We start from the raw sequence: 84,756 nt of genomic DNA on the forward strand, positions 1-84,756 counted from the left end.
GCGCTCGCCCGACCAGCTCCGCCGGCCAAGCTACCCGTGGCGGAGCGGCCAACCGTGCACTAACTTTATCCTCGGACCACCTCGTGGGGGCCGATCAGATGAACTTGTCGCGCTGCTACTAGCGACCGTGCTCGACGGCGCCGCTGGCACACCGAACCCGTCCCGAAAGTTCGAACTCCCGACCGGTCGGGCAGTGCCGATGGAGTTTGACGGGGCCACCCTCAAGATTGGCCGCCATGGGCGAGGTGTTGTGTTCTCCCTGGAGTCGAAGACCACCCACTCAACTGAAAAGTTCGCAACGCCGTCGAGCTACGCAAGCGACCTCGCCGACATGATCCGAACTGCCATCGCTACGCATTGAGCCCGAGGCAAAAAAGAAAGGTCGCTGCGGACCTTCTCGCGACGGCCTTTGGATTTGGAAGATATGACCAATGCCCACGGAACATAGTGAAGGCTATGACCTATCGGAAGCGGAATGTGCCGCTCGAGAAGTCATGTCTGGAGAGATCGCACCGGCCCTACCTCAAACGCTCAGCTATGCCGTAAGCTCCGCCGGCATCGCAGCTTGGCAGGAGAGCAGGAGGCGTCACAAGATCGCCACGAAAGCGCTCGACGCGGCAGCGGATGCCCTACGCGCCGAACAGAAGCGCGTCGCCGCACAGGCGAAGACTCGGCGCCGGAACACGACGAATCAAGCGACGCTCCGTGCTGGTAGGCGCGCGGTAGACAAGGCCGTAGCCTTGGACGCCCTGGCCGGGCTGGTGATGCCAAGCCCGCCAAGGATTGGGCGGCAGGTAGTGAGGGGCGAAATTCTGGCGTTCCGGGCGTGGCTCGCGACCGATGGCGCCCGGCAGCGGCAATACCGACCGCATCGGCGAAGCTACATTCGGAGCCGGGTGCTCCTGCTGCAGATGCGGCTGGAACAGGGTGTAGATCCTACTCCAGCCGAGTTCGCACACCGCCTTGGTCCCGAATTTGACCGCCGCCGGAGCCTTCATCGCCTCACCCAGCTTGCGGGATTAGAGACAATGGACGGCCCATGGCCGCCGATGACAGAAAGCGGGCAACCCTATCCGTGCTGAGATGGCCGGATTGAGGGCTAACATTCTTTGATTGAAGGAAAAATCCCATTCCGGAGGGGTTCTTATCCGGAGAGGGTTGCCCGTCCGGTGTCACCGCTTCTCCTATAGTATGATTATGTGTCTTTGTTAGAACAGTATTTAAGATATGGCGGAGGCGGTGACACCGAGCGGGCAACCCTCTCACAGATCATCCCGGCTCCGGAAGCCCGGCACCCACCTAAACACTTGGTTCGGCCCTGATCGCAAAAGTTAGCTCTGGAGGCCCGCCACAGCCCGGCGGCTTTCGAAATAATCACGGCCGCACCCGAGCCCATGGCGGCCGCTGGTGAATCGCTACGGCGATCCAACGGGCACCCGGTTGCTGGATCAGCCTACGACCGCATTAACCTCAGCTTACCGATGGTCACAGCAAGAGATAGAGGTCTCGCGCCCCCCGGCGGCAACTACAACGAATGTTAGCCATGACGAGCGTGCATCATTGTATGAAGCCTCTGCCCATCACCGCCGACCAGATCCACCGCATCATTTGGGATTGCGATAGCGAGCGAACTTGGCCCGGTCGCGATCCGGCTGTCTCCTGCACGAGTGCCTGCACCGGCGATCTGGGCACTCACGACGACCTTCACGTGACCCTTGGCCACTTTGCCATCATCGAGGGCGGTATCTCATCCAAAGCGTGGATCGTCTGCGAGGCCGCGCCGGACAGCATCGGAGCGTTTTTCACGCTGCTCGACGCATTGCCCGAGGACAACGAGATCGCCGAATAGCCCACCAGCGCCAAAGTCCAATCCGGCCCGAACACCGACCTCACCAGGGCGTTACGACCCGGCGATATGGTGCGGTTAATCACCCCCGACATGATCGTTCGAGACGTGGACGGGGAAGAAATCACCTGCGCGCCGGCCAATGCTCCCGATGTTCTCGCTGGGAGCTACCCAGCCTCAGCCCTTAAGCGGATCGCGGTCACTGGTGCGGCTAGACTACCTCGACCGACGAAAGCGCCAGTGCCGGCGACTTCCCTCTCATAAGGCTACCTCAACCGTGATCCGATACGTCCTTCCTGCCCTTCTGGCGCTAGCGGTCCCGGCCGCCGCGCTAAATCTCGATCGCGAGACCGAGAAGCACCTGTTCGCCACTCTTTCGAACAAGCTCGACATGAACGAGGTCGTCAGCTTCGAGGTGGTGGTCTCTCTGTGCGCCGAAGTGAAGCGCACGTCCAAGGCCGACACGGGCTTTCGCATGATTCTGATCGGGTATCGCGTCACCCCGCCCGATGTCCTAGGATTGCGGGCCTACCTTCGCGACGAGGTTGCCCGCGTCAACGCGGATCCCCGCGAGGACGCGCGCTACAAGCCGATCGCCAGCTGGTGCGACGGCGCCCGCAAGGCGTAGGCTCCAACGCCCTCCAGCGCATCGTCAATCGCGACGGCAGCCCGGCCTTCCCGATCTGCTACCTCAACGGCTCCTGCCTCGTCTCCAACGGCACTAGGCACGGGTTAGCGAGATCGCCACGGGCCAGCAAAACCACATAGCTACAAAATTGCGCCCACAAAAAATCTACAAACCGGCATACAAGTGCCGCGCTATATGATTGAAATTCTTGAGAAAAACGATCTGGCGGAGACGGAGGGAAAATCTCCCCGCAACGCGGATAAGCCATTGAATCCAGGCAGGTTTCTAACTGAACCTGTCGATGTTCTGTGCCAGGCCCCGGTGACACGAGCTCACGTATTTCAGCCCGGGAAGCTGGCGTCAACGCCCAGGGAATGCAGGTCACGAAATCAAAAAATCAGACATATGGCCGGACTGGGGGCATGGGTTATACGCAGGATGCCAGTCGAATTGGGCCAGTCTGGGGGATCAATCCGCAGGGACCGATCCCCCCTAAGTTCACGCGACTTGCATCTGCCTGAGGTAGAGTATCTCCCCCCGCGGCTTCAGCAAGCTCTCTCGAATGCCTGCAGGGAGTATTAGCGGCCAACGTCGTCGGCTCCCAGAAAAGCCGAAGACTTGAGGATCAGGCCGGACACCGCATTTGGTCCTTGCGGAACATAGGCGTGCGTCGATCTCGACGGCCGACTGTCGTGTCAAAGCCTGCCGGTTGCGGGTCGGCGAGAGTAGGAAGGAGCGGTCCCTCCGCCGACCCACGCGCTGGCTAGGGCTTCTGGACCCAGTCGTTGACCGACCGATGCGTCGCTTGCAGGAGCGCTTCCGGCTTCTGGCCGGTTACTTTCCGGATAACGTATCGGCCGATCATGACGCACATGGCGATGGGGAGGACGATGAACAGGAAAAACGAAAGAACAGAAATCATCATCAATGTGGTTTCCATGACGAGCTCACTTATTTCCAGTTTGGGGGAGAGAACTAGGTCGAATCGTTGCCGAATGCCGAGATTGCCGGAGAGATCCGTTGTTCAATCGTCGAGGAGGTATTTGAACAGGAGGGTGGCGTGCGGGCTGCGGTCGGAGTAGCCCACGACCTCGCAGCCGCGCCGAATTGGGCCAGCACCGCGGAGCTTCAGGGTGTAGGCGTGATCCGAATAGGTGCCCGTCACCGGGTACGGGGCAGGCGGGCAGCCGGCCTTGAAGGCGTACGCCGTACCGACGACGGGCCGATTGACGTCCAGGCGTCCACGGAACAGCACGGTGCCGTGGGGGACGACGTCCCTGATGGATGCCTTGGGCTCGTGGTAGACGATCAGGCCTTTTTCGGGATCGGCGAACACCATGCTGCCGTTGTGCATCCACGGCCTCCCGGGGGGCGGGTCGCCTGATGACGCCGTCCCTGCGGTGGCCGAAGGGGCCTTCGAGGGGGTCTTCGGCCTGTCGCTTGGCTCGGCCTTAGGCGGCGGTGCCGCCGCCCTATGGAGCCCCTGCCTGACGGTGGGAATGCCGGAGGCGCAGTTCGGGTTGCCGACCTCCAGCTCGCCCTTACCTCCCTGGTAGTCGTTCTCGGCTTCCATGACGTAGACGTCGCCGAGGGGCGGGGCAGTCCCGGCCCAACCGCCCTGGGCGAGCATGGCGGTGCCCGACCCGGTGACGGACGAGACGTCACCCGTTCCCGGGCCACGCGCCTCGCACCGGACGTCAACCAGCCAGAGGGCCCGTCCATTCGAGACTTTGCCGTCGTAGGCGAAGGTTACCACGGTGCGGTAGGCGCGCCCATCGCGCGACTGGGTAGCTTCAGCCGACCATTGGTTGGTGATCGGACCCGCTCGCGCCGCCGAAGGAAGGGCGACGCTCGCCACGAGGATCAGGAAACAGATTCGGTTCGATTTCATTCCGGGACGCTTCGGCGGGCGGCACGCTGGGTGCCGGTGTGTTGCGGGCGCAGGCTGCGGACGGCTTCATCTCCACGCGACCCGGCCGTCCGCCGGATCGCACGAGAAGTCGGCGGCGATTACCGGAGCAACTGGAGGATGCCCTGCTGCGCGGTGTTGGCGAGGGAGAGCGCCGAGACCGCCAGCGAGTTGCGGGTGGACAGGGACTGGGAGTTCGCCGCCTCCTCGTTCATGTCCGCGCTGGTCAGGTTGGCCGAGCCGGTATCGAGGATGTTGCCGAGCTGCTTGGTGAAATCCTGGCGGGTCTGCACGCTCGACAGGTTCGAGCCGAAGCCGGATTGCAGGCTCTTCAGGCTGGCCAGCGCCGTCTTCAGGGTGTCCTGCATCGAGGCCAGCCCCTTGTCGGTCTGGATGTTGAACTGATCCGCGCCGGCGGTACCATTCACCGCCGTAGCGATGCCGAGGCTGTCGGCACTCAGGGTGCGGCCGGCAACCGAGAGCTTGGACTGATCCTTGCCGGTCTTCTCGTTGAAGATCACGTTCAGGGTATCGCCGCCGAGCAGGTTGGTGCCGTTGAACCCGGAATCCTTGGCGATCTGGTCGATCTGGGTGCGCAGGTCGTTGAACTGCGAGGCGAGCGCCGTGCGTGCCGCCGAGGTCTTGTCGTTCGAGAGACCGGTCGTATAGGCGGGGCCCGTCAAGCCGACGGCTACGTTGCCGCCTCCCGTCTGAGCCTTAGCGTCCACCAGAGCTGCGGCGGCATCCGCACCGCCGCCGACGCCGACCTGCAGCTTGTCCGAATTGCCGGTGACGGTGAGCTTGCCAGCGTCGTCGACCGAGGCCGAGGCCAGGCCCGAGGCGTTGATCGCGTCGACGAGGTCTCCCACTGTCGCGGTCGGGTCGAGGCTCTTGGTGTAGGTGTTCTCGCCATCCGTGAGCGTGACGGCGAGCTTGGCGCCGGTGATGCCGAGCGACCCCGCGCTGGCGTCGGTCGGTCGGCCCGCCGTGCCGCCGAGCTTCATCGCCATCGCGGTGGTGCGCAGGCTGGAGCCCGTCGCCTTTGCTTCGGCGGCGGTGGCGAGCGCCCCTCCCGTGACGGTCGGGCGATTGGCGGCGGCGGCGCTCTGGGCCTGGGTGACGGTCGATTGCAGCGACTTCACAAGGTCCGCGATCTTGGCCGCGCCGGTGTTGGCGGCCTGGATGGTCTGGACGCCGTTCGAGATGCCGTCGAGCAGGCCGGACAGGGCGGAGGACCGGTCCGAAAGGCTCTGCGCGGTGAAGAAGTTCACCGGGTTGTCGAGGGCGGAGTTGACCCTCTTGCCGGTGGACAGGCGGTTCTGGTTCGTCGCCGCGAGCGCGGCGGTGTCCTGCAGCGATAGCAGGTTCTGGCGCGTGGCGGCAGAGAGCGTGATGGCAGAAGACATGAAGAATTCCCAACCGATACCGTCGGTCGCTGATCTTGGCGACAGGATAAGGGTGGTTTTCCGTGGTTTACGACCTGATAAATATCCCGCTTTACCCAATGATTACTTGGTACTTTTTGTACAGATCAAGGTACTTTTTGTCCAAGACAGCATTTCAACAGTTTTTGAGGTCGTTTCTGACGTTTTCTGCAACCCAGAGCATTGACACCGGATTCCGATTGCATCACGAGAAAGAAAGCCAGAGCCAATTGGTCGAGGCGCGTCGAATAAAGTTCGCGTAAAAGATCACACTTGCGATGATCATCGATCAGCAACCTGGCGATATTGGTGATGATCGAAAGCGCAAGCAGGCATGGCGTGATGCCATCTCGCCGGTCTTTCATGCTTATATCGACGAGGACGTGATTGTTCCTCGCGACGTAATGATGGAAAATTACAATCTGCAGCGTTGCCTGTTCGGTCGCCTGAGGGCGCCCCGTCAAAGGATAGAACGGTTACCGCAGCAGATCTCGCAACAGGGAGTCGATCACCTACTTCTGCGCATCTACTTGTCGGGCAATGCTTGCGTCCGCTACGGAGATCGGGAGGACAACGTCGGGGCCGGTCATTTCTCGGTCTTCGACCTATCCCAGAAGATGGTCTCGGACACCGGCGAGGTCACGAGCTTCAACCTCCTGATGCCCCGCCGCTCGTTCGAGAGCAGACTGGGGGACCTGTCGTCCCGTCACTGCACTTCGTTTCGGTTCGATGCGAACCCGATCACCAAGCTGATGTCGGATCACCTGCGCAGCCTCGGACAATGCATCGAGGCGGCGAGTGCGGATCAGCGCGACAGCCTCTCGGTCGCGACCGTCGCCCTCGCCAACGCGGTGTTCACGGACCCGACCCGGGACGGACCGTATGCGCCGCAGACCATCCTCGCCATCGAGATCCGGCAGTTCATCGACACCGACATCCGCTCGTTCGATCTCGGGATCGAGAAGATCACCGGCAGATTCGGGATTTCCCGCACGGGGCTCTACGTCCTGTTCGAGCCCGACGGCGGCATCGCCACCTACATTCGGAACCGGCGCCTATCACTGGCGATGCGTATCCTCGCCGGGCTGGAGGGCGGCCCGCGCCGCCGCATCTCGAATGTCGGCTTCGAATGCGGCTTCGAGACCGAGAAGATGTTCAGCCGGGCCTTCCGCCGGAAGTACGGCGTGAATCCCCGCGACGTCGACGGCAGCTATCGTTCCCAGGCCCAATTCGAACACGGCGCCACCCTGATGTCCTGGATGAAGAGCCTGTGACGATAATCTCCGACACTGCGCCGGTGGTCCTCGGTGGCAGGCTCCTCGTGCATGGGAAGGGCGAGTATCCCTGTTCCGTTCGCTCTTCGTCGGTGGATGCCCTGGAAGTCCGAGGGCAAGGCGAACCCGCCGGGGGTGACCGGGTCACCTGCCAGGTGGAGGGATTGGGCTATTTCGACGGTGTCGTGACGCGGACGCGGGCGGACGGGTTCGTCATGGCGGTCGCCGGCACCGAGGCCCTCCGGTCTCGCCTTGCCGCACGGCTGGAATGGCATCGCTGTCGGGCCGCCGGTGCGGACGACCTGCGCGCGCATCCGCGCATCATCCCGAGCAGGACCGACGTCACCGTTCGGACGGCCACCGGGCCGCGGGCCGGGTTCCTCCGCGACGTGTCCCGGACGGGCGCCTCCATCGGGATGTCAGAGCCCCGCCCTGCAATCGATCAGATCGTGACCGTGGGCAAGCGGCACGCCACCGTCGTTCGGCATTCCGACGACGGCATCGCGGTCCGGTTCAACCTCCCGATCCGCCCTGAGGATCTCACCGTCGACCTCGTCCTGTGAGGGACGCCGTCGAGATCCATGCCGCACCCATGCGGACAGAGGCGGACGGCGGCACCCCGAGGATCGAGGTCCTGTCGAAAGGCCCTCGCACGTCGAGACCTCCGCTACTGTTCGTTCACGGCACGTGGCACGCGGCTTGGTGCTGGGACGAGGGGTTCCTCGACCGCCTCGCCGCTCAAGGCTGGGAAGTCCATGCCATGAGCCTTCGGGGCCATGGTGGCAGTGAAGGCCATGACCGACTGCGCTGGACACGGGTGCGCGACTTCGTGGACGATATCGCGAGCGTCGTCCGAACCCTGGCGCGCCCACCCATCCTGGTGGGCCACTCCATGGGCGGGTTCCTCGTCCAGAAGTTCCTTGAGAATGGGAAGGCGGCCGGAGCGGTGCTGCTCGCGCCGATGCCGCATTACGGCGTGGCCTCGACCACCCTTCGTCTTCTCCGGCAAGACCCGGTCGGCGTCCTCCGAGCGAACGCGACCTTCAGCCTGACGGCGATGATCTCGACGCCCGCCAAGGCCCGGCGCCTGTTCTTCTCCGCGTCGATGCCGGACGCCGACGTCGAACGTCACTTCGGTCGCCTCCAGGACGACGCCTTCCTGGCCTACGTCGACCTGATGGCCCTCGACCTCTGCAAGCCGTCGCGCGTGACGGTGCCGATCCTCGTCCTCGGTGCTGGGGATGACGCTATCTTCACACGCCGACAGGTCGAGGCCGTCGCCGCGGCCTACCGTACCACCGCGGAGTTCTTCCCGGGCATGGCCCACGACATGATGCTGGAGAGGGGGTGGGAGGCCGTCGCCGACCGGATCGCCGAATGGGTCGGACCGCTGCCGTCTAAAAAATCGAGCGACCATGTCCAAGCTCTTTGAGAACCATGGATGTAAACGTGGTGGTCATTTGGCCATTCGGTATCACCCGTCAGGGCGGGAAAGGGAAAAGCGGAAGTGTCGTTCCCCTTTCCCCTTTCCTGTAGGGGGGGATTGTTAAGCGGCACGCCCGCAATATCGCGTCCCGGAGGGACGCGCATGCCGACCCAGGAACAAGTTTGGAAGGCCGCCGACGACGTCCTGGCGCGCGGCAAGGAACCCGTCTGGATGGGCACCGTCCTCGCCGAACTGCGAAGCTATGGCCAACCGGGCGACGCTTCGTACGTCGGCGGCACCGAGCGTACCGTCGGTCCTCACCTCAAGTTGTGGAAGGTCGTCCGCGACTACACCCCCAGGCCCCGGATCGAGAGCCTTCCGAAGCGCCTCCAGGACGACCACGCGAAATTCATGAAAGCGGTCTGGTCCGCCGCGACGGGGGAAGCCGACGCGCGCAGGGAGGACGAACGCCTTAAGTGGGCCGCTGAAATCCGGGCGAACGACGCCCTGAGGGTGGAGGCGATGGTCGAGACGGAGGCCGCCCGGGCGGAGGCGGCCGGCCTGAGGACCGAGACCGAAGCTTTGCGGGCCGAGAATGCGACCTTACGCGATCAGGTTAGGCGGCTACGCGAGCGGCTCGATCACGCCCGGTCGGAGGATTACTGGGAAAAGGTGATGGGGGAGGCATACGAGATCCTGCCCCCGGAGGAAGCGACGTCGGCCGGATGGATCTTGGAGCGCCTTTCGCGGGGGACCATGCGCATGGGGCGGTTCGTGAAAGAGCCCATGGACGAGGCGACGCTCCGCAAGAAGATCGAGGTTCGCGCCAAAGCCGCGCGATACTTCGAGCAGCGGGGTAAGGACGCCTATGCCCGCCTGCCCGGTTGGGATGGTCCGCTCGGCCGCAAGGTCTTCGCCGATGGCAAGACGCTATCGAAGCGGAAGGCCCCAGATGTCGGTGAGCCCCCATAGGGTCCAGGCTCGCCTCTGATCACTCGTGGCCTCGGCGTCGATCCGATCTGCCGCGTGACGGGCTCGGGCGGCTGTGGCGGCATACCGGGCCAGCATCGGATCGATGCCGTTCAGCCTTCGACGGAGGACGTGCCGGCGGGACGGGGTGAGCGAGCGGAGCCTTCCCATCGCAGTGCCCGGACCGCCTCCGTGACGTCCGATACCGCCACCGTCAGGTCGGACAGGGTCTCCACCAGGTCGTCGAAATTCGACCCGTCCTGGTCCGGGGGCCCCAGGGCCGCCAGGATCGCGTGAAGCAGGCGCTCCTGCGTCTCCAGGCGCCGCACGATGTCCGCGTCGTCCATCCGTCGTTCCTTCCAGTTGCAAATCGAACAGGCGCGCCTTCACCGTCGCCGCGGGAATGCGCGCACCCTCGAAGTGTCGCGCCGCCGCGCCGAGTATCCGCGTCGCGAGATGCGTCGCGCCGCTCGCGTCAACGACGACCGGGCCGACGCGACCCTGGCGCAGGTCGAGCCCGCGGACCCGCAATGCGGCCAGGAAGGCCGGACCGTTCCCTGTCTCGCGCCAGGCCGCCAGGGTCGCGCGCCGCAGGTCGTCGAGCCCGATGCCGGTGCGCTCTTCGGTCATCCGCTCCCGTGGCGTGAGCTTCGCGACGGGGCGTGCAGATTCGGTAGCGCCGGATGCGACGAGCCAATCCGCGACGTCGGATCGGCGGTCCTGCCGAAGGCGTTTGGCAATCGAGCGGGCGTGCTTCGAGGGAACGGCCTCCATGCCGAACTCGAACTCGACGATGCGCCCGCACTTCTCGCGACGGGCGTAATCCCAGGACAGGTTCACCACCGTTCCGGAAGGGCGGACGATGCCGTAGACGCGATGCTCGTGAAGGCGTCCGCCCTTGCGGTGCTCGACCCCGCAGTACGGTTGGCCGGCCATTCCGAACTCGGTCTCGAACAGGGCCCAGAAACGCCCCCGGGCCGCGGCGTTGTCGGCAATCGCCGGATCGGGGCTGCAGAACACGTGGTAGATCGGTCTGTCCGTGCGGCCACCGGCGGCTTGGGCGACCAGCTCGCGGACCTGATCGTGGAGCGTGAGACTTCCGAGGCCCCGTGCCGGGATGATCGCGACCTCGTTCTCGGCCTTCATCAAGTGATGGGGAAGGGCGTCCCCATGCCCCGACCCGCGTGTCGCTCCCGAAATCACGGGGTGGGGCGGCGCACGACGAGCGGGATCAGGAGCGACCTGGCCTCTTGCAGGCTCTGCTTCGCCGAGGCCTCGTCACGGACGGAAAGGGCGGTGCTGACCCGGGCGAGTTCCCGGATGGCGGCGGCGATGGCCGCGTGGTCTTCCTCGGGCCTGCGGATCGGCCGGCCGCTTCGCGCGTCGTCAGGAGATTGCATCGCGACGCGATCGAGCAGGAGGCGTCGCACCCAGGCCCCGGCGGTGATCCCGTCGCGATGGGCAAGAGCCGTCACCGCCTCGCTGAGCTCCCCGCTCATGCGGGTGACGAAGCGGACGTACAGTCCACGTCGCCTCGTTCTCGAAGGGGGAGACGGCTGGATGGGGTTTGAGGTGCCGGAACGGGCCGGGATCGAGTTCGACGAGGTGTCGCTCATTTTCTTGGTCTTTCGCGTTCTTGGTCGTGTTCGGTGCGGCCGGGTCCTTAGATCGGCTTGCGAGGGGGCGGGGGATGATGGACGGCGTCGTCCGGGACGAGCGTCGGCCCGCCACCGCCGCCATCGGTGCGGGTCTGTCGGCGGGCTGCCCGCTCCAGGGCCGCGGCTCGCTTCGCCTCGATCAACCGCATGACCGCAGACGGGACTTCCAGATCGGGAGGTACGGGACGGTCGTAGATCCGGGCACGGGCGGTCTCGGCGTCGAGGGCCGCGAGCGCATGTTCCCAGGTTGCGAGGTCGTCCATCATCTGCTGCATGGCGCTGATGCGCTCGCAACGCTCCTCCCGGGCCGGGCTCGCACGCCACGGGGTCTGGGACGTCAGGCGTCGGGCGCGCTGCCACGCCCAGATCTCCGCCCCCATCGCCAGCGACAGCCGCCTGTGTTCGGCCGCCCCCAATCTGTCGAAGGTGTCCGCGTCGATGGCGCGGGCGTAGTCCCGCGTCGCAGTGGCGAGCGACGGTACCTTTATAGCAGCGGCGGGCCAGCGGGCCGCAGGGGACTCGGTGGCAGTAGCATCGCCGCCGGCCGCAGCGGGCGTCGGTGCGAGAATTTGCGAGCGAACAAGGCGCTGTCGAAGCCATATGAACGGCATGTCCGCCCCCTTTCAGGCGAATCGAACCAATCTGGTTCGGGACCGCCATGAAAGCACCGGGAGCGTTTAATCCTAGAGGGATGCCAATTCTAAATGAATGGGGATGACAATTTAGGCAACAATTCAGACACCGATAAAATCTTATCGATCAGATTTACGTATCGTACTTGTCATCAGATCGAATGCCGCCGACGTTTCAAGACGAAATCAACACACGTCATATCGCAAGCACCATCGGTGCCCGCAGCGCTCTCAGAACGGAACGAATCGCCGGAGACGACCAGTCACCCTTCAATATTTGTCATCCCATGGGATGACATCCATGGCTTGTGATAGGACCAATAGCCATGCTGATGCCGTGAGATTTGGAAAAACAGGATCGCACGGGAACAATCGAACCTCCACCACGGCGAGGTTCACCCATGTACACGGCCATCACCCGCATCCTGCGCGCGATCCACATCATCCCGCCCGCCAAAGTCGACCTGGTGCGAACGCGGCCCTCGGCGAAGAAGGGAGAGGCGACAGCCACTCGCCCGGCCGAAGCGACCGTGACAGCGGCGCCGGTGAACCGGGATGCCACGAGAAAGGACGTTAGGAAGGTAGAGCCAGCCATGGACGGCATCCCAGGGGATGCCGTCCAGAGGATGCCACGCGTGGCATCCCCAGGGCTCCCGCCCGTGGACCCGGTAGTGGCGGCTCATGCCGCGCGGACGTCGCGCCCGGCCGAGGGGGCGAACACGAAGTCATCGGCTGCGGCCGTGCATGACGATCCCGTGCCCGAATCACGCAAGCCGGCATCGGTGCCGATGGGGGCGGCCTTGGATTTGGGGTCTGAAGTCCAGGCGCCGACCGGCCTTATTTCGTGCCGAGATGTCGCAGGGTACAGCGCCGCCAATCCTTGCGACGACCCCTCGGGACCGGAAGCCGCGAGTGGCCTGTCACAAGGATTGCCAAAGGATCATCGCGGTCCGGTCGAGGAACCGGATAAAACCGAGACGGCGTCGGTTTCCGCTGTTTCGTCAAATGCTTGCGAAGGCGCCGTTGCCGTGGCCGGTAAGGATAAGGCTCCCGATCCGGGGAACGGAGAGGATGGGGGAAACCGAGGCACCGGCCCGGTGAGGCCTTCCCCAGGCGATGCGCCGGCCGTCCCGATTGACTCCCGCGACGGAGATCGTTTGCATCGCGAGGAGACGCCGGCCAAGCGATCCACCCGGATCCCCCCGAGGATCGCCGACCGGCCGCGTATGGAGGAGTGGGCCGACGACGAATTGCTGACCCTGCCCGAGGCCGCCGCCCTGTTCTGGCCGGCGGGCCCGATCACCACCAATACCCTGCGGACGGCCGAGCGCGATGGAACGCTGACGGTCACCAAGGTGGCGGGCAAATTCTTCACCACGCCGATGGCGATCCGTCGGATGGGCGTCGACGAGGTCGGCAGCAGAGAAAAGGAGCCGGACCGGACCGAGGCGTCGCCTCAGGCCCTGTTCCAGATGAAGCTCGCCGAAGCCAAGAGGCTCGGCCGGGATCGCTCACGCCCGAGGCGTGGGGCGAAGAGATCTGCCGTGCTCACCACGTAGGTGGGTGGGGCAGCAAGTCGGCGGACACGAGGCGCGTTCAACTTGGCGGAAGATCCGCCCCGCGTCCGCCTCCCGAAACGCCCGCACAGGTGCGGGCACAGGATGACGGACCCTAGAATCATGGCTGAGACGATGCAAGTGGGCGCGCTCGCGCGTGCCGCGGAGGATATCCGCGAGGTGTTGATGACTGCGGCGGCGGCGGTCCCGGAGTTCGAAAGGAGGCGTGGGCCCGCGCCCATCGGCCCGCACCTTGTGGAGCGGAAGGCCAAGTCCGAAGGCGGGGAGGCCACGCTCTACATCCGCGACGGCAAGAAGGAGATCTCGACCCGCCTGCCGCCGTGGCTTCGGGCGGACGCCGAAACCCTCCTTGACCTGTACAAGCTGCAGAAGGGCGCCAAGGAGCGCGGCATCGTCGCGCCGCGCATGGTGCCGGTCGTCGCGGCCCTCGCGCACCTCCTCGACGCCGACAGGCCCCTTTCGACCGCAGGTAAGAAGGCAGCCCACAGCTACCTCATGCGTTCCACCCGGCTCGCGACCCTTTCGAAATTCTTCGGCGACGCGGTGTTCAAGGACGTGACGACCGTCAAGTGCAAGGCGTTCATCGAGTGGCGCATCACCCTGCCGGATGCCCGTTACTCTCCCAACAACCCGGATGCGCCCCTCGCGAAGGAGGCGAGCGCACGTGAGGACCTTTACGATCTGAGCAGGGCCATCAAGCTCTACGCCGACGAGCATGCCCTGACCTGGCATCCGGAGGTCTACCTGCCGAAGGCGGGACCCGGACGGACCCGCTGGCTCAGGCCGGTCGAGCTCGACCGGATCTACTGGGCGATCCGCGGCCGGATCTGGGACCATGAAACCAACGGCTGGAAGACGGAGACCGTGGCGGACGCGGACGGGAACGTCGTCACCCGGCGGGTGCTGCGTTGTGCCGACACGATCCGAGCGCGCAAGCCCGTACGCCGGTTCGTGTTCATCGGCGTGACCACCGGCACCCGAAACACCGCGATGCGCGAGACGAGGTGGCAGATCTCGGCGGAGGGGGGCTGCTTCGACCTGGAAGCCGGACTGATTCACCGGCGCGGCTTCGGTCTCGACCCGAACTCGGGCAAGCCGCGTGCGAGTTCCAAGATCTCCGAGAGGACGGTCACGACGCTGCGACGGTGGCGCGACGCGGATCTCGCAGCCGGTATCGAGCACGTCATCCACAAGCTCGACGGCACCCCGTACGCCCGAAGCCCCGACTACATCTGGAATACGATCATCCAGGACGCCGGGCTGGGCAAGGACGTCGTCCGTCATACGCTTCGCCACACGGCGGCGACCTACCTGCGCATCGCCGGCGTCGATGTGCGCCAGGCTGCCGATCTCCTCGGCATGGCCGTCCAGACGATGGTTCGCGTCTACGGACAATGGACGCTGGAGGGCCAGGAGGAGGCCGCCGAGGCCATCGCCGATATCCGCGGGCTCAGGAAGGCCATGCCGCTGCTTTCGCTCGTGCCGACGCCGGCGCTGCCAGTGGTGATGACGACGCCCGCGAACGACGACGTCTCCGATCAGGCCGCCTCGCATGACCGACGTCGCGTGGATGTCGCCGCCTCGCGGGTCTCCCGGCCCGAAGGGTTGGCAGCGCGTCGCGCCCCCGGGCATCTCGCCATCGTCGCTTGAAGGTCGGGATGCGTGTCTGGGCGCGGTCCCCTCCATGTAGAATGCCGGCCGGAAAGCCCCGGTGGCATTCTTGCGGATGCGACCTGATGGAGGAAATCTGACGGATGGAACCCATGGCCTAGGTCCGCTTTCCGACCCAACCTCACCGTAGCAGTCGAACTGTATCGGTCTTGGAAGCGGACGTTCGCCGGAAGTTGGAATTTGATTCGGCAATCATGTTCTGGTTCATAAAAAAAAGGCGGGCCCGAAAGCCCGCCGATCCATGTCCGCGCGACAACTGCTTGGAGGACGTACGTCACGCGGGGGTCGGATCAGTCACTGTCGCAAACAGCCCTCTTCATCGCTGGCGCGAGGGCGTCACGCCGTTCCTCCGGGCAGCGGTCGTTGCACCGGAGAACACCGGGGGCACCCGCTCGGAATGAGCGGGTGCAATTCGGGGATTTGGTCAGTTGGGCAGGGCGAAGACCGTGAGCTGACCGCCGAGGTTGGTATAGCTCGACAGCGCGGCGTAGCCGCCCACGGCGCCGAGACCGGCGTTCGGATCGGTCAGGCCGGCAGCCAGGCCGATGCCGGCCCAGCCACCGACACCCGACAGGATGGCGAGGTGCTGCTTGCCCTTGTGGGTGTAGGTCATCACGTTGCCGATGATCCCCGAAGCCGTTTTGAACTTGTAGAGTTCCTTGCCCGTCTTGGCGTCGACAGCCTTAAGGTAGCCTTCGAGGGTCCCGTAGAACACGACGTCACCAGCGGTAGCCAGCGCACCCGACCAGACCGAGAACTGCTCTTGGTTCGACCACTTGATTTGGCCCTTCAGGTTGTCCCAGGCGATGAAGTTGCCCATGCCGCCGTGGCTGTTCGGGGCCGGGTACATCGAGACGGTCGCGCCGACATAGGGCTGGCCGGGGGTATAGCTCACACGGAACGGCTCGTAGTCCATGCAGACGTGGTTGGTGGGCACGTAGAACAGCTGGGTCTTCGGCGAGAAGGCGGCAGGCTGCTGATCCTTAGTCCCGAGGGCGGCGGGGCACACACCCTTCGTATTGGTGTCCTCACCGTTCTGGTCGGTGGAATACTTGGCCTGGACCAGCGGACGGCCATAGGTCGGCGACGCCTTGTCCAAATCGATCTTCGAGGCCCAGTTCACCACGGGGTCGAACTTTTCCGCCACGAGCACCTCGCCCGTCGCGCGGTCCAGGGTGTAGGCGAAACCGTTGCGGTCGAAGTGGGTGAGGAGCGGTCGTTCCTTGCCATCGACCTTCTGGTCCGTGAGGATCATCTCGTTGATGCCATCGTAGTCCCATTCGTCGTGCGGGGTCATCTGATAGACCCACTTGGTCATGCCGGTATCGGGGTTGCGGGCGAAGATCGCCATGGTCCACTTGTTGTCGCCCGGACGCTGCTTGGGGTTCCAGGTCGACGGATTGGCGGTCCCGTAGTAGACAAGGTCGAGCTTTGGGTCGTACGAGTACCAGCCCCAGGTCGCGCCGCCGCCGGTCTTCCACTGGTCACCCTCCCAGCTCTTGAGGGAGGAATCCTTGCCGATCGGTTTGCCGAGCGACGTCGTCTTCGCCGGATCGACGATCATGTCGTCATCCGATCCGACGCTGTAGCCGCGCCAGACGCGGTTGCCGGTCTTCGCGTCGTAGGCGGTAAGGTGACCGCGGATGCCGTACTCGGCGCCGGAGATCCCGACGATGATCTTGTCCTTCACCGGCAACACCGTGGCCGTATTGGTCTCGCCGATCTTCGAATCGCCGTTCTTGACCGACCAGTTCACCTTGCCGGATTTGGCGTCGAGCGAGACCAGGGTGGTGTCGGCCTGGTGTAGGATGATGGCGCCGTCGGCATAGGCCAGCCCGCGATAGACCGTGTCGCAGCACATCACCGGGATGACGGACGAGTCCTGCTTCGGCTCGTATTTCCAGAGGATCTTGCCCTCGTTGTTGAGATCGAGGGCATAGACGATATTGGGGAAGGGCGTGTGAACGAACATCATGTCACCGATGACCAGCGGCGAGCCTTCGTGGCCGCGCAGCACGCCGGTGGAGAAGTTCCATGCGACCTGCAGGTTCTTCACATTGCCGGCGTTGATCTGGTCGAGCTTCGAGTAGCGCGTGTTGGCGTAGTCGAGCGTCTGCAACACCTGCTGGTTGGGGTCCTGGCTGCGCTTCAGCACGTCGTCGTTGGCCAGTGCGGCGGTAGCGCCCGCAGCCACGAGGCCCAAGCCGAGAAGGCAAGCGTGTTTCATGGATTTCCTCCCGTCGCCGGCTGCCTTCTTCGATGGTCTCGCGGAGCAGCCCGACGGACCGGACGCTACGGACCCGCCCGGCCTCTCGGTAGGGCAAGATCCCCGTCGTCGATTGGGCATTTTGCCTGATCGTCGGCAGGGCACCTTGCAAGCATCGAGCGATTGCGTGCCTCTTCCTCGCGGTATGCGAGGAGCGTCGAGGGCATGGGTCTCTTCATCGGGCTGATTCTCCGGGTGGCCGCCGTAGTGCTACTCTGCCTGAGCCTTGCCACGGCCTGGGTCGTCGCCGAGGTCCATGAAGGCCTTCGCGAGGAGACGGCGGCGTCGGCCGACCGGGTGGTTCGCGAAGCACAAGAACTCGCCTGGCGGGAATTGACATGGCGCGGCAGCACCGGGCGTTTCGCCAAGTATGCTTTTCCGGATTGGCGCAGCTCGCACACCCTGCGCTTCATCAGCCCCGGGAACTGCGTCGCCCTGACCTGGGCCGGTGAAGCGACCCTCCAGCAATGCAGCGGCCTGGAAACGGCCGGCCGGCCGGCCCCGGCTTGGTTCGAGGGGCTCTATCGCGGGGCCTTTGGCGATATCGCGCCGATCCGCCGGGTGGTCACCCTGAACCGCAGGGAAGCCGGCACCGTCGTGACGACGCCCGACCGGGGCGCGGCCGTCCGCCAGGTCTGGCGGCAGGTGCGAGTGCTGATCGCCGCCGCCGCCGCCATGGCCGGCGGCATCGCCCTTCTGGCCGCGCTGGTGATCGGTGTCGCCTTGCGGCCGGCGCGGGTCATCACCCGAGGTCTCGGACGGATGGAGCGGGGCGATCACGCCACGAAGCTGCCCCGTTTTCGGGCGCAGGAGTTCGACGGCATCGCGCAAGCCGTCAATGCCTTGAGCGAGCGACTTCAGCACACCGACGCCGAGCGGACCGCCCTGACCCGGCGTCTCTTCGCTGTTCAGGAAGAGGAGCGCCGCGCCCTCGCCCGGGATCTCCACGACGAGTTCGGACAATGCCTGACCGCCACGGGCGCCTTGGCGAGCGCCATCGAGGCCGAGGCAAGCGATCGCCCGGCGTTGCGGGACGACGCCCGCGCGATCGGCCGGATTACCCGTGATATGATGGGGACGCTCAGGAATGCGCTTGCGCGTCTGCGCCCGCCGGACCTCGATGAGTTCGGCGTGGAGCATGGATTGCGCCGCCTTGTCTCCACGTGGCCAGGACGCAGCGCGAAACCCGCCCCCTTCAACCTGAGCTTCTCCGGGGACCTTTCCACATTGAGCGGACCGATGGCCCTCAGCATCTACCGCATCGTGCAGGAATGCCTGACCAATGCCGTTCGCCACGGACGGCCGACCCGGGTGGATGTCGGGATCGTTCGGACGCCGGATCGGATAGAACTCGCGGTTGTGGACGATGGCGGGGGCGACGCGGTGCTCGTGGAGACCGGTCGCGGTCAGGGCGTCCTCGGCATTCGGGAGCGGATCGGTGCCCTCGGTGGAACCCTGTACATCAATTCTGCCCCCGGCGGCGTAAGCATCGAAGCTACGATTCCGTGCGAGTCCAACGCCGACCAATCGCCAAGTCCAACCAACCAGACGGCTGATCGAGACTTGGCGTCGATGGAACTTGCCGCATGAACGAGACCGCGATCCTGCTCGTGGACGACCATCCGGTCGTGCGGGAGGGCTACCGCCGCTTGCTGGAGCGTCAGCCGGGATACCGTGTCGTGGCCGAGGCCGAGACGGCGGCCGAGGCCTACCGAGCTTACAAGGCGAGTAGCCCGACGGTGGTGATTATGGATCTGACCCTACCGGGACCGAGCGGCCTAGAGGCGGTCCGGCATATCCGACAATGGGATCCTCGCGCTCGCATCCTGGTGTTCACTATGCATCAAGGGGCGGCCTTCGCCCTAAAGGCCTTCGAGGCAGGGGCCGCAGGCTACGTCACCAAGAGCAGTGCACCCGAGGAACTGATCCGATCAGTTGCCCTAGTGGTCCGTGGCGGACAGGCCGTCAGCGCCGATATCGCTCAAGAGCTTGCCGCGGAACGACTCGGAGGTAAGCGCTCGCCACTGGACGAACTCGCTCCCCGAGAGGTGGAAGTGCTTCAACTCGTGGCATCTGGCATCACAACAGAGGCCATTGCCAAGGCACTCAATCTCAGCCCAAAAACCATTCAGAACTACCACTATGGCATCAAAGCTAAGCTTGGTGCTCGAAACGATGCCCATCTGGTCTGGTTGGCCATCGAAGCGGGCGTCATCAGGCCAGGCGTTCTCCATACCGACACCTGATGGAGAAGCAGATCGTCGCAATACCTTGCTCTCTCACCCGAAAGCCGACAGGCCGAAATCTACCCATCTCGGAGGCTTCGAGTGGGTACTATCCGACAGGTTTCTGCCACTCGCTCGCATTCGCCACCGGTCGGTAGGGCGATGCAACTTCCCCTGCGTATGCGTGAAGCCAGCCTCGGCGGTCGACCCAACCAACACCCTGGTCTTGCCAAATTTCGGGGGCATCGCTCGGTCATGCCGAACATGCTTCCGGTGTTCGAAGCGGGACGTTCTCTCGCAGCCGCGGAATTGCTGCGGCGAGAGAATGTCCCGGCGATCAAGGAACCATCCCATGGCGCTCAAGATGCCAAAGGCCCGGCTCGTACGCCCGCCACCTGCCGCAACGATCATCGTCGATGCCGGAACGTATCATAAACTCGATCAACCGGGCGCACTGACCTGCGTGGACGTCCGCTGCAACGCGGAACTTCGTCACGTCCCTCGCCAATCGGAAAACAAGCGCAACGTCCAGGCTTACTTCGGCCGGAAATCGAAAGCGGTGCACGCCCGCAACTGCCGGTTCGACGTGACGGCGACCGTCACGCGGATCGTCGCGGGATCGGCGCATTTCGAGGAGGGGCGGAGGCCTATTGTCATAGGGCCGGACGGCAGGGCGGTATTCCGGCTGAACATCGTCTTCGATGACATACGGTCCCTCGCCGCGCTCGCAGATAGGGCGGAAGCCGCTCCCGAAGCCCGTGAGGGGGCCGATTACGTGGCGGGTGTCAGGGCGCTGTCGAGGTACTTGCGTCGGGCCAAGGCGCTGCTGGCGCTGATCGCGAGACTCGGGGACACGGACGAGATCAGGGATGTCGTACGGATCTCCTACGGAGGTGCCATTATCCCGTGGCGGGACTTTTTCTACGAACCGGACGAACTCGGACGGCTGTACGGGCGGCTACAGGCACTGAAAGAGGCGCGCCGGCCTTTGCACCCTGTCGCAGTGGTGCTCCGTCCTACGAGGGAGCGTAGAACGACGGTGCGCGACGCGGTGATCAGATGTCGATCCGAGGAATTGGCCGTCCCATCCGGGGGAACGGTGCGCATCGCACCCTGTCTGTCATGCCGACCGCATGCCCTGGCGGGGGGGCTCATCACGGATCGGCCGTATCTCGTCTGCGGACTGCCAAGGCCGCGCCGCGGCGATCTGGATTTGCGTCCGGGGCAGGATGTAGTGGCGGGCGTAGACCTCTACATGGACGTCGTATCGCGCAACCAGTTCGCGCTGTGGCCGCACTGAAGCGGCACCAAGTCGGTTGCGCCTGCCCGCATCTCCTCCGCCGTGGGCCGTAGGTCGGATGCCACCCACAGTGCGACGCGGGCGATACATCCGAAGGGCTGGCCGGATGCGACGGCGGCCAGCGTTTCTTGCCATGGCAGCGCCGCGTCGGGCCAGGAATGGTCTACCGCAAGGATATCGGCGTCGTATGCAAGGCAGTCTTCATCGCCGAGCTTGAAGTCCGTGCCGTCGTCCATTCGGAGGAGCAGGTCCCTCCCGGCGGCTCGCACGGAGCAACAGCGTGCGGCGTAGTCCAGGGCGGTCCCCTCGGAGGAGAATACCCCAATCGAGATGTCAATTCGAAGCGGTCCTCGCCCCCAGTACGTGCCGGCCCCGAAGCGATGGGGGCCGCATGCTCGATTACGGTCTTGGATGGTCATGGCGGCCCCTGTCGGACAACCACGATCGGTTGCGAATCGCCCTGCCACAAGGTTTGTCGCCATGGCGGGCGGAACAGACCCGCGCGGACAGGGACCGGGAGGGAGCCATGGCCCTGGGAATCGTCGGGAAACCGTCGGGAACGGGGGGCTGCGGCCCTACCGCGTGTTTACGGATAGGAAACTACCTGTCCCCAAGTCATTGATTTTGATGCGTTCGCACCGTGACGGATTGGGTTTCGTGCGATCCGGTTCCCTCGGAGCCGGCAAAACCTTCGGGAAACTTTCGGGACGATTTTTCGGCTGTAGCCACCCGAAAACTCAGCATTCCGCCAGGTCCGCGGTCCCCTGGGCCCAGCCGGCTATGAGGGGATGGACCACCGATTGCCCAGGCATCGGATCAGGCCCCCGGCACGAAGTACCTCCTTGGCCACGCCATAATGGTCCAGGTCCAGGTCCACCGCCCGGGCGGCCTGGTTGAGCTCCCCGGGGGTCAGGCCCGCAGGCCCCGCTTTCGTCAAGGCGGCCAGGATGATCGACATGGCCCGAGCACGCGCCGCCGTTTCCACGGTCTCGTTTCGCGCCCGTGGCTGACGAGATGGCAGGTCCAGCCGCTCCACGATCCCGATGAGAAGGACCTCCTGACGAGCGAGTAGGTCGACGAGGGGCCTCAGGATGTCCTGCCCTTCGAGGAGAGGGGCTGTCGACGGGGCCGGAGCCGGTAGAATGTCGCGGTCACGCGCGAGGAGATAGGCGCGGACTGCGTCCACGAAGACATCGCTGACCGTCCGACCTTCGTCGACGGCGAGGAGCTTGACGGCCCGACGTATCTCCGACGGCACGTAGACCATCACCTTCTCGTTGACAGCGCTTGCCTCAAGTCTCGGTACCACTGGCACTCACCATGCGGATCGAACAGCATGCTGTTATGACAGCATGCTGTTAACGCATCGTGCCATTCCATCAGAGTGGAGTGGGCACGGTGCGTCGCCAAGGTGGGGCGTTCAGAAAATCAAGGCGAATGCCTTCCTCCCGATGTCATTGGGCGATCCTCATTTATTTGACCGGCTTACCCGTATCACCACACCAGTTGACCCGCCCCCGAGCGAGCCAGAAATGCGAGTAGCATCGTGCGTGACGCCAAACCGAAGGTTTCAAGCTCGGCCTGCCAAGCCGGTCCGATTGGCACGACCAACTGCTCTTGCCTTGAGCGATCGATATATCGATCACATCCCCACACCCGCAGGGGCATTTGAAGACGGCCCATTTCGGCCATGGGCCGCTCTTCACGACGTAGAGGGTGCGGGGGTCCATTTCGTCAGGGTCCGGGTGCTCCTCGACGACCGTCTCCACGAAGTCGGGTCGTGCTAGCAGCCTGAGGCGGACGAGAATGCGGACAAGGCGCGGCGGGGCTTTCCAGCCCGACGCCCATGCCCTCCAATCAGGAAACCTGGTCAAGGAACGGCTCCATATCTCCACGGCCCCAGAGGCGCTGCGCATGACAGATTCGGCATCCCTCGACCGGCGCCTTGCCGGCCCGGATGTCGAAATCCTTCGGGACATGGAACTGCCTGACGCGTTCCGCCCAGGCGCCGCCCTCACCACGGAAGCCCTGAAGGCGATGGATCATCTCGTTCACCGCCATGCTGGCCACCTCCGTGGTGAAGCTGACCACGGCCGGGGCGGGCTCGCCCTCGTCCGGCAGGTACCCCGCGGCCCGCTCGCGCTCGTACCCCTCCGGGTCGTTGCGCTTCAGGGCCTCGGCGCGCATGCGCGCAGGATCGATGAGCCCCCGGCACAGGAGGCAAGTGTTCCCCGGCGTCAGGACCGTGACACGACCATCCAGGACATCGAACGCGGTTCCGGCGGCATCCAGCTTCATCAGGATGCCCATGTCGATCACCGGGATGCCGTAGGCGTAGGCGAGGCTGTTCATCAGGCCACGCCCCTGATGGTCGTCGGTGCATCCGAAGACGATGTCGCAGGCCTTCAGGGCGTCACGGCAGCGCGGGTCCCCTACCCAGTAGGGAAACGCACGGACCTGGACCCCGAGACCGGCGCCCGCGACCTCTCGGGCAACGACATCGACCTTGAGGGTGCCGAGGTCGGCATCGGATTGCCGGGCGAAGTGCAGGCGATTGAGGTTGGTCCGGTCGACGACGTCATTGTCGAAGAGGGCGAGATGACCGGCACCGAGGCGCATCAGCAGCGCCACCGTCGCCGATCCGGTCGCCCCGCATCCCACCACCCCGATGCGCAGGGCCCGCATATCGTTGCAGAAGGCCCGCCCGAAGGCCCGGCGCTGGCGATCCAACATCGGCGCGCCCTCGGCATCGCGGCCGGGATAGCGCAATCGGAACCGCTCCCCGATCACCCGCAGCATGGAGAGCGGGTGCGAACGAAGGTGACTGTCATAGGCACGACCGATCATCTCGCCGTCGCCATCCATCAGCAGCGAGAGATGGGGACGGTCGCCACCGTTCCGATTGAAGATGACCTCGATGGCGCCTGGTTCCTCGGCATCGTCGAGCTCGGAATAGCAGAGCGAGCCGCCAGGGTGGCTATGGATAAGAGCCACGGCCAATCCCTTCTGCTCGGCCGCCTTGGCCGCATTCTGGATCGCGCTCGTCGGCCACCGCACGCGGACCCCCGATTGGGTGAGGAGCACCTCGTCCGGAACGGGCAGGATCTCGCGCGTGACGAATCGTTCCTCGCGGTCTCCCCGCCACGGATCATGCCCGATCCGGCTCCGACCGAGAATCGCGACGGCGACGCGCTCCAGCCCGTCGGGCCTGATCAGGTGACCGAAGAGCTGATCGTGGTGGTGCTGCAGGATGGTTGCGGTGTAGCGCATCAGGCCCTCCGGATTTCGTAAAGGATGAGGTTCCAGTAAGTCTGGAGGCCATCGACGCCCGCCCGCCAGACGTGGGGTCCCGTCAGGTGCCGCGACCAGAATTGCCAGTCGCGGCCGAAGAGAGGTTGTGGCCCGCCCGTGTTCGGCGGTAGCTGGAGGCTCGCCGCCAGGCACAGGTGCGGGGCGATATAGAAGCTGTCGAGCGTCGTGTTCGGGTAGCCGTCGGGGACCATGACGAGAACGTCACAGGCCGCGACGGCGACATTCACCCCGTTCGGCTCCCGGGCAAGGAACTTGCCCGGCGGCAGGGGAACGCCCTTGACGATGATGGCTCGCTGGCCGGGTAGGGCGGAGACCTCCTCGTACGAGAAGGCCTTGTCCGCCAGGAAGTCCCGGTCGTCCTCGGGAAGGAAGGACATCAGCCGAACTGCGTCGAGGGCGCGCGGGTGGTGAAGTGCTCGACCCCGTCCGGGGTCAGGTCGACCTTCTGGCCGTCCGCGATCTCCGGGTCCTCGCCGGGGCCGTTCACCTTCAGGTTCACCACGAAGTCGGGCGGGCTGCCGGCCTGCTGCTTCACCTCGGCGCCGGTGATGTAGGGGCGAGGCCAGTCGATGGGGTCCTTGCGGTTGACCTTGATGCGATAGGTCTTCGGCTTGCGCGCGACGGTGACGAGGTGCTCCACCCCGGGCTTGTCGAGATCGAGTACGGTCTCGTCGCCGATCAGGATGTCCTGCCCGCCCGGGACGTCCTGGAAGACGTCGAAGCCGTCCGGATCGACCCCCGCGAGGAGCTTCAGGATGCGTCCCGACACATAGCGCTCACCCCAGACCAGGAGGCGGCGGTTCAGTTCGAAACGGAAGAGGCGGTCCGTCTCGAAGACGAGCACCTTCTCGACACCGCGTCCCCGCAGGTCGAAGGTCTCGGTCGGGCGAAGATCCTCCATGGCGCGGTCGGGCAGGAGGCCGATAACCACGTAGGCGTCGGACGGCTCCAGGCCGGCCGCCTCCAGGATCTGGCTCCCCGTCGGCACGGGATCGGAGATCCGGATGGTCCGGAACTCCAGCTTCCCGTTGCCGACCGCGAGGTCGTACATCTCGTTGTGCCCTTCGCCGGGCGTGTTGGTGGTGTTGGCGCTCATAAGGTATTCCTTCGTTTCTCGATCCGGGGCCCCAGCGTTCCAGGGCCTTCCTCAAGACAATCGAAGGCTCACGGCCAAGCCGGTAACGGGTCTCGCGAAAAAAAATGGGCGCCAAGGCCGAAAACGCCTGGTTGCATGCAGGCGGGATACACCCCAACCCGGATACAGGTGCTATCCTCTCGCAAAGATCATCGAAGGGGGACGCGCGGAAATGCTGAATCCGCTGACAAAACTTGCGTCGGACGGCACGACCTACAGTCGGCGGCCCGAAATAACGACACTTCTGGAGGAGTTGTCGACGGCGAGCCGGGATGCCATCCTCGAACGGCTCCAGGTCCGGACACGCGGGGCTACCGCCTACGTCCCTTCCGAATGCCTCGTCTACCTGCTGCGCGAGGCAAGGCGGGGCAACAATACGGCTTGGTTCAACCGCCTGTATTCCGTTCTCGACCTACGGGTACGGAACAGCCTCAGCCACACGGTTCGAGCAGGCTCGGTATCCGACGTCGAAGGCGTTCGTGAGGAGGTGCGGAGCCGATTCAACCGGACCCTGGCTCTCGGTCTCGGTCCGGAGCCTGAGCGTCTCGACCCTTTCGAGTCGATGTTCGACGGCGCGTTGGCCGCCCTGCGCATGGACATGTACGGCGCGCAGCGGCGACGCGACAACAAAAAGGCGGATCTCACCGTCCGCGCGATGGGTTCGGACGACGACGGAGATGGTGACGAACGGGAACTCGCCCAGCCCGAACCCGAATTGCGGTTCGGCATGACCGAAACGGAATTCGAACCTTACCGGCTAAAGGCCCTGGCTTCGATTGACTCCCTACCGGACGATCTCCGCCTGCCGATGAAATTTTTCCTGGAAGGCATGAAGATCGAATCGACCGACCCCGGTGAGATGACCATCGCCAAGAAATGCGGCGTGGTCGAGAAAACCGTTCGGAACCGGATCGCTCGCGGCACGAAACTCATTCGTGAGATGCTGGAAAGGAAAGCGTCATGAGGCACGAGAACGAAAGGCCGACACGCGAAAACGTCCTGATGGATTTCGCAGTGTCCGAGAAGGGAACGCCTGCGGAGCGCTTGATCGCATTCGCTCACCTATACCCCGAGTACGAACCCGAGCTCTCCGAGCTCTCCCTGGAACTGACGGCCGCGGCCTGGACGACCGAACCCGATTGCTCGCCCGTTGATGCGACGGCAGGCTTGGCCGCCCTTGAGGAATTTGCACGTCTGGAAGCCAGTCTGGGCAAGTCCATAACTCCGCCCGTGCCCGTCGATCCTTTCGCTGCGCATGACGCACGAAGCCTGCGGATCGCTGCCAAGGCGTTCGGCTGCAACGTGCTCTTCATGGGTCGTATCAAGGACCGCATGATCCGCTTCGAGGACCTTACGCGCGGATTCATCGAAACGTTGGCCGGCTCGTTGGGGACCACTGCGGAGACCCTCGCCGCATTTCTCTCCGGTCCATCATTGGTTCCGGCGACGGCACGCTTCAAGTCAGAGGGGAAACCATCCGTCGCCGAGAAGCAAAGCCTGACCGAGGCCATGGAGACCTCGCATCTTACGCCGGAACAGACACGTCATCTATCCTCGCTCTGACGACTTAGGGACAGCATGGACACGTTCGAGGCCGTTCGCATCGAGGCCGCTCGCATCCACGCCGAGGCAGTCGCGGCCGGTGCCGATCCGCTCGACGCGCTGCAGGTCGTGCTGGCCGCCATCGAGACCCGCGAGATCGACGTCTCCTGGCTGAAGCCCGGTGACCCCTATCTGCGCGGGGGACGTGGGCTGTACGACCCGCACCTCGGCGCCATCGTCTGCGAGGATATCGGTTCCGAGGCGGATCGGGCACTACTCGCCGGGCATGAACTTGGGCATGCGGTGCTGCATGATCCCGGCGAGGCAATCATCGATAGGCATATCGATCCGAGCCGTCCGGCTGAAGGAGCGGCCAGCGGGGTCGAGAAGGTCGCCGACTACGGCAGGCGCGAGCGCCGTGAGGTCCAAGCCGATCTGTTCGCGCGCGAATTGGCACTGCCCCGGGCGCTCGCGCGCCGGCTTTTCATCGAGGATGGTCTGAACGCTCGCGCCATCGCCGCCCGCACGAGGTTGCCTTATCCCGTCGTCGCCGAGCAGCTTCTCGATGCGTTGCTGCTACCTCCCTATCTTGTTCATAGGCAGGCCCCTGAGAGACCCGCGGCCGCACTTGATGCCAGCCAGGATGCAGCGGCACGCCATGAGGGGAGCCCGTTCCTCCTCCAGGCCGGTCCTGGTACGGGAAAGACGAAGACGCTGATCAGCCGTATCGAGAGGCTCGTCAATGCCGGGGAGGATCCCGGTAAGATCCTTGTCCTGACTTTTTCGAACAAGGCCGCCGGGGAACTTTCGGAGCGCCTTACCACCGTCTCGCCGGAGAGCGCCTCGGCGGTCTGGGTCGGCACCTTCCACGGCTTCGGCCTGGATGTCCTGCGCCGGTTCCATGACAAGGAGGGATTACCGGACAATCCGCGGCTCGTGGATCGCGCCGACGCGGTGGGCCTGCTTGAGGACATGGTCCCGCGCCTGCCACTCAGGTTCTATCGAAACCTGCACGATCCAACCCTCGACCTCGGAGAGATCCTGCGGGCAATCTCCCGGGCTAAGGACGAACTCGTCGATCCCGAACGCTACATGACGCTCGCGCGCCGGATGGTGGAAGCCGCCGACGCGAGCGGTGATGAGAAAGAGCGTACCAGGGCGGCGAAGGCCGTCGAGGTGGCCGAGGTCTACAAGGTCTACGACGCGGAAATGCGCCGTGCCGGCCTGCTCGATTTCGGTGACCTCGTCATGCGTCCGTCCCTGCTGCTGGAGCGCGATCCCGAAGTCGTTTCCCTGCTGCGGGCGAAGCACCAGCACATCCTGGTGGACGAGTACCAGGACGTGAACAGGGCGAGCGTCAGGATCATCCAAGCCTTGGCCGGCTCCGGCGAGCGCCTGTGGGTCGTGGGCGACTCCCGGCAGTCCATCTATCGTTTTCGAGGGGCATCCTCGGTCAACATGTCCACCTTCCGCACGGATTTCCCGGGCGGCACGTTAGATCAATTGAGAGTGAACTATCGATCCTCACCCGAGGTGGTCCATACGTTCGTCCGGTATGCCGGGGGCATGCTGGCCTCGCGAGGCGTCCTTCCCCTCGACCTGCACGCGCATGCCCATCCCACGGGACAAGGCCCCGAATTGCGCCGTGTCGAGCATCCCGACGACGAACCCGCCGCCGTGGCCGCCCGGATCATGGAGTTGGGAGGACAAGGCGTCGCGTTCCGGGACCAGGCCATCCTCTGCCGCGGCAACGGGCGCCTCGCCGACATCGCGGACGAGTTGGAGAAGCGGGACATCCCGGTGCTCTTCCTTGGAAACCTGTTTGAAAGACCGGAGGTCAGAGACCTTCTGGCGCTCATCATGCTCCTGGTAGACCCGAAAGCATCAAGTTTTCCCCGTATCGCGACCTTGCCGGCCTATGCCCTGGATCTGGCCGACCTGGGCCGCATGAGGGAGGCGATGGTCGGCAGCAAAACGCCGATGGCGTGGTTGCCAGTTGCCCGCGCGGGCCTGGGAGCGGACGCTCAGCGGGCACTGGATCGTCTTGCGGCGGATCTCGATGGGCTGGATCAAACCAGCCATCCCTGGAATGCCCTCTGCCACCTCTTGCTCGACCGCACCGACCTGGTCCGCACGCTGCTCGCGTCCACGCGAATCAGCGACCGGCTCCGCATGATCGCGATCCGGCAGCTCATGACGTTCTGCCGCGCGCTTCCCGAAGGGGCCGGCCTTCCAATCCAGCGCCTTGTCGACCGGGCTCGTCGCCTCGTTCTCCTCTCCGAGGAACGTGATCTGCGACAGATGCCGGCCGCCGCGGGGACCATGGATGCCGTGAACATCATGACGGTCCATGCAAGCAAAGGACTGGAATTCGAAGCCGTTCATATTCCCGGCATGGTGGTCAGCGGGTTTCCGGGGGCGAACCAGACGCCGCGCTGCCCGCCTCCCGACGGCATGATCGCCGGGACGGAAGGCATGACGGGCATCGAGGCCGTGAAGGCAGGCCATGACGAGGAGGAGCAATGCCTCTTCTTCGTGGCCATGTCGCGAGCACGGTCGCACCTCTCCTTCTACGCCGCCAGCCGAATGGCGAACGGGAACAGGCGTAGCCCTTCCCCGTTCCTTGCCGCGGTGGCTGCGAGCACGACGGTCCGAGACGATCCGGCGCTCCTGATGCCATCGAGAACCGACCCTTCGGCCCACCGCATTCCCATGCGATGGTCTGAGCCGCCGCGGTTCACCGCCGAGCAGGTCTCGCTCTACGAGAAATGCCCCAAGCGGTTCTTTTACACCCATGTCCTCGGCATGTCCGGCGGGCGGCGTTCCACGGCCTTCGTGCAGATGCATGACGTCGTCTACGCCGTCATGCGCTGGCTCCGAACCGACCCAGAGAGATGGCATCTCGCGGCCGGAGACGTGGAGGCCCACTTCAACGGGGTCTGGCAGGAGAAGGGGCCGATCAGGCACGGCTATGCCGAGGATTACAGGCTCGCTGGCTTGGATCTGGTGCAGGCGTCCATGCGGTCGCGGATCGGTCACCCATTCGGTGACCGAACGGCTGTCGAACTGACTTTCGAAGGGTTGTCGGTTATCGTCGAGCCGGACGAGGTACGTGGGTCAGATGGTGCTTTGACGTTCCGTCGCGTCCGTTCGGGGCGCAAGGGAGCAACCGAGGAAGACGACCTGATCTACGGTCTCTACCTCCTCGCGGCGCGGCGCCGGCACGGGACCGACGCCCAGGTCGAAGCCATCCATTTGAGCGAGGATCGCGTGACCGCCATCGATCTCAACAGCAAAAAGCTCGCGAACCGGGAGACCAAGATGCGAGAAATGGCGGCGGCGATCCTGGCCGGAGATTTCGCGCCGTACCCGGACGACCGTTCGTGCCCGCGATGCCCACACTACGTCACGTGTGGCCCCCTCCCCGGGGGGACCCTGCTTCGTCCTTGAATGCGGACTACGCCCCTTTTACTGGAGAGCGGCGCAGTCAGGCCCAGCCATTGCCCGATACCCGCGCCTGCTGAGGCTAAGCCGTCATTCCGTATGGTATCCCCTGTCTACCATGTCGGAATCAACCGTGGAATAGGAACGAAACTACCGGGTCATACGGAAAGCGTTTTGGATGTTCGGGAACCTGGGACTGGGATCTTGGGCGCCATCCGCAGGTATGGCTCCAGTTCGATGCCCTCGTACGCGACTTTCTCGATCCAGGCGCTTTCCCAGGCCTCCGGCAGGGGATTGCCGTAGACCCCTCCCATGCCTTCCATCTGGTGGCCCACGATCTTCATGCGCGCCACGTCCGGCATCCCGGCGGCGTGACAGGCATCGATGAAATTGTGGCGGAGGCTGTAGAGGACGAAACGCTTGTTTTCGATGCCCAGGGACCGCAGGCGCCGATTGATGCGCCGGGTCACCGCTGCGCTGTAGTGCCCGTAAGCGTTTGCCGTCACGTCCTGGAAGAGTTGCTTGTCGAGGCCTGATGCCCTGCGTCGGCGCTCGAAGAGGTCGAGGAGCCCCATCCGCACGAGCATGGGGTGCACTGGCACGAGCCGGTGCCCGGCGAGAGTCTTCACAGTTCTCGTTTCTTCCGGTCCCTTCCGAACGGTCTCGATGTCCGGCTCCTCGTTTTCCGTGTCTTCCAGGCAGAGCACGTTCAAGTGGGGGCGCCCGTTGTAGTCCTCCCGGAGGTCGCCGACCTTCAACTGCGCCAGTTCACCCGGCCTGGCGCCGCTGAACAGCATAATGATCGGCAGCCAGTAGGTCGCCGAGAGGACGGGCTCCTTCGCGGTCAGGGCGAAGAGGCCGTTGATGTGGGCGGTCTTGAGCGGCAGGCGCTTCGACTTGGCGCTGGACTTTTCCTGTTGCCGGGACCGGATGTCGGTGAACGGGTTCGAGCCGATCAACCCATCCCGGAGAAGGTACTCGAAGAGCCGGCGCACGGGACCGAGGTACTTGAGATCGACGGTGACGTTGCCAATCGCCGGGTTAGGCGCTTTGCACTTCGCGTTCGCCGCGATGGCCTCCCGCAGATCGTAGGTCTTGAACCGCTGCACGAACCGGTCGGGAACCCGGTCGAGCAGGTCCCGGTAGGTTTTCGCGTCGTCCCGGATCACGTCGCGAATCGGCTTGTTCCCGACGCAACTGAGGAACGAAGCGAGGCGCCGGGGGACATCCTGCTGATGCTTGGCCCCGCCGCGCTTGCTGCTCTCCTCAGCCACGAACTTCGCGATGGCATCCGCGAGCGGCATTCCGGACCACCGTTCCGCCTCGCTGCGCGCTAACTCGTCCCGAAGCGTCGAGGCAACCATCTCCTTTACGGAACGGTCATCGAGCCGGGGTGCTGGGGGCGCCATCAGACCCGAGATGATCGCCCTAAGGGCCTCGAACGGTGCCGCGCCTCCGAATGCAGACTCCACGGTTCGCATATTCGCGAGTGACGCGAGGGCTTCGTCGAGGTCCTTCAGGCCTCCCGCCGTCTCCGGAAGACGCCCGTGGCTCATCCTTGCGACCGCTTCCAGGATCGAAACCGCGAGCCTGTTCTCTTCGCCTCTCGGTCCTTCGCGTCGAAGGAGGTGGAGCGCCTCGGCTGCGGTCACGACGTCGTCGGTGCGGATCTCCCCCAGGCCGGCGGGGGCGCCGGATCGACCGACCGAGACATCAAGGTCTCCGGTCCGGCGCATGGCACCGCGCGCATCCCGCAGCAACTGGTCCCGAGTCTCGAAAGAACCCGGCATGCCATCGTTCGTGGCGAGCGCCTGTTCCAGTAGGGCCATTGCGACGTCCCTGGCGGGGCGCAGGGGCCTTTCGGACCGGAGAACCTCGTAGACGTCCTCGACCCTGACCAGCACGTCCAGCGCCCTCCGTCGTGCCTCGCGGGCACTGGCGGTACGCAGCGACCGGCGGATCTCGGCAATGCCGAGCACCTCCACGAGGTCTACCGGGACGATCTTACGAAACCAGAAACGGCCACCGCGTTTGACGACGTACACAGGCGCCCCGGATCCGAGCCGGGACCGAAGTCCAGGCTGTGACAGGGCCCTGTGCCATGATGCGCAAGCATCATGACGGAAACATCAATGATTTCAATGACTTAGAGTGGCGGAGACGGAGGGATTCGAACCCTCGATACCCCTTTCGGGGTATGCTCATTTAGCAAACGAGTGCCTTCAGCCGCTCGGCCACGTCTCCGCAGGCCGTCGATCTAGAATTTCGCGTCGGGGCGGTCAAGCCGCGAATCCGTGCTGGTGTGAGAATCTGCCCGGCGGCGCTCGTAATGTTTGGCGACGCGCAGGTGGCGGGAGATGGCGTAATTCATCGCCGTGAGGAAGCCGTAGGTGCCGCGCACGAAATGGCGGCGGCCGAAATAGGCCTTGAGGAAGTTGCCCGGCAACTCCACGAACAGGCGCCAGGTCGGGATCGCGACGCCGCGGGCCGCGAGATCGTCGGCTTGCTGGTCGGAGTACCGGTTGAGCTTGTCGAGCTGGTCGCCGAGCGAGCGCACCGAGAAATGGTGGATCACGCCGCGCAGGGTGCCGACGCTGGCGCCCGGGGCGAGGTCGACGCGGTCGTGGACCGGGGACGGTGAGTAGCGGCCGCGATCCTTGCGGTAGAGGCGCACGGGCGTGAGGCGGTAGGCCCAGGGATGCGGGCGGCCCTCGCCGGGAAAGATCTCCGCGATGGCGATGCGATAGGCCGGGTGGCGCGGCTCGCCCTTGCCGAAGGCGGCCCGGATCGCGGCCGCCAGATCCTCCGGCACCACCTCGTCGGCATCGACGTTGAGCATCCAGACGTGGCGGCACTGGTCCTCGGCGAAGCGTTTCTGCGGGCCGTAGCCAGACCAGCCGTTGTGGATCACCCGGGCACCGAGGGACGCCGCCAGGGCCTGCGTGCCGTCGGTGGACCCGGAATCGACCACCACGAGATCGTCCGTCAGGCCCCGCACCGCCCGGATCGTAGCCCCGATGCGGTCGGCCTCGTTCTGGGCGATGATGAAGACCGAGAGAGGGAGGGGAGGCATCGCGGGGCGGCCATCTTTGGCGAGAAACGTTGCAAGCGCCCCCGCTCTATCGAGCCCCCCCCGACGCCACAACCTCGGCTGCGATCGTCCGAGGTGCGTTCGCCTCAGTCCTGTCCGAGGCGGCGGCGCTGGATCTTTCCGTTTGGCGTGCGCAGCAGGGCTTCGAGGAAGCGGATCGCGCGCGGGCACTTGTAGGCGGCGAGATGCGCCTGGCAGAAGGCGATGAGGGCGGCAGCATCGGGGGACGCCCCGGCTCTCGGCACCACGAAGGCGGCGATGACCCGGAGGTCGGCGCGGACGCCGAGTTCAGCGACCCCGACTTCGGCGACGTCCGGGTGACGGGCGAGCACCGCCTCGACCTCGCTCGGCGAGACCCGGTAGCCCAGCGCGTTCATGAGGTCGTCGTTGCGGCCGTGGAACCAGAGGTAGCCGTCGGAATCGAGGCTGGCGAGGTCGCCGCCGGTGAACCAGTCGCCCCGGGTGACCGCCGCGTCCTCGTCCGGCCGGTTCCAGTAGCCGAGCATCAGGCCGGGCTCGGAGCGGTGCACGGCGAGCAGGCCGATCTCACCCGGCGGCAGCGGCTCGGGTGCACCGTCCGTGGGCAGTATGGCGACGCGGCGCCCGGGCTGGGGACGGCCCGGCGAGCCGGGGCGCACGGGGATGGTGGGACCGCTCGACACGTAGGTGGAGATCTCGCTCATGCCCAGTGCCTCGTAGAGCGGCTTGCCCGTGGCGTCCGTCCAGGCGGCGAGGAGTTCGGCCGGCAGGGCCTCGCCGGCCGTCACGCCGTGGCGCAGGCGCGTGAGGTCGTGTGCGGGGAGGTCTGCGTATTTGAGGATCTGGCGGTAGAGGCTCGGCACGGCGGCGAACACGGTGGCGCCATGGCGAGCGATGAGGGACGGCCACACGGCCGGATCGCGCGGGCCGTCGTACAGCACGGCGGTGGCGCCGCAGGCCCACGGATCGGTGACGCCGACCCCCAGGGTGTAGGTCCAGTTCAACGTGCCGGCGTGCAGCATCACGTCGGTGTCGGTCAGGCCGAGCCAGTGGGCATGCATCGGTCGGCGTCCGCGCACCGAGCGGTGAGCGTGGCGCACGCCCTTGGGCCGGCTCGTGGTGCCGGAAGTGTAGACCAGGATCGCCGAATCGTCGGCGGCGGTGTCGGCGTAGGCCGGCAGCGGCGGCCCGGCCTTGAAGGCAGCGATGTCGGCGGGCCGCAGGACGAGGCGGCCGTCCGTGCTCGCGGGATCGAGGGCGATGTCCGCGCCGGCGGCGATCACGGCGGCCCCGGAATCGCGCGCGAGGAAAGCGGCCTCGGCGGGCGTCAGCTGGGGCGAGGCCGGCAGGGCGACGAGGCCCGCGGCCAACGCCCCGAAATAGGTCAGGACGTAGTCGGCCTCGTGGCCGAGGCGGATCATCACCCGCGCACCGGGTGTCAGGCCGAGGCCGAGAAGACCCGCCGCGATTGCCCGGACGGCCCGATCGGCCTCGGTGAAGGTCAGGGTGGCGGCGGCTCCGTCGGCGCCCGCCATGACGAGGGCGGCTTTGTCGGGCCGCAGGCGGGCGTTCTCGGAGAGGCAATGGGCGGCGGCGTTGAAGCGGTCGGACACGGGTACGGGACTCTCCGTCACGGAATTTTGGGCGATGAGAGGCGCAAACGCGCGCCCGCCGCAAGGGCCCCTCAGGAGAAGCCGAGCTGCGCGCGGATGGACTCGGGTTCGACGCCCTGCGCCCGCAGGTCGGCGAGGCTCTGGGAGCCGCGCGATTTGGCGAGCTTGGCGCCGGTGGCGTCGAGCAGGAGGGCGTGGTGGTGGTAGCGTGGGCCCGGCAGACCGAGGAGCGCCTGCAGCAGCGCGTGGAGATCGGTGGCGGCCAGGAGGTCTGCGCCGCGTACCACATTGGTGATGCCCTGCGCTGCGTCGTCGGTCACAACGGCGAGGTGATAGCTCGTCGGCACGTCGCGGCGGCCGATGACGCTGTCGCCCCAGCGAGCCGGGTCGGCACGCACGGACCCCGTAGTTCCGTCCGGTGCGAAGGTGGAAAAACCGGACGGGCCGGGCGCAGCCGCGCATGCGCGGTCCATGGCGAGGCGCCAGGTGTGCGGTTCGCCCCGGGCGATCCGGGCGGAGACGCTGATCTCCGGTAGAATCCGGCACGTGCCGGGATAGAGCGGCGCCCCATCGGGATCGCGCGGGAGTGGGCCATCCCCGGCGGCGGCCCGCGCCGCCGCGCCGACCTCCGAACGTGAGCAGAAGCACGGATAGGCGAGATTTCGGGCCGCGAGGCCCCCGAGGACCGACCGGTAGGCCGGCACGCGCTCGGATTGGCGCAGAACCGTTCCGTCGAAGGCGATCCCGAGCCAGGCGAGGTCGTCCTGGATCGCCGATACCAAGTCGGGCCGTGAGCGGCCGGGATCGATATCCTCGATGCGCAGGAGGAGGCGCCCGCCCCAGCGCCGGGCGAGATCGGCGTTGAGCAGGACCGACCAGGCATGGCCGAGGTGCAGGCGGCCGTTGGGGCTCGGCGCGAACCGGAAGGTCGGCGCGGTCACGGGGGCCGCCGGCTCAGAGTGCTTCACAATACTCCCGGTCACCATCGGTTCTCGCTCTGAGCACGGCGGCGCAACGGGAGTTCTGTGAGAGACACTCAGTCGCCGACGCGGCGCAGGCAGCGCATCTCGGACGGCACGCAGGCGATGCCCGGCAGGGAGCAGGCGGCCCCTTCCTCCCGGCGCTGGCAGACACGGCAGCCGTCGCCCCACTCGGCGCAGGTATGATCCGCGCTCGGCGCCACGGCGGCCGCCCTGTGCGAGGCCGGAGCCAGGGTTCCGATCAGAACCGTGGCGAAGACGATCGCCGCGATACCGGCGAGGATGCTGCGGTCGTGGCGGGCGGACGAGGAGTCCATCGTCGGGGCGTCGAAAGTCTGGAAAGCGGCCATGCGCCCGTGTTCGCGCGCCGGCCCGGACCTGTCAACGCGGCCCGTCAACTGCCAGGTCAAGCCGCGGCCGACCGCCGTTCGAGCAGGGCCGGCAGCGCCCTCAGGTTGAGGGGTTTGGCAAGGAAACCGTCGAAGCCGGCGGCTCGGGCCGCCAGCTCGTCGTCGCGCCCCGCATTGGCCGTGAGCGCCACGAGGTGAAGCGGCCCGCCTTCGCGCGAAGCCTCGAGGGCGCGGATGCGCCGGGCGGTCTCGAGGCCGTCGAGACCGGGCATGCGGATGTCGATGAGGGCGAGATCGAACGCTCCGCCCTCGGAGAAGAGTGCCACGGCTTCGAGCCCGTCGCGCGCCGGAACCACCGTGGCGCCGAGGCGCTCCAGAGCTTTCGTCGCCAGGAGGGCGTTGATGGGGTTGTCCTCCGCCAGGAGCACGCGCGGGCCCGACGCGGCGACCCGTGGAGGCGCGGCGGCCGACGGTCCTTCGGGCCCCCCGATGGGGCGTGCCGGCGCCATCAGCCGGTCGAACAAGGAGCGGGTGCGCACGGGCTTGACGAGATAGCTGTCGAAGCCCGCCGCGCCCGGAGACCCGAATTCGCGTCGGTCGAAGGGCGAGAGCAGGACGAGACTGCAGCGCACGCCCCCGGCCTTTGCGGCCTGAGCGAGGGTCCGTACGGCGGCGTCGCCGAGGGAGCGGTCGGCGATGATCGCGTCGAAGCCTGCGCCGGAAAGAGCTGCGAGCCCGGCCGCTTCGGTGTCCACGACAGTGGCATGGGCGCCCACCCTGGACAGCCGACGGGCGAGGAACGGCGCCTGGAACGGTGAGGCTGCCACGATCAGCACCGTGCGCCCGTGGAGGCATACAGGCGCCGCGACGGGATCCTCGGTCCCGGCGGCCTGCAGGGGCAGGAGGGCGGTGAAGCGGCTGCCGTGGCCCAGCGCCGACTCCGCCTCGATCCGGCCGCCCATGCGGGCGACGAGGCGGCGGGTGATGGCGAGCCCGAGGCCGGTACCTTCGTGGCGTCGGCTGGCGCTGCCGTCGCCCTGCTCGAACTCTTCGAAAAGGAGGGGAATCCGCTCCGATGGGATGCCCGGCCCGGTGTCGCGAACCGTGAGTGCGACATGGTCGTCCTCCCGCCCGATCTCGATGCCGACGCCGCCCGTCTGGGTGAACTTCACGGCGTTGCCCGCGAGGTTGACGAGGATCTGACGCACGCGGTCCGCGTCGCCGATGACCATCGGGGCGACATCCTCGGCGATGTCGAGGGCGATCTCGATGCCTTTGTCCTGCGCCCGCGGCGCGAGGAGCTCGACCACGCCCTCGGCGAGAGTTGCGAGGTCGAAGGGTGCGGCGGCGAGGTCGAGGCGGCCCGATTCGATCCGCGAGAAGTCGAGGATGCCGTCGATGAGCGACAGCAGCGCCTTGCCGGACGTCCGCACCGCCTCGACGTAGGTACGCTGTTCGGCGTCGAGCCCGGTGTCGAGAACTAGGTCGGCCATTCCGAGGATGCCGTTGAGCGGCGTGCGGAACTCGTGGCTGACGGTGGCGAGGAAGCGGGATTTGGCGACGTTGGCGGCTTCCGCCCGGGTCAGGGCCTCGTCGAGGGAGCGGGCGGATTCGATCCGCTCGGTGATGTCGGAGCCCGCATGCAGCCACTGGGTCTCGCCCGTGGGACCGGCCACCGGCATCTCGATGATGGAGAACCAGCGCGGCGGGCCGGTCACGGGGGCGAGCCGCCGCTCGACCCGGCGCACGCCGTCCGGACGTTCCTCAACGGGGCCGTGCTCCAGGCAGGACGCCTCCAAGGTCGAGCCCACGAGGGCGAACGCCTCCGCGCCGACGAGGCGCCCGAACCCGGCATTGGCGAAGGTGATCCGCCCGAGGGCGTCGCGCTGGACGACGATCTCGGTGGTCGCCTCCACGAGGGCCCGGTAGCGCTCCTCGCTCTCCGTGATGCGCTGGATGCGGGCCTGGAGGTGCTCGACCTCCGCCCCCTCCACCGCCGGCATCCCGTGCCGGCGCAGCAGGACGACCAGCACGAAGGCCCCGGCCAGGACGGCGAGGATCAGCGCGAGGGTCTGGCTGGTCATGCGTTTCTCCCCGGTGCGGACGGACCGACCCGTTCGCAGCGCAGAGGGACGATGCCAGCCGGGGTTGAACGCCGGCTTTCGAAAGGCGCTTAAGCGTTCCTTGCTAGGCGACCTGAGAATGCGGCTGCGTGGCGGTCGGTCCGCCGCCGTCCGTTTCCCAGGCGGACGAACAGGGCGGCGCCCGCGGCCTTTGGCGCCATCGGATCGCTCGCGCTTCACGGGCCCGCCCCGATGGTGTAGGCGCGACGGCTCATCCGTGAGCCCGATCCGGGCCGGCCGCGAGAGCGCAAGCGCCCATGACCGTACCAAGTCCCGTCACCGGTTCCGCCCCGACCCGCATCGAGGCGACCTTCGCCCGCTGCCGTTCGGAGGGGCGCGCGGCCCTCGTCACTTACGTGATGGCGGGTGACCCGGACCCGGAGACATCCTTGAAAGTGCTTCAGGCCCTGCCGGAAGCGGGGGCCGACATCGTCGAATTCGGCCTGCCGTTCACCGATCCCATGGCCGACGGCCCCGCGATCCAGGCTGCGGGCCTGCGGGCGCTGAAGGGCGGCCAGGGTGTGGCCCGCACCCTCGACCTCGTGCGCCGCTTCCGGGAGAGCAACGCCGGCACGCCCGTGATCCTGATGGGGTACTTCAACCCGATCCACACCTACGGCGTCGACCGCTTCCTCGACGATGCGGTGACGGCCGGCATCGACGGCCTCATCGTCGTCGACCTGCCGCCCGAGGAGGATGACGAACTCTGCCTGCCGGCACTCGCCAAGGGCCTCGCCTTCATCCGGCTCGCCACGCCGACCACGGACGAGAAGCGCCTGCCCGCCGTCCTCGCGAACACGGCCGGTTTCGTCTATTACGTATCGATCACCGGCATCACCGGGACGGCGACCCCGGATTTCGGCAAGGTGGCCGATGCCGTCGGGCGCATCCGGCGCCACACCGAACTGCCCGTCGTGGTCGGTTTCGGCGTCCGCACGGGGGCTGACGCCGCCGCCATCGCGCGGGGTGCCGACGGGGTCGTGGTCGGCTCCGCCCTGATCGACGCCCTCCGGGGCAGCCTCGACGGCGAGGGCCGCGCGGGGGCCGGAACGGTCGAGGCGGTGAGCGCCCTGGTGCGCGATCTCGCCGAGGGCGTGCGCCGGGCGGCCCGGGCTTGATCACCGGACAGGGTCTGATCACCGAATTCGCGAAACCAAGGACGGCATCACGATGATGGTTGAGCCGATGAACTGGATCTCGGAGGTCGTGCGCCCCAAGATCAAGACCCTGTTCAAGCGCGAGACGCCGGAGAATCTCTGGGTCAAGTGCCCCGATACCGGGCAGATGGTCTTCCACAAGGAGGTGGAGAGCAACCACTGGGTCATTCCCGGCTCCGAGCACCATCTCAAGATGAGCGCCCAGGCGCGCCTCAAGATGATGTTCGACGAGGGCACCTGGATCGACGTGCCCCTGCCGGAGGTCGCCGCAGATCCGCTCAAGTTCCGCGATGAGAAGCGCTACGTCGATCGCCTCAAGGACGCGCGCGCCAAGACCGGAATGCCGGACGCCTTCAAGATCGGCTTCGGTCGGGTCGGCGGGCTGCCCATGACCCTGGCGGCGCAGGATTTCGCGTTCATGGCCGGGTCCCTGGGTATGGCGGCGGGCGAGGCCTTCGTCCGAGGAGCCGAGACGGCCCTCGACAAGCGCACCCCCTACATCCTGTTCTCGGCGTCCGGCGGCGCGCGCATGCAGGAGGGCATTCTCTCCCTCATGCAGATGCCGCGCACCACCGTGGCGATCCGCCGGCTCCGGGCGGCGAAGCTCCCCTACATCGTGGTGCTGACCAACCCGACCACGGGCGGCGTCACCGCTTCCTACGCCATGCTGGGCGACGTCCACCTTGCCGAGCCCGGCGCCTTGATCTGTTTTGCCGGCCCGCGCGTCATCGAGCAGACGATCCGGGAAAAGCTGCCCGATGGGTTCCAGCGCTCCGAATACCTCTTCGCGCACGGGATGATCGATCAGGTCGTGCACCGGCACGCCCTGAAAGAGACGATCGCACGCCTGTGCGGCCTCCTCATGAAGCAGGACGCTCCCACTTCGCCCCGGACGGCCCCCGCGGCTGATCCGGCCTGAGCCTCAGCGACGCGACGCACGCCCATGGATTCCTCCGACGCGCTCATGGCGCGCTTCCTCGCCCTGCACCCGCGCACGATCGACCTCTCCCTCGGTCGTATCCAGCGCCTGCTCGAATGCCTCGGCCATCCGGAGCGCAAGCTGCCGCCGGTGATTCATGTCGCCGGCACCAACGGCAAGGGTTCGACCATCGCGTTCATGCGGGCGATCCTGGAAGCCGGAGGCCTTGCCGCCCACGTCTACACCTCGCCCCACCTCGTGCGATTCCACGAGCGCATCCGCATCGGCGCGGTGGGGGGCGGCCAGTACGTGCCCGAGGATCAGCTCGCCGACGCCCTCGCCCGATGCGAGGCCGCCAATGCCGGCGAGCCGATCACGGTGTTCGAGATCACCACCGCCGCCGCGTTCCTGCTGTTCTCGGAGACGCCCGCCGACGTGCTTCTGCTGGAGGTCGGACTGGGTGGGCGCGTGGACGCCACCAACGTCATCGACCGGGTGGCCTGCGCCGTGGTCACCCCGATCGGGCGCGACCACGCCGAGTATCTCGGCGACACCGTCGAGGCGGTGGCCACGGAGAAGGCCGGCATCTTCAAGTCCGGCTGCCCGGCGGTGATCGCCGCGCAGGACTACGTGGAGGCCGATTCGGTCCTGTGCCGGCTGGCCGACGCCGTCGGGGCCGATCCGATTCGGGTCGGCAACCAGGATTTCTCCGTGCATGCCGAGCGCGGGCGACTCGTGTTCCAAGACGAGGTCGACCTGTTCGACCTGCCGCGCCCGCGCCTCAACGGCCGGCACCAGCTCACCAATGCGGGCACCGCCATCGCGGCCCTGCGGGCGGCGGGCTTCGGCGATATCGGGATCGCCGCCATCGAACGCGGCCTCGACACCGTCGATTGGCCGGGGCGGCTGCAGCGGCTCAACCGTGGTCGCCTGTCCGAACTCGTGCCGGAGGGAGCGGAGCTTTGGCTCGACGGCGGCCACAACGTCGACGGCGGCCGCATCCTCGCCGCCGCCATGGCGGATCTCGGCGAGCGCAGCGACGTACCCCTCGTTCTCGTCGTCGGACTGCTCGGGACGAAGGACGCAGAGGGCTTCCTGCGCAACTTCGTGGGCCTCGCCCGCACCCTGATCGCCGTTCCCATCGCCGGGCAGATGGCGGCGCGGCCGGCCGACGAGGTGGCGCAGATCGCCGTCGAGGTCGGCCTCGATGCTCATGTGGCGTCCGGCATCGAGGCGGCCCTGGAGAGCCTGTGCGCCACGGCGTTCGAGCGGCCGCCGCGCATCCTCATCTGTGGCTCCCTCTACCTTGCCGGGGCGGTCCTGACCGCCAACGGGACGCCGCCGGTCTGAAGAGGTTCACGGGAGTTCCGACGCGCCTTCCGGCGGGCAAACCCGGTCGGGATCGGGATCTCGCGGCGCTCGCCAGGATGCTCTGTCTCTCACCGGCCTGGCCGCTATCGGCCCCGCCAGTGTGGCTCCAACGCTACATCTTGGCTGTGGAAAGTCGGTTAGCTTGCCCTTCGATCGGGCAACTCGCTGGGGATCATAAAAAATGAAAAAGCTTCTGACGTCTTTCGCAGCCTTCACGGCTCTCACGGCTGCCGCCACGGCCGCCGACCTTCCGCGCCGCGCCGCTCCGCCGGTGTTCGTGCCGGTGCCGGTGTTCACCTGGACCGGCTTCTACGCCGGTTTCAACGCCGGTTACGGCTTCGACGCCGGTAACGACGTCGCCACCCCGGCCGTCGTCGCCACGGGCGCTTCGGGCATCTTCCGCGCTCCCGGCCTGGTCGGCGGCAACGGCGCTGTGATCTACAACAACAGCCGCTCGCAGGAAGGCTTCACGGGCGGTGGCCAGATCGGCTACAACTACCAGTTCACGCCGGGCTCCGGCTTCGTGATCGGTGTCGAGGCCGACGCCCAGTACGTCGACTTCGGTCGTGACCGCAACCGCGTCGCCGGTTTCGTCGGCACCCCGAACCCGGATCTGACGTTCGTCAACCCGAACGGCATCTCCAGCCTCGACTACTTCGGCACCGTGCGCGGCCGTATCGGTTACGCCTTCGACCGCGTTCTGTTCTACGGCACCGGCGGCTTCGCCTACGGCGCCGGTAGCGCCGAGCGTTCGTTCGGCGGCTTCCGTGGCAACGACGATTTCCGCACCGGCTACGCTGCCGGCGGTGGTATCGAGTACGCTCTCCCGACCGACTCCTTCCTGAACTTCTTCCGCTCGTCCGCCGTGACGCTGAAGGTCGAAGGTCTGTACGTGAACCTCGATCGCACCGCCGCCAGCAACGTGTTCGCCGTGTCCAACAGCACCGGCCTGCAGTTCCGCACCGGCACCCCCTACGCTACCGCTACCGGCGGAACGCGTGGCCGCGACACCGAGTTCGCCGTCGTCCGCGCCGGCCTGAACTACAAGTTCGGCTCGTACTAGGCCGTAGATCTTCCGGTATCCGGAACTTGGGAGGCCCGGCCGCAAGGCTGGGCCTTCTCTGTTCGGGGCCGAGACGACGGACAAAAAAGCCCGGCGCGCGAGCGCCGGGCTTTCGGTTTCCAGTGGTCAACGGCGCGCTTAAGCGCTCGCCTGAATCCAGCGCGAGAGATCGCCCTTCGGCGCCGCGCCGACTTTCTGGCTGGCGAGTTCGCCATTCTTGAAGATCAGCAGCGTCGGGATCGAACGGATGCCGTACTGCGCCGCGATGCCGGGGTTCTCGTCGACATTCACCTTAGCGATCTTCACCCGCCCCTGGAGATCGGTGGCGATCTCCTCGAGGGCCGGGCCGATCTGCCGGCAGGGACCGCACCACTCGGCCCAGAAATCCACCACGACGGGCTCGACGGACTTGAGAACGTCCTGCTCGAAACTCGCGTCGGTTACTTTCACCGTCGCCATCTTCGTCCCTTTCGCATGCCTTCGCGCCGGGGCGCGTCCCGTCCGGGCCGGGCGGGTGCGCCGCATCATCGGCGGCGCTTCGTCACGAGACTTGGCAATGCTGGGTCGGGCGGTCAAGGCGGTGCGCGCCGTCCGCAGGGCAGCACACCGGCCGCCTCATGCGTTGTCCACCGACCCGAGCGCTCGCCTTCACCGAACCTTGCCTCCTCGAACCCCCGCCTCCCCGAATCCCTGCCCCCCGAACAATGTCGGAGGCGTGGGCTCGTTTGCCACTCACGGCAGGCTCCGGCCGACGCACCCTCGCGAAAGGCCGCGCTCCGTCACCCGGCGGGACTCGCCAAACTGCCCCTCTGGCCCCATGTGCTCTCTACTCGTGCGCGCTTCGGCAGCCGGACGGGAGCGTTCGGCTGCCCCGTTCGTGGGGCGGCTGGACATGGTAGGATCCAGTCTCGGCAAAGTCAGGCCACGACAAGACCCGATTGCGATAGGACCGGACACGGCATCTCGCCGCCATGGAGGACAATCCGACGTGAAGCGCATCTCCCAGACCCTGCTCGCGACTCTCGCCCTCGCCGGTCCCCCCTTGGGCGCCATCGCACAGGAGGCGGGCGGTACCGCACCTCGGCAGCCACGGGTCGAAGGCGAGGCCTTCACTGCGCCGACATCCGACGCCGCCGGCACGACGCCCGCCGAGACCGGGGCACCCAACACGACCTATAAGCCGCTTCTGCCGAACCAGACCCGGGCGCCGAAGCCTGCCGAGGCCACCAAGGTCAAGACGGAAACGGTGGCCAAGGGCCTCGACAGTCCGTGGGCCCTCGAGTTCCTGCCCGACGGCCGCATGCTGGTCACCGAGAAGGGCGGCACCCTGCGGATCCTCTCGAAGGACGGCACGCCCGGTGCACCGATCCCCGGCGTGCCGAAGGTCGATGCGAAGGGCCAGGGCGGTCTTCTCGATGTCGCGCTGAGCCCGAGCTTCGTCGCCGATCGGTTGATCTATTTCAGCTATGCCGAACCGCGGGAGAAGGGGAACGGCACGACGGTGGCTCGCGCCAAGCTCATCGAGGACAAGGGCGTCGCTCGCCTCGACGAGGTGAAGGTGATCTTCCGTCAGATGCCCACCTACGACGGCGACAAGCACTTCGGCTCGCGTCTCGTCTTCGCACCGGACGGCAAGCTGTTCGTCACCGTGGGCGAGCGCTCCGACAAGGGCCCGCGGGTCCAGGCCCAGGATCTCACAAGCGGCCTCGGCAAGGTCTTCCGTATCGACACCGACGGCAATGCCGCCAAGGACAACCCGTTCACGGGCGGCGAGAAGGCCAAACCCGAGATCTGGTCCTACGGGCATCGCAATGTCCAGTCCGCCGCCCTCGACCCGCAGGGGCGGCTCTGGACCGTCGAGCACGGTCCGCGCGGCGGCGATGAACTCAACCGGCCGCGACCCGGCGTGAATTACGGCTGGCCCGAGGTGACTTACGGCATCGAGTACTCCGGCGAGAAGATTGGTGAGGGCAAGACCCAGGCGGGCGGCACCGCCCAACCGGTCTATTACTGGGACCCGGTGATCGGCCCCTCCGGCATGGCGCTCTACACCGGCGACAAGTTCCCGGCCTGGAAGGATGCCTTCCTCATCGGTGGCCTCTCCAGCGGTGGCCTCGTGGCGATCAAGCTCGACGGCGACAAGGTGGTCACCGAGGAGCGCATTCCCCTGGGTGAACGCATCCGCGACGTGAAGGTCGGGCCCGACGGTGCGGTGTATGCCGTCACCGATGGTGCCGGTGGCAAGATCCTGAAGCTGACGCCGGGCACCTGAGGCCGCGCGAAGCCCGCCGGGTCAACCGGCGGGCGCCAAGGCGGCGCGGATGGCCGCGAGACTGAGGCTCGACGGCTCGTCCAGCCCCGCCACGCGGACGTGATCGGCACCCGTTTCCAGCATGAGCGAAAGAGCATCGCGCACGGGAGCATCGTACGCGATGACCGGCCCGTCCTCGCTGGATCCAAGCCGGGCGAGATCACCAACGTCGAGGCCGGCGAGACGCCGGAGGGCCCGGTCAGGCCCGACGAAGTCCGCCACGAACCCGTCGGCTGGTCGTGCGAGCAGACGATCGGGCGTATCGGCCTGGACGATGCGGCCATCCCGCATGAGGACGATCCGGTCTCCCATTCGAACGGCCTCGTCGAGGTCGTGCGTCACCAGGATCACGGTCTTGTTCAGGCGCTTCAGTATCGCGCCGATCTCGGTCTGGAGGCGACCGCGCGCCACGGGATCGACGGCGCCGAAGGGTTCGTCCATGAGCAGGACCGGCGGATCGGCGGCCAGGGCCCGGGCGACGCCGACGCGTTGACGCTGCCCGCCCGAGAGTGCGTCCGGCCGGCGGCCCCGGAATTCGTCGGGATCGAGGCCGACGAGGTCAAGCATCGCGTCGATACGCGCGGCGGTGCGAGTTTTCGACCAGCCGAGAAGCTCGGGCACAGTCGCAATGTTGCGGGCCACGGTCCAATGCGGGAACAATCCGACGCCCTGGAGCACGTAGCCGATGCGGCGGCGCAGGCGGATCGGCTCGATGCCGGAGAGAGCCTCACCCGCGAGGTGGATGGTGCCCGCATCCGGCTCGACCAGCCGGTTCACCATCCGCAGGGTCGTCGACTTACCGCAGCCCGACGGGCCGATGAGCGCGCAGGTCTCGCCCTCCGGAATCGTCAGGTGGATGGCGTCGACGGCGGGGCGGGCGGCATCCGCAAAACGCTTCGAGACGCCTGTGAATCGGATCATCCCGTGTCGCCTGCGCCGTCAGCAGCCCTTGCAGATGGACCCCATGGTGGTGCGCATCTTCGAATCCCATGCCTTGTCGCGGGTCGCGGCTGCGCGCTGCGCCTTGGCCATATCGGCCTCGGTGTTGGCACGGGTGAACGGTGCGTTGCCGGCCCGGCCCGGCGGCTTGGTGACGCCGGTGGCTGTCACCGTGCGGCCACCCGGCGCGGCTGGCGCCTGGGCGACGGCGGCGGCCGCCAGCAGCGGCAGGGCGAGGGCGGCAACGAGGAGGCGGAACATCGAGATGACCCTAGATCCGTAGGATGTGACGCACGGCGATCCCGCGCGCGGCGATCCACCCGCGAGCGAACACACGATCATAAGGCCCGCCCCATCGCGCGCAAACGTTGGGCCGTCTGCAGCGTGCGCGACGGCACGTGGCTTGGGGGATTAAGGGGCTCGTCCGAGCGCGAATGCCGAAGATCGATCTTCGCCTCAAGACCGGCTGAGGAAACCAATGGGTTCGCGGCCGGGCTGGCCAAGCCAGAGCAGGACCGCTCCGAACCCCAGACCGAGGAGAGCGGCCGGGGCCAGGGTGAGGGGAAGTACCAGGATCTGCCAAAGCCAGGGGGCTACCCCCTCGACTGCCCCCTGGAGCGCGCTCGCCCGATCCTTGAACAATGTGAACAGCAGATCACTCAGGCTCGTCATCCGCACGCCGTTGTTGGCGATGGACCGGGCACCGTCATAGACGAGGCCGACGAACCCCCCTGCGAGGAGAACGAGGCCGAGGAAGCGGCTGAGGAAACGAAGCATCGCACCCGGTCACACCCGCCGGCGTCGCGCCGGCCGCTGCCTGAGTACGAGCGCCCGACTTCCCGTGCAAGGTCCCGGCGATCCGGGCGGCGAGAGCCGCATTGCCGTGCCTGTCTCGCACGTGCGAAACCAGCGCCGCCGCCCGGGGGACCCGCCTTGATTCAACAGACTTCGACCGAACTCGCTCGGACCGATCCGCATGCCACCCTCGCGCTCGTGATCTTCGATTGCGACGGTGTGCTGGTGGACAGCGAGCCGATCAGCCTCGCTCGCCTCACCTTCGGACTCAACCGCATCGGTGTGCCCATCGACGTCGACACCGTCCGCGTGCGCTTCGCCGGTACGTCGATGGTCTCGATCATGGCGCATATCGTGCGCGATTACCCCGTCACCGTGCCGGACGACTTCGTGGATGTGGTCAAGGCCGACACCCTGCGGGCCTTCGACGAAGGCCTCACGGCGATGCCCGGCGTAGCGCTGGCCATTTCGGGCCTTTCCCTGCCGCACTGCGTCGCGTCCAGCAGCGATCCGGTCCGCCTGTCTCATACCCTTGGACTGACGGGCCTGCTGCCCCTGTTCGGGAACCGGGTCTACTCCTCCACGATGGTGGCGCGCGGCAAGCCGGCGCCGGACCTGTTCCTCCATGCCGCCGCCGCCATGGGCATCCGGCCGGGCGCCTGCCTCGTCGTCGAGGACAGCGTGCCGGGCGTCCAGGCGGCCCGGGCGGCGGGCATGCGTGTCGCAGGCTTCGTCGGCGGCGGCCACTGGGCCCACGACCGCACGGGCGCCGATCTCATCGCCGCCGGTGCCGCGCGGGTGTTCACCGATTTTTCGGCGTTTGCGGAGGTGGTTGCCACCGCCTGACGCCCAACCGAAGGAAGCCATCGTGCGGGACATCGTTGGAGGCGCATCCTGCCACGTTGGACCATGCATTCGAAAGATCGATCCGTTGACGAATAGGCCGCCGCACAGCATCTTTGGGGTGTTCGGCGGCGGATTTCACCGCCTCTGCACCGCGGTGATTTGAAGTGTGTAGCTTGCGCCGCGTCACCAAACGCTAAAGCACTGCGATGCGCCCGCGCCTCGTGGTCCTTGCTCGATGAGGATGACTTGCCGTGCTGACTGTATTCCTGCCTCGGTCTTACCTGAACACCCGCGATTGCTGTCGACGCTGACCACACGATGGACCGTCCCGCAATGCGAAGTCCGGCCGCGCGCCGGCATCAGGAATTTCCGATCCCATGTCGTATCATCACGCTGAAACCACCGCCCTCGCCCTGTATCGCCGTCCCGCCGTTCCGCCGCTCACCGAGCTGCAGGCCATCCGGGCTCGCAACGAACTGCACGTCGATCGGTCGCTCCGCGCCGCGCAAGTGCCCGCGCCGACGCGAGTCATCGAGATCGGAGAGGTGACGGCCGGAATCGCGGTACCGGAGCATGGCGGCGTGCGATTCTTCTCCTCGCAGCGCGATTTCGACCCCCTCGACGGGACGGTGTTCGGAAGCGTCGAGCAGGCGGCACGCGCCGCGCGCGAGCGGTTCCGGGCCCGGTCGGGTGCGCGGGGCCGCCCGGTGCAGGACAGACGCCTACGCGCCGTCTGAGACGCCCGCACGCGATCGAAACGGAACGCCGTGCCCGTTCGGAGGCGCGGCTTTCCCGCGTCGAAGTTCGCGTGCTCAGTAGCGCCTGTTCACAAGTGCCCGTTCACTTGCACTCGTCGCGGGTGCGCTTCATGGCTTCGTTGAAGCCTGCCAGAGCGTATTCGTCGCTCGTAGGATTTCCCTTGAGGGACGTGGTCCTGACCTGAAGCTTGGCCGTGCGGGCCATCTCGGTGACGACGCGCGCTTCCTCGGCCTGGTTCTGCAGCCAGGCGTTGTTGTCCTTGGTCACGAGGCCGTAGCGCGTTGCGCCGAGGTGGATCGCCGGGTCCGTCGCGGCCGCGCCGGGCTTGGCGGCGGCACCTGCCTGACTTCCGGCGGGCTTGGCCGGGAAGCCCAGCATCACCGCGACCTCGTTCTGGATGTTCTCGGCCTTGCGAACGGTGACGAACAGGTAGGCCGTGTCGCGCTTGAGGGTTTTGGGCGAGCGTGTCGTCGGCTGGGCGATGGCGTAGCAGACCCGCGTCCTGCCCTGCCCGCTGGCGAAGACGTTCCAATCTCCGAAGATCGCCACGGGGGTCGCCTGCTGCATCCCCGGCGCCGACACGGGCTTGGCCGTGCCCTTCGCGTCGCGCGTACGGCGGCGCTTGCGTGGGGATTCGGCTTCCTCGGGAGCCGCCTCCTGCGCCTGGGCGACGCCGGCGCCTAGGGGCGATCCGGCGCCGGTCAGGGCGGTCGGCCCGCACAGGAGGGCCGTCGAGAGCCCGAGGATGAGGCAGCGGCGGACGTCGAGGTGCATGGGGAAACCTTGTGGGACGCGCGGGCATCGGACCGGACTGCTCGACCGGTGCGATGCTCCAGCGCTCTGCCTTCGCATCGATGTTGTTTGGGTCCAGGGCCGGCCCTCAGGACGCGTGGGCCTCGATGGCAAAGCTGGGGACCGGCATCGCGGCCATCGGAACGTCGCGGCCTGGCATCGGCCGTTCGAGGGGGATGGTCTGTGCCTGAGCGATGGACTGGACCGGAGGCGGCGACGGCACCGGAGCGGTGATCTGCACCGTCGGTAGGGGGCGCGGCTTCGGATCGTTATACGGCGTGTTGTAGCATTTGCGAACGGAGGCCCAGAACGCGGCACGCTCGGCCTCGCCGAGGCGAGCCAGGGCGACGTCGATGCGGTCCGTGGCCTGCGCCGCGAAAACGGGGGTGTCGTCCGGCGTAATCCAACTCTCGACGGGCATGCGCGCGATCTCCGAAGGGCTCGGGCCTGATCTAGGCAGGATCACATAGCTGGGCCGTGAACGCCACGCGTCACCGCCCAGCTTTTTTCGTGCGGGCCGGGTTCTCAGGCGTCTTTCCCGAGTTGTTCGAGCCAGCGCGTGGCCTGGGCCCGCACATTGTCCGGGGCCGTCCCACCGTAGCTCGTGCGGCTCGACACCGAGTTCTCCACGCCCAGGACCGCATAGACCGCGTCGGTGATCCGCGGCTCGGCCGCCTGCATCTCGTCGAGGGTCAGCTCCTCGAGGCCGACGCTCCGAGCGGAGGCAGTCCCGACGAGGCGACCGGTGACGTGGTGGGCCTCACGGAACGGCAAGCCGAGTTCCCGCACGAGCCAATCGGCGAGGTCCGTGGCCGTGGCGTAGCCGGAGCCGGCGGCGCGCGCGAGAACGGGGGCGTTGGGCTCCAAGTCGCGCACCATGCCGGTCATGGCGGCAAGACACAGGGACAGGGCCTGGAGGGCGTCGAACGTACCCTCCTTGTCTTCCTGCATGTCCTTGGAATAGGCGAGCGGCAGGCCCTTCATCACGACGAGAAGGCCCGTAAGGGCGCCAATGACGCGTCCGGATTTGGCCCGGACCAGTTCGGCCGCGTCCGGGTTGCGCTTCTGCGGCATGATCGACGAGCCGGTGGTATAACCGTCCGACAGGCGCACGAAATCGAACTGTGCCGAGGTCCACACCACGAGTTCCTCGGCAAAGCGCGAGAGATGCACAGCGCAGATCGAAGCAGCGGCGAGGGATTCGAGGGCGAAGTCGCGGTCGGCTACGGAATCGAGGGAGTTCGCCGTCGGCCGGTCGAAACCCAGGGCCGCGGCGGTGGCGTGCCGGTCGATGGGGAAGGACGTACCGGCGAGCGCGGCGGCACCCAGAGGACACTCGTTGAGACGGGCACGGGCATCACGGAACCGGCCGCGGTCGCGCGCCAGCATCTCGACATAGGCGAGGCAATGGTGACCGAAAGTGACCGGTTGGGCCGATTGCAGGTGGGTGAAGCCCGGCATCACCGTACCGGCATGGGCCAGCGCCTTTTCGGCCAGCGCCCGCTGGAGGCCGGCGGCCTGGATGTCGAGGCCGTCGAGGGTGTCGCGCACCCACAGCTTCATGTCGGTGGCGACCTGATCGTTACGTGAGCGCGCCGTGTGCAGCCGCCCGGCCGCCGGGCCGACGATCTCGGTCAGCCGGCTCTCGACGGACATGTGGATGTCCTCGAGTTCGCGCTTGAACACGAAGCCGCCGGCTTCGATTTCATCGCGCACGGCCTTGAGACCGTCTTGAATCGCCGCCACATCGGCGGCAGGCAGGATGCCGGCCTGCCCCAGCATCGCTACGTGCGCCAGGGAGCCGCGGATGTCCTGGGGCGCGAGGCGCTTGTCGAATCCGATGGAGGCGTTGATCTCTTCCATGATCTCGGCGGGGCCGCTCGCGAAGCGCCCGCCCCACATCCGGTTGCTCATGCTGTCCCTGATCCTTCCAGTCGCCCCGCCTGCCAAGCCCGAGACGCAACGATGATGCCCGGCGCCCGCTTCACACTGGCCGCCGGAGCCATCCTCGTTGCCGCGCTCGGCGCGGGGCTTGCCGTATACGGGACGGGCTCGACCGGCGGCAACTCCGCCGCGCCCTGTGCAGGTTCCGCCGAGGCGGCTGGCCGGATCGCGCCGCTGGCGCGCGGCCAGGTGGCCGCCCTGCAGGTCTCGCCGAAGCCGGTCCCCGCACCCGCCCTGGCGTTCAAGGGGCCGGACGGCACCGAGGCCACCCTGGAGGGAATGAAGGGCCTTCGGCTCGTGAACCTTTGGGCGACCTGGTGCGCGCCGTGCAAGGCCGAGATGCCGGCTCTCGACCGGCTCCAGGCGCAACTCGGCGGCCCCGATTTCTCCGTGGTGGCCATCAACATCGACACCCGCAACCTCGACGCGCCGCCGGCCTGGTTGACCCAGAACGGCATCGCCGAGCTCACCTACTACGCCGATCCGGGCGGGCGCGTCCTGCCGGCGATCCAGAAGGCCACCGGGTCCCTCGGCCTGCCGACGACCCTTCTGATCGATGGCGCCGGTTGCACCCTCGGGGTGATGAAAGGGCCGGCCGAATGGGACAGCGCCGATGGATTGCGGCTCATCTCGGCGGCGTTGGGGCGCGCGTAAGGGCATCGGAGCGGGGGGCGTCCCGTCGGGCCGCCCCTCTCGCGCGTCGCGATCGCGGCGTGGCGGCAGGCACCGGATTTTCGAACGGGAGTTCGCCGATCAACTCGCCGCTATAAAAGCCACTCGAAATCATCGAGGTGGTGTTCGCCGACGTCATTCGAGGAAATTTGGTGAGAAACAGACTCTCGCCCAATCATCCAGGTTGTAAATCCTCGAAAATTCCAAACTAACAATGACTTCTGCGCCCTTAGTTATCTGAGCGCGGGAATTCGATCACGTATGGGTGCCGATTATTGGATCGACGGGAATGATTGCTGAATTTTTCTTGTAAGACATTCGTCTCAACAAGTGGAGAACTTATTTAACGTTCTGCAGGCATCGTTTGTCGGTTCACCATCAGTATGGCTCGCGCATCATGTTCCTCGGCACATTGTCTATCCGGACGAAGCTGTTCCTGAGCTTCGGCCTCGTATTTCTGCTCGTCGCGGGAATCGGAGGCTCGGCACTCCTGCAATTGCACGCCGTGAACACCGTCGCACGCGAGATGCGCGACGAGCGCCTGCCGAACATCCAACTCCTCGGCAAGATCCAGGTCCTGGTCCTGCGGACCCGTACCAACGGAGCCCGGGTGATCACCGCCGATACGCCCGAGCTGCGCGCGGAGATCCTCGCGACCCTGACCAAGCGCGAAGCCGAAATGACCACCCTCCAAACCGCATTCGAAGCGCGGTCGAAATCACCGGAGGCCGAAGCCCTGACGGCGGCCTTCCGAACGAGTTGGGTCGCCTACAAGGCGTTGCAGGCCTCCGTCATCGCGCACGTGAAGGCCGGAGAGACCGCCACGGCGCAACGCATCTACAACACCGACATGTCGACGGGGGTGAATCTGGTGCTCGGCCCCCTGCAGAAGATGGCCGAACTCGAGGAGCGCGAGGCGAGCGTGAGCGGCGCCCATGCGCAGGACACCTACGACACGGCACTCCTCACCACCCTGATCCTGGTCGGCGTCGCCTTGGTGATCGCCGGTGGCGCCGCAGCCGGTCTCGCCCTCGGCGTGAGTCGGCCCCTGCGCCGGATGACGGAGACCATGGGCCGCCTCGCTGACGGCGACACCGGGATCACCGTTCCGGGCGCCGGTCGGGACGACGAGATCGGCGCGATGGCGAGCGCCGTCCAGGTGTTCAAGGACAACATCATCGCGACCCGTGTCCTTGAGGAGGAATCCCGCCTCGCCCGCCTGGACGCCGAAGCCCAGCGCCGGTCGGCGACCCTCGGCCTCGCCGATCGGTTCGAGGCGGCGGTGGGCGGCATCGTCGCGCAGGTGAGCGCTGCGGCGACCGAACTCCAGGCGACGGCTGGCAGCCTTTCTGCCACGGCCTCCGAGACCGCGGAACGATCGACGGGCGTGGCCGCGGCATCGGACGAAGCGGCCAGGAACGTCACGACCGTCGCCGCGGCCGCCGAGGAGCTCGGCTCCTCCGTCGCGGAGATCGGCCGGCAGGTCCACGGGTCGGCGAAGCTGTCGCGCCTCGCCGTGTCCGAAGCGAGCGAGACCGCTGCCCTGGTGCGCGACCTCAGCGAGACGGCGGCCCGCATCGGCGATGTGGTTGCGCTGATCTCGACCATCGCGGGCCAGACCAACCTCCTGGCGCTCAATGCCACCATCGAGGCGGCACGCGCCGGCGAGGCCGGACGGGGTTTCGCCGTGGTCGCCTCGGAAGTGAAGGAACTCGCCAACCAGACAGCCCGGGCCACCGACGAGATCACCGGTCAGATCGGCCGGATCCAGGCTTCGACGGGTCAGGCGGTCACGGCCATCGCGGGGATCACGACCCGCATCCGCGAGATCAGCGACGTGGCGAATTCCATCGCGGCGGCCGTCGAACAGCAGGGAGCCGCGACCCAGGAGATCGCCCGCAACGTTAGCGAAGCCGCCGCCGGAACCGGGGATGTCACCCGCAACGTAACCGGCGTCGCGATGGCGGCCGAGGAGACCGGCGCCGCCGCCGCGCAGGTCCTCTCCTCCGCATCGGAACTGTCGCGCCAATCCGAAGATCTCAGCGCCCAGGTGTCCCACTTTCTCGCGACGGTACGCGCCGCCTGACGCTTGATTTTCTTCGAAAGAGCACGATCCGGCGACGGCACGGCATCCATCCGGATCGCATCCGAGCACCCCCGGTTTCGATGCCCGTCTCATACGAACGGTGACCTTCTCGCCGAGCACCGTCGGGCGGGTCGGGTAGAAAATGACCACCTGCCTCGCGGCAGGCCATCATCGAACGGTCGTTCGCTAACCTCGTCCCGCCCGTCCTGTGTCCCACTACCGACGGCGCTTCCAGCTGCCGTTCGATATCAAAATGCCCAGGTGGTGCTAAAACCACCGCAACGGTGCCAGCGCTCCGAGCATGCGACTGGCCATGGCACTCGATGGGTAATGCACATGACCACCAAGCTCGCGGAAGAGGTTGCACGCGCTACGGCTACGGGCCGCCGTCGAGCAAAAGCATTCTCCGGTTTGGGCGGCGCCGAACAGTTACCGTGGGCTGTGATCGAGGCCTTCGATGCGGATGTCCGAGGCCATGTGGAGCGCGACCGTCGCATCGAGGAGGAGCGGGACCGCGTTCTCATCGCAGCGGTCGGGCTAGCCGAGACAAGGCCCGAGGATGGCGCTGAGGCGCTGGCAGCCGCGCGGACACGCCTCACGGATGCCATCGACTATCTCGAACAGGCGGTCCTGCGGTTCGGGATCGTCAACGCCCAGGCGGCTAAGCGTGGCCTCGGCGATCATGGCCAACGCGTCGTTGCCCACATCTGATAGACCCGATGGCGACGCTGGGCCGTCTCCGTGGTGTCAGTCGACGACCTTCAGGTCGTTGAGGGCGACGTCGCCGTTCTGGCTCGAGAAGCGCGGCGCCGTTCCGTTGGTTTGCTGGACGCCGGAGATCCGGTGATCGCCGCTGTCGTAGGTGGTGCGCTGGCCGTCGATCTCGACGAGGAGACGATGAGCATCGGGGAAGAACGCGTAGCGCATGTCGTTCTGGCCGCCGCTGCTGGCGGGTTGGCCAAGCTCCCGCGGCCACCAAGGCTCGGTGCCCTTCATCGGCTCCATGGGTTTCATCGGCTCCATGGGTTTCATCGGCTTCATCGGTTCCACGCGGCGTCTCCTTGGCGTCGGGATGGGAAGGCTTGGCTACGCTCGAACGCCGCGAAGGTTGCACCGCACCCACGTGCGGCATTGAATTTCCGCCCCCCCACGCGCATATCGCGCGCATTCGGGTAGCCCCGTCGCAGTGGCACCGTCGGGGATGTCCCGGCGGGGACGCCCGTTCCGGTATACCCTTCCCATCACACCATTCGGAGGCGGACCCTTGAGCGACACCGTGGAGCGGCACGAATTCGGTGCCGAGGTCGGGCGCCTGTTGGACCTCGTGGTCCACGCCCTCTATTCCGACCGTGAGATCTTCCTGCGCGAACTCGTGGCGAATTCGGCCGACGCCATGGACCGGCGCCGCTTCGAGGCCCTCACGGATGCGGCCTCCGCCCTGCCGCCCGACGCCAAGATCCGCATCGTCCCCGACAAGGACGCCCGCACCCTGAGCCTGTCGGATGCCGGCATCGGCATGACCAAGGCCGAGCTCGCCCAGAACCTCGGCACCATCGCGCGCTCGGGCACGCGCGCCTTCAGCCAGTCCCTCGGGGACGCCAAGGCGGAGGACCGACCGAGCCTCATCGGCCAGTTCGGCGTCGGTTTCTACTCCGCCTTCATGGTTGCCGACCGTGTCACTGTCACGTCGCGCCGTGCCGGATCGGACGAGGCCTGGACCTGGGCCTCGGAAGGTCAGGGCAGCTACACCCTCGAGCCGGCGACGCGCCCCGAGCCCGGTACCGACATCGTGCTCCACCTGAAGGAGGATGCCGGCGAGTACCTCGAAGGCTACCGACTCGACCACGTCGTGCGCAAATGGGCCGACCACATCACCGTACCCATCGCCCTCGTCGAGGAGGGCAAGGAGGAGACGGTCAACCAGGGCACCGCCCTGTGGCGCAAGGCGAAATCCGAGATCACGCCCGAGCAGTACACGGCGTTCTACCGCCATGTCGGCATGAACTTCGATGAGCCGTGGGCAACCCTGCACTGGCGGGCCGAAGGCGCCCTCGAATTCTCGGCGCTGCTGTTCGTACCCGGCATGAAGCCGTTCCAGGCCGTGGAGAACGAGCGCGCCAGCAAGGTGCGCCTGCACGTCCGGCGCATGTTCATCACCGACGAGGCCGAACTGCTGCCCTCCTGGCTGCGATTCGTCCAGGGCGTGGTCGACACCGAAGACCTGCCGCTCAACGTCTCCCGCGAGATGCTGCAGGCGACTCCGGTGCTCACCAAGATCCGCCGCGCGGTGACGGGCCGAGTTCTGACCGAGCTCACCAACCGGGCCAAGGACGCGGAGGGCTACACGCCGTTCTGGGAGAACTTCGGCCCCGTCCTCAAGGAGGGCATCTACGAAGACTATGAGCGCCGGGCCGAGATCGCCCCGCTCCTGCGCTTCCACTCTTCCGCCGTGGAGGGGTGGACCTCGCTCCCCGATTACGTGGCGCGGATGAAGGACGGCCAGGAGGCGATCTACTACCTCGTCGCCGACGATGCCGACGCCCTGCGGAATTCGCCCCAGCTCGAAGGCTTCCGCGCCCGCGGCATCGAGGTGTTGCTGCTCTCCGACCATGTCGACGCGTTCTGGCCCGAAACCCTCGGCCGGTTCGACGACAAACCCCTGCGTTCCATCACGCAGGGCGCTGTCGACCTGGCGAAGTTCGCGGGCGATGAAGACGGCGCCGAGGTCCCGGCCTCCGTCGAGGCCCTGGTGACGGCGTTGAAGGCTGCGTTGACGGCGGACGTCTCCGAGGTGCGCGCCACGGACCGCCTGGTCGAGAGCGCCGTGGTGCTCTCCGCCTCCGGCGCCGGGCCGGATCTGCAGATGCAGCGGCTCCTGCGCCGGGCGGGGCGGGGCGGCGGCAGTCTGCCGGTCCTCGAGATCAATCCGCGCCATCCCCTGATCCGGTCGCTGGCCGACCGGGTCGCGGCGGAGGCCGACATCGCGGACGCCGCCGGCACCCTTCTGGACCTCGCCCGGGTCCAGGACGGCGACACGCCGCGCGACCCCGTCGCCTTCGCCCGCAAGGTGGCGGCCGCCCTGGCCGACGCCTCGACCGGCCCTTCGACAACCGCCGCATGATCGCCCGGCGCGCCCGACCCGGCTCCATCGCGCGGGCTCGGGCGCGCCGGATCCCGTGAGGATCCTGCTTCCCACCCTGTACGACACCCGCGGTGGCTCCACGCGGGTGCTGCTCGCGGCGGCGGAGGCCCTCCGCCCCGCCCATGCCGTCACCGTGCGGGCGCCCCTCGCGGAGGCCGACGAGCGCAGCCCGGCGCTGTTCCCGTCCCGGCCGCTCTCGAGCCGATGGCGCAAGCTCGCCGTTCTGCCGCGCTTCGCCGGTCTCGTGGCGCGCGAAACCCTGGCCCTCCGCCGCCTGCGTCCGGACGTGATCCACGTCCACGACGAGCCGTCCCTCTACGTCTACGGCCTCGCTGCCCGGAGCCTGCGTCCACGCCCCTTCGTGCTCTGGCACCTCCACGCCGATGCGGGACACGGCCGCGCGGCGCGCCTGCGCGCCGCGCTGGCGGATGCGTGCATCCGCATCAGCCCGCATGTCGCCCCGCCCGTGGGCCTGCCCTCCGCCCTGATCCCCAACCCGCTCCCGCCCCTCGCCCGGCTCCCGAGGCCGGACGGCGATCCCCTGTCGACCCTCGGGGTGGTCGGCGCCGTGGTGCCGCGCAAGGGACAGGATCTCGCCGTGGAGGCCCTCGCGCGCCTGCGGACGGCGCATCCGCACGCCCATCTGACCCTCGTGGGCCCCGAACTCGACGCGGGCTTCGCTGCCGGCCTGCGCCGCCGGATCGCTGCCCTGGACCTCGACGCGGCCGTGACCTTCGCGGGCGAGCGGGCGCCCGAGACGGCGTTCGCCGGAATCGGTCTCGCGGTCTTTCCCTCCCGCGCCGAAGCCCAGCCCCTCGCCCTGGTGGAGGCCCTCGCCCGCGGCCTCCCCATCGCGGCGAGCGACATCCCCGCCCACCGCGCCCTCCTGGCGGGGACGGAGGCCGACATGGACAGCCTCGTAGCCCTGATACCGGATTCCCTCGCCGCCGCGATCCTGGCCGCCGCCCGAACGCCCCCACCCACCAACCTCGCCGCCCGCATCCGCGACCGCCACGACGCCACCCGCTTCGCCGAGACCCTGCGGGCGCAGATGAACACCTTTCGCGCCGCGCCCTGAGCGCCGCGACTTTTCTCCCCCGCCCGCCTTGTGACTCTCACACGACCCATGCTAAGCCGCGCTCGTCTCATCGAGGCCCCCGCGGAGAGGTGGCAGAGCGGTTGAATGCACCGCACTCGAAATGCGGCATGCCTGCAAGGGCATCGGGGGTTCGAATCCCCCCCTCTCCGCCAATCGGCCTGAAAAGCCTTACTTTTCAGACGCTCCCAAGGGAAACAGCGACTTCGCGGCCGTCCGGTGGTACACACGGGTGGTACACGCGTGGTTCTGGCTATGTCACGTCCCTGGCCCCATCCGAAGACAGGCGTTTTCTGGTTCCGCAAGCGGGTCCCGAAGGACCTCCTGGCGCTCGTCGGTAAGCGGGAGGAAAAGGCGAGCCTCGGGACGAAGGAGGTCGGCGAGGCCAAGCGCCGCCACGCCGCGCACGCGGCGCTGGTCGAGGCGCGCTGGGCGAACCTGCGGGCGGGCGTACGGCAGCTGAACCTCCTTGAGGTCAACGCCATCGCGGGCGAGTTCTACGAAACCCTTATCCCGCAGTTCCAGGCCGGCAGGTTCTCGCCGTTCCATAACCTAATCTCGTCCGGGATGATTGGCCGGTACGTCGAGGATCCCAGCCCGGGCAACCGCACGCAGTTCCTTCGCTTCTACGGGAAGGAGATCGACGCCCATCTCGCGCGCAAGGGGCTGGTCGTCCACCCGGATACGCGGGACGCCTTGGAGTACGCGATCGCCAAGGCGATCCTCCAAGCCATCGACCAGAGCGTGAAGTATCTCGACGGGGACTTCAGCCCCGACCCGATGGCTGGGCGGTTCCCGAGGGTTCCGGACCAGCCAGAGGCGATCATTCTGCCGCTGGACGAGTGGTTCGCCAAGTACGCCGATGCCTCGAAGCTCGCGGCCTCGACCCGGAAGCGGTGGGGGCCGGCGCTCGCAACGCTGGCCGCCTTCGTCGGGCACGACGACCTCGCCCGCGTCACCCCCGATCAGGTCGCCGATTGGGTCGACGGGCTCGCGGCGGCCGGGCGCAGCGACAAGACCGTCCGCGATGTCTACCTCGCCTCGGCCAAGGCGCTGTTCGGCTGGCTCCAGGGCAAGCGGAAGGTCGCGACCAATCCCTGCGCGGGACTTCGGGTGAAGGTCGTCGAGGAGGCCGTGCTGCGCGATCGCGACTTCACCGAGGTGGAGGCCTCCACGATCCTCGCGGCGGCCCTCGCGCCTCAAGGGGGGCGCCTCAGCCCCGAGCACGCGGCGGCCCGGCGGTGGGTTCCGTGGCTGTGCGCCTACTCCGGGGCACGGGTCGGCGAGATCACGCAGCTGCGCCGCAAGGACGTGCGTCACGAGGGCGGCGTGCCCGTCTTCCGCATCACCCCCGAGGCCGGCACGGTGAAGACGAAACGGTTCCGGGACGTCCCGATCCACCCGCACCTCGTTGAGATGGGCTTCCTCGACTACGTCGGTACGCGGTCGGGTCCCCTGTTCTACGACCCCGCCCGGGGCCGCGGCGGCTCAGACGCAAACCCGATTTCGAAGAAGGTCGGCGAACGGCTCGCGGCCTGGGTCCGGAAGCTCGGAATCGATGACGTCGGCGTCGACCCTAACCATGGCTGGCGCCATAGCTTCAAGACGCGTGGGCGCAGGGGCGGAATGCGGGACTCGATTCTCGACGCCATCCAGGGGCACGCGCCACAGACCGAGGGCCGGAAGTACGGTGGGTTCAAGGTCGACGTCATGGCAAACGAGATGGGGTTGTTCCCTCGCTATGCGGTCGAACCGGTCGCCCGCGAAGCCGCTGCCGCGTAGGTCGGTCGAGCCGCGGACGCCGCCGATCAGGACCGTCATCGTGGCGGAAAGTGTACGTTTAGCCTCCCGCCATTGAAAGGATCAGCGTACGGGTCTTATGAGACGATCGATGCGCTTGAGCTGACCGGGTCCCGGGAGGCGGGTTTCGTGCATCCGTTGGCCGATCGTCTAACGTACACCCGGGAATGACCGGGTTGGGTGGATTTCCGCAGGTCCGCTTTTGAGCGGCTGCGGCATCAGAGCCGACGTCGAAATAGCGTTAGTCCAAGCCGCGATGCGGAGGCATCGCGGGCTGATGCAGAAAGCGTCCCGGCTCCGAGCCGGGACGCTTCGCTTGCCGGCTCAGTCGCTGAACCCGGCGAGGACGGCCTTGCCCCTCGCCTTCCCGCTCTCGATGAGCGCGTGGGCGCGTGCCAGGTTGGCGGCGTCGATTGGACCGAAGGTCTCGGTCAACGTCGTGCGCAGCCGTCCCGCATCGATCAGGCGGGCGATCTCGGTCAGGATAGCGTGCTGCCGTTCCATATCGGCGGTCTGGAACAGCGAGCGGGTGAACATCAGCTCCCAGTGCAGCGACAGGCTCTTGGGCTTTAGCGGCATCACGTCCAGGGTAGCGGGGTCGTCGATCGGGCCGAGGCGTCCCTGCGGGGCGAGGAGCTCGATGATCTGCGGGAGATGCGCACCGGTCTGCGTCGTCGCGAACACGAACCCGGGCGCCCCGGGAAGACCGAGCGCCGCCACCTCGGTGGCGAGGGGCTTCGCATGGTCGATCACGTGGTGGGCGCCGAGGTCCCGGCACCATTGCGCCGTCTCGGGGCGGGAGGCCGTGGCGATCACGGTGAGGTCCGTGAGCTGCCGGGCGAGCTGGATCGCGATCGAGCCGACGCCGCCGGCGCCGCCGACGATCAGGATCGCGGGGGCGGCACCCGGCACGGGCTTGGCGACGTCGAGCCGGTCGAACAGCATCTCCCAGGCGGTCAGCGCGGTGAGCGGCAGCGCCGCAGCGGCGGCGAAATCTAGGGTGGCCGGCTTGGCACCGACGAGGCGCTCGTCCACGCATTGGAACGTGGCGTTGCTGCCCGGCCGGTCGAGCGCACCGGCGTAGAACACCGCGTCGCCGGGCTTGAACAGGCGCGCCTCCGGACCGATCGAGACCACGGTTCCGGCCGCATCCCAGCCGAGAATCTTCGGCTCGCAGCCCTGCTTGTAGGCGCCCTGGCGCACCTTGGTGTCGATCGGATTCACCGAGACGGCCTGCACGCGTACGAGCAGATCGCGCCCGGCCGGCACGGGATCGGGGAAGGTCGTGTCCACGAGCGCTCCAGGCGCATCGATCGGTGAGCTTTCGGTGTAGGTGACGGCGCGCATGGGTATCTCCCGGGATGTCGCGACGGGCGGCCCCGGGCCGCCGTCCCAGACCGTCTAATAGCGTGCCGCTTCCTTTGGCGCAGCGACGTGACGCGCACATCACGCCCGTGCTGCTAAGACCGTGAGGCAGTGGCGGAATGTCGACCCGAACGAATTTCGAGATCGGCAATTTAGCGACCTCAAATCTAGACGTCGATATGCACCCTCGCCTTATCTGCAGCAGAGCTAAGCTGACATGAGGACAGGGCCTCCTGGACGGGCCACCCCGCGCGTCCGCGCCGAAGCCAGTGGGAGCGCAGGCGGTGAACCGCGCGTAAGCACTCCAAGTGGCCGACGAATTGCCGCTGAGCGGTTGTGCTGACGGCGGTTTGGACGACCGGGTTGGGTCGAATGCGGAAACGACCGTTCACTGATCCTCTACCGGACATGTCGGGAATGACCAGGTCGACTGGTTTGCGGGCGAAAAAGGGGCCAGTGTCGGTTGGTCATGCTGCAAATCGTCAATCGCCCGCTACCCGGTCTCGGCCAATCCTACGGACCGCCTGGCGAGGGGCCGTTCCCTGCAGTCATGATTCTCCATGGCTCGGAGGGTGCATGGTCGGGCTATAGCTACCTGACGGCTGCCATTCTGGCGGCCCATGGATTCCTGGCCGTTCCGTTCGGCTATTCGGTCGGTGGAGATGTGTGGAACGCCGGCGACATCCGAGATGTCGCTCTGGACCGTACTGCCGAGGCGTTGGCCGTGCTTCATGGCCTGCCGCTGTCGGGCAAGGTCGGCCTTTACGGTGTCTCCCGAGGAGCCGAACACGCCCTGCTCGTAACCTCTCTGATGGTTCGGGACTGCGCTCCCGGCTTGCCTGACGCCGTGGCCGCACATGCCGCGCCCGACGTGATCTGTGGCGCCTTCATCGGTGCGAGCTGTCGGGACAGCGGCGATCCCGGGTGGCGATCCTGGGACCCAGCGGAGCGAGCTTGGTTGTGGCGCGGTTCCTCAGACACCCTGCTCCCGACGACGCCGATCGAGATCGAACGGTATGCCGGGCCCCTGTTCCTCAGCCACGGCACGCGGGACGCGATGTGGTCGGTAGCGATGACGCGACGGCTCGAAGCACGCTTGCTGCGGGCTGGGCGCGCGCCAGAGGTGCATCTGTTGGCAGGGCAGGACCACACACCTTATGGCGAGGATGAGAACGAGCATCACCGTATGCTCATCACGTTCTTACGGCGGACGCTGGTAGCCGTTTAGGGGCGAGACCGGGCGTACGGGATGTCGACTCAATCGAGCACGAGGGAAGATCGGCCATCTGGCGCGAGCGGGCCTCCATCAGGCCGCCCGCCGACCGCCCCGCTCATCGACCTGCGCCAGGATTTCCAACCAGCGTTCGCAGAGCCGAACGTCGGACGTCGTGAACCTCCAGGTCGGTGAATCGATCGAGGCGACCTGCACGGTGAGGCCATTGTTCCTGGCCGCGTCGTAGGCGCTGGCGAGGTTATGATTGAGCACGTGGGACGTCACCGTCAGGTTCGTGCTGGACGTCGTCAGCCGTTCGGGCGTCTCGACGCTGTAGGACCACCGCCTGACATCCTCCCAGTCCACCTCGGCCGCATGGCCGGCCTGCATCATGAAGATCCTGCCGTCGTGGTAGGCGACGCCCGTCCCCCTGAAGCCGTCCTCGTACTTGAACACCGCCGTGTCGATGTGATCCGGCATCGCGCCGATGAAGGCGATGAACCGGCGCCTCACCTCGCGGTCCCATCGAAGGTTGACGCTTCGGGCCCGCATGCCCAGCGTGGCGATCAGCACGGTCGGTATGACCAGGACCCCGATGACGGTGCAGCAGAGCGCCGCGCAGACGATGACGGTCCCGAACGTGACTGGGACGCGATTGGGCATGCCGTGCCCCAGGTACTCTGTTCTCATGGTGCATTCCGATCGTGGGTCAAAGGCCATTCCCAATGCGGTTGGCCGGCAGCGTGCATGCTCGCGACAAGCGCGGCGGACGGAAACGTGGGCGCGGAGCCGGTCCTCCGGAATGCGCCCCATGAGGTGATGGGACCGCCTCATGCTCGGAAATTCTCGCGTGGATCGCGATCGAGGCGGACCGCTGTCGCCATGCCGTCGGATGCGTGACCGGAGGGGATGGAGCCGGCCGAAACCACCGCGGGGATCATGGCGTTCGGGCAGCCCCTAGCGGAATCCCAGGGTGACGAGGCTCGAAGGATGCCCAGGAGGATGAGCTGGTTTCAGTCGTCGATTGCGAGCTTGCCGTCCGGCCCCTTGAAGAAGCGCGTCTTCATCTTGGGGCGGCCGATGCCGTTGAGCGTCACCGAGAACTCGCAGACGTAGCCGTCCTTCGGCTGGGCCGGTGAACAGCTGGTTTTCCTGAAATTCGTGACGTCCGTCGGATCGTCGACCTTGCCGTCGGGCTTTCCGCCGAGCTGGAGGTTGGTGACCGCGATCTCGGGCGGGGACATCCGGGCGAACACGCCGAGGAAGGCTTGCTCCATCGCCGAAGATGACGGCTCGTCGCTGCAGGCTGCAAGGGCGAGGGAAAGCACCCCGGCAAGAGCGAGGGGAATGGTTTTGGTCATCGGGATTTCCGTGTCGATGCTTCAGGGATCCGGGCCCGGCGGCCGGCCCGGTTGTCTCGGATCGCGGACATCGCGATCCGCCCCCCGCCATGGCGAGGGCTGGGCGTGACGCCTCTTCAACGAAGGTCGATGGAGACCTGCCGGCGTCCGGTCGGGCAGCAGCGCGGATCCCCGGGCTTCGGTACCGCCACCGGATAGGAAGCGGTCTCGCCGGTGAAGGCGACCTTGCCGGCCGGTGCGCCCCCGGCGCTTGGGATCGTCCGTACGAGGCGCCACCCGCCGGGGTCCCTGCGGAAGGCCGCGGCGGCGAGTTGCGTCGCGTTTCCGATCGCGGTCGGATCGGGCAGGTAGGTGACGAACACCAAGGCGGCGGTATCGGCAGGACTTCGCCTGACCTCGACATGCTCGGCTTGCGTGATCGAGCAGCGCCGGTCCCTGCCGTCGGGCGTGACGCAGGTCACGGACGGGTCGGTCGCGAACCATCGCCGGAAGGCGCCCGTCAGATCCGCCTGTGCGGGGCCGGCCATGGCCGGACCCATGGGGCAGGTCCCGATCGCGAGGATAGCGGTGAGGCGGGACGATCGTCGCATCGGGCCGCCCATCACCGGTCGGCCATCGTCAGGGTGCCGTCGGGTGCCTTGAAGAAGCGGCCCTTGTTCTTGCTCTCCCTGCCGTTGAGACTGACGGTGAACTCGCAGAGATGGCCGGCCGCCGGCTGGGCCGGCTGGCAACCGATCTTGTGGAAGTCCGTGATGGTGGGCATCGCGATCGCCTGGCCGCGCGACCCTCCCATGAGGAAGGACGCCGCCGCGAACTGACCTTGGTACGCCTGTGTCATCGCGCGGGTCATGGCCTGTTGCATCGCCGATTCCGCGGGGTCGTCGGCGCATGCCCCCACTACGCTGCACAGCGCCGCGACGAGAAGGCCGGTGGAAATCCTGGTCATCGTAGTGTCCGCCTGGAAGGGATGGTTGGTCTCGCCCGTCGGGCGGGTTTTCGGACCCGCCCGGTCGTTCGGGCTCGTGCGTTTCGGAAAACGCGTCTCGGTTATTGGGCGCCCTCAGCGCAGGAGCTGAAGGATGCCCTGCTGGGCGGTGTTGGCGAGCGAGAGCGCCGAGATGCTGAGCGACTGACGGGTGGAGAGCGCCTGCGAGTTCGCGGCCTCCTCGTTCATGTCGGCGTTGGTGAGGTTCGACGAGCCGGTGTCGAGGACGTTGATGAGGTTCTTGGTCAGGTCCTGGCGGGTCTGGACCACGGAGAGGTTCGAGCCGAGGTTCGAGCTCGTCGAGCGCAGGGTCGAAAGGGCGTTGGTCAGGGCGTCGGCGGCCTTGGTCAGGTCGGCGTTGTTCTGGACGCCGAAGTCCGCTCCGGCCTGGCCGGTCGCGGAATCCTTGAACTTGCCGAGGCCGAGGGCATCGGCCGACAGCAGGGTGCCCTGCACGTTGAGCTTAGACTGCGCCGTGCCAGTCTTCTCGTTGAAGGCGATCTTCAGCGCATCGCCGTTCAGCAGGTTGGTGCCGTTGAAGCCCGCGTCCTTGGCCGCCTCGTCGATCTGGGTGCGCAGGTTGTTGAACTGGTCGACGAGGGCCGAGCGCTGGGCGGAGGTCCCGCCGGCGGCCGTGAAGGCGGCGCCGCCGGTGAGCTTGTCGGTCTCGGTGGTGCTGGGCGTGAAGGTGCCGCTGGCGGTCTTGCCGGCCTGCATCGTGATCGCGTCTGACCCGGTGCCGACGACCACCAGCGCGCCGTTGTTGTCGACCGACGCCGTGGCGATGCCCGACTTGTTGATGTTGTTCACCAGGTCGCCGACCGTGTCGTCGGCATCGATGGAGAAGGTGTAGTCGGTGTTGCCGGCCTTGAGCTTGATCTGGTCGGCGTTGGCAACGGTGATGCCGACGTTGCTCGCGCCTGCGGTGCCCAGGAGGGTCTTCGACAGCGCCGTGTCATGAATGCTTTTGCCGGCGGCAGTGGCCTGCGTCGACGTCGCCAGGGCGGCGGTACCCGTGAGCTTCGGCAGGTTCGTCGCGGCGTTGGACTGCGCCTGTGTGACCACCGACTGCATCTGCTTCACCAGGGCGGTGACCGTATCCACGCCCTTGGAGGCCGCCTGGATCGTCTGGATGCCGTTCGAGATGCCGTCGAGCAGGCCTGCAAGCGATGACGACCGGTCGGAAAGGGCGGAGGCGGTGAAGTAGTTCGTTGGATTGTCGAGAGCCGTGTTGACCTTCTTGCCGGTCGAAAGGCGGCCCTGGTTGGTGGACGCGAGGGCGGCGGTGTCCTGCAGCGAAAGCAGGTTCTGGCGCGTCGCAGCGGAGAGGGTGACGGAAGAGGACATGGGCGAGTTTCCCTGTGGGGAGGCGGTCTCGGGATTTGGCAAGACCAAAACTCGGACATCGCAGTTACCTCGAAGATAAATAACTGCGCTTGCTTGTCTCGTTCATGTCACCTGTCGTACCGTTCATGTCACCTGGTGTACTTATGCGTCCGTCCACATTATTTGGTCTGTCAAAGGGCGATTTCTGTTTGACGTGACACCCGACGTACGGATAGCTCGGCTGGAGAGAGTGGGCTGAGCGAATGCAACTGGACGTCATCGACCCACAGCTGGACCGGATCGAGGACGAGCGCCTCCGACGTGAGGTCTGGAGGCAGGCGATCTCGCCGGTCTTCATCCCTGAGATGGACAAGGCGGTGCCGGTCCCGCGGGACATCGGCTTCCGCTGCTACAACCTCGGCAGCATCCTGCTCAGCGCCATCACGGCCTCGCCGCAGACCATCGAGCGGACGCAGTCCCAGATCGCGACGCAGGGTGTCGACCACGTCATCCTGCGCCTCTACAACTCGGGCGCATCGAGCATCGACACGGACGACGGTCCCGAGGACATCGCGCCCGGGACCTTCGTGCTCTTCGACCTGTCCCAGCGCGCGCGGTCGGTATCGAAGGGCATGAGTGGGATCAACCTTTGCCTGCCGAGGCGCGTGTTCGATCGACGCGTCGGTGAGGTCTCGGCCTTCCACCGCGGCCGCTTCGGCGCAGACGGAAAGCCGCTGTTCAAGCTACTGGCCGAGCATGTCCGAAACGTACGGGCCTGCCTCGACACCTCGGATGCGGCGCAGCAGGCGCTGCTGGCGTCTGCGACCGTCGATCTGTGCAACGCGAGCTTCACCCCCGAGGCCGACAGCGCCTACAACCTGCCGGCCGTCGTCGGGATCGAGATCCGCCAGTTCATCGACGACAACCTCGCCCGGCCGGGCCTGGGCATCGAGACCCTGTGCGGGCGCTTCGGCCTGTCGCGCACGCCGATCTACCGGCTGTTCGAGGCGGACGGCGGGGTGATGACCTACATCAGGCACCGGCGCCTCGCCCGCGCTATGCGCATCCTGGCGGGGATCGAGGGGGCGACGCCGACGCGCGTCTCCAGCGTCGCCTACGCCGTTGGGTACGGCTCGCCGAAGATGTTTTCGAAGGCCTTCCACGCCCGCTACGGGATCAATCCCCGCGACGTCGATGCGACCTACCGTGAGCAGGCCGACAGGGAGACCGGCGCGCAGCTCCTCTCATGGATCCGGGGGCTCTGAGGCGTGTCCGGGACCGTGACGCTCACCGCACGATTCATGACGCCTTACGGTACCGAACACGCCTGTCGGGTGCGGTGCACCGATCTCGCGGAGGTCGAGATCCTTGATGGACCGATACCGGGGATCGGTGGACGAGTGGTCTGCCGGGTCGATGGCCTGGGAATGCTTTTGGGAACCGCGGGTGCCGCATCCGACGAGGGCTTTCGCCTCATGCTGCATGCGACGCCGCTCCAGTCGCGACGGCTGGCAGGACGCCTGCGCTGGCATCGTGAGCAGGGCGCCGGCCGTCCTGACATGCGTGCGGGCGACCGGATCGTGACGGCATCCACCGAGGTATGCGTGAGCTGGCCGGATGGGCAGGCGATGGGCACCTTGCGTGACGTCTCGGCGGGCGGGGCCTCCGTCGACGTAACGCCAAGCCCGGCCATAGGGACCCCGGTCAGCCTGGGCAGGCGCCGCGGAACGGTCGTGCGGCATACGGAACGCGGGATCGCCGTTCGGTTCGTCCTTCCGCTCCGCCCCGAAGACGTCACGGAAGACGTTGTCCTCTGACGACGCATTCCACGCTGACGTCTCCTCATCGCAACGGCAGCCCCCAGATATCGGTGAGGCCCCACAGGGCCCAGGCGCGTTCCTGCTCACGCATGTTCCGCTCCTCGATCCGCGCGGCGGCCGCGCGGGCCCGATCCACCGCGTCGCAATGGCGTTCAAGCCGAGGGTCGAGGCCGTGCAGCCGGCACCGGAGCGAGAAGCCGGCACCCGGCGGAAGCGCTTTCAGCCGGTCGAGCGCAGGGCCCGTACCGCGTCCGTGACGTCCGCCACCGCCTCCGTCAGGTCTCCCAGCACCTCCACCAGGTCGTCGAATCCCGATGCCCCCTCCGTCTCGGGCGGGGGCGCCAGCGCCGCCAGGATCGCGGTGAGCAGGCGCTCCTGCGCGTCGAGGCGACGGACGATGTCGGGATCGGTCATGGAGGTTCTCCGGGGTATGGCCCGCCAGCCGAGCCCGGACGGCGGCGGCGGGAATGCGTTCGCCGTCGTGGCGGCGTGAGGCGGCGCCGAGGACCCGCGTCGCGAGATGCGACGCGCCGCTCCCGTCGACGATCACGGGTCCCTTGCGGCCCTCCGTCAGGTCGAGGCCGCGGGCCCGGAGGGCGGCGACGAAACCCGCCGCATCGTCGCTCGCCCGCCAGGCCGCCAGCGCCGCGCGGCGGACGTCGTCGAGGGGGACATCGGTCCGTTCCTGCTGGAGGCGTTCCACGGGGGTAAGCGCGGCGATCGGCCGGGACGCCGTCGTTGCGCCGGAGGCCACGAGCCAGTCGGCGACGTCGCTCCGTCCCTCCCGCCTCAGGCGGCGTTCGATCGAGCGGGCATGCTTCGAGGCGACGGGCCTGAGACCGAACTCGAACTCGACGATCCGGCTGCACTTCTCGCGACGGGGGTAGTCCCAGGCGAGGTCCACGACCTTCCCCGACGGACGGACAAGGCCGTAGACGCGATGCTCGTGGGATCGCCCGTGCTTGACGTGCTCGACGCCGCAATACGCTTGCTCCGTCAGACCGAACTCCGCCTCGAACAAGGTCCACCACCGCGCCCGTGCGCCAGACTCGTCGCCGATCGCGGCATCGGGGTTGCAATGCACGTGGTAGATCGGCCGATCGGTGCGTCCGCCGGCCGAGACGGCGACGAGCTCGCGGATCTGGCCGGCGAGGTCGGCGCTGCCCAGGCCACGGGCGGCGATCGAACGGACGAGGTCGTTCTCGGCCTTGAGGAGATGCTTGGCGAGCGCGTCGCCGATCCCGCTGCCCCGGGAAGCACCGGAGATCATCGCCGGGGCATGTGCACGACCATGGGGATCAGGATCGCGCGGGCCTGGTCGAGGGCGGCGCGCGCGCTGACCCCGTCGCCCATCGCCAAGGCGGCGTTCACCGCCGCGAGTTCCCGGATGGCGGATGAGATGGCGACCACGTCCTCCGGCGGACGGCGCATCGGCCGACCGCTCTGTTCGTCCAGCAGCGAGCGCAGGCCGAGGTCGGCGAGAAGGCGGTGCCGTACCCAGGCCCCGGCCGTGACGCCGTCGCGCCGCGCGCGCGCCAGGATCGCCGAGTGAAGCGGACGGCTCACGCGCATGATGAACCTGACGTCGAGGATGGGACGCCCGGCCGGCTCCGCGGGTATGCCGGCATCGGTGACGAGCGGCGCGGACTGGGGCTCGGGTGTGGCGGGCATCGGGTGGTCCTGGATGGGCATCGTGGCGGCTCGGGGCTACATCGGCTTGGCGGGCAGCGGCGGGTGATGGGCCGCCTCCTCGGGGACGGGGATCGGGCCTCCGGTGCCGTCCCCGGGACGGCCGCGTCGGCGGCCGATCCGCTCAAGCGCGGCCTTGCGGCGGGCCTCGATGGCCTCCCGGACGAGGTCGGGGATCGCGAGGGACGGCGGCCGCGGGAGGCCGGCGATGCGCGCGTGCTCGGTGCGGGCGTCGAGCACGGCCATGGCCCGCTCCCACGTCCCGATGTCGGCGGCCATCTCGCGGCCGACGACGGCCCGCTCGACCTGTTCGTCGGCGTCGGGGCGAGCCCGCCAGGGGGTCTGACCGGTCAGGCGACGGGCATACTGCCAGGACCAGATCTCGGGTCCCATCGCCTCGGCGAGTGGGCTGAGGTCGGCTTCCCGGGCGGTGTCGAACAGGCCGGCATTGAGCCGACGGGCGTAGTCGCGCGTCGCGGTCGAAAGCGACAGCATCCGGACCACCCGCCGCGACGGCGCCGGGCGTCGAATGACGGGTGCCGGCGCGAACCCGAGTGGCGGCAGGTCCGCATCCGGGGTTGCCGCGCATCCGGGGCGACGCCGCGTACCCCAACCCATCCGATCCAGCCAACGCACCAGCATCCCGGCCCCATCAGGCGAGCCACAATCGGCTCATGAAAGGAATAAGGGAAGCACAGAGCGCGGGAATGTCACTGGTGTTAGCCAAGAAAGTCAGAATTGGCCAAGATGCATGACAAGTGCATGCCAATGGTATGACGCTTTTGGTTAATTTAGGTCGCATTTTATCGAAATCAGGCTTTCTCCGGTGGCTGGTGCTTGCATCGCCGCCCGGATGAATCGAATCGGGCCGAGGGCGATCCGCGGGCGATCCCGGCGGCAAACCCGGGCAACGACGCCGTGCGCGACCGGCGACCGATTCGCCTCCGTCGATGGCCATAGGAGGACCGGGCGCTCCTAAAACGCATGACATCCATGGCTTGTTGGCGGGATCGGCCGGGGCATTCGGACGGGCGGATTTGGAAACACGGGATCGGACCGGAACACTTCGGCTCCGATCAACGAAAGGCCTTCGCCATGCTCCGGACCATCCGCCATCTCCTCGGCCTCGGCACGAAGCCGCCGTCTCCCCCGCCGCGCGCCTCCGATCGGTCGCGGCCTCAGACGGGCGCCGGACCGTCGGGGGCCGTCAGTCCGGCGGGAAACGCGACCCGGGCGAGGTCCTCGCATGACAAGTCGGCGACGATGCCGATCGCCGGGGTGGAAGGAGGAGGGAGAGAGCCAGCCATGGCCGTCATGCGTACGCATGCCGTCCAGATGCCGCCGCCCGGGGCGGCGTCACCAGGGCTCCCGCCCGTGGACCTGGTAGAAAGTGCGGTCGGGATGACCGTCGTGGTCGCCGGCAGGCACCCGCATGCAGCCGCGCCCGGACTGGATCTCGGGGTACCCGAGCGGGACTCGACGCCAGCCGTAGCCTCCTCGGAGCGAGAGATCGATCGATTCCCTGCCGATCCGGCCCGGCCAGGGGCAATCTATGCCGAAAAAGCACTCAGTAGAGAATACGTAGACAGCACGTTCGAAGCACCGAAATCCGACGATTCGTCGATTGAGCGATCCTTTGCGTCGGTCGCGATCCCCGAAAGAACACTTGAGGAACGTCGCCCGAGCATTCCGGAGTGGTCCTGGGACCTCATGCAGATGGAGCTTTTCCCTGGTCTGCCAACGGCATGCCAGCATTCCATAGGCCTGGAAACAGACGAGCGAAAAGCATTCCACCCCAAGGATAGAGGGGGCGACGGTCAATCCTTGGCGGCACGGGTGTGGGCGGCCGAGCCTACCGCCGAGCCACCTGATTCCCTGGGCGTTGACCTGCCGGTCGAAACCGGGTTGCCTCGCGTGACGACGCCGGCCAGGGATTTTCGCAGGCTTCCCCAACGGGTTGCCGACCGGCCGCGTATCGAGGAGTGGAGCGATGACGAGCTGCTGACCCTGCCCGAGGCCGCCGCCCTGTTCTGGCCGGACGGACCGATCACCACGAACACCCTGAGGACCGCGGGCCGGGACGGCGGACTGGCGATCACGGTAGTGGCAAAAAAGTTCTTCACGACCCCACTGGCGATCCGCCGGATGGGGGTGGACGAGGTCGGAGAGGCGCGGACGGCGAAGGTCTCGGAAGCATCCGATGCCTCACCCCAGGCGCTCCTCCGGAAACGGCTCGACGAGGCGAAAGCCATCGGTCGGGAGCGCACACGTCCGAGACGTGCGGCGGGGAGATCTGTCTCACCCTGAGCCGTGTACGGCAAGGCGAGACGGCGAGCGGCGGACACGGGGCGCGTTCAACTTGGCGGAAGATCCGCCCCGCGTCCGCCATCCGAAACGCCCGCACGAGTGCGGGCACGGGATAACGGACCCTAGAATCATGACCGAGAAGATGCAAGCGGGCGCCGTCGGGCGCGCCGCCGAGGACATTCGCGTCGCCCTGATGACCACGGCGGCCGCGATCCCCGAGGTCGAGCGTCGGCGGGGGCCGGCGCCCCTGCCGCCGCGGCTGGTGCTGCGGACCTCCAAATCCGACCCGGGCGTCAGGATCTTCCACATCCGGGACGGCAAGGTCGAGATCTCGACCCGCCTGTCGGAGCTGGACGAGGCGGACGCCCAGCTGAAGCTGGACGTGTACAGGCTCCAGAAAGGGGCGCGTGAGCGGGGGATCGTCGCTCCGCGCATGGTGCCGGTGGCCGCCGTCCTCGCCTACTTCCTCGACGCCGTCCGCCCGGCCGCGAACGCCCCCGACAAGGAGGTCGCCGCCTACGCGGCGCTGGCGAGCCGGCTGGGCACGCTGGCCCGGCACTTCGGCGGCGCGGTGCTGAAGGACCTCACGAAGGCGCGGTGCAATCTCTACGTCGAGTGGCGCACGAGCCTGAGGGATGCACGCTACCGCGAGGGGAACCCCGACGCGCCGCTGGCAACGACCGCTTCGGCGCGCGAGGACCTCATCGAGCTGCGCAAGGCGGTGGTGCTCTACGCCGATGAGCACGCACTGGCCTGGCACCCGAAGGTGCATGTGCCCAAGGCCGGTCCCGGCCGCACCCGCTGGCTGCGCAGGAAGGAGGTCGCGCGGATCCTGTGGGCCACGCGTGGCCGGATCTGGGATGCGGCCACGAACGCTTGGCAGGTCGAAACGGTGATCGACGCCGACGGCATTCCGGTCACCCGTCGGGTCCTGCGTCCCCGCCACATCGTCCTGAACCGAAAGGCCATCCGCCGGTTCGTGGCGATCGGCCTCTACACCGGGACCCGCAACGCGGCGATCCGGGAGCTGACCTGGGAGGCGAACGAGGACGGCGGCTGCCTCGATCTCGACGGCCGCTACATCCACCGGCGCGGCTTCGGCCGCGACCCCTCCGTCGGTAAGCCCCGTGCGAGCTCCAGGATCGCGCGGAAGTTCTGCGCGATGGCCACGCCGTGGCGTGACGAGGACCTCGAAGCCGGCATCGCGCACGTCGTCCACCAAACGGACGGCTCGGCGTACGCGGCGAGCCCGGTCTGCGTCTGGGGTTCGGTCATCGCCGACGCCGGCCTCGGCGAGGAGGTGGTGCCCCACGTCCTGAGGCACACGGCGGCCACGTGGCTCAGGATCGGCCGCACCGACGTGCGCGCGGCCGCCGACCTCCTCGGCATGAGCGTCCAGGCGGTGGTCCGGATCTACGGGCAGTGGACCCTGGAGGGGCAGGACACGGCGGCGGACGAGCTCGGCTACGGCAAGGGCATTAAGGCCGACGTCTTCGTCGGTGGCAAGAGGCCCAAGCCCAAGACGGAGCCCAAGCCCGAGCCCACGCCCGAGCCGACGGCACCGGCCTCGCCCGAGCGGGTCCCTGCGTTCGCGCCGATGCCGGCGATGGCCATGTCCTATGGCTGGGCCGAACCGACGTGGACGGGGGTCCCGACCTTCTCGACGCCGACCGCCATCGTCGCCCCGCGCGGCAGCCGGCGCCGTACGCGGAGGGTCACCGCGACGCGGCGCGGGCGCCAGATGTCGTATCTCCAGCGCGACGTCCTCAAGGCCCGATGACCCAACGCCCGGGGTGGCGACGGCGTTCGCCCGTCGCCACCCCGGGCGGTCGAGGCACGGGACCGCTGCCGACATCGTGTCCATCGACGTCGCAGGCTCGCGGTCCCGCCCGAATTTCGGCGGATGACGCGACGCGTCCGCCTTTTCGATGTAGCCTTGACCGATACCACCTCCGGTGATGGGCGACGGCGACCGACGCCCCTTGCGGATGGTGGGAATACCTATCAACCAGGCGACCAGCCCTCGACGATCGGCCAGCATGTCCTCCTGGATGACGCCGCACCAACGCCTCCAGTGGCAGATGAACCTGGAGCTGAAGCTCCGGCAGCTCAACGGGGACGCGTTCCAGGATTTCTTCTCCCGGGTCATGGCCCGGCTTCACGGTGCCGACTTCATCCGGGTTCGCCCTTTCGGCAGCCTCGGCGACAAGGGCTGTGACGGATACCTGCAGGGCAGCGGCCAGCTCTTCCAATGCTACGGCAAGCTGCACGACGCCGGCCTGACCGTGTCGACGCTCGTCGCAAAGATGACGGACGACTACGTCAAGGCGAGCGTGGCGCTCTCGGCGATCATGAAGGAATGGCACTTCGTCCATAACCTCGTCGACGGCGTTCCGGTCGAGGCCGTCGTCAGGTTGAAGGAGCTTGAGGCGGCGAACAGCCACCACCGATTCGGCATGTTCGGGCCTCCCACCTTCGAGGACCGAATCCTCGCGCTCGACGAGTTCCACCTCACCGCCCTGCTCGGTCCGGTCGCCTCGGCCGAGGACAGCCGCAACATGCGGATCGAGGAGGTGGCCGGGCTCATCGAGAAGGTGATGCGCGACATCGATGACCCGCCTCTCGTAGACGCCGCCCCCACCGACCCGCCCTTCGACAAGCTGGACTTCAACGGGATCCGTGGCGCGTGGCATGGCATCCTCGTGGGCGCCACGTCGAACGCTCCCCTCGTGAAGGACTATGTCGACCGACATCCGGACCCGCAGATGGGGATCCGGTTGTCCAAGGTCTTCGCGAACCGCTATAAGGAGCTGGATGCGAGCGGGCTGTCGCCCAACGCCATCCTCACCAAGCATTATGAGGACATCACGGGGGTCGGCAGCGTCCCGCCGGAAAGGCAGGTCGCGGCGCAGGCGCTCCTGGCCTACCTCTTTGAAGCTTGCGACATCTTCAAGGATCATCCCTCGAAGGTGACCCCATGATCCTGCCAGGCAAGCATCTGTCCCCGCATCGCGCACTCGTCGGCGTGGGAGCGGAGATCCTCCGTCAGCTCGACCGGCCGCGCGAGGTGTCCGACCTGTGGGAGCGGGTGCGCTCGGCCCGTGGCGATATCCAATTGTCCAATCCGATCTCCTTCGACTGGTTCGCGCTCGCCTTGGCCTTCCTCCACGCCATCTATGCCATCGAGGACGCCGACGGCCTGCTTCGCGCCGCGGTCCCCGCGCCATGATCCTCTCGATCGACAGCTCGCTCCCGACCTTCAAGCCCGTGCGCTTCCATGCCGGGATCAATGTCCTGCTGTCCGCCAAGTCGGCCGAGGGCAACGATCGAAAGACCCGCAACAGCGCCGGGAAATCCAGCCTCGTCGACATCGTCCATTTCCTGCTCGGCGGTAAGGCCGACCCCGGCAACCTGCTCAGGCACCCGCTGCTGAACGACCACGTCTTCCGGGGGACCCTCTGGATCGCCGGGCGCGAGGTCACCGTCGAGCGCAGCGGAGCCAAGCACGGGCGGGTCTACGTCGATCCCGCCAGCTCCGAGCACTTCGGCCTGCAGACCAAGCCGGACAAGGAGACAGGCGCGCTCTCGATATCGAACGAGGCCTGGAAGGATTTCCTTGCGCACCGGTGGTTCGACCTGCCGGCCGTCGTCAGGGGCTCACCGTTCGAGGAGAGCTTCACCCCGAGCTTCCGGGCACTGTTCGGCTACTTCGCCCGGCGACACGGATCCGGCGCCTTCGGCCATGTCGAGCGCCAGGCCGAGGCGCAGCAGCGCTGGGACTGGCAGTCCAACCTCTCCTATCTCCTAGGGCTCGACTGGCGCGTCCCCCGCGACCTGCATCTCGTCAAGCAGCGGGAGGGGCAGCTCGACGAGCTGAAGAAGGCCGCCAAGGGGGGGGCCTTCGGCGCGTTGATCGGGACGGTGGCCGAGCTTCGCCCGGCCGTCGTCCTCGCGGAGGCCAAGGCCACCAAGCTCCGGGAGGAGATAGGCCGCTTCGAGGTCCACGACACGTATCGCGAGATGATGGGCCAAGCCACGCGGGCCAAGGTCGAGATGCAGGCGATCTCTCGCCGTGCCGTGCCCTTGCGGGAGACGGTGGCCCATCTCCGCGCCTCGATAGAGACCGAGCGGCCTCCGGAGCGCGACGACCTCAGCCGCCTCTACGCCGCCGTCGGCATCGAGTTGCCGGACCTGGCCAAGCGTCGCTTCGAGGATGTCGAACGCTTCCACCGGACCGTCGTGGAGAACCGGCGTCTACGCCTGCGCGAGGAGATCGAGACGGCGGAACGCGAGCTGGCCGAGGGCGACATCCGGTTCGCCGGGCTGGATGCCGAGCGTGGGGACATCCTACGGATCCTGGAGGGGCGTGGCGCGCTGGAGGATTTCGTTACGCTCCAGAAGCGGCTGGCCGACGCGGAGGCCGAGGCCGCCGCCCTGCGGGAGCGCTTCAGGTCGGCCGAGGTGCTGGAAAACCGGACGACCGAGCTCAGCATGGAGCGGATCGGAATCAAGCGCCGGCTGCAGGAGGACCACCAGCGCCGCAGGGACCGGCTCGACGAGGCCATCCTGCTGATCGGCAACGCCATCACCGCGCTCTACGAGGATCGGACGGGTAAGTTCGAGGTCGAGGCCACCGAGAACGGCCCCGAGTTCCGCATCACGATCCAGGGCGATCGCGGCGGCGGGATCTCGAACATGGAGATCTTCTGTCTCGACTACGCCCTGTTCTCGATCTGGGGTAGGCGCAGGAAGGGGCCCGGCTTCCTGATCCACGACAGCCATCTGTTCGACGGCGTCGACCCGCGCCAGGTCGCCAACGCGCTCGCGCTCGGGGCCGACGCCGCGCGCGCATACGGGGGGCAGTACATCGTCACGATGAACTCGGACATCTACGACACCCTGCCCCTGTCGGCCGATATCGACAGGCAGGGGGTCGTGATGCAGCCCCGGCTATCGGACGCGGACGAGACAAGCGGCCTGTTCGGGTTCCGCTTCGACTGAGCCCGTCGCATCCGCCTCACGCGAGGCGGGACCTCCAGGTGTCGAGCAGGGTCAATCGCTCGAATTCCGGATCGTCCCGCCGGATGACGCGCAGGATGGCGTCACTGGGCACGTCCTCGCGGACGTATCCTTGCATGCCGTTGCCGTGGCCGGTCCGGATCTCGCGACGTTCGAGGTAGACGCGCATGACGCGTTCGCCGACGTCGCAGTGGGTCTCGATCCCGGCGGCTGGCACGGCGGCCTCGACGATGTAGGGTCGGCCGATCCGGGCGAGGGCCGGACCGACCGTGTTGTGATCTTCGTACCGGCCGTAGAGCGCCTCCCCACCCCACGAGGAGAACAGCCGGATGACGCCGCCCTCGTCCGCGAGGTCGCGCGTGCGGAAGACGAACCACGCCATCCCGGCCCGGCTCCCGTCGCGCCCGTCGTTTTTCGCGATGATGGTCTCGGCCACGCCGCGCTCGATGAGCCCCAGGGCGAGCGCCCGTTCGATCCGGCCCTCGAAGAGTTCCGGTGTCAGGGTCCTGAGCCCGTCCCGCTCAATCGCCACGGCCTCGCCCTCGGTCAGGCGGGTGCAGTGGTAGCCGACGATCCGGCAGCCGAGGACGATGTCGTGGCACGCCGCCAGGACGGCGGCGCGTCCCTCGGCATGCGGGTTCGGGTCGCGGCCGACCCGTGCCATCACCTCCTCCTCGCATCGCCTGTCCCAGGCCGCGCGCTCGCGCTCGTAACCGCGAAGGAGGGGAAGGCCGTCGTCGAGGCATCGCAGGAGGTGCCCGGGCCACGTGGCCTCGTCGTCCAGCCTCATCATGCCTTGCCGCCCGGCGTTGGAATTCGGATGGGGGCACAATACGTGAGCAAAGTGCCCCTGACTGCGAACCTTGACGTGGTGCCCCGTGCCGCCGCATCAAGGCGTCGACGACCCGGCCGAATTCCGGAACGTGCCCGGAGCCCACGGGAAACTCTCGGGCCCGCGGCGGCGGCGGCGTGCAAGCCGTTCAGCCGGCTCAGGAATTACGGCCCTCCGTATCTCCCTGATAGGAAACAAGCTGTCCACAACTCATTGAGAATGAACGATCCCCGTTCGGTCCGATCGATCCCGATGCGGCCTCGTCCCTTCGGCTGAACCGAAACCTGCGGGAAACCTGCGGGACGATTTCTGGCCCGGAGAGGCCCATAATCGAGCAAATCCGGGATGTCATCGGCGGGCAATCCACCTTCCTACGAACCCGCTCAATCTCTCAAGCCCGTACCGCACAGCGCATCACCCGATGGTAGTGGTAGCGATATCAATCATCGCTACCACTACCATCGCCCGGCCTATGATCTGCCGTTAACGTCCTCCGGCTAAGGTTGCGCCCCCGAGGGGGCCGGCGGCGATGGTTGACAGAAACGCGGTGTTTGAAGCGGCCAACGATCTTCATTCGGAGGGCGCACTGGTCTCCCAGTCCACGGTCAGGGCGCGCCTCACGAGGAAGACCGGACGGGGCGGCTCGCCCCGCGACGTCGGGCCGTATCTCCTGGAATGGAAGGCGGAAAAGACCTACGCGCCCGTACCTCCACGCGGAACGGTGCCAGCGGACGTGTCTGCCTACCTGGCTAGGGCGACCGCCACCCTATGGGCCGCGGCCCAGGACGAGGCCGACCGGGCCTTCCAGGGGGACCGCGAGCGCTTCGAGACCACCCTACGCGACGAACGGGCACTGCGCGCCGAGACGCTCGCCATGGCCGACGGGCTGCTCGTCAGGGTCGCCGGACTGGAGGCCGAACTGGCCGAGGCTCGGCGGCATATTCAGGCCGTGCGGGCCGACCACTTCTGGGACCGCGTCGTCCACGACATCCACGCGATCCTGCCTGCGGACGGCTCCATGCGTGTGAGAGAGATCGCGGATCGGCTCGGCGCCGACCTCGCGGAAGAAGCTAGAACCCACGTGGAGGAGTGGTCTCTCAAAACTATCCGTAAAAAGATCGAGCAGCGGATCTTTCACAAACGGCTCTTCGCACGATCCGCCCCCGGCCTATACCGGCGACGGCGACCCGAGGACAACGTTCTCAGCGACGCACGTCGCATGTCCGAGGGTGGGGCACCCTCGGATACTCTTTGAGCACCCTGCGGCGCGAGGCATTGGGTATTCCACAGGATGTCTTCACGTAGGCGCGTTTCAGTCCAAATCTGCCAATTCGTCGCCGTACATCGATAAGCGGATCTTACTTTAGCGACGCTTGGTCGGTCGGTGCCAAGAGACCGCCTACCGGAAACGCGTCAGATCGGATCGCCTCTGCAGAACGATACACCGTCCGGCATCGGCCGCCCGTGGATCAGCCAGTCGATCGCAGCATCTCACGCAGCAGCCTGCCACCGCGGCTGCCGCTCGTCTGGAAGGCGCGTCGTGGCTCGGCGCCGCGGTAGACCACGACGCCCGGCTCCTCGTCCGTCACCTCCCACAGCCTAGCGGAGCGTGCCACGACCAAGGCGGCCTTCCCCGCTCGCACACGTGGCATCAATCCTTCCCGCACGAAGCGTCGGATCATCTGTGACGAGGGGAGTGCCGGCGCCACCCGGGTCGCAACCGCTCCCCCCTTCGAATGGTACGGGACGAGCTGCAGCATGCAGATGTCGGGGGCATCGGATTCGACGATATCGGGTCCGAAGGTCTGGCGTGCCCACCGAAATCCCGGATGCGTGGCGTGCTCCTTCAGGAGGTATGGATAGGGCTGGTCGCCCGCCAGGTTGTCGCGCAACGCCGCCTTGAAAGCCGGACGCGCCTCCTCGATCGGATCGTCCTCGCTCAGGCCCGGGTTGAGGAACAGGATATAGGCTTTCGCACTGCGCAACGCTCCGGCCCATGGCACTGGATGGAGGTCGAGGGCGAAGCTACCTTGGGAAACGAGCTGCCTGTCGTCCGGGTGGACGTGCCCTTCGCCCAAGCGCGCCCAGAACGCGACGAGATCCTCGACCGAACTCGACCACGCGGACGACGGGCTTTCCGTTGTCATTTCAGTTTTCTCACCTTCCTCGGATTCCTGAAGCGGAACGAGGCGGTCGTTTCTGAATACCATCTCGCCGACGCCCGGTCGGATCACACGTGCACCTTCGCCCGTTTCGATGAACCGGGATCGTCTGGAAGGACCGAGTTGATCCGGCGGGCAGCCGGCCTCGAACAGCCGAACGGCGGCGTCCTCGATCCGCTCGCGCCACGCCAGGATGGCGAGCCAATCCTGTGGGATACCGGACAGGCCGTAGACGGCGCCGGCCAGCTGCCCGGCGATCGCCGCCGTCGTGTCGGCATCGTCCCCGAGGTTCGCGGCGAGCACCACTGCGGAGCGGAAGTCCGTCGTGCGCGAGACCGCCCACGCGGCCGCCTGGAGGGACCGCACGACATAGCCGGAGCCTTCGATCGCGTCGCGATGCAGCCCGCGCCAGCCGCCCTCGACGGCCTCTGCCGATGGACTGCCCAACACGTCGTTCAGTGGTGTTCCGGCAATGGCTTGCGCCAAGAGATCCCCGAGGAGGCGCGAGCATCGCACCGTCGCGGGCGAGCCGTGCGTAGTACGGGTCTGCCGGTCCGAGGTCGCCCGCAGCGCGTCGGGGTCGAGCCAGTGCCGGATCGCCACTGGCGCGAGCCGCATCAGGGCGCCGTTGCCCGATGCGGTCTCGCTGGTCGAGCCCGAGACCGGATCGCCCGTGCGTTCATAACGAACCAAGGCGGCACGGGTCGCATTGCCGATATCGAAGCAGGTGCCCGTGCAGGAGTAGGCCCCGTCGCCACGCCACGCGACGAAGCGGTCCATCAGGTCGCGGGCATCGAGGTTCGGGTCATGCACGAGGCTATCGGCGAGTGCCAACGCCTGGGCCGTGTCGTCGGTCCATTGCCCGGCGAGCAACCGGAACGGACCGCCGCCGACGATGTGATCGAGCACCGCGTACCGTGGCTTGGATGAGAACTCGATGCTTGTCCCGAGCGCGTCGCCGATCGCAAGCCCGACCATGGCACCGGTCGCGCGATCCCGCGTCGCGCCGTGCACGGTGGAAGGGTGGGAAAGCGGTTCGACATGTCCAGCCGCGACCCAGCGCTCCTGTTCCAGGGTCTCGATCGCGCCGGGGCGCACGGCCCGGACCTTCGCGAGCGCCTCGCCTGCCTCCACGCCGTTCTCTACGAGAAGTCGCGCCGCGACCGAGCCGGACCGGCCGAGGCCTCCTCGACAGTGGACGAGCACCCGGGCGCCGCGGGCGAGTAGGCCCCGCAGCCGGACCGAGAGGGCGGGCCAAGTCACCTCGAAGGCCGCGTCCGGCACCGAGACGTCGACGATCGAGGCATGATACCACTCCATGTGCCGACGCCGCACCTCTTCGCCGATCGCGGCGATCCTGACCTCTTCAAGTTCGTGCGCTTCCATCAGCGTCACCACCGCGGCCGCATCCCAGGCGGCGATAGCATCGAGATCCGTGCCGAGATCGCGATCATGCGGGCCGGACATTCCGTGAGGCTGCTTCTTGCCCGGCGCGAACGTGATGCCGATGCGCCCGCCGTGTCGGCCGACCACGACCTCGGCGATCCGGATTGGGTTGTCGGTTGTCTTCGTCACGCTGTTCTCCTGGGTTGCAGGGCGACCTTAGATCGCCTTAGCGTCGCCCCGAGCCGCCGTCGGAATTGTCCGGGGGGCCATGGGAGAGGCGTGTGGGCGGGAGATATGTCGGCTTCTACTGGACACTGCCGGTCCCCCGGATCGGCTTTCGCCACCTCCCCAAGGACGCGGCGGCCGCGGCCGCGGTCAGCACCACGATCCGCTATCAGAGGGCGCTCACGCACCGGTACGTCATCAATACCGAAGGACGTTTGGAGGGGCGGTTGCTCGGCGAGATCGCGTTCATGGATACGAGGCCAGATCGTGCCACCGAAGCCGTATGCGAGGCGCTCGACCGCGTCCAAGATATGACGCGCGGTCGTCGTGCCGCGGTGATCCACGTCGCTTTCGACGAGAAGGCGTGGCGCGGCAATCGTCACCTCGTGGAGCATCTCCGGACGCTGGATATCGAGCGGATCCCTCTCTCGCCGGCCCCCCTCACCATCGACGGCGAGACGCTCGATCCCGTTCGGCATTTTGCGGCTTGGCGTCGGCAGGAGACCGCGGTGATGGCCGCATTGCGGCTTGGCGCGTACGCGGGTCTACGCGCGTCGCTGTCTGCCGTGCCCGAAGGCGAGGGCCGGTGGATGGAGATAGCGGAACGCCTGAATGCGGATGGGATCAAGACGGTTCGCGGCGGATGCTGGACACCCGAGAACGTGCGAAAACTCGCCGGGCGCTTGCCGACCGAGGACGATGCCTGAAGTGCGATGTTCACCGTGGTCGAGAACGACCAATCCATCGTCGTCACACACGGAAACCTTTCCAGCCGGCAGGGTCGGGAAGCGAATCCCGGTGTATCGCTCTCCAATCATCGCATTTTCGATCGCTCATCGGGATATGGCGGTAATCGATGCCCGTCGAACAGCGCCGGGGCGCCGATGTCCCTGCTCAGGCGAATGGCGTATGTGGCAAAAATCGTCCTCAGATCGTGGACGGGAACGACGCCGAGACCTCAACCCCCGCGGCGGCCAGCGTCGACTGACGGCGGGCGAGGGTCTCTTGGTACTCCTGGGCCTCGACATCCTTGATGAACGAGGCATCGGGAGCCAACCGTCTCACGGCCGCCTCGACGTCGTCGATGGAGGCACGGAAGAATTCCTTGCGATAGTTCTGCACGTTGACGCGCGTCTTCTCGAAGGTGGAGTGTAAGGCTCGTTCGAGCGACGGGGCATCGTCGCTGTAGATGATGGCGTGGGTGTCGAACACGAACGGGACGCTCGCATCACCCAACTCCCGGACCCGATCCAGTGGATCCAGACGCCGGGTCAATCCGATCTTGACCACGTCCTTGCCGAACGATCCGACGTTGGAGATGATGTAGACGTAACCCGATCGCGTCCTTTCGGCGAGGGCCTGGGCCCGCTCGACCTTGGCATGCGCCTCGGCCAAGTCGCCTTCGAGCATCCTGATCTGGCCCTCAAGGGCGTCGAGTCTTGCGCCCGTCGCCTTCGCAGCGTCGGCGTTTGCCTTGCCGAGCAATCGTTGATACCGCGCCTCCGCCTCCTCGGCGGCCTCGATGTCGCGGAGCAGCTTTTGCTCCTCCCGCGACGCCCGCGCGGCTTCCGCCCGCTCCTCCTTCTCGGCCTTGAGCTTTTCCCGGTATTCGTGGGTGAGGAACAATTCCTTGCGCTTCAGCTCGGCATAGACCGGCGTGATTGAAACTTGATTCGATGCGTTCAGCTTGTCGATCTGTCCAACGGCTCGGTCGATCCGCTTTCCCATGGCGACGACGTTGTTCCAACGGGTGTTCGCGATCGCGGCGTCGCACTCACCGTTGAAAGCCCGAAGGGTCAGCTTGATCGCCCTGGAGGTCATGGTCCTCCCCTTAGCCTCGCTGCCGTCGACGGACCACGAAATGCCGCAGACCACGGCCGCCTCGTCGGCAACCAAGTCTTTCTGTCTCTGGCGGATGTCCTCGATTTCCGTCCTGTAGCGTTCGCTGTCCGAGAAATCGAAGTGGGGCTCGTAGACCCCCATCTCGGCGAAGGCCAGCCGCTCGTCAAAGATCGCGATCTCCTTGACGAGGCTATCGTAGGTCGACTTCTTCTCGCGATATTGCTCCCGCGTACGCTCGATATCGGACCTCAGCCGGAGGGCCTGCCCCTCCAGGCCGCCGACGATCTCCTCCGCAGTGGTCACCCCTGCGTATCGCTTCTCGATGACGGCGTATCTGGTCGCGAGCTCTTGCGACGCTCGTTCCTGCGCGTCCCTCTCTCCTTGGACCCGCACAAGCTCCGCATCCGCGTCGATAACGCCAGCGAAACGGGATCGGAGCTGCGACCTGGCACGCCGCTCCCGGGCATAAAGTAATCCCAGCCAACCCACAGCGACCGTCGCAACGAAGGCGATGACCGCTACGTAGGCAACAGCATCCGTTCGCATTCGAAACGCTTCGTCCAGCATTACCCACCGCCCACGATACCGTCGTCCCACGACCGAAGCGGCGCGGCTGCCAAGGCAGGCTGAGCGTCACGACCCCAAAGGCATCGCTGGTGCCCATGGAGGCGGCTCGGGGGAACCTGACGACCAGGGTGTCAAACGTCAAACCTGCCCGATCCCGGTGAGTTTAGGGCAGTGCGTCGTCATCCGCGAAATAGGATCGCCTCCTCTCGTTCTCAGATTGGCGGGAGGCACACGGCGGTGGTACACACGAACCTTGAAAACGGGCGCCGCGAGCCCCGTTTCCCTAGGGAAAGCGTTATCCGGGGTACAGTCCCCCCCTCTCCGCCAGAGACCAGTTTGAGGCGGTTCGCCCGGACTTTAGGCTACTGCAATCACTCAGCTTTTCGGGCTGAGGCGCTTGACACGGTTTCGTTCGATCCCACCAGATACCCTCTCACTTGCTGGAGTAGATGCTCGGGGTTGGGCGGACATTTGACGCTGACCCAGCAAACTGGCTCTTTGCCAAGTTTGGTGGATTGGGTTGGTGGGGGGATGCCGGAAGGTAGCTGCTGGCTGAACCGGGCGGGGATTCTCAGATCAGGGCATGACCCT

At 66.9% G+C, this 84,756-nt stretch carries 77 protein-coding genes and 2 tRNA genes; 39 read left to right on the top strand and 40 right to left on the bottom strand.

Going from position 1 to position 84,756, the window contains the following annotated elements; translation table 11 throughout:
- Window positions 1–629: 629 nt before the first annotated feature.
- A complete protein-coding gene (locus ASF25_RS22595) occupies window positions 630–998 on the bottom strand; it encodes a hypothetical protein (protein WP_156368893.1) in 369 nt (122 codons plus the stop codon).
- Window positions 999–1,543: 545 nt separating this feature from the next.
- Here ASF25_RS22595 and ASF25_RS07120 point away from each other — a divergent pair.
- Together ASF25_RS07120 and ASF25_RS07125 are read left to right on the top strand one after the other, a co-directional pair.
- On the top strand, window positions 1,544–1,849 hold the full coding sequence (locus ASF25_RS07120) for a hypothetical protein (RefSeq protein WP_156368894.1): 306 nt from the start codon (window positions 1,544–1,546) through the stop codon (window positions 1,847–1,849).
- Window positions 1,850–2,123: 274 nt separating this feature from the next.
- Window positions 2,124–2,474: a hypothetical protein gene (locus ASF25_RS07125; RefSeq protein ID WP_056304116.1), complete on the top strand. Its 351-nt coding sequence runs from the start codon at window positions 2,124–2,126 to the stop codon at window positions 2,472–2,474.
- A gap of 763 nt (window positions 2,475–3,237) precedes the next feature.
- On the opposite strand, the gene ASF25_RS22600 is transcribed toward ASF25_RS07125, so the two are convergent.
- The 3 genes from ASF25_RS22600 to ASF25_RS07140 all read right to left on the bottom strand — a co-directional run bounded on the left by ASF25_RS22600 (window position 3,238) and on the right by ASF25_RS07140 (window position 5,789).
- The gene (locus tag ASF25_RS22600; protein ID WP_156368895.1) at window positions 3,238–3,414 is read right to left on the bottom strand and encodes a hypothetical protein; all 177 of its coding nucleotides are present in this window, start codon (window positions 3,412–3,414) and stop codon (window positions 3,238–3,240) included.
- Window positions 3,415–3,498: 84 nt separating this feature from the next.
- Window positions 3,499–4,365, bottom strand: a complete 867-nt coding sequence (locus ASF25_RS22605; RefSeq protein ID WP_156368896.1) for a hypothetical protein — start codon at window positions 4,363–4,365, stop codon at window positions 3,499–3,501.
- A 119-nt stretch (window positions 4,366–4,484) separates the two neighbouring features.
- Complete coding sequence (locus ASF25_RS07140; RefSeq protein ID WP_056304123.1) at window positions 4,485–5,789, bottom strand: flagellin; 1,305 nt, start codon at window positions 5,787–5,789, stop codon at window positions 4,485–4,487.
- Here ASF25_RS07140 and ASF25_RS23360 point away from each other — a divergent pair.
- The 5 genes from ASF25_RS23360 to ASF25_RS21830 all read left to right on the top strand — a co-directional run bounded on the left by ASF25_RS23360 (window position 5,776) and on the right by ASF25_RS21830 (window position 9,479).
- Window positions 5,776–5,994, top strand: a complete 219-nt coding sequence (locus ASF25_RS23360; RefSeq protein WP_156368897.1) for a hypothetical protein — start codon at window positions 5,776–5,778, stop codon at window positions 5,992–5,994. The genes ASF25_RS07140 and ASF25_RS23360 overlap by 14 nt on opposite strands.
- A 91-nt stretch (window positions 5,995–6,085) precedes the next feature.
- On the top strand, window positions 6,086–7,081 hold the full coding sequence (locus ASF25_RS07145) for a helix-turn-helix domain-containing protein (protein WP_056304125.1): 996 nt from the start codon (window positions 6,086–6,088) through the stop codon (window positions 7,079–7,081).
- Entirely contained in the window at window positions 7,078–7,644 is a 567-nt protein-coding gene (locus tag ASF25_RS07150) for a PilZ domain-containing protein (RefSeq protein WP_156368898.1), read from the top strand. Before ASF25_RS07145 ends, ASF25_RS07150 begins: the two co-directional genes overlap by 4 nt.
- Window positions 7,641–8,513 carry an alpha/beta fold hydrolase gene (locus ASF25_RS07155; RefSeq protein WP_200927285.1) on the top strand — a complete coding sequence of 291 codons (873 nt, stop codon included), beginning with the start codon at window positions 7,641–7,643 and terminating at the stop codon, window positions 8,511–8,513. Before ASF25_RS07150 ends, ASF25_RS07155 begins: the two co-directional genes overlap by 4 nt.
- 156 nt (window positions 8,514–8,669) lie before the next feature.
- Window positions 8,670–9,479, top strand: coding sequence for a DNA-binding protein (locus tag ASF25_RS21830; protein WP_082502524.1), 810 nt, complete (start codon window positions 8,670–8,672; stop codon window positions 9,477–9,479).
- 110 nt (window positions 9,480–9,589) lie between these two features.
- On the opposite strand, the gene ASF25_RS07165 is transcribed toward ASF25_RS21830, so the two are convergent.
- The 3 genes from ASF25_RS07165 to ASF25_RS07175 all read right to left on the bottom strand — a co-directional run bounded on the left by ASF25_RS07165 (window position 9,590) and on the right by ASF25_RS07175 (window position 11,745).
- The gene (locus tag ASF25_RS07165) at window positions 9,590–9,823 is read right to left on the bottom strand and encodes a barstar family protein (RefSeq protein WP_056304129.1); all 234 of its coding nucleotides are present in this window, start codon (window positions 9,821–9,823) and stop codon (window positions 9,590–9,592) included.
- Between the two features lie 852 nt (window positions 9,824–10,675).
- Complete coding sequence (locus ASF25_RS07170; RefSeq protein WP_056304131.1) at window positions 10,676–10,975, bottom strand: hypothetical protein; 300 nt, start codon at window positions 10,973–10,975, stop codon at window positions 10,676–10,678.
- Window positions 10,976–11,139: 164 nt separating this feature from the next.
- Window positions 11,140–11,745: a hypothetical protein gene (locus tag ASF25_RS07175; RefSeq protein ID WP_056304133.1), complete on the bottom strand. Its 606-nt coding sequence runs from the start codon at window positions 11,743–11,745 to the stop codon at window positions 11,140–11,142.
- A 422-nt stretch (window positions 11,746–12,167) separates the two neighbouring features.
- Here ASF25_RS07175 and ASF25_RS22615 point away from each other — a divergent pair, with 422 nt between their 5' ends.
- Window positions 12,168–13,325, top strand: coding sequence for a hypothetical protein (locus ASF25_RS22615; protein ID WP_156368899.1), 1,158 nt, complete (start codon window positions 12,168–12,170; stop codon window positions 13,323–13,325).
- A 120-nt stretch (window positions 13,326–13,445) separates the two neighbouring features.
- Window positions 13,446–14,993, top strand: a complete 1,548-nt coding sequence (locus tag ASF25_RS07185) for a tyrosine-type recombinase/integrase (protein ID WP_056304138.1) — start codon at window positions 13,446–13,448, stop codon at window positions 14,991–14,993.
- Window positions 14,994–15,438: 445 nt separating this feature from the next.
- On the opposite strand, the gene ASF25_RS07190 is transcribed toward ASF25_RS07185, so the two are convergent.
- Complete coding sequence (locus ASF25_RS07190) at window positions 15,439–17,241, bottom strand: methanol/ethanol family PQQ-dependent dehydrogenase (protein ID WP_056304139.1); 1,803 nt, start codon at window positions 17,239–17,241, stop codon at window positions 15,439–15,441.
- 204 nt (window positions 17,242–17,445) lie between these two features.
- Between ASF25_RS07190 and ASF25_RS07195 the strand changes: the two genes are divergently transcribed.
- The 3 genes from ASF25_RS07195 (at window position 17,446) to ASF25_RS07205 (ending at window position 20,805) form a co-directional block, all read left to right on the top strand.
- A complete protein-coding gene (locus ASF25_RS07195) occupies window positions 17,446–18,870 on the top strand; it encodes a histidine kinase (RefSeq protein WP_056304141.1) in 1,425 nt (474 codons plus the stop codon).
- Complete coding sequence (locus tag ASF25_RS07200) at window positions 18,867–19,526, top strand: response regulator transcription factor (protein ID WP_056304143.1); 660 nt, start codon at window positions 18,867–18,869, stop codon at window positions 19,524–19,526. Before ASF25_RS07195 ends, ASF25_RS07200 begins: the two co-directional genes overlap by 4 nt.
- A gap of 331 nt (window positions 19,527–19,857) precedes the next feature.
- On the top strand, window positions 19,858–20,805 hold the full coding sequence (locus ASF25_RS07205; protein WP_156368900.1) for a hypothetical protein: 948 nt from the start codon (window positions 19,858–19,860) through the stop codon (window positions 20,803–20,805).
- Here the strand turns inward: ASF25_RS07205 and ASF25_RS22620 are convergent.
- The 5 genes from ASF25_RS22620 to ASF25_RS07225 form a co-directional block, all read right to left on the bottom strand.
- A complete protein-coding gene (locus ASF25_RS22620; protein ID WP_156368901.1) occupies window positions 20,757–21,041 on the bottom strand; it encodes a hypothetical protein in 285 nt (94 codons plus the stop codon). The genes ASF25_RS07205 and ASF25_RS22620 overlap by 49 nt on opposite strands.
- 542 nt (window positions 21,042–21,583) lie before the next feature.
- Window positions 21,584–22,072 (bottom strand): hypothetical protein, encoded by a 489-nt coding sequence (locus ASF25_RS07210; protein WP_056304147.1) that lies wholly within the window; start codon window positions 22,070–22,072, stop codon window positions 21,584–21,586.
- 590 nt (window positions 22,073–22,662) lie between these two features.
- Window positions 22,663–24,075, bottom strand: coding sequence for a ThiF family adenylyltransferase (locus ASF25_RS07215; RefSeq protein ID WP_056304149.1), 1,413 nt, complete (start codon window positions 24,073–24,075; stop codon window positions 22,663–22,665).
- Window positions 24,075–24,494: an E2/UBC family protein gene (locus ASF25_RS07220; protein ID WP_056304151.1), complete on the bottom strand. Its 420-nt coding sequence runs from the start codon at window positions 24,492–24,494 to the stop codon at window positions 24,075–24,077. Before ASF25_RS07220 ends, ASF25_RS07215 begins: the two co-directional genes overlap by 1 nt.
- The gene (locus tag ASF25_RS07225) at window positions 24,494–25,213 is read right to left on the bottom strand and encodes a multiubiquitin domain-containing protein (RefSeq protein WP_056304153.1); all 720 of its coding nucleotides are present in this window, start codon (window positions 25,211–25,213) and stop codon (window positions 24,494–24,496) included. The genes ASF25_RS07220 and ASF25_RS07225 overlap by 1 nt, the downstream gene beginning before the upstream one ends.
- 211 nt (window positions 25,214–25,424) lie before the next feature.
- Between ASF25_RS07225 and ASF25_RS07230 the strand changes: the two genes are divergently transcribed.
- Genes ASF25_RS07230 through ASF25_RS07240 form a run of 3 tightly spaced genes read left to right on the top strand, consistent with a single transcriptional unit; the run spans window position 25,425 to window position 30,244 of the window.
- Window positions 25,425–26,216, top strand: a complete 792-nt coding sequence (locus ASF25_RS07230) for a hypothetical protein (protein ID WP_156368902.1) — start codon at window positions 25,425–25,427, stop codon at window positions 26,214–26,216.
- The gene (locus ASF25_RS07235; RefSeq protein WP_056304157.1) at window positions 26,213–26,815 is read left to right on the top strand and encodes a hypothetical protein; all 603 of its coding nucleotides are present in this window, start codon (window positions 26,213–26,215) and stop codon (window positions 26,813–26,815) included. The genes ASF25_RS07230 and ASF25_RS07235 overlap by 4 nt, the downstream gene beginning before the upstream one ends.
- Window positions 26,816–26,830: 15 nt before the next feature.
- Window positions 26,831–30,244, top strand: coding sequence for an ATP-dependent helicase (locus ASF25_RS07240; protein WP_056304159.1), 3,414 nt, complete (start codon window positions 26,831–26,833; stop codon window positions 30,242–30,244).
- Window positions 30,245–30,396: 152 nt separating this feature from the next.
- On the opposite strand, the gene ASF25_RS07245 is transcribed toward ASF25_RS07240, so the two are convergent.
- The 7 genes from ASF25_RS07245 to ASF25_RS07275 form a co-directional block, all read right to left on the bottom strand.
- Window positions 30,397–32,283: a site-specific integrase gene (locus ASF25_RS07245; RefSeq protein WP_056304161.1), complete on the bottom strand. Its 1,887-nt coding sequence runs from the start codon at window positions 32,281–32,283 to the stop codon at window positions 30,397–30,399.
- 107 nt (window positions 32,284–32,390) lie between these two features.
- Window positions 32,391–32,482: transfer RNA gene (locus ASF25_RS07250), tRNA-Ser, on the bottom strand.
- A 13-nt stretch (window positions 32,483–32,495) separates the two neighbouring features.
- A complete protein-coding gene (locus tag ASF25_RS07255; RefSeq protein ID WP_056304163.1) occupies window positions 32,496–33,311 on the bottom strand; it encodes a glycosyltransferase family 2 protein in 816 nt (271 codons plus the stop codon).
- Window positions 33,312–33,415: 104 nt separating this feature from the next.
- Window positions 33,416–34,921: an AMP-binding protein gene (locus ASF25_RS07260; protein WP_244472934.1), complete on the bottom strand. Its 1,506-nt coding sequence runs from the start codon at window positions 34,919–34,921 to the stop codon at window positions 33,416–33,418.
- 71 nt (window positions 34,922–34,992) lie between these two features.
- Window positions 34,993–35,862: a tRNA glutamyl-Q(34) synthetase GluQRS gene (gluQRS, locus tag ASF25_RS07265; RefSeq protein WP_056304166.1), complete on the bottom strand. Its 870-nt coding sequence runs from the start codon at window positions 35,860–35,862 to the stop codon at window positions 34,993–34,995.
- A 95-nt stretch (window positions 35,863–35,957) separates the two neighbouring features.
- On the bottom strand, window positions 35,958–36,251 hold the full coding sequence (locus ASF25_RS07270) for a hypothetical protein (protein WP_082502527.1): 294 nt from the start codon (window positions 36,249–36,251) through the stop codon (window positions 35,958–35,960).
- 56 nt (window positions 36,252–36,307) lie between these two features.
- Window positions 36,308–38,335 carry an ATP-binding protein gene (locus ASF25_RS07275; protein WP_056304169.1) on the bottom strand — a complete coding sequence of 676 codons (2,028 nt, stop codon included), beginning with the start codon at window positions 38,333–38,335 and terminating at the stop codon, window positions 36,308–36,310.
- A gap of 296 nt (window positions 38,336–38,631) precedes the next feature.
- Here ASF25_RS07275 and trpA point away from each other — a divergent pair, with 296 nt between their 5' ends.
- From trpA to ASF25_RS07295, 4 genes are all read left to right on the top strand, one after another.
- Window positions 38,632–39,492, top strand: coding sequence for a tryptophan synthase subunit alpha (gene trpA / locus ASF25_RS07280; protein ID WP_056264064.1), 861 nt, complete (start codon window positions 38,632–38,634; stop codon window positions 39,490–39,492).
- 55 nt (window positions 39,493–39,547) lie between these two features.
- A complete protein-coding gene (accD, locus tag ASF25_RS07285) occupies window positions 39,548–40,450 on the top strand; it encodes an acetyl-CoA carboxylase, carboxyltransferase subunit beta (protein ID WP_056171294.1) in 903 nt (300 codons plus the stop codon).
- A gap of 24 nt (window positions 40,451–40,474) precedes the next feature.
- Window positions 40,475–41,800 carry a folylpolyglutamate synthase/dihydrofolate synthase family protein gene (locus ASF25_RS07290; RefSeq protein WP_056304171.1) on the top strand — a complete coding sequence of 442 codons (1,326 nt, stop codon included), beginning with the start codon at window positions 40,475–40,477 and terminating at the stop codon, window positions 41,798–41,800.
- A gap of 202 nt (window positions 41,801–42,002) precedes the next feature.
- Window positions 42,003–42,884: a porin family protein gene (locus ASF25_RS07295; protein WP_056171252.1), complete on the top strand. Its 882-nt coding sequence runs from the start codon at window positions 42,003–42,005 to the stop codon at window positions 42,882–42,884.
- 138 nt (window positions 42,885–43,022) lie between these two features.
- Here the strand turns inward: ASF25_RS07295 and trxA are convergent, their stop codons facing one another.
- On the bottom strand, window positions 43,023–43,343 hold the full coding sequence (gene trxA / locus ASF25_RS07300) for a thioredoxin (RefSeq protein ID WP_056088302.1): 321 nt from the start codon (window positions 43,341–43,343) through the stop codon (window positions 43,023–43,025).
- 529 nt (window positions 43,344–43,872) lie between these two features.
- On the opposite strand from trxA, the gene ASF25_RS07305 reads away from it, so the two are divergent.
- Window positions 43,873–45,156 (top strand): PQQ-dependent sugar dehydrogenase, encoded by a 1,284-nt coding sequence (locus ASF25_RS07305; protein WP_056304173.1) that lies wholly within the window; start codon window positions 43,873–43,875, stop codon window positions 45,154–45,156.
- A gap of 21 nt (window positions 45,157–45,177) precedes the next feature.
- On the opposite strand, the gene ASF25_RS07310 is transcribed toward ASF25_RS07305, so the two are convergent.
- From ASF25_RS07310 to ASF25_RS07320, 3 genes are all read right to left on the bottom strand, one after another.
- Window positions 45,178–46,116, bottom strand: coding sequence for an ABC transporter ATP-binding protein (locus tag ASF25_RS07310; protein ID WP_056304175.1), 939 nt, complete (start codon window positions 46,114–46,116; stop codon window positions 45,178–45,180).
- A gap of 18 nt (window positions 46,117–46,134) precedes the next feature.
- Complete coding sequence (locus tag ASF25_RS07315; RefSeq protein ID WP_056171246.1) at window positions 46,135–46,395, bottom strand: hypothetical protein; 261 nt, start codon at window positions 46,393–46,395, stop codon at window positions 46,135–46,137.
- A 195-nt stretch (window positions 46,396–46,590) separates the two neighbouring features.
- On the bottom strand, window positions 46,591–46,911 hold the full coding sequence (locus tag ASF25_RS07320) for a hypothetical protein (protein ID WP_056171245.1): 321 nt from the start codon (window positions 46,909–46,911) through the stop codon (window positions 46,591–46,593).
- Between the two features lie 156 nt (window positions 46,912–47,067).
- Here ASF25_RS07320 and ASF25_RS07325 point away from each other — a divergent pair, with 156 nt between their 5' ends.
- Window positions 47,068–47,775, top strand: a complete 708-nt coding sequence (locus ASF25_RS07325; protein ID WP_244472935.1) for an HAD-IA family hydrolase — start codon at window positions 47,068–47,070, stop codon at window positions 47,773–47,775.
- 476 nt (window positions 47,776–48,251) lie between these two features.
- Window positions 48,252–48,512, top strand: a complete 261-nt coding sequence (locus ASF25_RS07330) for a hypothetical protein (protein WP_082502535.1) — start codon at window positions 48,252–48,254, stop codon at window positions 48,510–48,512.
- Between the two features lie 103 nt (window positions 48,513–48,615).
- On the opposite strand, the gene ASF25_RS07335 is transcribed toward ASF25_RS07330, so the two are convergent.
- The 3 genes from ASF25_RS07335 to argH form a co-directional block, all read right to left on the bottom strand.
- Window positions 48,616–49,308 carry a hypothetical protein gene (locus ASF25_RS07335; protein ID WP_056304179.1) on the bottom strand — a complete coding sequence of 231 codons (693 nt, stop codon included), beginning with the start codon at window positions 49,306–49,308 and terminating at the stop codon, window positions 48,616–48,618.
- A 106-nt stretch (window positions 49,309–49,414) separates the two neighbouring features.
- Window positions 49,415–49,747 (bottom strand): hypothetical protein, encoded by a 333-nt coding sequence (locus ASF25_RS07340; protein WP_056264075.1) that lies wholly within the window; start codon window positions 49,745–49,747, stop codon window positions 49,415–49,417.
- Between the two features lie 104 nt (window positions 49,748–49,851).
- Complete coding sequence (gene argH / locus ASF25_RS07345; RefSeq protein WP_056304181.1) at window positions 49,852–51,240, bottom strand: argininosuccinate lyase; 1,389 nt, start codon at window positions 51,238–51,240, stop codon at window positions 49,852–49,854.
- A 51-nt stretch (window positions 51,241–51,291) separates the two neighbouring features.
- Between argH and ASF25_RS07350 the strand changes: the two genes are divergently transcribed.
- From ASF25_RS07350 to ASF25_RS07360, 3 genes are all read left to right on the top strand, one after another.
- A complete protein-coding gene (locus tag ASF25_RS07350) occupies window positions 51,292–51,924 on the top strand; it encodes a TlpA disulfide reductase family protein (RefSeq protein ID WP_082502529.1) in 633 nt (210 codons plus the stop codon).
- A gap of 415 nt (window positions 51,925–52,339) precedes the next feature.
- Window positions 52,340–54,028: a methyl-accepting chemotaxis protein gene (locus ASF25_RS07355; protein ID WP_056304225.1), complete on the top strand. Its 1,689-nt coding sequence runs from the start codon at window positions 52,340–52,342 to the stop codon at window positions 54,026–54,028.
- A gap of 336 nt (window positions 54,029–54,364) precedes the next feature.
- On the top strand, window positions 54,365–54,739 hold the full coding sequence (locus ASF25_RS07360) for a hypothetical protein (protein WP_056304226.1): 375 nt from the start codon (window positions 54,365–54,367) through the stop codon (window positions 54,737–54,739).
- 36 nt (window positions 54,740–54,775) lie between these two features.
- On the opposite strand, the gene ASF25_RS07365 is transcribed toward ASF25_RS07360, so the two are convergent.
- Window positions 54,776–55,069, bottom strand: a complete 294-nt coding sequence (locus tag ASF25_RS07365) for a hypothetical protein (RefSeq protein WP_056304183.1) — start codon at window positions 55,067–55,069, stop codon at window positions 54,776–54,778.
- A gap of 223 nt (window positions 55,070–55,292) precedes the next feature.
- Between ASF25_RS07365 and htpG the strand changes: the two genes are divergently transcribed.
- The 4 genes from htpG to ASF25_RS07385 all read left to right on the top strand — a co-directional run bounded on the left by htpG (window position 55,293) and on the right by ASF25_RS07385 (window position 60,048).
- Window positions 55,293–57,149: a molecular chaperone HtpG gene (gene htpG / locus ASF25_RS07370; protein ID WP_056304185.1), complete on the top strand. Its 1,857-nt coding sequence runs from the start codon at window positions 55,293–55,295 to the stop codon at window positions 57,147–57,149.
- A 55-nt stretch (window positions 57,150–57,204) separates the two neighbouring features.
- The gene (locus ASF25_RS07375) at window positions 57,205–58,248 is read left to right on the top strand and encodes a glycosyltransferase family 4 protein (protein ID WP_056304187.1); all 1,044 of its coding nucleotides are present in this window, start codon (window positions 57,205–57,207) and stop codon (window positions 58,246–58,248) included.
- 83 nt (window positions 58,249–58,331) lie between these two features.
- A tRNA-Ser gene (locus ASF25_RS07380) sits at window positions 58,332–58,421 on the top strand.
- 100 nt (window positions 58,422–58,521) lie between these two features.
- The gene (locus ASF25_RS07385) at window positions 58,522–60,048 is read left to right on the top strand and encodes a site-specific integrase (protein ID WP_056304189.1); all 1,527 of its coding nucleotides are present in this window, start codon (window positions 58,522–58,524) and stop codon (window positions 60,046–60,048) included.
- Window positions 60,049–60,390: 342 nt separating this feature from the next.
- On the opposite strand, the gene ASF25_RS07390 is transcribed toward ASF25_RS07385, so the two are convergent.
- A complete protein-coding gene (locus ASF25_RS07390; protein ID WP_056263792.1) occupies window positions 60,391–61,413 on the bottom strand; it encodes a zinc-binding alcohol dehydrogenase family protein in 1,023 nt (340 codons plus the stop codon).
- A gap of 487 nt (window positions 61,414–61,900) precedes the next feature.
- Here ASF25_RS07390 and ASF25_RS07395 point away from each other — a divergent pair, with 487 nt between their 5' ends.
- Entirely contained in the window at window positions 61,901–62,659 is a 759-nt protein-coding gene (locus ASF25_RS07395) for a thioesterase (protein ID WP_056304191.1), read from the top strand.
- A 78-nt stretch (window positions 62,660–62,737) separates the two neighbouring features.
- On the opposite strand, the gene ASF25_RS07400 is transcribed toward ASF25_RS07395, so the two are convergent.
- From ASF25_RS07400 to ASF25_RS07420, 5 genes are all read right to left on the bottom strand, one after another.
- The gene (locus ASF25_RS07400) at window positions 62,738–63,307 is read right to left on the bottom strand and encodes a DUF4755 domain-containing protein (protein WP_156368903.1); all 570 of its coding nucleotides are present in this window, start codon (window positions 63,305–63,307) and stop codon (window positions 62,738–62,740) included.
- Window positions 63,308–63,657: 350 nt separating this feature from the next.
- Window positions 63,658–64,005 carry a hypothetical protein gene (locus tag ASF25_RS07405; RefSeq protein WP_156368904.1) on the bottom strand — a complete coding sequence of 116 codons (348 nt, stop codon included), beginning with the start codon at window positions 64,003–64,005 and terminating at the stop codon, window positions 63,658–63,660.
- 116 nt (window positions 64,006–64,121) lie between these two features.
- Window positions 64,122–64,544: a hypothetical protein gene (locus ASF25_RS07410; RefSeq protein WP_156368905.1), complete on the bottom strand. Its 423-nt coding sequence runs from the start codon at window positions 64,542–64,544 to the stop codon at window positions 64,122–64,124.
- 62 nt (window positions 64,545–64,606) lie between these two features.
- Window positions 64,607–64,951, bottom strand: coding sequence for a hypothetical protein (locus ASF25_RS07415; RefSeq protein WP_056304198.1), 345 nt, complete (start codon window positions 64,949–64,951; stop codon window positions 64,607–64,609).
- A 114-nt stretch (window positions 64,952–65,065) separates the two neighbouring features.
- Complete coding sequence (locus ASF25_RS07420) at window positions 65,066–66,337, bottom strand: flagellin (protein WP_056304201.1); 1,272 nt, start codon at window positions 66,335–66,337, stop codon at window positions 65,066–65,068.
- Between the two features lie 242 nt (window positions 66,338–66,579).
- On the opposite strand from ASF25_RS07420, the gene ASF25_RS07425 reads away from it, so the two are divergent.
- Both ASF25_RS07425 and ASF25_RS07430 read left to right on the top strand, forming a co-directional pair.
- Complete coding sequence (locus ASF25_RS07425; protein WP_056304203.1) at window positions 66,580–67,581, top strand: AraC family transcriptional regulator; 1,002 nt, start codon at window positions 66,580–66,582, stop codon at window positions 67,579–67,581.
- Between the two features lie 15 nt (window positions 67,582–67,596).
- On the top strand, window positions 67,597–68,133 hold the full coding sequence (locus tag ASF25_RS07430) for a PilZ domain-containing protein (RefSeq protein ID WP_156368906.1): 537 nt from the start codon (window positions 67,597–67,599) through the stop codon (window positions 68,131–68,133).
- 25 nt (window positions 68,134–68,158) lie between these two features.
- Here the strand turns inward: ASF25_RS07430 and ASF25_RS07435 are convergent, their stop codons facing one another.
- The 3 genes from ASF25_RS07435 to ASF25_RS07445 are packed head-to-tail and all read right to left on the bottom strand — an operon-like array spanning window position 68,159 to window position 70,320.
- Window positions 68,159–69,406 carry a hypothetical protein gene (locus tag ASF25_RS07435; RefSeq protein ID WP_056304207.1) on the bottom strand — a complete coding sequence of 416 codons (1,248 nt, stop codon included), beginning with the start codon at window positions 69,404–69,406 and terminating at the stop codon, window positions 68,159–68,161.
- On the bottom strand, window positions 69,403–69,807 hold the full coding sequence (locus ASF25_RS07440) for a hypothetical protein (RefSeq protein WP_156368907.1): 405 nt from the start codon (window positions 69,805–69,807) through the stop codon (window positions 69,403–69,405). Before ASF25_RS07440 ends, ASF25_RS07435 begins: the two co-directional genes overlap by 4 nt.
- Before the next feature lie 36 nt (window positions 69,808–69,843).
- Entirely contained in the window at window positions 69,844–70,320 is a 477-nt protein-coding gene (locus tag ASF25_RS07445) for a hypothetical protein (RefSeq protein ID WP_056304210.1), read from the bottom strand.
- Window positions 70,321–71,226: 906 nt separating this feature from the next.
- Here ASF25_RS07445 and ASF25_RS22625 point away from each other — a divergent pair.
- The 5 genes from ASF25_RS22625 to ASF25_RS07470 all read left to right on the top strand — a co-directional run bounded on the left by ASF25_RS22625 (window position 71,227) and on the right by ASF25_RS07470 (window position 77,133).
- Window positions 71,227–72,132, top strand: coding sequence for a hypothetical protein (locus ASF25_RS22625; RefSeq protein WP_156368908.1), 906 nt, complete (start codon window positions 71,227–71,229; stop codon window positions 72,130–72,132).
- Between the two features lie 130 nt (window positions 72,133–72,262).
- Window positions 72,263–73,912 (top strand): hypothetical protein, encoded by a 1,650-nt coding sequence (locus ASF25_RS07455; protein ID WP_056304212.1) that lies wholly within the window; start codon window positions 72,263–72,265, stop codon window positions 73,910–73,912.
- A 178-nt stretch (window positions 73,913–74,090) separates the two neighbouring features.
- On the top strand, window positions 74,091–75,113 hold the full coding sequence (locus ASF25_RS07460) for an ABC-three component system protein (protein ID WP_156368909.1): 1,023 nt from the start codon (window positions 74,091–74,093) through the stop codon (window positions 75,111–75,113).
- Entirely contained in the window at window positions 75,110–75,361 is a 252-nt protein-coding gene (locus ASF25_RS07465; RefSeq protein WP_056304214.1) for an ABC-three component system middle component 6, read from the top strand. The genes ASF25_RS07460 and ASF25_RS07465 overlap by 4 nt, the downstream gene beginning before the upstream one ends.
- Window positions 75,358–77,133: an ABC-three component system protein gene (locus tag ASF25_RS07470; protein WP_056304215.1), complete on the top strand. Its 1,776-nt coding sequence runs from the start codon at window positions 75,358–75,360 to the stop codon at window positions 77,131–77,133. The genes ASF25_RS07465 and ASF25_RS07470 overlap by 4 nt, the downstream gene beginning before the upstream one ends.
- Window positions 77,134–77,149: 16 nt before the next feature.
- On the opposite strand, the gene ASF25_RS07475 is transcribed toward ASF25_RS07470, so the two are convergent.
- Complete coding sequence (locus ASF25_RS07475; RefSeq protein ID WP_056304216.1) at window positions 77,150–77,944, bottom strand: hypothetical protein; 795 nt, start codon at window positions 77,942–77,944, stop codon at window positions 77,150–77,152.
- Window positions 77,945–78,512: 568 nt separating this feature from the next.
- On the opposite strand from ASF25_RS07475, the gene ASF25_RS07480 reads away from it, so the two are divergent.
- Window positions 78,513–79,238 (top strand): DNA-binding protein, encoded by a 726-nt coding sequence (locus ASF25_RS07480; RefSeq protein WP_056304217.1) that lies wholly within the window; start codon window positions 78,513–78,515, stop codon window positions 79,236–79,238.
- Between the two features lie 214 nt (window positions 79,239–79,452).
- On the opposite strand, the gene ASF25_RS23210 is transcribed toward ASF25_RS07480, so the two are convergent.
- Complete coding sequence (locus ASF25_RS23210; RefSeq protein ID WP_244472936.1) at window positions 79,453–81,720, bottom strand: ADP-ribosylglycohydrolase family protein; 2,268 nt, start codon at window positions 81,718–81,720, stop codon at window positions 79,453–79,455.
- A 92-nt stretch (window positions 81,721–81,812) separates the two neighbouring features.
- Here ASF25_RS23210 and ASF25_RS07490 point away from each other — a divergent pair, with 92 nt between their 5' ends.
- The gene (locus tag ASF25_RS07490) at window positions 81,813–82,463 is read left to right on the top strand and encodes a hypothetical protein (RefSeq protein WP_056304218.1); all 651 of its coding nucleotides are present in this window, start codon (window positions 81,813–81,815) and stop codon (window positions 82,461–82,463) included.
- A gap of 220 nt (window positions 82,464–82,683) precedes the next feature.
- Here the strand turns inward: ASF25_RS07490 and ASF25_RS07495 are convergent, their stop codons facing one another.
- The gene (locus tag ASF25_RS07495; protein WP_244472937.1) at window positions 82,684–84,165 is read right to left on the bottom strand and encodes a DUF4041 domain-containing protein; all 1,482 of its coding nucleotides are present in this window, start codon (window positions 84,163–84,165) and stop codon (window positions 82,684–82,686) included.
- Window positions 84,166–84,756: the final 591 nt, after the last annotated feature.

The sequence above is a fragment of the Methylobacterium sp. Leaf100 genome (assembly GCF_001422845.1).
Lineage (GTDB): Bacteria > Pseudomonadota > Alphaproteobacteria > Rhizobiales > Beijerinckiaceae > Methylobacterium.

Coding starts and splice junctions, on each gene's coding strand:
- ASF25_RS07435 (WP_056304207.1), bottom strand. CDS start 69,406: ATGATCTCCGGTGCTTCCCGGGGCAGCGGGATCGGCGACGCGCTCGCC.
- ASF25_RS07460 (WP_156368909.1), top strand. CDS start 74,091: ATGGGCGACGGCGACCGACGCCCCTTGCGGATGGTGGGAATACCTATC.
- ASF25_RS07295 (WP_056171252.1), top strand. CDS start 42,003: ATGAAAAAGCTTCTGACGTCTTTCGCAGCCTTCACGGCTCTCACGGCT.
- ASF25_RS07400 (WP_156368903.1), bottom strand. CDS start 63,307: ATGCCCAATCGCGTCCCAGTCACGTTCGGGACCGTCATCGTCTGCGCG.
- ASF25_RS07455 (WP_056304212.1), top strand. CDS start 72,263: ATGACCGAGAAGATGCAAGCGGGCGCCGTCGGGCGCGCCGCCGAGGAC.
- ASF25_RS07205 (WP_156368900.1), top strand. CDS start 19,858: ATGGCGCTCAAGATGCCAAAGGCCCGGCTCGTACGCCCGCCACCTGCC.
- ASF25_RS07185 (WP_056304138.1), top strand. CDS start 13,446: ATGGCTGAGACGATGCAAGTGGGCGCGCTCGCGCGTGCCGCGGAGGAT.
- ASF25_RS07440 (WP_156368907.1), bottom strand. CDS start 69,807: ATGCCCGCCACACCCGAGCCCCAGTCCGCGCCGCTCGTCACCGATGCC.
- accD (WP_056171294.1), top strand. CDS start 39,548: ATGGTTGAGCCGATGAACTGGATCTCGGAGGTCGTGCGCCCCAAGATC.
- ASF25_RS07365 (WP_056304183.1), bottom strand. CDS start 55,069: ATGAAGCCGATGAAACCCATGGAGCCGATGAAACCCATGGAGCCGATG.
- ASF25_RS07120 (WP_156368894.1), top strand. CDS start 1,544: ATGACGAGCGTGCATCATTGTATGAAGCCTCTGCCCATCACCGCCGAC.
- ASF25_RS07480 (WP_056304217.1), top strand. CDS start 78,513: ATGGTTGACAGAAACGCGGTGTTTGAAGCGGCCAACGATCTTCATTCG.
- ASF25_RS07230 (WP_156368902.1), top strand. CDS start 25,425: ATGCTGAATCCGCTGACAAAACTTGCGTCGGACGGCACGACCTACAGT.
- ASF25_RS22600 (WP_156368895.1), bottom strand. CDS start 3,414: ATGGAAACCACATTGATGATGATTTCTGTTCTTTCGTTTTTCCTGTTC.
- ASF25_RS07465 (WP_056304214.1), top strand. CDS start 75,110: ATGATCCTGCCAGGCAAGCATCTGTCCCCGCATCGCGCACTCGTCGGC.
- ASF25_RS07405 (WP_156368904.1), bottom strand. CDS start 64,005: ATGACCAAAACCATTCCCCTCGCTCTTGCCGGGGTGCTTTCCCTCGCC.
- ASF25_RS07445 (WP_056304210.1), bottom strand. CDS start 70,320: ATGCTGTCGCTTTCGACCGCGACGCGCGACTACGCCCGTCGGCTCAAT.
- ASF25_RS07275 (WP_056304169.1), bottom strand. CDS start 38,335: ATGACCAGCCAGACCCTCGCGCTGATCCTCGCCGTCCTGGCCGGGGCC.
- ASF25_RS07165 (WP_056304129.1), bottom strand. CDS start 9,823: ATGGACGACGCGGACATCGTGCGGCGCCTGGAGACGCAGGAGCGCCTG.
- trxA (WP_056088302.1), bottom strand. CDS start 43,343: ATGGCGACGGTGAAAGTAACCGACGCGAGTTTCGAGCAGGACGTTCTC.
- ASF25_RS07410 (WP_156368905.1), bottom strand. CDS start 64,544: ATGGGTCCGGCCATGGCCGGCCCCGCACAGGCGGATCTGACGGGCGCC.
- ASF25_RS07420 (WP_056304201.1), bottom strand. CDS start 66,337: ATGTCCTCTTCCGTCACCCTCTCCGCTGCGACGCGCCAGAACCTGCTT.
- ASF25_RS07425 (WP_056304203.1), top strand. CDS start 66,580: ATGCAACTGGACGTCATCGACCCACAGCTGGACCGGATCGAGGACGAG.
- ASF25_RS07170 (WP_056304131.1), bottom strand. CDS start 10,975: ATGAGCGGGGAGCTCAGCGAGGCGGTGACGGCTCTTGCCCATCGCGAC.
- ASF25_RS07415 (WP_056304198.1), bottom strand. CDS start 64,951: ATGACCAGGATTTCCACCGGCCTTCTCGTCGCGGCGCTGTGCAGCGTA.
- ASF25_RS22625 (WP_156368908.1), top strand. CDS start 71,227: ATGACCGTCGTGGTCGCCGGCAGGCACCCGCATGCAGCCGCGCCCGGA.
- ASF25_RS07235 (WP_056304157.1), top strand. CDS start 26,213: ATGAGGCACGAGAACGAAAGGCCGACACGCGAAAACGTCCTGATGGAT.
- argH (WP_056304181.1), bottom strand. CDS start 51,240: ATGAGCAACCGGATGTGGGGCGGGCGCTTCGCGAGCGGCCCCGCCGAG.
- ASF25_RS22620 (WP_156368901.1), bottom strand. CDS start 21,041: ATGGACGACGGCACGGACTTCAAGCTCGGCGATGAAGACTGCCTTGCA.
- ASF25_RS07495 (WP_244472937.1), bottom strand. CDS start 84,165: ATGCTGGACGAAGCGTTTCGAATGCGAACGGATGCTGTTGCCTACGTA.
- ASF25_RS07335 (WP_056304179.1), bottom strand. CDS start 49,308: ATGCACCTCGACGTCCGCCGCTGCCTCATCCTCGGGCTCTCGACGGCC.
- ASF25_RS07310 (WP_056304175.1), bottom strand. CDS start 46,116: ATGATCCGATTCACAGGCGTCTCGAAGCGTTTTGCGGATGCCGCCCGC.
- ASF25_RS07140 (WP_056304123.1), bottom strand. CDS start 5,789: ATGTCTTCTGCCATCACGCTCTCTGCCGCCACGCGCCAGAACCTGCTA.
- ASF25_RS07210 (WP_056304147.1), bottom strand. CDS start 22,072: ATGGTCTACGTGCCGTCGGAGATACGTCGGGCCGTCAAGCTCCTCGCC.
- ASF25_RS07390 (WP_056263792.1), bottom strand. CDS start 61,413: ATGCGCGCCGTCACCTACACCGAAAGCTCACCGATCGATGCGCCTGGA.
- ASF25_RS07355 (WP_056304225.1), top strand. CDS start 52,340: ATGTTCCTCGGCACATTGTCTATCCGGACGAAGCTGTTCCTGAGCTTC.
- ASF25_RS07190 (WP_056304139.1), bottom strand. CDS start 17,241: ATGAAACACGCTTGCCTTCTCGGCTTGGGCCTCGTGGCTGCGGGCGCT.
- ASF25_RS22615 (WP_156368899.1), top strand. CDS start 12,168: ATGTACACGGCCATCACCCGCATCCTGCGCGCGATCCACATCATCCCG.
- ASF25_RS07215 (WP_056304149.1), bottom strand. CDS start 24,075: ATGCGCTACACCGCAACCATCCTGCAGCACCACCACGATCAGCTCTTC.
- trpA (WP_056264064.1), top strand. CDS start 38,632: ATGACCGTACCAAGTCCCGTCACCGGTTCCGCCCCGACCCGCATCGAG.
- ASF25_RS07175 (WP_056304133.1), bottom strand. CDS start 11,745: ATGCCGTTCATATGGCTTCGACAGCGCCTTGTTCGCTCGCAAATTCTC.
- ASF25_RS07220 (WP_056304151.1), bottom strand. CDS start 24,494: ATGTCCTTCCTTCCCGAGGACGACCGGGACTTCCTGGCGGACAAGGCC.
- ASF25_RS07395 (WP_056304191.1), top strand. CDS start 61,901: ATGCTGCAAATCGTCAATCGCCCGCTACCCGGTCTCGGCCAATCCTAC.
- ASF25_RS07360 (WP_056304226.1), top strand. CDS start 54,365: ATGACCACCAAGCTCGCGGAAGAGGTTGCACGCGCTACGGCTACGGGC.
- ASF25_RS07340 (WP_056264075.1), bottom strand. CDS start 49,747: ATGCCCGTCGAGAGTTGGATTACGCCGGACGACACCCCCGTTTTCGCG.
- ASF25_RS07195 (WP_056304141.1), top strand. CDS start 17,446: ATGGGTCTCTTCATCGGGCTGATTCTCCGGGTGGCCGCCGTAGTGCTA.
- ASF25_RS07200 (WP_056304143.1), top strand. CDS start 18,867: ATGAACGAGACCGCGATCCTGCTCGTGGACGACCATCCGGTCGTGCGG.
- ASF25_RS22605 (WP_156368896.1), bottom strand. CDS start 4,365: ATGAAATCGAACCGAATCTGTTTCCTGATCCTCGTGGCGAGCGTCGCC.
- ASF25_RS07350 (WP_082502529.1), top strand. CDS start 51,292: ATGATGCCCGGCGCCCGCTTCACACTGGCCGCCGGAGCCATCCTCGTT.
- ASF25_RS07145 (WP_056304125.1), top strand. CDS start 6,086: ATGATCATCGATCAGCAACCTGGCGATATTGGTGATGATCGAAAGCGC.
- ASF25_RS07475 (WP_056304216.1), bottom strand. CDS start 77,944: ATGATGAGGCTGGACGACGAGGCCACGTGGCCCGGGCACCTCCTGCGA.
- ASF25_RS07315 (WP_056171246.1), bottom strand. CDS start 46,395: ATGTTCCGCCTCCTCGTTGCCGCCCTCGCCCTGCCGCTGCTGGCGGCC.
- ASF25_RS22595 (WP_156368893.1), bottom strand. CDS start 998: ATGAAGGCTCCGGCGGCGGTCAAATTCGGGACCAAGGCGGTGTGCGAA.
- ASF25_RS07240 (WP_056304159.1), top strand. CDS start 26,831: ATGGACACGTTCGAGGCCGTTCGCATCGAGGCCGCTCGCATCCACGCC.
- ASF25_RS23360 (WP_156368897.1), top strand. CDS start 5,776: ATGGCAGAAGACATGAAGAATTCCCAACCGATACCGTCGGTCGCTGAT.
- ASF25_RS07385 (WP_056304189.1), top strand. CDS start 58,522: ATGTCACGTCCCTGGCCCCATCCGAAGACAGGCGTTTTCTGGTTCCGC.
- ASF25_RS07270 (WP_082502527.1), bottom strand. CDS start 36,251: ATGGCCGCTTTCCAGACTTTCGACGCCCCGACGATGGACTCCTCGTCC.
- ASF25_RS07225 (WP_056304153.1), bottom strand. CDS start 25,213: ATGAGCGCCAACACCACCAACACGCCCGGCGAAGGGCACAACGAGATG.
- ASF25_RS07320 (WP_056171245.1), bottom strand. CDS start 46,911: ATGCTTCGTTTCCTCAGCCGCTTCCTCGGCCTCGTTCTCCTCGCAGGG.
- ASF25_RS07255 (WP_056304163.1), bottom strand. CDS start 33,311: ATGCCTCCCCTCCCTCTCTCGGTCTTCATCATCGCCCAGAACGAGGCC.
- ASF25_RS07290 (WP_056304171.1), top strand. CDS start 40,475: ATGGATTCCTCCGACGCGCTCATGGCGCGCTTCCTCGCCCTGCACCCG.
- ASF25_RS21830 (WP_082502524.1), top strand. CDS start 8,670: ATGCCGACCCAGGAACAAGTTTGGAAGGCCGCCGACGACGTCCTGGCG.
- ASF25_RS07470 (WP_056304215.1), top strand. CDS start 75,358: ATGATCCTCTCGATCGACAGCTCGCTCCCGACCTTCAAGCCCGTGCGC.